The organism is Acidovorax sp. 99 (genome assembly GCF_003096455.1).
Classification (GTDB): Bacteria; Pseudomonadota; Gammaproteobacteria; order Burkholderiales; family Burkholderiaceae_C; genus Acidovorax; species Acidovorax delafieldii.
This window is the reverse complement of sequence record NZ_QEKU01000001.1, coordinates 559,396-673,181: the sequence shown is the minus strand read 5'-3', so window position 1 is coordinate 673,181 and position 113,786 is coordinate 559,396. Positions and strand designations below refer to the sequence as shown.

Below are 113,786 nucleotides of genomic sequence, written 5' to 3'. Positions count from 1 at the left end.
ATCCCCAGGGTGCGGAAGGTGCTCTGCAGCATCTCGAAATATTCGGGGTGCGTGTACGCCGTGACCACCACCGATGGCCCCGCGCACGGGCTCATCAGCTTGACCACACTGTGCCCTGGGTTGCGCAGGCCCACCACCTCGCGCACGGCCAGCAGGCGTGCCAGCCCTGCGTGCAGGTGCTGGGTGTGGATATGGCGGACCGTGCCATTTGCTATCTTTTCAGGAGCTGTCAGGGCAGGTACTTCTAGCGCATTGAGCACATCCGATGCCAAAACGCGCCGCGCCTCGGTGCGCATGCCGTGCAGCAGCACGGGCAACCCTTGACGGGCCAGCAGCAGCGCCAGCAGCGGCGTCAGCACCGGCAGCTTGCGCGCGCCGTTGTAGCTGGGCAGCACGATCAGCGGGCGGTCGGTGGCGGGCAGCAGCGTCAGGCGGCTGTGCGTGGCATCCAGAAAGCCGCACATCTCCTCGGACGTCTCGCCCTTGATACGCATGGCCAGGCAGAAGGCGCCAATCTCCAGGTCGGTCACGGCGCCATCCAGCACCTGGCCGAACAGGTCCGTGGCCTGCTCGCGCGTCAGCGGCTTGGCGCCGCGCGCGCCGCGGCCGATTTCCTTGATGTACTGGCTAATGCCCATGGCTTTTGTTGGCGGGACTTGTGAAACAGGGCTCTAGTGTGGTGTTGCACGCTATCTGGCACTTCAAACCGTGTCTTTTCGGCCAGGGCTGCGTTGCAAATCCTCGCGATACCTCCGGGTATCGCTGTGGTTTGCGCCTTGCCCTGACCAAAAATCCATCGGTTTTCATGTGCCATTTAGCGTGCAACACCACACTGGCGTCGTTATCTCGGCTTGCCGTACATGCGTACTGTCTGCGCCGAAAGCGCCTAGCTGGAGCCCTGCTGCACAAGTCCTGGTGGGGTTTGTTGGTTCGAGGGCTATTTTCCTGCAAGCAAGAGAACTTTTGGTTATATGACGGCCTGCGCGAGCGGTTTGGATGCCAGCGGTCCCGTGGATCTCACCATTCGCTTGAGTTCGGGCACGCACGAGCCGCAGTTGGTGCCGCAGCGCAGTTGGCCTTGCAGTTGCGCCAGGCGGTCGTCGTCGGTGCCATGGCAGTGCGCCAGTTGGGCGGTGATGGCGGCGTCTGTCACGTTGAAGCAGGTGCACACCGGTTTGCCGCGCGACTGCACGGCCACGGGGGCCTTGGCGCCGGGCACCAGCAGCAGGCGGCCGTAGGTCTGTGTAGGAAGCTCTTCCTGCAGCAGGGTCTTGAGCCAGCCTTCGGCGCTGGTGTCGCCAGCGAGCACGATGCCTTCGAGCGTGGTGTTGTCGCCCTGGCGGGCCAGCCGTGCGGCGCGGCGCTGGCCGCGTTTTTTGTCGGCATAACGCAGCGTGTCGGCGCCTGCCATGCCCAGCAGGGCTTCGATCTGTGCGATCAACGCATCGGGCGGTGCCTCGTGGGCGGCGGCGCGCAGCAGCACGCCAGTGCGCTCGCGGCCGGGCTCATCCAGCGGGGTGTTGTTGCTGAAGGGGACGCAACTCGTGTACTGAAAATAGGGAAACTGCGCCATCAGCGCAGACAAGGCTTCGCGCGCTGCCAGTGCACCTTCGGCAGGCAGCCAGGCCATGGCCAGCAGCGTCCACGGCAGTTCGGCCTTGAGCACCTTGACGGCCGCGTGTTTCAGCTCGGGCTGTTTGGAGGTGGGGCAGAACGCCGAGGTGGTGAGCGCATTCACACCCGCCAGCCGCTCGCCGGTGGAGGACACGCCGCTCAAAAATTCGCTGCCCCAGTGCATCGCCATGAACACCTGCGACAGGCCCAGCGTGGTGTCGGCCTGCACGGGCACCACGATGGAGCCGCGCTTGCTGGTCACATGCACCAGGTCGCCGCTGGCCAGCTTGCGCCGCTCCATGTCCTGCGGGTGCATCTGCAGGCTGGGTTCGGCCACATGGCCAAACAGGCGGCCCAGCGTGCCGGTGCGGGTCATGCCGTGCCACTGGTCGCGCAGCCGGCCCGTGGTCAGGCTGAAGGGGTAGCGCGATTCGCGGGGCTCGGCAGTGGGTTGCCATGCATGCGCAGCAAAACGCGCGCGGCCGTCGGCGGTGGGGAACACGCCATCTTCGTACAGGCGGGCCTTGCCGGTGGTGGTGCCATCCTCCAGTGGCCACTGCTGCGGGCCTTGGGCTTCAAGCATCTCCCAGGACAGCCCCGTGATGTCCAGGTCACGCCCGCGTGTGCTCTCGCGGTGCTCCTTCCACACGGCTTCTGCGCCCATATCGGCCGCGTCTGTGGCGTAGGGGAACAGCGTGGGTGCGCCAGGCCGCAGGCGTGCCTCCAGCTGGTGCGCAAACTGCACCGCAATGGCCCAGTCGTGGCGCGCCAGGCCGGGTGCGGGCACGGCCGTGCGCACGCGCGAGATGCGGCGCTCGCTGTTGGTCACCGTGCCGGTCTTTTCACCCCAGGTGGTGGCGGGCAGCAGCAGGTCGGCAAAGGCGCAGGTGGCGGCAGTGGCAAAGGCTTCTTGCACCACCACAAACTCGGCGCGCTGCAGGGCGCGGCGCACGGTGGCCTGGTCGGGCATGCTTTGCGCGGGGTTGGTGCAGGCAATCCACAGGGCCTTGATCTCGCCGTCGGCGGCGGCCTGGAACATCTCTACGGCCGTCTTGCCGGGCTTGCTGGGCACATCGGCCACGCCCCAGAGCGCGGCGACTTCGGCGCGGTGCTGCGGGTTGGCCAGGTCGCGGTGGGCGCTGAGCAAGTTGGCCAGGCCACCCACTTCGCGCCCGCCCATGGCGTTGGGCTGGCCCGTCAGGCTGAAGGGGCCCGCGCCGGGTTTGCCGATCTGCGCGGTGGCCAGGTGCAGGTTGATGAGTGTGGCGTTCTTGGCCGTGCCGCTGCTGCTTTGGTTGAGGCCCTGGCAGTAGAGGCTCAGGGTCGCTTTGGAGGTGGCGAACCATTTGGCGGCGGTGGTCAGGTCGGCCACGCTGATGCCGCAGGTCTGCGCCACACGCTCGGGCGTGGCGTCGCGCACCAGGGCCTTCAGTTCGTCAAAGCCCGTGGTGTGTGCGGCGATGTAGGCGGTATCGACCCAGCCCTCCCACAGCATGATGTGCAGCATGCCGTTGAACAGCATCACGTCGCTGCCGGGCTGGATGGGCAGGAACAGGTCGGCCATGCCCGCCGTGTCGGTGCGGCGCGGGTCGGCCACGATGACCTTCATGCCCGGGTTGGCGGCGCGTGCGTCTTCGATGCGGCGGAACAGGATGGGGTGGGCCCAGGCCGCATTGCTGCCCACGATGAACAGGCACTGCGCGTGGTTCACGTCGTCGTAGCAGGCGGGCGGCGCGTCGGCACCCAGTGTTTGCTTGTAGCCGGCCACAGCGCTGCTCATGCACAGGCGCGAGTTGGTGTCGATGTTGTTGGTGCCGATCAGGCCCTTGGCGAGCTTGTTGAAGACGTAGTAGTCCTCGGTGAGCAACTGGCCGCTGACGTAGAAGCCCACGGCGTCAGGGCCGTGCTGGGCGATGGTGTGGGCGAACCGGTCGGCCGCCAACGTCAGTGCGGCATCCCAGGTCACGGGCAGGGCGGCTTCGCTGCGCTGTGCGCGTTGCAGGGGGTGCAGCAGGCGGGTTTGCAGGGTGACCGGGCTGGTGGCTGTGAGGTGCAGGGTCGAGCCCTTGGTGCACAGGCGGCCAAAGTTGGCGGGGTGTGTGGGGTCGCCGCGCACACCGGTGATCAGGGTGCCTGTGCTTTCGATGATCACGCCGCAGCCTACGCCGCAGTAGGGGCAGGTGGATTTGGTTTCTTGCATGGCGTGGTTGGGGTTGTTTTGGCCTCAGGCGCTAGTGCATGTTGCGCTGTCAGCTATTATTTTGATAGTGTTGTCGTGTCCTCGCCGGGTACGCATGCGGCGCCTGGGGCGCAACACTCTCCACCGCTCACACGCCCACCGTTCTGCGCGCAGGCCCTGCGATGGGGCGCGTCAAATCCGTGGCCACCGTCGCCAGCTCGCTCGCGTCCAGGTACACCGTGCCGTCTTCCACCTTCACGGCAAACTTCGGCGTGCAGCCCTCATCGGGCGCCGAGGCCTGGCCGTCGCACAGGCCAATGGTCCAGTTGTGCAGGGGGCACGCCACATGGGTGCCAAACACGATGCCCTGGCTCAGCGGGCCGCCCTTGTGCGGGCAGCGGTCCAGCAGCGCGAACACGCCACCGGCGTCGTTGCGGAAGATGGCCACGTCCAGGCCCTGGGGGCGCGCCACGCGGCGTGAGCCCAGCACGGGGATGTCGTCCACCCGGCAGATCAGCTTCCATTCAGGGGTTGGGTTGTTGGTGGTCATGGGAATCGTCCTTGGTGTTGTTCGGTGGGATGTCAGGGGCGCGCAGGGGGCCGTTGCAGGGCAGGCCTTCAGCTGCTGCCCAGCGCTGCATACAGGCCGGTCACGCGGTCCATGCTGGCGAGCAGGTTTTCGCTGCTCACAAACACTTCAGACACCTGGCGGAAGGTGTTGTTGCTGGTGCCCAGGCGTTGCAACGCGGCGTCAAAAAACACCCACTGGCCATCGGCCAGCAGCAGCTCTTGCCGGATGCGATCGGTGGCCTGTGGGGCATTGCGCAGCAGCTCGGTGGCGCTGATGAACTCGTCACGCGCCTTGGCGATCTCGGTGGTGGCGGTGGAGGTGTCCACCCCCAGCATGGCCGACAGGCAGAACTTGGCCATGCGCTGGCTCAGCATGCGCTGGCGGCCTGCCACGTTGACCAGCTTGCCCACGGGCTTGCCCGAGGCGGCTTCGTACTGCACGGTGCCCTGGTGGGCCAGGGCCAGCACCTTGGCGTCGGCCTGCAGCAAGGCGGCAGCGCCGTCGCGCGACGGGCTGGTGCCCAGCAGCGTGGCCTTGTGGTCGGTCCAGGCCGATTCCAGCTTGGTGTAGGTGTCGCGGATGGTGGGCGAGGGCGCGTAGGCCTTGAGTTCGCCCAGCTGGCGCTCGAACAGCGCCAGCGACTGGTCCAGCACGGCGCGTGCAGCAGGCGTGTCGGATTTGTGCGCCAACGCCAGCCAGGCCTTGCCCATGCGCTGGCTCAGCATGCGCTGGCGACCTGCCTTGTTGATGGCGTCGTTCAGGTCAGTGACCTGGGCCTGGGCGGTGCCCAGCGACATGATGCCCAGGGTGCTCCAGGCCGTGGTGTAGCCGGCGGCGGTCAGCAAGGTGCGGCGTTGCATGGTGTGGGGCTCCGGGCGCTTCAGGCAGCCGTCAGCGCGGCAAACTGGCGCGTGTCCACGGCTGCCTTGTCAAACTCGAACCAGGGGTCAGGCTCGCCGTCCAGCGCGAACTGCAGCTGCTCCCACAGCGCCTTGCGGCCTTCGTGGTCTTCCAGAATGCGCTTTTTCACATAGTCCAGGCCCACGCGGCTCACGTAGTGCACGGTGCGCTCCAGGTACCAGCCTTCCTGGCGGTACAGCTCGCAGAACGCGCCGGTGTACTCCAGCACTTCCTCGGCGGTTTTCAGCTTGGTGAAGAAGTGCGCCACCTCGGTCTTGATGCCGCCGTTGCCGGCCACGTACATCTCCCAGCCGCTGTCCACGCCGATGATGCCCACGTCCTTGATGCCGGCTTCTGCGCAGTTGCGCGGGCAGCCCGACACCGCAAACTTGACCTTGTGCGGGGCGTACATGCGCCACATGGCGCGCTCCAGGTCCTTGCCCATCTGGGTGCTGTCCTGGGTGCCCATGCGGCACCACTCGCTGCCCACGCAGGTCTTCACTGTGCGCAGTGCCTTGGCATAGGCATGGCCGCTGGGCATGCCGATGTCCTTCCAGACGTTGACCAGGTCTTCTTTCTTCACGCCCAGCAAATCGATGCGCTGGCCCCCCGTGACCTTGATGGTGGGGATGTTGTACTTGTCGGCCGCGTCGGCAATGCGGCGCAGCTCGTCGGCCGTGGTTTCGCCGCCCCACATGCGGGGTATGACGCTGTAGGTGCCGTCTTTCTGGATGTTGGCGTGGCTGCGCTCGTTGATGGCGCGGCTTTGCGGGTCGTCCTTCGCGTCCTTGGGCCAGGTGCTGATGAGGTAGTAGTTGACGGCGGGGCGGCAGGATGCGCAGCCGTTGGGCGTCTTCCACTCCATGAACTTGAACACATCGCCAATGCTCAGCAGCTTGTTGGCGCGGATCGCGTCGCGCACCGCCTGGTGGCCGTGGTCGGTGCAGCCGCACATGGCCTTGGTCTTGGGCGTGGCGCTGTAGTCGCCACCGGCAGTGAACATGATGATCTGCTCGACCAGGCCCGTGCACGATCCGCACGATGCGCTGGCCTTGGTGTGCTTGCGCACTTCATCCAGCGTGAACAGGCCCTTGTCCTTGATGGCCTTGCAGATGGCGCCCTTGGTCACGCCGTTGCAGCCGCAGACCTCGTCGCTGTCCTGCATGGCGGCGGCCTTGCTCTGGCCCTGGTGGCCGGTGTCGCCCAGGTGCGATTCGCCAAACATCAGCTTGTCGCGAATGTCGGTCACGCTGCGGCCATCGCGCAGCAGCTTGAAGTACCAGCTGCCGTCCACCGTATCGCCATAGAGGCAGGCGCCCACCAGCTTGTCGTCCTTGATGACCAGCTTCTTGTACACGCCGCCAAAGGGGTCGCTCATCACGATCTCTTCGGTGTTGTCGCCGCCCTGGAAGTCGCCCGCGCTGAACAGGTCGATGCCCGTGACCTTGAGCTTGGTGGAGGTGAGCGAGCCCTGGTAGCGGCCGATGCCGAACTCGGCCAAGTGGTTGGCCAGCACTTTGCCCTGCTCGAACAGCGGGGCCACCAGGCCATAGGCAATGCCCCGGTGTGCCGCGCATTCGCCCACGGCATAGATGCGGGCGTCGGTGGTGGTCTGCAGCGTGTCGCTCACGACAATGCCGCGGTTCACGTGCAGGCGCATCTTTTCGGCGAGCTGCGTGTTGGGGCGGATACCCACGGCCATCACCACCAGGTCGGCAGGCACTTCGGTGCCGTCCTTGAACTTGACGCTGGCCACCCGGCCTTCGGCATTGCCCACCAGCTCCTGGGTCTGCGCACCCATCAAAAAGCGCATGCCACGGTCTTCCAGCGACTTCTGCAGCATCTTGCCCGCCACGTCATCGAGCTGGCGCTCCATCAGCGAGGGCATCACGTGCACCACGCTCACGGTCATGCCGCGCTTCATGAGGCCATTGGCGGCTTCCAGGCCCAGCAGGCCGCCGCCGATGACCACCGCATGCTTGTACGTGGCGGCTGCGTCGATCATGGCCTGTGTGTCGGCGATGTCGCGGTAGGCCAGCACGCCTTTCAGGTCCTTGCCGGGCACGGGCAGGATGAAGGGGTTGGAGCCCGTGGCCATGATGAGGCGGTCGTACTCGGCGGTGATCACATCGCCGTCCTTGCTGCTTGCGCTCACCACGCGGCGCACGCGGTCCACGTCGGTCACGGTGAAACCGGTGTGCAGCGTGATGTGGTTGTCGGCGTACCACTGCCAGTCGTTGAGGATGATCTCGTCGATGGTCTGCTCGCCAGCCAGCACCGGCGACAGCAGAATGCGGTTGTAGTTGGGGTGCGGCTCGGCCCCGAAGACCGTGATGTCATACAGATCAGGGGCAATCTTGAGCAGCTCTTCCAGCGTGCGCACACCGGCCATGCCGTTCCCCACCATCACCAGTTTGAGCTTTTTCATCGTGACTCCGTCGGTTCCATCGCCTGGGCGATGCAAAAAACAAAAAAGGCGTCCACACGATGCAGCTCCGACATTCCATCGAAACCGCATGTGGGGACGCCTTCGTCCATACAACCCCTTGGTGCGCCGTTGCACCGCTGAATTGCGTGGCCCAGCTGGGCCGTTGCTTCGGGTAAGCAATGCCCGTGCCAGAGTTTGTGCACTGATGTGGGGTGATCCGGTGTTGTCCGCCCTGCCGAGGGCGGAGTTTTGGGTGTTGACGGGTGGCTCGGCTGCGCGGCGCGGTGCGTGCATGCACCACCTTGGGCATGGAACCTGCATGGAGGTGGTGCATGAGTTTTGAACTGGACATCGGCCACACCTCGCAGGCCGGGCGCAACGAAGTCAATGAAGACTTTGCCGCCCTGGTGCAGGGGCAGGGGCGCGACCGCGAACGCGGTGCCATCGCTGCCATTGCCGATGGTGTGAGCACCGGAGGCAAGGGCCGCGAAGCCGCACAGACCACGGTGAACACCCTGGTGAACGACTACTTCGCCACGCCCGACACCTGGGACACCACCGTGGCGCTGGACCGCATCCTGAGCGCGCACAACGGCTGGCTCGCGTCGATGAACCGGCGCCGCCAGCCCGCCGTGGGCCTGACCACGCTCACCGCCGTGGTGCTGCGCGGCCAGTCGTACACGCTGGCCCATGTGGGCGATACGCGTGCCTATCTGCTGCGGGGCGGCCGGCTGCAACTGCTGACGACCGACCATGTGATGGCGCAGCGTGACCTGGCGCACCAGCTCACCCGCGCCATGGGCCTGGACGACCATGTGGTGGTGGATTACAGCCAGGGCGAACTGCACAGCGGCGACCTGCTGGTGCTGCTGTCCGACGGCGTGCACGGCAGCCTGCCCGAGCGTGAACTGCGCCAGTTGCTGCTGCAGCCGCAGGATGCCAACGCCGCCAGTGCCGTCAGCGCCCAGGCGCTGAGCGAGGAGATCACACGCGCAGCCCTGCGCCGGGGCAGCACCGACAACGTGACCGCGCTGGTGGTGCGGGTGCAGGGGGCGCTGGAAGCCACCTTGCAGGATGAGTCCCGCCGGGCGCAGCACTTGCCAGTGTTGCCGTTGCTCAAGGTGGGCGAGCCGGTGGATGGCCTGGTGGTGACCGCGCTGGTGGCCGACAGCGGGGTGCACCGCATCTACCAGGTGCGCGACCCGGCCACACAGCGGCTGTACGCGCTCAAGACGCTGGTGCCCGCCCGCGCGCACGATGCGCACGAGCGCGCCACTTTGGCGCATGAGGCCTGGGTGGCCCGGCGCATGCAGTCCGGCCATGCGGCGGTGCACCTTGCGCGCCTGAACACCTGGCCGCCAGAGCAGGGCGGTGCAAGCCCTGGTGCCAGTGCGTTTTATCTGCTCTATGACTGGCATGCGGGCCAGACCCTGGGCCAGCGCCTGCGCGGCCGCCAGCACCTGGGCGTGCCGCAGGCCGTGTCGGTGGTGATGCAGGCGGCGCAGGTGCTGGGCTGGCTGCATCGGCAAGGGGTGGTGCACCGCGACATCAAGCCCGACAACCTGCACCTGGGCGACGACGGCGTGCTGCGGGTGCTGGACCTGGGCGTGGCCCTGTCGGGCCGCGAGCCCGAGGCCACGCGCCGCCTGCACGCAGGCACCCCCAGCTACATGAACCCCGAGCAGTGGCCGGGCTATGAAAAGAACGGGGACCCTGCCGGCCAGTTGCCCGATGCGGGCAGCGATCTGTTTGCCCTGGGCGTCACGCTGTACCAGCTGCTGAGCCATGGGCGCCTGCCCTATGGCGAGGTGGTGCAGTACCAGCTGGGTCGCTACCACCGCGACCCGGTGGCGCCCAGCCGCCACCACCCCAGCGTGCCCATCTGGCTGGACCAGATCGCATTGAAGGCCGTGGCCCGCCAGCGCACGCAGCGCTTTGAAACCGCCGAGGAGTTGCTGCTGGCGCTGGAACGGGGTGCGTCACGCCCCTTGTCCGCCCCAGGCCCACAGCCGCTGATGCAACGCGATGCCACGGCGCTGTGGAAGATCGCGCTGGCAGTGAGCGTGCTGGTGAACCTGCTGCTGGTGTACTGGCTGCTGTTTTTGCCGAGGTGAGGTGATTGATTTGCTATTAAAAATATAGCTATCAAGGTATGAGGAAATTGCGCTGGGCGCCTATTTGGTTTGAAATGCGGCAAGGTGCTGCCGCGCCCTAACGGCTACGCCGTTCACGCGCCGCGCGCGCGTCCACCTTTCTCCGCCCACGTGCGGGTCCAGCGGATCTGCATCACCCGCAACAACACCAGCATGGCAGCGGCACACACCGCAATGCCCACAAAGCCCCACAGATAGGTGCCTGTGTACTGGCGTGAAAAGCCCATGCCGTTGGGGATGAGGCCGCCGCCCAGCGCGCCGATCTCACCAATCATCGAGCCCGCCACCGCCGTGGACAGCGGCCAGCGCAGCGGTACCAGCTGGAACAGCGCGCCGTTGCCCGCGCCCAGTGCGGCAAAACACACCAAAAACAGCAGCATCGTCACCGGCAGCGAGTTCTCGGCCAGGCCACACAGCACCATGCTCACGGCGGTAATGGCCAGCACACCCGTGAGCGTGTTGACGCCGCCCCAGTGGTCCGACAGCCAGCCGCCCATCACCCGCAGTGCCGCACCCAGAAAGGCCGCCAGCATCGTCAGCTGCCCCGCCTGCACCTTGCTCACGCCGAACTGGTCGTAGAAGTAGCTGGGCAAAAAGGCCGTCAGGCCGATGAAGCCGCCAAACGTCACGGCGTAGATCAGGCTGAACGCCCAGCCGTCTTTCTCGAACAGGCAGGCAATGTGCTCGCGGAACGTTGCGTGGGGAGCGAGGTCGGGTGGCTCCTTGCCATACACCGCCATCACCACGGCGGGCACAGCCACGCTCACGGCGGCAAAGCCATACACCGCCTGCCAGCCAAACTTCTGGGCCAGAGCGGGCGCCAGCAGTGCGGCTACCGCCGTGCCCACATTGCCTGCGCCCACGATGCCCATGGCCAGCCCCTTGAAGCGCGGTGGGAACGAGCCCGAGCCCAGCGACAGTGCCACGCCAAAACTGGCCCCCGCTACGCCCAGCAGAATGCCCAGCGCCAGCAGGTCGTTGAAGGTGTGCACGAACAGGTAGCCGTAGCCCATGGCCACAAAGATGCCCGCCATCTCGACCAGCGTGGCGCGCTTGCGCCCGATGTACTGCGCCAGGATGCCCAGCGGAAACCGCATCAGCGCGCCCGCAAAAATGGGGATGGACAGCATCATGCCCATCTGCGTGGGGGAGAGCTGGAAGCTCTCGCGGATGAACGGCGCCATCGCACCGTTGATGACCCACACCGCGCACGAAAAACCGAAGTACAGAAACGACGCCCACAGCGTGGGGGCGTGGCCGGATTTGAGGAACTCTCTGAAGTAATGCATGGCTGTGAGTGCAAAGGGCAGGGGGCTTGCCCCTTGGCCCGGCCAGAAAACAAAAAAGCGTCCACACGGACCGCGCGGGCTGACCAGCCCCAACGCACTCCATGAAGACGCCAACGTCCTGTTCGCCCAATCCGCCATTGCACCGGGCTGACACGCGGCCAGCGTTGGCCGCGCCTAGTGGCAAGCAATGGCTATGCCAGTGCCGGTATGGGGGAGGGATTGTGAGGAAATTGCCAGAAAGCGCTTGTGAGTTAAGCACTGCCAGCTATCAAAAATGAAGCGTATTTTCTGCCGGATGCTCACTTTGGTGCATTGCAGCGGAGTGCGACGCACAGTGTTGGTGTTGTGCACTGAGTTGGTGAGTTGGCGATAGAGGCGCTATTTATCTGTTTCAAATCCATTGCATTCGTCTTAGGATGTGTTCGGCTTTTCCACTGCCGTGTTGCCCGGTCAGGGAGCGACAAGGCGTCTACGAAATGGGGTTCCCATGCGCGTCAATCTGCCGGTCAGCCAGCACGAATATGCGTTTCCCAAGGGCCAGACTCTGGTGTCCACCACGGACCTCAAGGGCCGCATCCTGTACTGCAACCCGATGTTCATCGAGGTCAGCGGCTACGAAAAGGAAGAGTTGCTGGGCCAGCCTCACAACATCGTGCGACACCCCGACATGCCCGAGGAGGCCTACCGCGACATGTGGGAGACCATCGCCAAAGGCATCCCCTGGTCGGCCCCGGTCAAGAACCGGCGCAAGGACGGCACGTTTTACTGGGTGATGGCCAACGTCACCCCGCTCATGCAGGGCGACCAGCCCACGGGTTACATGTCGGTGCGCACCGAAGCCACGCGCGAACAGATCCAGGCGGCCGAGTCGCTGTACAAGCAGATGCAGGCCGAAAAGCAGGCGGGCACGCTGGTGCACCGGCTGTCGGCCGGGCAACTGGTCAAAGACACCCTGTGGGGACGTGTGGCCCGGGCTCTGGCGCTGGGGCCCATGGGCAAGATGATGGTGTGTACCTTGCTGCTGGTGGTGGCTTCGTGGTGCGCCGCCTTGCTGGGCGGGCACACGCTGTCGCTGGCGTCAGGGGCCGCGTGGCTGGGGGTGGTGGTGCTGGCGCTGGGCATGGCGGTCTACCTGCACCAGGTCACGGTGGCGCCGTTGTCGCAGATGCTGCTGTGGGCCAACCGCATGGCCGCGGGCGACCTTACCCAGAAGATATCGGCATCGCGCAGCGACACGGTGGGCCAGCTGCAAAAGGCGCTGGCGCAGCTCAACGTGAACCTGCTGTCCATCGTGCGTGACGCCCGGCAGGAGAGCGAGCACATGCAGGTCTCCACCCGCGAGATTGCCCAGGGCAACCAGGACCTGTCGTCGCGCACCGAGGCGCAGGCCAGCAACCTGCAGCAGACAGCCGCGTCGATGGAAGAAATCACTGGCACCGTCAAGCAAACCGCCGAATCCGCGCGCCAGGCCACGGTGTTGGCGACCCAGGCCACCCAGGTCACCGAGCGCAGCAGTGCCGCTGTGGATGGTGTGGCCAGCACCATGAAGCAGATCCAGGCCGCATCCGGCCGCATCAGCGAGATCACGCAGCTGATCGACTCCATTGCCTTCCAGACCAACATCCTTGCCCTCAACGCCGCAGTGGAGGCTGCGCGCGCCGGGGACCAGGGGCGGGGCTTTGCGGTGGTGGCCTCCGAGGTGCGCAGCCTGTCGCACCGCACGCTCTCGGCCGCCAAGGAGATCCGCCAGCTCATTGACGACTCGGCCACCAAGGTAACCGAGGGCCAGGAAAAAACCGACGCTGCGCAGAAAACCATGACCGAGTCGCTGGAGCTGGTGCGCCGGGTCAACACACTGATTGGCGAGATCCACAGCGCCTCGAATGAGCAGCTCAGCGGCATTTCGCAGGTCAACTCGGCCGTGGCGCAGCTCGATACCATCACGCAGCAAAACGCCGCGCTGGTGGAGGAGAACGCGGCCTCGGCCATGCAGCTCAATGGCCAGGCGCAGACCATGACCGAGACGGTGCAGGTGTTCCGTATCGACGCGTCGGCACCCACCCAGTCGCGCGATGCGGTGGCGCTTCGCAAGGAGATGAAGGCCTCGTCGAGCAGCCGGGCGCTGGCGGCGGCCTGAATTTCTGCGGAGCCGCGCCGCACGGTGCCTCAGTGCCTCCCTGCAACGGATGTCGCCAAGCCTCGGTCAGCGTGTTGCCGGGGGCGGGCGCGCAGGGCACCAGGAGGCATCAGGTGCTCTCGCGCACCGTTAGCTCGAACCCCAGATTCACCGAGTTGTGCTCGGGCACCTCGCCGCGCATCAGCGCCAGCAGCATGCGCGCGCTGGCCTCGCCCACTGCAGCGCGGGGTGTGCGCACCGTGGTCAGCGGCGGCAGCATCTGGTCGCTGCCTGCCAGGTCGTTGAAGCCCGCAATCGCCACCTGGCCGGGCACCGAAAGACCCAGGCGCTGCGCGGCCAGCAGGCCGCCCTGGGCGAGGTCGTCGTTGCAGAAGAACACGGCATCGACACCCGGGCGGGTGCGCAGCAGTTCTTCCAGCAGTTCCCCACCCAGCCGCATCGATGAGGGCTGCGGGCTCAGCAGCTCCAGCTTGGGGTCGTACAGGCCCGCTTCGCGCAGACAGCGGCGGTAGCCCTCTGCGCGCTGCATGGTGCGGGGGTCCAGTTGGGCGGCTACAAAAGCGATCTTTCGGTAGCCCCGCGCCAGCAGGTGGTCCGTCATGCTGTGGCCTGCATCCTGCTGCGAAAACCCCACGCAGAACACGCCGGGGGCCGAGGTCATCTCCATCAGGTGCACGCAGGGCACGCCGCTAGCGGCAATCAGGTGGCGCGCGGCCTCGGTGCGGTCAAAGCCGGTAACCAGCAGCCCGGCCGGACGGTGCGCGAGGTAGGTGCGCAGCAGTTGCTCTTCCTCTTGCGGGTCGTAGTGCGTCACGCCGATCAGCGCCTGGTAGCCCTGCGGGAACAGGGTGCGGTGCACGGCTTCCAGCACGTCCACAAACAGCGCGTTGGACAGCAGCGGCACCAGCACCGGCACCTGCACGCTGCGCTGTGATGCCAGTGCGCGGGCGGCGGGGTCGGGCACATAGCCCAGTTGCTCTGCCGCGGCCTTCACGCGCTGCACCAGTTCTTGCGCCACGCCACGTTCACCCCGCAAGGCGCGGGACGCGGTGATGGGGCTGACCTCGGCGGCCTTGGCCACGTCGCTCAGCGTGATGCGGCCGCTGGAACGGCGTTTGGCGTCGGGTTTTGTCTCGGGTTTGTTCAAGGGTTAACCCTCAAGGGGCTGGGGGTGGATCTGGTTAGGATAGCGCTGTCCAAACTCTTGGGCAAGGCAACGCCAGCCATTTTGGATCAAGTTGCTCAGATTGCCACAGTTTGTTCGGCATCCAGACCGGGTGCCTTTTTTATGGATTGTTTGGATAGCGCTACCAATATGAGTTTTCAAGCGTCACCGGCTTTTGTGGTCGTCATGGGCGTGGCGGGCTGCGGCAAGTCGAGCCTGGGTTCTGCCCTGGCACAGGCCGAGGGCCTGCCCCTGATCGAAGGGGACGACCACCACAGCCCCACGAGCCGCGAAAAGATGCGCCAGGGCATTGCACTGACCGATGCCGACCGTGAAGGATGGCTGACCACCTTGGGGCAACTGCTGCAAGCCCAGCCCCAGGGCGCGGTGCTGACCTGCTCGGCGCTCAAGAAGGTCTACCGGGACCGCTTGCGCCACGCCTGCCCCGGGCTGCGTTTCGTCTTTCTGGAGATCGACCGCGCGAGCGCAGGCCAACGCGTGGCTGCCCGTGCGGGCACCCATTTTTTCTCCAGTGCCTTGGTGGACAGTCAGTTCGCCACGCTGGAATCCCCTGTGGGCGAGGCGGGCGTGCTGCGCCTGGATGCATTGCTGGACCTGCCCACGCTGCAACAGCAAGCCTCCGCCTGGCTGGCCACGAAGGAGACCGCATGAGTTCCCCCGCACAACAAGCCGTGCCGCGGAGCCGCTTTGCGCGGATCTCCCAGGTGCTCATGGCCAGCTGCCTGGGCGTGATGGCCGTGGCCGTGTTCATCAACGTGGTGCTGCGCTACGGCTTTGGCAGTGGCGTGGCGGCCAGCGAAGAGCTGTCGCGCCTGCTGTTCGTCTGGATGGTGTTCATCGGTGCCGCAGCGGCCTACCCGGCAGGCGAGCACATGGCCTTCACCAGCCTGGCGGGCCTGCTGGCCCAACGCCCGGTGGCCTTTGGTGTGCTCACGGCCGTGATCCGGCTGCTGGTGATCGCCGCTTGCGCCATGCTGGCCTGGGGCGCCTGGCAGCAGGTGTTGGTGGGCATGGGCAGCCGCTCGGTGGTGATGGCCTACCCGGCGGCCTTGCTGCCGCTGCCAGCCTTTTTGTGTGCGGTGGCCATCGGAGCGATGGCGACCATTGAATTGATTCAACGCAAGCCCTTGGACCTGGGCCACGGCGCGGAGGTGGAGTGATGTTCGGACTGACGCCTGAAGCCTTGGCCTTTGTGGTCTTTTCGCTGGGCATGCTGGTGCTGATGGGCACCGGCATGAACATGGGCCTCGCCCTGGTGCTCACGGGCGCTGGCATGGCCTGGGTGCTGGACTTCTGGGACGCGCAGTTGCTCGCACAGAACCTGGTGGCCGGGGTGGACAGCTTTCCGCTCCTGGCCGTGCCCTTCTTCATCCTGGCGGGTGAGTTGATGAACTCCGGCGGCATCAGCCGCCGCATCATCGACATGGCGCAGGCCTGGGTGGGTCACATCCGGGGCGGGCTGGGCTATGTGGCCATCGGCGCAGCGGTGCTGATGGCGAGCATGAGCGGCTCGGCCTTGGCCGACACCGCCGCGCTGGCCACCATCCTGCTGCCCATGATGCGCCAGCAGGGCTACCCCATGAACACATCCGCCGGGCTGATTGCCTCGGGCGGCATCATCGCACCCATCATTCCGCCGTCCATGCCCTTTGTGATCTACGGTGTGACGACCAACACCTCGATCTCGGCGCTGTTTGTCTCCGGCATCGTGCCGGGGCTGATGATGGGCGTGGGCCTCATCTTTGCCTGGCGCTGGGTGCTGCGCGGCATGGACCTGCCCCAAGGCGAGCCCCTGCCCATCAAGAGCCGTCTGCGCGCCACCGTGCGCGCCTTCTGGGCCATGCTGATGCCGCTCATCATCATCGGCGGCATGAAGACGGGCGTGTTCACCCCCACGGAAGCCGCCGTGGTGGCCGCGTTCTACGCCCTGGTGGTGGCGCTGTTCGTGCACCGCGAGATGAAGCTGGCCGACATCTACGGCGTGCTGGTGCGCGCAGCCAAGACGACCTCCATCGTGATGTTTTTGTGTGCTGGCGCCCAGGTGGCCAGCTACATGATCACGCTGGCCGACCTGCCTAATGTGTTGACGAACTGGCTGGGCCCGCTGGTGGAGAACCCGCGCCTCTTGATGGCCGTGATGATGATCGTGCTGGTGCTCATCGGCACGGCGCTGGACCTCACGCCCACCATCCTGATCTTTGCGCCCGTGATGCTGCCCATCGCCGTCAAGGCGGGGATCGACCCGGTGTACTTCGGCCTGATGTTCGTGCTCAACGGCGCCATCGGCCTCATCACCCCGCCGGTGGGCACGGTGCTCAACGTGGTGGCCGGGGTGGGGCGCATCTCGATGCACAGCGTCATCAAGGGCGTGAACCCGTTTCTCATCACCTACGTGCTGATCCTGGCGCTGCTGGTCGTGTTCCCGCAGATCGTGACTGCGCCTGTCGTCTGGCTGCGCTAGCCGTTTGCCTGTTCCTCTTTCCCGTTTTTCTTGCCAATGGAGACAACCATGAAAACTTTCCGTCGCACCCTGCTCGCCGCTCTGTCGGTCGCTGCCATCACCTGCTCGTTCCAGGCCGCAGCGCAAGACTTCAAGCCGCGCATCATCCGTTTTGGCTATGGCCTGAACGAGGACTCCAACCAGGGCCGGGCCACCAAGCTGTTTGCCCAGGAAGTGGAAAAGGCCTCGGGCGGAAAGATGAAGATTCGCGCCATCGGTGCCGCCGCACTGGGTTCGGACGTACAGATGCAGCAGGCCCTGATCGGCGGTGCGCAGGAGATGATGGTGGGCTCCACCGCCACCCTGGTGGGCATTACCAAGGAAATGGCGATCTGGGACACGCCGTTCCTGTTCAACAACGCCAAGGAAGCCGATGTGGTGCTGGACGGCCCTGTGGGCCAAAAGGTGATGGACAAGCTGCAGGAAAAGGGATTGGTGGGCCTGGTGTACTGGGAGAACGGGTTCCGCAACCTCACGAACAGCAAGCGCCCGGTGAACAAGCTGGAAGACATGGACGGCATCAAGCTGCGCGTGATGCAGAACAACGTGTTCCTCGACAGCTTCAAGACCCTGGGCGCCAATGCGGTGCCGCTGCCGTTCTCCGAACTCTTCACCGCGCTGGAAACCAAGACGGTGGACGGCCAGGAGAACCCCTACAACACCATCCTGTCGAGCAAGTTCTATGAGGTGCAGAAGTACCTCACGGTGACGAACCACGTCTACAGCCCCTGGATCGTGCTGGTGAGCAAGAAGTACTGGGATGGCCTGTCGAAGGCCGAGCAGAAGGTGCTGCTCGACGCCGCCAAGAAGAGCCGCGACTTTGAACGCCAGGACACCCGTGCCGAGGCCGACAAGGCGCTGGCTGACCTCAAGGGCAAAGGCATGCAGGTCAATGATCTGCCCGCAGCTGAAGCCAACCGCATGCGCGACAAGCTCAGCGCCGTGAACGCCAGCATTGCCGCCAACGTGGGCGAAGCGCTGTGGAAGGACGTACAGGCAGCGGTGGCCCAGGCGCGCGCGGGCAAGTAAATCTTGGCTGAGACCCTCGGCGGCCGCCAAGCTGTCTAAGGCGGGCCTCGAGCTTCTCTTTCTAGCGAAGTACCATCAAAAAAGGCCGAGACCCCTGCAGGGGCCTCGGCCTTTTGGCATTTGCAACCTTCTACCTGCACCGTGGTGCAGGCCCGCGAATTACATGGAGCCGATTTCGCCGGACGAGATCTGGCCGGTGCGCAGGGCTTCAGCAGCCTGGGCACGCACGGCAGCGCGGTCAGCCGTGGACTTGTAGGTCACCACACGCGAACCAGCGGGTTCGATGGAGCGGGTCTGGGCCACGGTAGCAGCTTCGGCAGCCACTTCAGCGCGGGTGCGGTTGGTTTCGAACTTGGTGGCGAACTGCGAAGCATCGGCTTCGTCAGCCTGGGCACCAAAAGAAGCGAAAGCAGCAACAGCAGCAATAGAGAGGAAACGGGCAGTCTTGTTCATGATGAAACTCCTGTGAAATTCAAAAAATGGGGACGAGGTATCTGGAATACGCGGTGGGTGAAGCTGTGGATTCAAAAAATTGAATCAACCGCCTTCAGCAGGGCCCACGCGGCCAGTGCGCATGGCTTGTGCAGCAGCTTCAGCACGCACGGCAGCGCGGTCAGCCGTGGACTTGTAGGTCACCACGCGGGAGCCAGCGGGCTCTTGGCTGCGCATTTGCACAGCCGTAGCGGCTTCGGCGATCACTTCGGCGCGGGTGCGGCTGGTTTCGAATTGGGTGGCGAACTGCGAAGCGTCAGCTTCGTCGGCTTGGGCACCGAAAGAAGCGAAAGCAGCAACAGCGGCGATAGACAGGAAACGTGCGGTGTTGTTCATGATGGAAATCCTTGAAGTTAAAAAAGCGTCTCAAAAAACCGGGTGAAGATCAGAAACGACTCGCTTCGCACCGGGTTCGGTGAGTCGCCTTGCGGGTTCGGCTCATCGATGGGATGAACTGTACGCCGGTGCTGTTCAGAGAAAAACCACTGAGTCGCGAACTAACTGTTCCAGTATTGGAAACAATCTCCCGGGCCGTCTGCCGTGTCTGCCTGCCCTCGGAACCCTGGCGGTTTGCCATGGAATCCGCCGGGCGCTGGCAGGCAACAGATGCCGCAGAGGTGAACGTGGTCGGTGCGTTGAACATGGGCTCCATCGTGCCGGGGCAGGCCGGGGGCGTCGTCTCGCCGCGGTTTCGCTTCTTTTCAGTTTGTTTCGCGCAAGGCGGTATGCAACGGCGCAGAAACATCCATTGCATTCGCCGTGCAACAGATGATCAAAAAGCGCTGCACATGGGGCTTGCGTGGGTTGCGCGCACGGGCCTTATGGGCTGAAATCTCCCTGTGCCCGTTTCCGTTTTCACGAGGGAGGTTTCCATGACCGCAGTCGCCAAGATTCTTCAGTCCAAACCCGATGCCACCGTCCATACCATCAGCCCTGCTGCTTCCGTGCTGGACGCCCTCCAGCTCATGGCTGACAAGGGCATTGGCGCGCTCATCGTGACCGAGGGCGCGTCCATCGTCGGCATCTTCACCGAGCGGGACTACGCCCGAAAAATCGCCCTCATGGGGCGCACTTCAGCCGTCACCCAGGTCAAGGATGTGATGACGTCGGCCGTGATGTTTGTGCGCCCGGATCAGACCAGCGAGCAGTGCATGCAGCTCATGAGCAACAACCGCCTGCGCCACCTGCCCGTGGTGGATGGCGGCAAGCTGGTGGGCATGATTTCCATTGGCGACCTGGTCAAGGACATCATCTCCGAGCAGAAATTCATCATTGAGCAGTTGGAGAACTACATCACCGGGAGTCACTAGGAGCAACCCCCTGAGGCGCTGCGCGCCTTCCCCCTTCTCTCGAAGGTCTGCGCCATGCGGGAAGGGGGACGCACCCAGAGCGGCGGGGCAGCCCTTGCGCGGGTGCGCAGGTCTGGAGCTGCGCGCGTGCGGCGGCTCTGCCAAGCGGACACAGCGAATAAAGGCTCTGACCGATCTGGTCAGAGCCCTTTTGTTTTGGGCGGCCGGGTGCGCTGCTGACCGGCCGCTCAAGCGGCTTTTTCGACGTGCCCCTGGCGCGTGTACAGAAAGTCGATCACCGCCTTGCGGTATTGCACATACTGCGGGTCCTCGGCCAGCTCCACGCGCTTGCGGGGGCGGGGCAAGTCCACGGTCAGCACCTCGCCAATCGTGGCGGCCGGGCCGTTGGTCATCATCACGATCTTGTCGGACAGCAGCACGGCTTCGTCCACGTCGTGGGTCACCATCACCACGGTGCTTTGGGTGCGCGCCACGATCTCCAGCAACTCGTCCTGCAGCTTGGCGCGGGTCAGGGCGTCGAGCGCGCCGAAGGGCTCGTCCATCAGCAGCACCTGGGGCTCCATGCTCAGGGCCCGGGCGATGCCCACGCGCTGCTTCATGCCGCCCGAGATTTCACCGGGGCGTTTTTGCCCCGCGTGGGTCAGGCCCACCAGCGCCAGTGCGGCGTCGGTGCGGGCCTTGAGCTGGGCTTTGGTTTCCTTGGCGCCAAACACGCGCTCCACGGCCAGGTAGATGTTGTCAAAGCAGGTGAGCCAGGGCAGCAGCGAGTGGTTCTGGAACACCACCGCGCGCTCCGGCCCCGGGCCCTTGATTTCCTTGTTGGCGCACAGCAGCGCGCCATTGGTGGGCGTGGTCAGGCCCGCGATCAGGTTGAGCAGGGTGGACTTGCCGCAGCCCGAGTGGCCGATGAGCGCGACGAACTCGCCCTTGGCAATCGTCAGGTGAATGTCGCGCAGCGCCGGGAACAGGCCCTTGGCCGTCTTGAAGGTCTGCTCGACGCCGTGGATCTCGATGAACTTGGTGCTCATGGAAGGGTGGGTGGATGGAGCTGTCGTGTTCATGCTTTCACCTCTTCAAACGTAAATGCGGTGGCCAGCTTGATGAGTGCAAACTCCAGCAGCAGCCCGACGATGCCGATCACGAAGATTGCGATGATGATGTTCTTGACGTTGAGGTTGTTCCACTCGTCCCACACCCAGAAGCCGATGCCCACGCCGCCGGTCAGCATCTCGGCCGCCACGATCACCAGCCACGCGGTGCCCACGGCCAGGCGCACGCCGGTCAGCATGTAGGGCAGCACGGCGGGGAACAGGATCTTGGTGGCGATCTTCCATTCGCTCAGGTTGAGCACGCGGGCCACGTTCATGTAGTCCTGCGGTACGCGCTGCACACCCACGGCGGTGTTGATGATCATGGGCCAGATGGAGCAGATGAAGATGGTCCAGATGGCCGCCGGGTTGGCGCCTTTGAAGACCAGCAGACCAATCGGCAGCCACGCCAGGGGCGACACGGGGCGCAGCAGGCTGATGAGCGGATTGAACATGCGCGACAAGAAGTTGAAGCGTCCGATCACAAACCCCGCGGGAATGCCCACCAGCGCCGCCATGCCGAAGCCGATGGCCACGCGCTGCAGGCTCATCAGCACATTCCAGCCCACGCCCTGGTCGTTGGGGCCGTTGCGGTAGAAGGGGTTGCTGAACACTTCCAGCGCCTGTAGCCAGGTGTCCTTGGGGCTGGGGATGCTGCCGCCCGTGGTGGTGGAGACCACCGCCCACAGGCCGATGAGCAGGCCCAGGCCACACAGCGGCGGCAGCACGGCCAGCCAGAAGCTGCGCGAGAGAGCGGACCAGTCGCGGCCAGTGGCCACGCTGGTGGGCGCTGCGGGTGACTTGGGGGCAGATGTCGCAGCCTTTTGGCTTCTTGCGCTAGTGGATGTTGCGCTTGCAGCTACAGTATTCATAGCATTCTGTGCGGCCACGGGGGCTGCATCCAACGGGGAATGAAAGACGGCACTGACCATGGTGTTCTCCTGTGCAGGGCTGGCTGGCGGGGTGGTCGGGCGGGCGCTGGGGCAGGCTTGCCGTCAGGCCTTGATCTTGAAGCCGTCGGCGTACTTGGCGGGGTCCTTGCCGTCCCACACCACGCCGTCGATGAGCTTGCTGGTGCGCAGCACATCCTTGGGCACGCTGATCTTCATGGCGCTGGCCACCGACTTGTACAGATCGACCTGGTTGACTTCCTTGGCCACGGCGAGGTAGTCGGGGTGGCTCTTGAGCAGGCCCCAGCGCTTGTGCTGGGTGAGGAACCACATGCCGTCCGACAGGTAGGGGAAGTTCACCGCGCCGTCGTTGAAGAACTTCATGTGGTTGGGGTCGTCCCAGGTCTTGCCCAGGCCGTTCTGGTAGCGGCCCAGGATGCGCTGGTTGATGGCGTCCACGCCCGTGTTCACATACGCCTTGCCGGCCACGGTCTCGGCCATCTTCATCTTGTTGGACAGGCTGGCATCGATCCACTGGCTGGCTTCGAGCACGGCCATCATCACGGCGCGCGTGGTGTTGGGGTACTTTTTGACGAACTCGGCCGTGGTGCCCAGCACCTTTTCGGGGTGGTCCTTCCAGATGTCCTGCGTGGTGTTGGCCGTGATGCCGATGCCGTCCATGATGGCGCGGTGGTTCCAGGGCTCGCCCACGCAAAAGCCGTCCATGTTGCCCACGCGCATGTTGGCCACCATTTGGGGCGGCGGCACGGTGATGAGCTTGGCGCCCGACAGCGGGTTGATGCCCGCAGCCGCCAGCCAGTAGTGCATCCACATCGCGTGGGTGCCGGTGGGGAAGGTGCCCGCGAACGTGTATTCGCGCTTCTCGCTGGCCATGAGCTTGGCCAGGGATGGGCCGTCCACCGCACCCTTGTCGGCCAGGGCTTTGGAGAGGGTGATGGCCTGGCCGTTGTTGTTCAAGTTCATCAGCACGGCCATTTCCTTCTTGGGGCCAGCGGTGCCCAGGTGCACCCCATAGACCAGGCCGTAGAGCACGTGGGCAAAGTCAAGTTCGCCGTTGACCAGCTTGTCGCGCACGCCGGCCCAGCTGGCTTCCTTGTTGGGAACGATGGTCACACCGTATTTCTTGTCAAAGCCCAGCACCGAGGCCATGACCACGCTGGCGCAGTCGGTCAGCGGGATGAAGCCGATCTTGACTTCCTTCTTCTCGGGGGCGTCGGAGCCTGCTGCGTGGACAAGCGCGCGCAGCGCGGGGCTCACACCCACAGCGCCCACGGTGGCGGCCTGCAGCACGGTGCGGCGATTGAGGCTGGTTTTCAACAGATCGGTCATGGGGCATCCCTGGTGGCGTGAAAAACAAAAAAGGCGTCCTCACACCGCGCCTGGCTGGCTGCATCAAAGCAACGCCGGGAGCGGGTGGGGACGCCTTTGTCCGTGGTGGAGCCTGGAACGGGTCCGGGGCTCCTTGCCAGCACCGGCCCGCCGTTGGGTCAGTGCTGTCAGTGGTTAGACCTGCATTGGTCTTGCACTGTGCAATGCAAAGCGCGTGCCAGCGCCTGCTGCGCCATGTTGGAGCGTTGGTTGCTATTGAATGAATAGCTATCTGCGCTTGATCAATAAGCGCTACACGCCTGCGGGGCTTACAGCAGGGATGTTTTTGTTGCGATCAGTGTGGTTGCACTGCCTTTGTGCGGTGCACCATTTGGGAGGGCTGGGAGGGGCCGCTGAAATGGGGCGCTGCCCCGGCGAGGGATGCCAGGCAAGGGGCGCCCGCAGCGAGGGCATCGTCCCCCTTTCCGAATGACGCAGTCATACGGGGAGGGGGAAGCGGCGCAGCCGCTCAGGGGGTAGTTCTCTGGTTTTACCCCAGCAGATCCATCACATCCAGCATGCGCTGCGCCACATCCACCAGCTTCAGGCCCTTGTCCATGGCCGTCTTGCGCAGCTTTTCGTAGGCGGCCTGTTCGGTCAGGCCTTGGCGCTGCATCAGCAGGCCCTTGGCGCGGTCGATGGTCTTGCGGTCGCGAAGTTCGGTCCTGGCATCGGCCAGTTCGGCGCGCAAGGCCTGTTCGTGCTGGAAGCGCGCCATGGCCACGTCCAGGATGGGCCGGATGCGCTGGGGTGCCAGCCCTGCCACGATGTAGGCAGACACGCCCGCCGCCACCGCATCCTTGACGTGCGAGGTGTCCTCGTCGTTGGTAAACATCACGATGGGGCGGCGCTCGTCGCGCGTGGCCATCACCACATGCTCCAGCGCGTCGCGGGCTTCGCTTTCGGCGTCCACGATGATCAGGTCGGGCTGCAACTGGGCGATGCGCTCGCTCAGGAACACATCGGCGGGCAGCGTGGCCACCAGGTTGAAGTTGTTCTCCAGCAGCCCGATGCGCAGCGCCCGCGACCGCTCCGCCTGTTCCACGGCGTGTTCGTCGTCAGGGTCGGCGACTGCCAGATCCGGGGCCACCACCACGATGCGCAAAGCCTCATTCATACCGGCGAGGATAAGCAATTTTTACGCCACAAATTGGTGCGCCGGGGTGGTGCACACCCTCCGCGGGCCCTTGCAGCCTCCTTGCGCTCCGGGTTATCCCGGCCCCAGGCCCGCTGCGCCTCGCGGTACTGGCCCCCGTTGCAGGGCCTGAAAGTTGCTAATACTGACACCGTGGGAGGGCATACCCGGTAGCCCGCCCAGCAGGGCGTCGCATATACATCTGCACACACAGTCACACTGAAATGGAGTTTTTTGCATGAACAAGCACATCAACCGGCGCCGCTTCTCGGCCAGCATGGCCCTGACCGCAGTGGCGACTGCCGCACTCCTGACCGGATGCGGCAAGGTGCCGGACACCATCAAAATTGGTGTAGCGCAGCCCCTCTCTGGCCCGCTGGGCGCCCTGGGGCAGGATCTGCTCAACGGCGTGAAGCTGGCGGTGGATGAACTCAACAAGTCCGGCTACACCGTGGACGGCAAACGCGTGACGCTGGAGGTCGTGTCCGTGGACGACAAGGCAGACGCCACCACCGGCAAGGCTGTGGCGCTGCAGCTGGTGGATGCGGGCGTGGTCGCGGTGGTGGGCCACCTCAACTCGGGTGTGAGCATCGAGACGGCCCCCATCTACGCCGCCAAAGACATTCCACAGATCGCCATCTCCACCAACCCCAAGTTCACGCAGCTCGGGTTCCCGACCACGTTCCGCATGGTGGCCAACGACACTCTGCAGGCGCGCGCCATCGGCTCGTTTGCCGCCACGCAGCTGGGCGCCAACCGCTACGCCGCGCTGGACGACGGCACACCCTACGGCAAGGGCCTGGCCGACGGTGCTGCAGCGCAGCTCAAGGCCGAGAAAAAAGAAGTGGTGGTGCGCAAGTCGTTCGACGACAAGACCGTGGCCTTTGACGAACTGGCCGGTGAACTCAAGGCCGCCAACGTGGAGGTGATCGTCTCGACCCTCAACGACTTCCAGGCCCTGGCGCTGCTTGAATCGCTCAAGAAGGTAGACCACACCAAGGTCAGCCTGCTGGGTGGCGACACCATCAAGACCACCGACATGACCAAGGGCGCGGGCATCGTGCAGGGGCTCTACGCTACCTCGCCGGTGCTGGAAGCCAAGGAGTTCACCACCGGCAAGCCTTTCCTCGAAAAGTACATCGCCGCTTTCAAGAAGCCCCCGGCCTATGGCGGCCACTACAGCTATGACAGCACCTACGTGCTCTCGGCCGCCATCCAGAAAGCCAAGTCCGCCGACCCCAAGGAAATCACCAAGGCCCTTCATAGCATCAACGGCTATGCACCGGTGATCGGCACCATGACCTGGGACGACAAGGGTGAGCAGCGCTACGGCGCCGTGGGGGTGTACGAACTGCGCAGCGGCAACTGGGAACTGCGCATGCGGTCGGACCGCTGGTAATCAGCCCTGCAAGAACGGATCAGCCCCGGGTTTTACACTCGGGGCATGAGTTTGCTGATCCTGGGTATTGAATCTTCGTGCGACGAAACCGGCGTGGCATTGGTCCGTTCCACGGGCGATGCCGTGCCCACCCTGCTGTCGCACGCGCTGCACAGCCAGATCGAGATGCACCAGGCCTATGGTGGCGTGGTGCCAGAGCTGGCCAGCCGCGACCACATTCGCCGTGTGCTGCCGCTGGCCAAAGAGGTGCTGGCCGAGTCCGGGCAGACGCTGGCCGATGTGGATGTGGTGGCCTACACACGCGGCCCGGGTCTGGCCGGCGCGCTGCTGGTGGGGGCGGGCGTAGCCTGCGCCCTGGGTGCGGCGCTCAACAAGCCGGTGCTGGGTGTGCACCATCTCGAGGGGCATTTGCTGTCGCCCTTCCTCAGTGCCGACCCACCGGAATTTCCTTTTGTGGCTTTGCTCGTTTCGGGCGGCCACACCCAGCTGATGCGTGTGGACGGCGTGGGCCGCTATGAGATCCTGGGCGAGACCATTGACGATGCGGCGGGCGAGGCGTTTGACAAATCCGCCAAGCTCATGGGGTTGGGCTATCCGGGTGGTCCGGCGCTGTCCCGGCTGGCGGAGCAAGGCAGTGCCACGGCCTTCAAGCTGCCACGGCCTTTGTTGCACAGCGGTGATCTGGATTTTTCGTTTGCCGGGCTCAAGACGGCCGTGCTCACACAGGCCAAGAAGCTGGGCGATGAATTCGAGGCACGCAAGGCCGACCTGGCCGCGAGCACCGAGGCCGCGATTGTCGAAGTGCTGGTGAAGAAAACCCTGGCCGCCCTCAAGCAGACCGGCCTGAAGCGTGTGGTGGTCGCCGGTGGCGTGGGCGCCAACCGGCACCTGCGCGCCCAGCTCAACGCCGCCTGCGCCGCAGCCAAGGTGCGCGTGCACTACCCCGAGCTGCACCTGTGCACCGACAACGGCGCCATGATTGCCATGGCTGCTGCGATGCGCCTACAGGCCGGGCAGCAGCAGGCCAATACCGACTACGCGTTTGACGTGAAGCCTCGCTGGCCGCTGGATGCGATCACAGTTTGAAATTTGAGTGAAAATGACCGCTAGCGCTTGTCCACAAAGCGCTAGCAGCTATCTTTTTTAAACTTCAGAAAGGGTAGTGGCGGGGAGTGGTCTGCACTGTGATCCAGCGCAGTTCGGTGAACTCGCGCACCCCCGCCATGCCGCCAAAGCGGCCGTAGCCCGAACTCTTCACGCCGCCAAAGGGCATCTGGCCTTCGTCGTGCACCGTGGGGCCGTTGACGTGGCAGATGCCCGATTCGATGCGCGCGGCCACGTTCCAGGCCTTGGCGACGTCGCGGCTGAACACGGCGGACGACAGGCCGAACTCGTTGTCGTTGGCGCAGGCAATGGCTTCTTCCACACCGTTCACACGCACCACGGGCTTGACGGGGCCGAACGACTCTTCGCGGTAGATTTCCATCTCGGCCGTCACGTGGTCCAGCACGGTGGCCTGCATGAGTGTGCTGTCGCTCTTGCCGCCGCAGACCAGCTTGGCGCCCTTGGCCAGTGCGTCGTCGATGAGGGCGTTGCAGCGGTGCACTGTGGCCATGTCTACCACCGAGCCCAGCACCACCGGGCCCTTGCGCGGGTCGCCCAGTGGCAGGGCCTTGGCACGCTCGCCCAGCTTGGTCACAAACTCGTCGGCCACGGCGTTGTCCACGATGATGCGTTCGGTGGACATGCAGATCTGGCCCGAGTTTGCGAACGCGCCAAACACGGTGCCCGCCACGGCGGCGTCGATGTCCGCATCGTCCAGCACCAGCAGCGGGGCCTTGCCGCCCAGCTCCAGCACCACGGGCTTGAGGTACTTGGCGCAGGTCTGAGCAATGATGCGGCCCACCTTGGTGGAGCCTGTGAAGTTGATGCGGCGCACGGCCGGGTGGGCCACGATGGCCTCGACCACGGCACCGGCGTCGGCCGGGGCGTTGGTCACAAAGTTCACCACACCGGGGGGCAAGCCCGCCTCCTGCAGCGCCTCGATGATGAGGCCGTGCGTGGCCGGGCACAGCTCCGAGCCTTTCAGGATCACCGTGTTGCCGCAGGCCAGTGGCGTGGCGATGGCACGCACACCGAGGATGACCGGAGCGTTCCACGGCGCAATGCCCAGCACCACACCTGCGGCCTGGCGCACGCCCATGGCGAGGCTGCCGGGCACGTCGGATGGGATCACCTCGCCTGCAATCTGTGTGGTGAGCGCGGCGGCTTCTTGCAGCAGGCCGGCGGCCAGATGCACGTTAAAGCCCGCCCACATGCCGGAGGCCCCGGTCTCCGCCGCCATGGCCACGGCAAAGTCGGCCGTGCGGGCCTCCAGCGCGTGTGCGGCCTTGAGTAGCAAAGCGCGGCGGGCGTTGGGGCCCAGGGCGGACCAGGCCGGGAAGGCCTTGGCGGCTGCCTCGGCAGCGGCCTTGGCATCGGCCACGCTGGCGGCGGGGGCAGTGGTGGCGACCGATCCATCGAGCGGGTTGCGGCGCTCAAACGTGGCGCCGCCGGTGGCTTGCACGCGCTCGCCGTTGATCAGCATGGAAATGGCAGTCATGGATGAAAGCTCCTGAAAAAGAACAAATGAAAAATGGGGGAGGAAGAGGTTTTCAGGCAACGCCCAGGTAGGCCTGGCGCACCACGTCGGACTGCAGCAGGTCAGCGGCCGCGCCAGACGCCACGATGCGCCCGCGCTCCAGCACGTAGCCGCGCTGTGCAATCTGCAGCGCCTTGCGCACGTTCTGCTCCACCATCAGCACCGTCACGCCCTGCGCGGCAATGCGCTGCACGATGGCCAGCAGCTCATCGACCATGCGCGGCGCCAGGCCCAGCGAGGGCTCGTCCAGCATCAACAGGCGCGGGCCGCTCATCATGGCGCGGGCCACGGCCACCATCTGCTGCTCGCCGCCGCTCATGGTGCCGGCGAGCTGCGTGGCGCGCTCCTTGAGGCGCGGGAAGTCTTCGAACGCCTGGTGCAACCGCTCGGCCCGCACCCGTGAGGGCACCAGCCAGCCGCCCAGCTCCAGGTTCTCGGTCACCGTCATTTGCGGGAAGAGCTGGCGGCCCTCGGCCACCAAGGCCAGCCCGCGCTGCACACAGGCGGTGGCGTTCATGGCGGGCAGGTCGCTGCCGTCCAGCGCCACGGTGCCCGTGCGCGGCAGCAGCCCGGCCAGCGCCTTGAGCAGCGTGGTCTTGCCCGCGCCGTTGGGGCCGACGATGACGGTGATGCCGGGCGTGGCCTGCAGCGACAGGTCTTGCAGCACCTGAAAGCCGTGGTAGCCCGTGGTCAGGTTTTGCACGGAGAGGTGTGCGCCGCTCATGCCGTGGCTCCTTGTGCAGTGTCACTGGTCATTTCGTCACCCAAATAGGCCTCGATCACGTGCGGGTCACGCACCACCTCGGCGGGCGTACCGTCGGCAATCTTGCGGCCCTGGTGCAGCACCAGCACGCGCTCCACGTACTTGAGCAGCGTGGTCACCGCATGCTCGATCCACACCACCGTCAGGCCCCAGTCATCGCGCAGGCGGCGGATGCGCTGGGCCATGGCATCGACCTCGGCTTCGGTCAGGCCCGCAGCCACCTCGTCAAGCAACAACAGGCGTGGGCGTGTGCCCAGGGCCATGCCGATCTCCAGCAGGCGTTGCTGTGACGGCGTCACGTCGGCGGCGGGGCGGTCGGCCAGGTGCGCCAGGCCCAGCATGGCGAGGATTTCCTCCTCGCTGCGCAGGCCCTCGGGCCCTTGGCGGTGGCGGCCCGCGAACTGCATGCCAAAGCGCACGTTGTCGCGTACCGTCATGTCGGGGAACACGCGCGGCGTCTGGAAGGTGCGGGCAATGCCGTGGGCGGCATAGTGGTGCGGGCCCTTGCCGGTGAGGTTGTCGGCACCGCAGTGCAGCGTGCCTGATGTGGGCGGCTGCACGCCCGAGATGGCGTTGAAGAATGTGGTCTTGCCCGCACCGTTGGGGCCGATGATGCCGATCAGTTCGCCCGTGTGCAGCGTGGCGCTCACGCCATCCACGGCAGTCAGGCCGCCAAAGCGCACGGTCACGGTGTCAATGGTCAAAAGTGCTTCAGCCATGGTGCGCCTCCGCAGCAGGCTTGCGCCGTTGCCACAGCGTGGCCAGGCCATTGGGCAAGTACATCACGCACAGAATCAGCAGCAGGCCCAACACCATCATGTAGCCGTAAGGCAGCTGCAGGCGCAGGGTTTCGGCCAGCAGGCTGAACACGATGGCCGCCAGGATGGGGCCGCCAATGCTGGTCGCGCCGCCAATCAACGCGATCAGCACCGTCTGGAAGCCGATAAAGGGGCTGAACACGGCTGCGGGCTCGATGTAGGTCCAGCGCACGGCCATGGCCGCGCCCACGGCGCCTGCAAAGGCGGCGGTGATGCCAAAGCCTGCGATCTTGGCCAGGCGCGTGTCCACGCCCAGCGTCTGGGCGCGCTGCTCGTCGGCGCCGATGCCCGACAGCGCCAGGCCAAAGCGGCTGCGCTGGATGGCAATGGCGGTGGCAATGGCCGCCGCCGCGATCAGCAGCACCGTGAGGTAAACCGTCTCGTTGCTGGGCACCACCGTGAGCACGCGGCCCACGGTGCCAGAGACCTGCTTTTCGACAAAGGTGACGGCATGGCGGATCAACTCCGTCATGCCGAAGGTGAGCACTGCAAAGTAGGTGCCGCGCAGGTGCAGCACGGCGGCGCCCATCACAACCGCCACGATGGAGGCAATCAACGCACCGGACACGATCACCAGCGGCCACGGCAGTACGGTCAGCAGCGTGGCACTGGTGTACGCACCAATGCCGAAGAAGGCCGACGTGGCCAGCGACAGGTAGCGGGTGGCGCCGCAGAACAGCGACCAGCTGGTGGCCAGCGCGATGTACATCAGGCAGCTGAGCAGCACCGAGGTGGCGAACTCGGACACCAGCCAGGGCAGGGTGGCGACCACCGCCACCCCCGCTGCCAAGGCCAGCCAAGGCTTGTTGGAATGAAGGGAAGTCATTTTTTGGAGAACAGTCCGTTGGGGCGCCAGATCAGCACGCCGATGAACACTGCGTAGCTCAGCAGCATCTTGAGAGACGGGCTGCTGAAGTGCATGCCCAGCGCCTCGACCACGCCGAGCAGCAGGCCACCGGCCAGACTGCCCGCCAGGCTGCCAAAGCCGCCCAGCGTGATCACGATCAGCGCCGTCACGGTGTAGGGCTCACCCATTGACGGAGAAATCTCATACGTCATCGACAGCAGCGCTCCCGCCACGCCCGACAGGCCCAGGCCGATGCCAAACATCATGGGATGCAGTCGCCGCGTGTTGATGCCCACCAACTGCGCGCCCGTGGGCGACTGCATCAGCGCCCTCACCGCCTTGCCCAGCAGCGTGAGCTTGAGCAGCGCGATCAGCGCGGCCGACAGCGCCAGTGCCACGCCAAACAGCACCAGCTTGTTTTCAGTGAAGCGCATGCCTGCAATCTGCACCGGGTCGGCCAGGTATTCATAGCCACGCAGGTCACCGCCCCAGATCAGCAGGGCAGTGTTCTGCACCAGGAACATGAGGCCAAAGCCCACCATCAGGCTGCGCGCCTCGAACACGTCCACATTGGGCGCGCGCGCTGCCAGGCGCTTGAAGCACAGCGCGTGCACCACCACCCCCAAAACAAACAATGCGATGAAAGCCAGCGGCATCAGCAGCAATGGCGAGATGCCCCACAGGGTGTGCGCCGACCAGGTGAGGAAGGCGCCCAGCATCAGGAACTCGCCGTGCGAGATGTTCATGATGCGCATCAGCCCGTACTGCAGGTTAAGGCCCATGGCCACCAGCGCATAGATGCCACCGGTAATGAGGCCACTGGCGACCAGTTCGGCCCAGGAAGTCAGAGACACTTTGTTATTTCCACGCAGGTTTACTGGTGTTCAACTGCGCCGTGGCCCGGTCCTTGGGCCACACCACCTCAAAGTCGTTGCCTTGCCACTGGCTCACGGTGCCAGGAATGGACGCGTTCTCGCTGCCCTGGAAGCGGATGCCGCCCAGGATGGTCTGGAACTCGTTCTTGGCGATGTGCTCGCGCAGCGCCTTGCGGTCCAGGCCCGCCTTTTCCACGGCCTGTTGCAGGATCTGCAGGCCCGCCCAGGCGTGGCCGCTGGCCCAGCGGTCGGGTTCCTTGTTGAATTTCTTCACGTGGGCGTCGAAGTACGCCTTGGCCTCGGGGCTGGTCTTCACGCTCCACGAGCCCATGCCGATCACGCCCTCGGTGTTGGCGGCCATCACGTTCTTGTAGAGCTGGAAGGCTGTGCCCACCGAGGCGTAGAAGAACTTGGGGTTCAGTCCCACCTCGCGCGCCTGGCGGCTGGCCAGGATGGTGTCGGGCGGGTAGGTGATGCCGATGAAGGCGTCGGGGTTCAGGTCCTTGATGCCGCGCAGCACGGGTGCCAGGTCCTTCACGCCCAGCGGGTAGCTCTTGCGCTCCAGCACCTGGATGCTGGTCTTCTTAAGCGCGTTGTTCAGCGCGGCAAAGTTCTCCAGGCCAAACAGGTCGTCCATGTAGACGATGGCAATGGTCTTGACGTTGTTGGCCACCAGCATGTCCACCAGCGCACCCATCATCTTGTCGGGCTGCTGCAGCAGCGAGAAGAAGTAGGGCAGGTTCATGTCGATCAGCTTGCGCGACAGCGCCGTGGGTGCCAGCAGCGGGTAACCGAAGCGGTTGGCCAGCGGCGCGATGGCGAAGTTGGCGCCCGAACCCCAGGGCGGCAGGATCAGGTCCACCTTGTCGCTGCCCATCAGCTTTTCGTAGGTGCGCACACAGGTCTCGGTCTCGCTGCGGTCGTCGTAGCCGATGAGTTCAATAGGGCGCTTGGTGCCCTTCACGCTCAGGCCGCCCGCTGCATTCACCTGTTCGGCCCACAGCAGGTAGTTGGGCTCCTGGCTCACCTGCGCGCCTGCCGCCCAGGGGCCTGTGCGGGCGATGGCATAGCCAATGCGGATGGGGGCTGCGCTGCTGCCTTGGGCCCACAGCTGGGGGGCCACGGCCAGGGTGCCGACCGTGGCGGCGGCGCCTTTGATCCACTGGCGCTTGGAGGGTTGGTGTGCTGTCATTGTGTGTCTCCTCGGATGGGGCCTGCGTGGTGCACGCCGTGCCAAGAATCGTAGGGAGACGGGCCCCAGCGCGCTGCGCTGAGCGTGCACAAAACGCTTGCCTCAGCGTGCAGGCGGCAGCGGGTTTACCCGGATTTCCCTCGGTGGCATGGGGGAACGGGGCGTCCGATAATTCAGCCGCATAACCATCAGGCTTGCGCAACCCGCACTGGAGACACCATGGCCCACCCCCTGACCGAGGTATCCACCGACGCCGTGCCTGCGCGCGACCGCCTGCACCTGTGGGGCGATGCGGTGTGGCGCCTGATTGGCGGGCTGGAGTCCGACGCGTTTGGTGACGATGCCTTTGCAGGCCACATCACCTCGGGCCAGGCGGGCTATGTGAACCTGTGCCAGCTGGACGTAAGCCGCCACCGCGTGGTGCGCACCCCCAGCCTCATCCGGGGCAGCGACCGGGCCTACATCAAGGTGGTGGCCCAGCTCGAAGGGCGCGCGTGCTTCGAGCAGAACGGCCGCCAGGTGTGGTTGTCGCCAGGTGAGTGGAGCGTGTACGACACCACGCGCGCCTATGCCGTGAGCAACCCCGAGGCCGTGCGCCAGATGGTGCTGATGATCCCGAAGGAACAACTGCCCGAGCGCAAGCTCAAGCTCGATGATCTGATGGTGCAGCGGTTCTCGGGCACCAGCGGCGTGTCGCGGCTGGCATGGGACACCATGCGCGCCGCGTTTGCCGAGCTGCCCACCATGTCCGACGCCGCCGCCGACGGCGTGGCCGACGTGATCACGCACCTGGTGCAGCTTTCGCTGCTGGAACGCAACGGGCAGCAGAGCCTGCTGTCGCAGCGCGAGGCCCTGCGTGACCGCATCAGCCAATACATCGACCGGCACCTGGGCGACCCCGACCTCACCATCGACCGCATGGCCCAGGCGCTCAACTGCAGCAAGCGGCACCTGTACAACGCGGTGGCCGATGACGAGGAAACCCTGGCCGCCATGATCCAGCGCCGGCGGCTGGAGGCCTGTCTGCGCGACCTGCGCCACCCGGCGCATGCACAGCGCTCGGTCACTGACATTGCGCTGTCCTGGGGCTTCAGCAACAGCGCGCATTTCAGCCGCGCGTTCCGCTCACATGTGGGGCGCAGCCCCAGCGAGTACAGGGCCCGCGCATTGGCGCCGGTGGTGCTATTGCGGGACGAGTCGCGGCTCGCGCACTGAGCGGCACCCCGGCCCCTTGCGTGTGGGGCCGTCTGCGCGGTAAAGCACGCTCACCCGTTCTGCGCATGCGTATGCGTCGGCATGCAGTGGCGTGACCTTTGCCTTGCATCAATTCTTTACGCGGGCTTGACCCAGTGGGTACCTTGTGGGCGCAATCGCTGCTCACAATGGGGTTTTCCCTTGCGTAGCCACTGCCCATGCGTTTTCTCCCACTGGCCTCTCCCGGCACACCCACTGCCCGCGCAGCGCGACCTTTGCGTGCTGTGCCGTGGAGGCAAACGGCCTTGTTGTTGTGCGTGCTGGCCACCGCGGGGTGTGCCAGCCTGGCACCCACGGATGGCGCATTGCCCGCAGTGGCCGTTTCCCCGGCCTGGTCTGCGGGGGGCAACGGCACAGCGCGAGGGGCTACGGCTACATCCCTGGCCCAGTGGTGGCAGCGGTTTGACGATGCTGTGCTCACCTCGCTGGTCGAGCAAGCCTTGCGCGCCAACACCAGCGTGCGCACCGCCCAGGCCGCGCTGCAGCAGGCGCGTGCGCAGGTGGATGTGCAATCGGCCGGCCTGCTGCCCAGCGTGGGTGCATCGGCTTCGGCGCAGCGCAGCCGGGCCAGCAACAGCACCGGTAACACGTTCCAGGCCGGTTTTGATGCGAGCTGGGAGCCCGATGTGTTTGGCCGCCTGCGTAGCGGCGTGAGCGCCAGCGAGGCTGACGCCCGCGCGGCCGAGGCCAGCCTGGCTGACGTTCAGGTATCGCTGGCCGCCGAGGTGGCCGTCAACTACATCGAGCTGCGCGGGCTGCAGCAGCGCCTGGCCATTGCGCGCAGCAACCTGGCCAGCCAGCAAGAGACCCTGCAGCTCACCCAGTGGCGCCTGCAGACCGGGCTCACTACCTCGCTCGTCACCGAGCAGGCCCGTGCAGCGGCCGAGCAGACTGCCGCGCAGATTCCCAGCCTGGAAGCCAGCCTGGCGCAGTCGCGCTACAGCCTGGCCGTGCTGACAGGCCAGGTGCCAGGTGCCCTGGATGCCAAGCTGGCCGCCAGCGCGCCCGTGCCGCAGCCCACCGCAGAACTGGCGCTGGCAATCCCGGCCGAGACGCTGCGCCAACGCCCCGATGTGCGTGCGGCCGAGCAGCGCATTGCAGCCGCCCTGGCGCGCGTGTCGCAGGCCGATGCGGCGCGCTACCCCAGCTTCTCCCTCGGTGGCTCGCTGGGCCTGCGTGCCCTCACGCTGGGCGCGTTGTCGGGGGGCAGTGCGGTAACCAGTGCCTTGCTGGGCAGCGTGTCCATCCCGCTGCTGGATGGCGGCGCCGCCCGTGCCCAGGTGCGTGTGCAGTCTGCCGCGCTGGAGCAGGCCCGCGTGGCCTACGAAGCCACCGTGCTCACGGCCCTGCAGGATGTGGAGAACGCGCTGGTGGCCTTGCGTGGCGACCGGGAAAAGCTGGAGCGACTGACGGCCGCCGCAGACGCCGCCCGCAACGCCGCGCTGCTGGCGCAGCAGCGCTATAGCAGTGGGCTGATCGACTTTCAGTCCGTGCTGGAGACGCAGCGCACGCTGCTGTCCACGCAAGAGAGCGTGGCCACCACCACTGCTGCCGTCGCGGCGGACCATGTGCGCCTCTACAAGGCGCTGGGCGGCGGATGGGCGGTAGCCCAATAGCTGACAAGCCTTTCCACACGCTCACTCCATTGCCAGCCAGCCACCATTTTCTGATTCACGTCCCATGCCAAATACCGACACCTCCGCTTCTTCTGCACCCGCCAAAGCCGCCCCTTCCGACCTGAGCGCCTTGCTGGGGGCTGACCGTCCGCGCCGCTGGTGGCAGCGCACTACCGTGTGGCTGGGGGTGGCAGCGCTCGTGGTGGTGGGCGGTGGCTTGTATGCCTGGCAATCGCGCCAGAGCGCCAGCACTGCACCCACCTATGTCACCGAAGAGCTGCGCCGGGGCAATCTCACGCTCACCGTGTCGGCCAATGGCACGCTGCAGCCCACGCGCTCGGTCACCATTGGCAGCGAGCTGTCGGGCACCGTGCGCAAGGTGCTGGTGGATGTGAACGACAAGGTCAAGAAGGGGCAGCTGCTGGTGGAGCTGGACACCGCCAAGCTCGAATCGCAGGTGCTGCGCTCGCGCGCCTCGCTGGCGTCGGCGCAGGCCCGCCTGGCCCAGGCCGTGGCCACCACCAAGGAGGCCATTGCCAACTTTGGCCGGCTCGAAGAAGTGGCCCGCTTGTCCGGCGGCAAGGTGCCCTCGGCCTCCGAGCTGGACGCAGGCCGCGCCACGCTGGACCGCGCCCGCGCCGACGAAACCAGCGCCCGCGCCACGGTCGAGGACGCACGCGCCGCGCTGTCCACCGACGAGACCAACCTGTCCAAGGCCTCCATCCGCTCGCCCATCGACGGCGTGGTGCTCACCCGGTCGGTGGAGCCTGGCAACGCCGTGGCCGCTTCGCTGCAAGCGGTGACGCTGTTCACCGTGGCCGAAGACCTCACGCGGCTGCGGCTGGATGTGAGCGTGGACGAGGCCGATGTGGGCTCGGTCAAAGTCGGGCAGGACGCGAGCTTCACGGTCAGTGCCTATCCCTCGCGCCGCTACCCGGCCCAGGTCACGCGGGTGTCGTTTGGCTCCACCAAGACGGACAACGTGGTCACCTACATCACCTGGCTGGAGGTGAACAACAGCGACATGAGCCTGCGCCCCGGCATGACGGCCGCTGCCACCATCACTTCCACTGAACGCAAGGACGTGCTGCTGGTGCCCAACACGGCGCTGCGCTTCACGCCTGCGCAGGCCGCAGGGGCCGATGCGAAGCCCGGAGCGGGTGGCGCCAAGCCCGGCGCGTCGGGCAGCGGCAGTGGTGGCGGCATCATGTCGCAGCTCATGCCGCGCATGCCACGCTCGGGCTCGGGTCCACGCAAGCCGGGTGCAGGTGTAGAGGCAGGCGATGGTGCGGGCAAGACGCGCCAGGTGTGGGTGCTGCAAGACGGTGCCGCCAAGCCCATCGATGTGCAGGTGGGCATCAGCGATGGCCGCCATACCGAGGTCACGGGCGAGGGCCTCACGCCCGGCATGGCCGTGATCACGGACCAGCGCGCGGCAGGGGCCAAGCCATGAGCGTGGCGGGCGACACTCCCCTCATCCGCCTGCGGGGCGTGACCAAGGTCTATGGCGAAGGAGCGCTGGCTTTTCAGGCGCTCAAGGGCGTGGACTTGGACATCGCGCAGGGTGACTTTGTGGCCATCATGGGCCCCAGCGGCTCGGGCAAGTCCACCGCCATGAACACGCTGGGCTGCCTGGACCGGCCCACCACGGGCGAATACCTGTTCAAGGGCGTGCACGTGGAATCGCTCTCGCGCGACGAGCGGGCGCGGCTGCGGCGACGCTACTTTGGCTTTGTGTTCCAGGGCTTCAACCTGCTGGCGCGCACCTCGGCGCAAGAGAATGTGGAGCTGCCCCTGCTGTACCGGGGCGAATCCGCCGCGGCACGCCACGCGGCGGCGGCCCGGGCACTGGATGCGGTCGGCCTCAAGGGCTGGGAGCACCACACGCCTGCCGAGCTGTCGGGCGGGCAGCAGCAGCGCGTGGCCATTGCGCGCGCCATCGTCACCGAGCCCGATGTGCTGCTGGCCGATGAGCCCACCGGCAATCTCGATACGCAACGCAGTATCGAGATCATGGAGCTGCTGTGGCGCCTGAACGCTGACCACGGCATCACCGTGCTGATGGTGACGCACGAGCCCGACATGGCGCAGTACGCGCGGCGCATCGTGCGGTTTGTGGATGGCGTGGTGGACAGCGATGCGGCCAACCCACACCCCAAGGGACTGGACGCTGATGCAGCATCGGCCCTGCCGGCGGTGGCCGGTTCGGATGCGGGAGGCCACTGATGTTGCTCAACACCCTGCTGCTGGCGTTGCGTTCCATCCGGCGCAATCTCATGCGCTCCTTCCTCACCATCCTGGGCATCGTGATCGGCGTGAGCGCGGTGATCACCATGGTCACGCTGGGCAACGGCGCCACCCTGGCCATCCAGAACCAGATATCGGGCCTGGGCACCAACCTGCTGCAGGTACGCCCCGGCCAGCGCATGGGGCCCGGCGGTGGCACCGGCGCCCCGGCCTTCAAGGACACCGATGCCGACATGATCGCGCAGCAGATCGGCGGCATCCTGGCCGTGGCGCCCGAGGCGCGTGCCGCCGCCACGGCGGTGGTGGGCGGGCGCAACTGGACGACCAGCGTGATCGGCAGCACCAACGCCTGGCTGGAGACCGGCAATTGGACGGTGCGCACTGGCCGCGTCTTTACCGACGCCGAATTGCGCGCGGGTGCCGCCGTCTGCCTGATCGGCGAGACCGTGCGGCGCGAGCTGTTTGGCACGGCCGATGCCGTGGGCGGCCAGCTGCGCGTGAAGGCGTTTTCGTGCGAGGTGGTGGGCGTGCTGGCGTCCAAAGGGCAGGGGGCGTTTGGCAACGACCAGGACGACACCGTGTTGGTGCCGCTGCGCACGCTGCAGCGCCGCGTGACGGGCAACACGCGGGTGAACACGCTGCTGGTGTCCATGAAGGACGGCAGCGACCCCGAGCGGGTGAAGGCCAGCCTCACGCAACTGCTGCGCGAGCTGCGCAAGCTGTCGGACTCGGACGAAGACAACTTCAACGTGCTCGACACCAAGCAGCTCGCCGACACGCTCTCGGGCACCACCAAGGTGTTGACCACGCTGCTGGGCGCCGTGGCCGCCGTGAGCCTGCTGGTGGGCGGCATCGGCATCATGAACATCATGCTGGTGAGCGTGACCGAGCGCACGCGCGAGATCGGCCTGCGCCTGGCCATCGGCGCGCTGGAGCGCGAGGTGCTGCTGCAGTTCCTGATCGAGGCCGTGGTGCTGGCCGCGCTGGGTGGGCTCATCGGCATCGTGCTGGCCACGGGCGCGTCCCTGGCGCTATCGGGGCTGATGGGGGTGCCCTATCTGTTCAACCCCGGGGTGAACCTGCTGTCGTTTGTGTTTTCGGCCGGGATCGGTGTGGTGTTTGGCTACTTCCCGGCGCGGCGCGCGGCGCGCATGGACCCCATCGATGCGCTACGGCATGAGTGAGGGCGTTTGCAGAGGGTTCTGAGCAGACATGCAAGCAAAAAAGGCATGAAGCGCTAGTGCATCATGCCTTGAATGCTATTGAAAATATAGCGATGGCCGTTACGCGCCATCGTTTGGGGAGCTGCCCGCTTCAGTGAATGGTCAGCGTGGTGGCCTTGCTCACCGGCTCCAGGCGGACCAGCGTCAGGGTCAGCACGCCGTTTTCCAGCTTGGCGGTGCTGGCGCTGGCATCGATCTCGGTGGGCAGCTCCCACGCACGCTGCACCTTGCGCGGTGCGCCTTCCACGCTTTGCACCTGCACCACCTGGCCTTCGATGCTGATAGAGAGCTGTTCGCGGGCCAGGCCGGGTACGTCCAGCTGCAAGGTGGTGGCCTTTTCGTCCTGCGTCACGGTGCAGCCCGCAGCGGGTGCTGCAGCAGGCTGTGCCAGCGCGCCCATCAGAAAACGTTGCAGCGCCAGGTCGGCGGAACGGGGGGCTTGGGCATAAGCGGCGCGGCGGATCACGGGGGCGAAGATCATGGGTAACTCCTATACACTGCGCGGCTCTCGACGTGGTCGCCGCATGGCAGAGAGGTGTGTGCGGCCACGCCGCATTTCAAGGGAAAAATGCCATGAATAAATTGCAATCTGTGGGCTTGAAATCAGGCGCTGCGGCATTACGTCACACCGTTTGGGCAGCCGCAGTGGCCCTTGCAGGCGCCGTGGCGTTGGCGCCTGCCGCGCAAGCGCAGACCCCGCCCTCGGCAGCCGTGGCCCAGGCCAGGCCGGTCAAGCTGGCGCTCATCGAAAGCCTGTCGGGCCCTTTTGCCAACACGGGCGAGGCTGTGTACCGCAATATCTACTGGGCCATGGAGCGCGTGAACGCACGCGGCGGCGTGCAGCTGCCTGCCAGCAGCGGCGGCCCCCGCCCGCTGGTGCTGGAGCGCTACGACAGCAAGGGCCAGAACGAAGAAGCCCTGTCTGCCCTGCGCGCCGCGATTGACGATGGTGCGCAGGTCATCCTGCAGGGCAATTCGTCGTCCACGGCCGCCGTGCTGATCGAGGCCATCAACAAGCACAACGAGCGCGAGCCGAACAAGCGCGTGCTGTTCCTCAACTACTCGGCGGTGGACCCCATCCTCACGAACGAGAAGTGCAGCTTCTGGCACTTCCGTTTTGATGCCCATGCCGACATGCGCATGGCCGCGCTGATGGAGGTGATGCGCGAGGACAAGGCCTTGAAGAGCGTCTACCTCATCGGCCAGGACTACAGTTTTGGCCAGGCCGTGCTGCGCGAGGCCAAGAAGCAGCTGGCTGCCCAGCGCCCCGATGTGGCCGTGGTGGGCGAAGAGCTGCACCCCATCGGCCGCGTGAAGGACTTTGCGCCCTATGCCGTCAAGATCAAGACCAGCGGCGCGCAGGCCGTGGTCACCGGCAACTGGGGCAACGACCTCACGCTGCTGGTCAAGGCCGCGCGGGACGTGGGCTACGAGGGCAGCTTCTACACCTTCTACGGCAACGCGCTGGGCGCTCCCGCCGCGATTGGCGACGCGGGCATTGGCAAGGTGGTGGCCGTGGCCGACTGGCTGCCCAACGTGCCGGGTGCGCAGAGCGAGGCGTTCTACCAATCCTTCCGCACACGCTTTCCCAAGCCGCAGGATGACTATGTGCACATGCGCATGCAGCTGATGGTGGAGGCGCTGGCCCAGTCCATCGAGCGTGCAGGCAGCACCGATGTGGTGGCCGTTGCGCGCCAGATGGAATCGGCCAATGTGCAACTGGCCGGCCAGGGCGGCACCATGCGTGCGGCTGACCACCAGTTCCAGCAGGCGCTGGCGGTGGGCGTGATGGACAAGAAAGGTGCGCCCGGCGTGAAGTTCGACGTGGAAGGCTCGGGCTACGGCTTCCGCGTGGTGCGGCAGATTGCAGCCGCCAAGGCGCAGCAGCCGCACAGCTGCCAGATGCAGCGTTATTGATACTGCGCTACTGATGCCTGGGTCCGCCCCGGGCTGTCGGGGCGACCGAGGTGATTGCGCTCAGCGCCGGATGCGGTGGCCGGTCTTGAACACCCACCACACCACGGTGAGGCACAGGGCCATGAACACCAGCGTCATGCTGGTGCTGACCGCGATGTGCACATCGGCGTGGCCGTAGAACGCCCACCGCAGCCCGCTGATGAGGTACACCACCGGGTTGAACAACGAGACGGTCTGCCAGAACGGTGGCAGCATGCTGATGCTGTAAAACGCTCCGCCCAAAAAGGTGAGCGGCGTGATCACCAGCAGCGGGATCACCTGCAGCTTTTGAAAGCTGTCGGCCCACAGGCCAATCAGGAAGCCGAACAGGCAGAACGTGACGGCCGTGAGCACCAGAAAGCCCACCATCCACACCGGGTGCGCCACCTCGTACGGAACGAACACCCGGGCGGTGGACAGGATGAGCACCGACACCAGCAGCGACTTGCTGGCCGCCGCCCCCACGTAGCCCAGCAGCACCTCCACCCAGTTGACGGGTGCGCTCAGCAGCTCGTAGATGGTGCCCGACCACTTGGGCATGTAGATGCCGAAGGCCGAGTTGGAAATGCTCTCGGAAAGCAGCGACAGCATGAGCAGGCCGGGGATGATGTAGGCGCCATAGCTCACCCCGCCGATGTCGCCCATGCGCGAGCCGATGGCGGAGCCGAAGACGATGAAGTACAGCGCCGTGGTGAGCACGGGCGCAATGAGGCTCTGCATCCAGGTGCGGAAGGCGCGGTTCATTTCGAAGCGGTAGATGGCGCGCACGCCATGCAGGTTCACACCGGTCATGCTGGGATCGCTTTCTGGGGCGAAGGGGTTGGGACCTTGTCCTGGTGCACCAGGCTGACGAAGATGTCTTCGAGCGAGCTTTCGCTGGAGTGCAGGTCCTTGAAGTCGATGCCGTGCTCGGTCAGGGCGCGCAGCAGGGCGGCGATGCCGGTGTCTTCCTGCTGCGTGTCGAAGGTGTACGTCAGGACGGTGCCGCCCTGGCTCAGGGCCAGAGGCCAGCGGGCGAGCGATGCGGGCACTTGCGCCATGGGCTGCTGCAGCGTGATGGCCAGCGCTTTCTTGCCCAGCTTGCGCATCAGCACGGCCTTGTCTTCCACCACGATCAACTCGCCCTTGCGGATCACGCCGATGCGGTCGGCCATGTCCTCGGCTTCTTCCAGGTAGTGGGTGGTCAGGATGATGGTGGTGCCCGCGTCGCGCAGCGCCCGCACCAGGCGCCACATGTCGTGGCGCAGCTCCACGTCCACGCCGGCGCTGGGCTCGTCCAGGAACAGGATCTTGGGCTCGTGCGACAGTGCCTTGGCGATCAGCACGCGGCGTTTCATGCCGCCCGACAGCGCGAGGATCTTGTTGTCCTTCTTGTCCCACAGCGACAGGTCCTTGAGGATCTTCTCGATGTATGCGGGGTTGGGGGCCTTGCCAAACAGGCCCCGGCTGAAGTTCACCGTGGCCCACACCGTCTCGAACGAGTCGGTGTGCAGCTCCTGGGGCACCAGGCCAATCGCCGCACGGGCTGCGCGGTAGTCGCGCACCGTGTCGTGCCCATCGGCCGTGACGGTGCCCGCCGTGGCATTGCTCATGCCGCAAATCACGCTGATCAGCGTGGTCTTGCCCGCGCCATTGGGCCCCAGCAGGGCGAAGATCTCGCCGCGCCGGATGTCCAGGTCGATGTTCTTGAGTGCCTGAAAGCCGCCGGCGTAGGTTTTGCTCAGGCCGCGTACGCGGACGATGGCGTCCGTGTCGGGTGCTGGAGAAGGTGATGCAGGCATGGGGAAGGTTCTCTTGGAGGACCAGGGCGCGCCGCCTTGGCCGGGCCGCTGTGCAAGCGGTCGAAGCCGGGCATTGTGGACTGACTTGCGCAAGCGTGCAGGGCAGGGGCTCCGTGCCCGCAGAAACCTCCGGGTTCAGCCGATTGGTGCGTGGTTCGCAGCGCGGTAGGCGCCATCAGCGCGCTGCCGCCACCTCGCGCCCCAGCTCGATCACCGCCATGGCGTAGTAGCTCGACCAGTTGTAGCGCGTAATAGCGTAGAAGTTTTCGGTGCCTGCCACGTAGCTGGGTGCATCGTTGCCGTTTTGCAGTTCCACCAGCGCCAGCGGGCCCGTGTGCTGCACGCCGTGGGCATCCAGCACAGCGCCCTTGGCCAACATGCTGGCGGCACTGAAGGTGGGCAGGATGTCGGGGGCGAGCAGGTCGTCCAGCTTCAGGCGCGCATTGTCGAACTGCACCCCAAAGTGCGTGGGCATGCCGGGCGTCCAGCCGTGGCCGCGGAAGTAGTTGGCCACCGAACCGATGGCGTCGGCCGGGCTCTTGAACAGGTCCACGCGGCCGTCGCCATCAAAGTCCACCGCGTAGCGCACCCAGCTCGATGGCATGAACTGGCCCAGGCCCATGGCGCCGGCATAGCTGCCGCGCGGCTCGAACGGGTCAGTGTTGCTGCGGTTGGTGAGGCTCAGGAACTGCTCCAGCTCGCGGCGGAAGAATTCGGTGCGCTCCTTGGCGCGCGGGTGGGCTGCAGGGAAGTCGAACGCCAGCGTGGCCAGCGCGTCCATCACACGGAAGGTGCCCATCTGCTGGCCGTAGATGGTCTCTACGCCAATGATGCCCACGATGATCTCGGCGGGCACACCAAACTCGCGCTCGGCACGCTCCAGCGTGGCCTGGTTCTCCTGCCAGAACCGCACGCCTGCACGGATGCGGATGGGGTCGATGAAGCGGCTGCGGTACACGCGCCAGTTCTTGGCCGTGCCCTTGGCGGGCGGCAGCATGAGCTTGGGCACCTGGGGCAGGAAATGCGCCTGCCCGATGGCCTGGCGCACCCACTCGCGGTCCAGATCCCGCCGTGTGGCCAAGTCGTCGGCAAAGTCCATGGCCTCAGGGCGCGATGCGTAGAGCACCGGGGCCTTGGCACTGGCCCGCCCCTGGTGGGCCTGGCCGGCTTTGGCATGTGCCTTCTGGGCCGCCGGTTTGGGTTGATTTTCGGGTTTTGCGCTAGCGGGTAATGCACAGGCAGCTATCAAAAATATAGCTGCCGTGGTCCATGGTGCTGTCTTCTTCATGTCAATGGTTGTAGCTTTGTAGGGCCCGGTGCTTTGAAACTGACGCGCCCTGTGACCAGGGATGCCGAGCAAGGGCCGCCCCGCAGCGAGGGCATCGTCCCCCTTCCCGCGCAAAGCGCGAGAGAAGGGGGAAGCGGCGCAGCCGCTCAGGGGGATGATTCACTGCTTTGGCCAGGCGATGCTCCGAAACTCCCGCCGCAAATCGCCCAGGGCGGCCTCGGGGTGGGGGGCGTAGCGCACGCGTTCCAGCCGTAGCAGCCAGTCGGCCACCGCCGCAGCGGGTGCGCCGAATTGTGCCTGCACCCGCTCGGCCATAGCCCTGGGCGGCAAGGTGTCGGGCAACACCATGCCTGCACGGGCCAGGCGCTGGCGGGCGCGGGCCAGCAGACGCAGCCAGGGGTCGTGCTGGCTGCGCTCCCACAGGCTCCAGCCCATGCCGCCGAGGGCCGCCACAACGATCAGGATGCCCAGCACCATGGTCAGGTCCTGCCAGCTGGGCGACTCAAAGCCCAGGGACTTGAGCAGGTCCAGCTGGCGGCTTTGGGTGTAGTTGAGCACCCACTGGTTCCAGCTGTTGTTGACGGCCTCCCACACGGCGCGCAGGTTCTGCGCCAGCCCCGGGCTGATGACCGTGCCCATGGCGGTGGCAAAGGCCCCCTGGGGGGCGCGCAGCCGCTGAAAGGCCCCGGTGCGGCCGGGCGACACGGCGCCGGTGGGGTCCACCCGCACCCAGCCCCGGCCGGAGAGCCAGACTTCGGCCCAGGCATGGGCGTCGCTCTGGCGCACGGTCCAGAGCTTGTCCACGGGGTTGCGGTCGCCGCCCTGGTAGCCGGTGACTATGCGGGCCGGGATGTCGAGCGCACGCATCAGCACCACAAAGGCCGAGGAAATGTGCTCGCAAAACCCTTCCTTGCGGTCAAACCAGAACTCGTCGGCCGTGTGCTGGCCGTACACGCCGGGCTCCAGCGTGTAGACATATCCGCCGGTACGCAGGCGGGTCAGGGCGGCATTGACCAGCGCCTCGGTGTTGTCCTGCGCCGGGTTGGGGTTGAGTGCGGGGTCGTTGCGCATTTGCTGGGCCAGCGCCAGCGTGCGGGGGTTGAAACCGGTGGGCAGCTCGGTGTAGATGCGCAGGGCGGCGTTGGGGGTGCTGGGGCCGTGGGCAAACTGCGTGTAGCTTTCGGCCTTGTAGCGCACCACATCCGTCACGGCGCGGGTGGTCAGCCACTGCAGGTCCTGCGTCATGAAGGTTTCCATGCCGGCCACGGCGGGCTTGTCCACCGCAGCATCCAGCAGCAGCAGCCAGGGGCGCTGGTGGGGCTCCAGCGTGACCTCGTAGCGCACGGGCTGGCCTTGCACGCGCAGATTGGCGACAGTGTTGGCGCGTGCCTGCGAATAATCGCCCGGGCGGGGCGACACCGGGTGCCATTCGACACCATCGAAGGTGCCGAACACCGGGCCGCGAAAGTACAGGTCGCTCTGCGGTGGCGCGGCGCCGTCAGGGGTGTCAAACCGCACGCGCATGGCCACCGTGTCGTCCAGCGCCAGCTCGGCAATGTTGCCCACCTTCATCACACCCGACAGGCCGCTGCGCCCACTCATGGTGTCGCTGGGCATGCCCCACAGGGGCGCCATGCGCGGGAACAGCATGAACAGCGCCGCCATGATGGGCGCGCCCAGCAGTGCCATGGTGCCTGCGGTGCGCAGTGCCTGCGACAGCGGAGGGCGCCCCACGGGCATGTGGGCGTTGACCAGGGCCGTGAGCAGCCCCAGCAGGGCCACGAGCATGGCAGCGGCCGTGAACAGCGACTGCGAGAAGAAGAAGTTGCTGAGCATCGTGAAGAAGCCCAGGAAGAACACCACCAGCGCATCGCGCCGTGCGCGCAGCTCCAGCATCTTGAGCGCCAGCAGCATCACGATCAGCGTCACCCCGGCATCGCGGCCCAGGATGGTGCGGTGGGTGTACAGCGTGCCCGCCACCGCGATCACCAGCGGAACGGCCAGCACCCAGCGCGTTGGCAGTGGGCGGCCCTTGAAGGCCAGCCAGCCGCGCCACAGCATCAATCCGGCCGCCAGCAGGCTTGCCCACACAGGTAACACGTTGACCTGCGGGGCAATGACCCACGCAATCACGACGAGCAGAAACAGCGTGTCGCGCGCATCGCGCGGCAGTGCGTGGAGCGTCTGGCGCAGGGTCATGGCTGCGCGGCGGAAAGGGGGGTAATGGATTTCATGTTGCTATGCATTTGATAGCTGTTGGGAAAATATGAACGTGCGCTTGGAGCCGATAGAGGCCAAATTCGGCAGGAATGGGCAGTGGCAGGTCAACACAGAGCCAAGGCCTCCAGGCAGCGCCTACGGTGGGCTGCCCCGGTGTCGGGCGCGATCTCGGTGCCGGGCAGGCGTAGGCCATAGTCCAGGCCCAGGCGGTCGGCCTGCAGCACCCAGGCCGTCAGGCGTGACACGCGTGCCTCGTGGTTGGGCAGCGCGGCGTGGGCCAGATCCAGCCACAGCTCATTCCGCTGCGCCTGCTGCGCATCGCGGCTCACCAGGTCGTCGGTGCCGGTGGCCAGCGACTTGGCGGCCTTCTTCCAGACCACCAGTTTGAGCGGGTCGCCCCGCCGGTAGGCCCGCACCCCGTCGAATTCGCCAATGCCCTGCGACGGCGCATGACCCGTGCCCCCGGCGCGGGGCTCGCCCGGCGGCAGGGGTTGTGGCGGCACCTCGGGCGCGGGGTACACCAGCACCTCGGCAGCGGGGCGCCAATAGGTCCATACGCGGAAGGTGCCCAGCGGAAACCGCGTCTCGGCCGTCAGGGTGGGCACGCGGTGCAGCCCCCGGCGCCCGGGCTGGAAGGCCACCTGCACGCTGGCCTGGCCTTGAGCGGGCACGTCGGTCCAGGCCCAGTGGTGCTCGGCCTTGCCGGTGCCGTGCACGGCCAGGGCAATGCCATAACGCGGCGACTTGCGATCACTGGACAACTGGATCTCAAACGCCGTGCTGGTGCCCAGAAAATGTGGCTCAGGGGCCTTCAGGTGCAGCGTCAGCCCGCGCAGGTTGGCGTGGCAAATGTGCATACCCACCACCGCGCTGCCGGCCAGCAAAAAGGTCAGCAGGTAGCCCAGGTTGAGCTGGTAGTTGATGGAGGCCACCAGCAGCACCACGAGCGTGAGCGCCAGCATCCAGCCCGAGCTGGTAGGCAGTATGTAGACATTGCGCTGGGTGAGCTGCAGCGTGTCGGACAGCGGCAGGCGTGCCTGCCACCAGCGCTGGAAGCGCCTGCGAAGGCGCGCCACGGGGCTGAGCCGCGCAGCCAAGCCGCGCCAGCCCGTGGGCGTTGCGAGGGAAGGGTGGGCAGCGGATTCCATCGATCAGGGCAGCGGCACGGCATCGACCATGGCGCGCACCTGCTCGACCGCGCCGCGCCCGGCGTCGCCCACGGGCACCAGGCGGTGGGCGATGGTTTGCGGCAGCACGGCCTGCACATCGTCCGGCGCCACGTAGTCGCGCCCGCTGATGAGGGCCTGGGCCTTGGCGGCACGCAGCAGGGCAATGCCCGCGCGGGGCGACAGGCCCTGCAAGAACCAGCGGCCCGAGCGGGTGGCGGCGATCAGGTCCTGCACATAGTTGAGCAGCGGATCGGCGGTGTGCACGGCCTGCACCTGGCGCTGCAGCTCGGTCAGCTCCTCGGCCGACAGCAGCGGCAGCAGGCTGCTCACCATGTCGCGGCGGTCGTCGCCCGACAGCAGCAGGCGCTCGGCGGCGCGGTCGGGGTAGCCGATGGAGATGCGCATCAAGAAGCGGTCAAGCTGCGACTCGGGCAGCGCAAAGGTGCCCAGCTGGTCGTGTGGGTTCTGGGTGGCGATCACGAAGAAGGGGTGGGGCAGGGCGCGGGTTTCGCCCTCGACCGACACCTGCTTTTCTTCCATGGCTTCCAGCAGGGCGCTTTGCGTCTTGGGGCTGGCGCGGTTGATTTCGTCGGCCAGCAGCACCTGAGCAAACACCGGGCCGGGGTGGAACACAAAGGCTTCCTTGCCGCGTTCGTACACCGACACGCCGGTCAGGTCGCTGGGCATGAGGTCGGCAGTGAACTGGACGCGCGAAAACTGCAGCCCAAAGGTGTGGGACAACGCGTGCGCCAGTGTGGTCTTGCCCACACCCGGCACGTCCTCAATGAGCAGATGCCCCCCCGCCAGCAGGCAGGCCACGCAGTCCTGAACCTGGGCCTTTTTGCCCACGATCACCGTGTTAAGCTGATTCAGAAGCGATTTGATCTTGTGCTGTGCATTCATGGCACGACGTTATCCGAAAAACGGCAAAAAATGCGAGACGCGGGGACAAGACTGTGAGCAAGACGGGCTATTTCACCCATCGGGATTGTTGGAAGCACGAGATGGGCCCGGGCCACCCCGAATGCCCCGAGCGGCTGGATGCGATTGAAGACCGTTTGCTGGTCACAGGCGTGGGGGATGCGCTGGAGCGCTACGAGGCGCCCGAAGCCTCACTGGCCGACATCGAACTGGCCCACGGCCGTATGCACATTGCGGCGCTGCGCGGCCTGTCCGACCGGCTGAATGAAGAGCTGATGGCCGGCGGCCCGAGCTACGCGCAGATCGACACCGACACCTCCATCAACGCCCATACCTGGAAGGCGTCCCTGCGTGCCGCAGGTGCCGCGCTGGCTGCCACCGATGCGGTCATGGCGGGCGAAGTCGAAAACGCGTTCTGTTCTGTACGCCCCCCAGGGCACCATGCCTGCCGCGACAAGGCCATGGGTTTCTGCTTTTTCAACAACGTGGCGGTGGCCGTCAAATACGCCTTGCAGCGCTACAACCTGCAGCGCGTGGCGGTGGTGGACTTTGACGTGCACCATGGCAACGGCACCGAAGACATCCTGGCCAATGACCCGCGCGCGCTGATGGTCAGCATCTTCCAGCACCCGTTCTACCCCTATAGCGGCGACCACGACCCGGCCCCCAACATGGTCAATGTGCCGGTGCCCGCGTACACACGCGGCATGGACATCCGCGAGATCATCGAGATGATGTGGATGCCCCGGCTGGAGGCCTTCAAGCCCGAGATGATTTTTGTGAGTGCTGGTTTTGACGGCCACCGCGAGGACGACATGGGCCAGCTGGGCCTGACCGAGCAGGACTACACCTGGATCACCCAGCGCGTGAAGGATGTGGCCCGGCGCTACTCCAAGGGGCGCATCGTGTCTTGCCTGGAGGGCGGTTACGTGATGGGGCCGCTGGCGCGCAGCGTAGAGGCGCATCTGCGGGTTCTAGCCGACTTGTAAGCCCTCTCAGCCTGGAGCACCTGCGCTTTGACAGGCCGTCTGCTTGGTGGTGACGGCCCGGAGACGCGCCAGTCTCGGCGGTGCCGGTCGTGCAAAAAACTGGAGAAGAATGATGACGAATTCCCATGATCTGCTGCAAATTGCCCGCGACACACGCGGCGTGGTCACCCTGACCCTGAACGACCCCACCCGCTTCAATGCGCTGGGCAGCGAGATGCTCACGGCGCTGCAGCAGGCGCTGGACGACGCGGGCCGCGACGAGTCGGTGCGTGTGGTGGTGCTGGCGGCCGCCGGCAAGGCGTTTTGCGCGGGCCACAACCTCAAGGACATGGCGGCCCACCCAGAGCTGGCGTACTACCAGAAGTTGTTTGCGCAGTGCAGCCGGATGATGCTGACGATCCACAAGCTCAGCGTGCCCGTCATTGCGCGGGTGCAGGGCATGGCGACGGCTGCGGGGTGCCAGCTGGTGGCGCAGTGTGACCTGGCTGTGGCGGCAGACACGGCCAGCTTTGCCACCAGCGGCATCCACTACGGCCTGTTCTGTGCCACGCCCAGCGTGCCGCTGGTGCGCAACGTGCCCGCCAAGCGGGCGATGGAAATGCTGCTCACCGGTGATTTCATCGATGCGCCCACCGCGCTGGCGCAAGGGCTGGTGAACCGCGTGGTGCCTGCCGATGCGCTGGATGCCGAGGTCGAGCAACTGGTGCAATCCATCCTTCAAAAGCCGCGCGTGGCCGTGGCCATGGGCAAGGCGCTGGTGTACCAGCAGCGCGAGCTGGGCATCGATGCCGCCTACCAGCTGGCCGGCCAGACCATGGCCACCAACATGATGGACGAGGCCGCCCAGGAGGGCGCCCGTGCGTTTGCCGAGAAGCGCCAGCCCGCCTGGAAGCGTTGAGGCACGGCACGATGGACAAGCCGATGCTCGACGACGTGGGCCTGTGGGTGCAGGCCTTTCTCAGCCCCACGGTGCTGGTGGAGCTGGCCGTCCTGGCCGTCTGCGTAGGCCTGGCCTGGGGGCTGGTGGCGCTGCTGCAGCGCGGCCTGCGCCGGGGCGACCCGCGCTCCATCCTCTTTGGGGTGCGAATCGTGGACGGCGCGCTGTTCCCGCTGGTGCTACTGAGTCTGGCCTACATCGCGCGCACCCTGCTGCACCACTGGGTGGCGCTGGCGGCTTTCAAGATTGCGATCCCGGTGCTGGTGGCGCTGGTGGTCATTCGCATTGGCGTGAAGGTGCTGCAGGTGGCCTACCCGGACGCTGCCTGGGTGCGGCCCATCGAGCGCTCCATCTCCTGGATGGCGTGGCTGGGCATGGTGCTGTGGGTCACCGGGCTGCTGCCGCTGGTGCTGGACGAGCTGGACCAGATCCACTGGAAAGTGGGCGGGGCGACGCTGTCGGTGCGCACCATCATCGAAGGGGCGGTCACCGCAGCGGCAGTGCTGCTGATTGCCCTGTGGATCTCGGCGGCCATCGAGTCGCGCCTGCTGCGCTCGGCCACGGGCGCCGAGCTGTCGCTGCGCAAGGCCGTGAGCAATGCGGTGCGGGCGCTGCTGGTGTTTGTGGGCTTGCTGGTGGCCTTGTCGTCGGTTGGCATCGACCTGACTGCGTTGTCGGTGCTGGGTGGTGCGGTCGGCGTGGGCATTGGCTTTGGCCTGCAGAAGCTGGCGGCCAACTATGTCAGCGGTTTTGTGATCCTGGCTGAGCGCAGCATGCGCATTGGTGACAACGTCAAGCTCGACAACTTCGAGGGGCGCATCACGCAGATCAACGCCCGCTACACGGTCATCCGCTCATCGTCCGGCCGCGAGTCCATCGTGCCCAACGAAATGCTCATTACCCAGCGGGTAGAGAACCTGTCGCTCAGTGACCCCCGGGTGTGGATGTCCACGGTGGTCAGCGTGGCCTACGAGAGCGATGTGGACCAGGTGGCCCAGTTGCTCACCAATGCCGCCCTGGTCAGCCCGCGCGTGCTGCGCGACCCGGCCCCCAGCGCCGCGCTGTCGGCCTTCGGGGCCGATGGGCTGGAGTTCACCGTGGGCTTCTGGATTGCAGACCCTGAAAACGGATCCCTGGGACTGCGCTCGGACATCAACCGGGCCATCCTGAGTGCGCTGCGGGCCCACCAGATCGAAATCCCTTACCCCCAGCGGGTCATGCATGTGCAGGTCGATGGCGCAGTCCCTGCAGCGATGTCGCCGGGCGGGGCTCCCGCGCCAGCACCGGCTTCGGCGAGTTGATCCGGTGCAGGGTGATACCCCGGCGGGTGCCCGGTAGCGCAGGCGACAGCAAACTCTAGACACTGTCCGGGTTCACTCGCCTATAATTCACAAAAAGCACGATCGTTCTTTTTTGTGATTGTGCAGTCTGTGTGGTGGCTCCGTAGCGCTTTCGCTGCAGTGCGACATAGAATGTTCTAGTTTACGTAAACGTCAATTCAACCAACTCTCTAGGAGCCGCAGCAATGAAGGTCTTGGTCCCTGTCAAGCGCGTGGTGGACTACAACGTGAAGGTCCGCGTGAAGTCGGACAACACGGGTGTGGACATCGCCAACGTGAAGATGAGCATGAACCCCTTTGACGAAATCGCCGTTGAAGAGGCCGTGCGCCTGAAAGAAAAAGGCCTGGTGACCGAAGTCATCGCAGTCTCCTGCGGCGTGGCCCAGTGCCAGGAAACCCTGCGCACAGCCATGGCGATTGGCGCCGACCGCGCCATCCTGGTCGAGACCGACGTGGAACTGCAGCCCCTGGCCGTGGCCAAGCTCCTGAAGGCCCTGGTGGACAAAGAGCAACCCTCGCTCATCATCCTGGGCAAACAAGCCATCGACGACGACGCCAACCAGACCGGCCAGATGCTGGCTGCTTTGGCAGACCTGCCCCAGGCCACGTTCGCCAGCAAGGTCGAACTGGCTGCAGACAAGGTCAGCGTGACCCGCGAAGTGGACGGCGGCCTGGAAACCCTGGCCCTGACCCTCCCAGCCGTCATCACCACCGACCTGCGCCTGAACGAACCCCGCTACGTCACCTTGCCCAACATCATGAAGGCCAAGAAAAAGCAGCTGGACACCGTCAAGCCCGAAGACCTCGGTGTGGACGTGGCTCCGCGCCTGAAGACCCTGAAGGTGACCGAACCTGCCAAGCGCGGCGCAGGCATCAAGGTGGCCGACGTGGCCGCCCTGGTCGAAAAACTCAAGAACGAAGCGAAGGTGATCTAAATGTCGGTACTCGTTATTGCTGAACACGACAACGCGTCCATCAAGGGCGCAACGCTGAACACCGTCACGGCCGCAGTGGCCTGCGGCGGCGACGTGCACGTGCTGGTGGCCGGCCACAACGCCGGCGCTGCCGCACAAGCCGCCTCCAAAATAGCCGGTGTTGCCAAGGTCATCCACGCCGACGCCCCTGGCCTGGAACACGGCCTGGCAGAAAACGTCGCCGCCCAAGTCCTGGCACTTCAGGGAAATGCGGCCAGCAACTACAGCCACATCCTGTTCCCCGCGACTGCCAGCGGCAAGAACGTGGCCCCCCGCGTGGCGGCCAAGCTCGATGTGGCCCAGATCAGCGACATCACCAAGGTGGTTGCCGCCGACACCTTCGAGCGACCCATCTACGCCGGCAACGCCATTGCCACCGTGCAAAGCCAAGATTCCGTCAAGATCATCACCGTGCGCACCACCGGCTTTGACGCCGCAGCCACCACCGGTGGCAGCGCACAAGTTGAAACCGCCGCCGCCACGGCCGACGCAGGCAAGAGCAGCTTCGTGGGCAGCGAAATCGCCAAGAGCGACCGCCCCGAGCTGACCGCTGCCAAGATCATCGTCTCCGGTGGTCGTGCGCTGGGCAGCAAGGAAAAGTTCGACGAAGTCATGACGCCCCTGGCCGACAAGCTGGGCGCGGCGCTCGGTGCCAGCCGCGCGGCGGTGGACGCAGGCTACGCGCCCAACGACTGGCAAGTGGGCCAGACGGGCAAGATCGTGGCACCGCAGCTGTATGTGGCCGCCGGTATCTCGGGCGCCATCCAGCACTTGGCGGGCATGAAGGACTCCAAGGTGATCGTGGCGATCAACAAGGACCCTGAGGCCCCGATCTTCAGCGTGGCCGACTATGGGCTGGAAGCGGATCTGTTCACGGCTGTGCCTGAACTGGTCAAGGCCCTGTAAGAACGCCCCTGTGCACACAAAGGCATCGCTCGCGATGCCTTTTTTTTGACGAAATTTCGCTTTCCCGGAGACACCCATGAGCTACACCGCCCCCGTCAAGGACATGCTGTTCGCCATCGAGCACCTGGCCAACATTGAACAGATCGCGCAAATCCCTGGTTTTGAAGATGCCGGGCTGGACACGGCCGCCGCCGTGTTGGAAGAGTGCGCCAAGTTCAATGAAGGGGTGCTGTCGCCGCTCAACTGGGAAGGCGACAAGAACCCGTCGAGCTGGAAAGACGGCGTGGTCACCACCACCCCCGGCTTCAAGGAAGCCTTCCGCCAATATGGCGAAGGCGGCTGGCAAGGCCTGCAGCACCCCGCCGACTTTGGCGGCCAGGGCCTGCCCAAGACCATCGGCGCGGCCTGCATCGAGATGACCAACAGCGCCAACATGAGCTTTGCGCTGTGCCCGCTGCTGACCGACGGCGCCATCGAGGCGCTGCTGACAGCAGGCAGCGATGAACTCAAGGCCACCTACCTCGAAAAGCTGGTGACCGGCGAGTGGACTGGCACCATGAACCTGACCGAACCCCAGGCGGGCTCGGACCTGGCCCTGGTGCGCACGCGTGCAGAACCCCAGCCCGACGGCACCTACAAGATTTTCGGCACCAAGATCTTCATCACCTACGGTGAGCACGACATGGCCGAGAACATCATCCACCTGGTGCTGGCCCGCGTGCAGGGCGCGCCGGAGGGCGTCAAGGGCATCAGCCTGTTCGTGGTGCCCAAGTTCATGGTCAACAAGGACGGAAGCCTGGGCGCGCGGAATGACGCGCATTGCGTGAGCATCGAGCACAAGCTGGGCATCAAGGCATCGCCTACGGCCGTGCTGCAGTTTGGCGACCACGGCGGCGCGGTGGGCTACCTGGTGGGCCAGGAGAACAGGGGCCTGGAGTACATGTTCATCATGATGAATGCGGCCCGCTACGCCGTGGGCATGCAGGGCATCGCGATCTCCGAGCGCGCCTACCAAAAGGCTGTGCAGTACGCGAAAGACCGCGTGCAGAGCCGCCCCGTGGACGGCAGCATCAACGCCAGCGCCGCCATCATTCACCACCCTGACGTCAAGCGCATGCTCATGACCATGCGCGCCACCGTCGAGGGTTGCCGCGCCATGGCCACGGTGGCGGCTGCGGCGTTTGATGCCGCACACCACCACCCCGATGCCGACGCGCGCAAGCAGAACCAGGCGTTCTATGAATTCATGGTGCCGCTGGTCAAGGGCTACAGCACCGAGACCAGCCTGGAAGTGACCAGCCTGGGTGTGCAGGTGCATGGTGGCATGGGCTTCATCGAAGAAACTGGCGCGGCCCAGTACTACCGCGACGCCAAGATCCTGACCATCTACGAAGGCACCACCGCCATCCAGGCCAACGACCTGGTGGGCCGCAAGACGGCGCGCGACGGCGGCCAGGTGGCCAAGGGCATCGCCGCGCAGATCGAGAAGACCGAGGCCGACCTGCTGGCCAGCGGCACGCCCGCTGCACTGGCTGTGGCCAAACGCCTGACGGCGGCGCGCAAGGCGCTGCTCGACGTGATCGACTTCGTGGCCGGTGGCACCAAGGCCCAGCCCAACGCCGTGTTTGCGGGCAGCGTGCCCTACCTGATGCTCGCGGGCAATGTGGTGGCGGGCTGGCAACTGGCGCGCAGCCTGCTGGTGGCGCAGGACCTGTTGCAAAAGGGACAGGACGAAGCCTTCATGCGCGCAAAAATAACCACAGCCCAGTTCTACGCCGACCACATTCTGGTGAAGGCCCCCGGCCTGCGCGACAGCATTGTGGAAGGCGCGGCCAGCGTGACCGAGCTGGCGCTGGAAGCCTTCTGAAGGACTGGCGTGCTGTGAGGAGACAGGCCACCTGCGGGGCAGGGGCCTTGATATAAAAATGATAGCTACGGACGCATGATTCACTAGCGCATCCGGCCTATTCCATCCCTATTCTTGTTCTGGAAGTTGTTGCCATGTCCAAACTGCCTCCCGTGTTGCAAAACCTGTCGCTGCCCGTCATCGGTTCGCCGCTGTTCATCATCAGCAACCCCAAGCTCGTGATCGAGCAGTGCAAGGCCGGTGTGGTGGGCTCCATGCCCGCGCTCAATGCCCGCCCTGCCGAACTGCTGGACGAGTGGCTGGCCGAGATCACCGAGACCTTGGCGGCCTACAACAAGGCGAACCCCGACAAGCCTGCTGCGCCGTTTGCCATCAACCAGATCGTGCACAAGAGCAACGACCGGCTGGACCACGACATGCACGTGTGCGCCAAGTACAAGGTGCCGATCATCATCACCAGCCTGGGTGCGCGCGAGGACGTGAACCAGGCCGTGCATGCCTGGGGCGGCGTGGTGCTGCACGACATCATCAACAACAAGTTCGCGCACAAGGCGATTGAGAAGGGCGCTGACGGCCTGATCGCCGTGGCGGCCGGTGCCGGTGGCCACGCTGGCACCAAGAGCCCGTTTGCGCTGATCCAGGAAATCCGCCAGTGGTTCGACGGCCCGCTGGCGCTCAGCGGCTCTATCGCCAGTGGCGGCGCGGTGCTGGCTGCACAGGCCATGGGGGCAGACTTTGGCTACATCGGTTCGGCCTTCATCGCCACCCATGAGGCCCGCGCCAGCGAGGCCTACAAACAAGCCATCGTGGACGGCAACTCGGACGACATCGTCTACAGCAACCTGTTCACGGGCGTGCATGGCAACTACCTGGCGCCCTCGATCCGCGCGGCAGGCATGGACCCGGACAACCTGCCAGAGTCCGACCCCAGCAAGATGAACTTTGGCGGCGACGCCAAGAAGGCCTGGAAAGATATCTGGGGCTGCGGCCAGGGCATTGGCTCCATCAGCGCCGTGACCAGCACCGCCGAACTGGTCGCCAAGCTGCGCGGTGAATACGAGGCGGCCCGCGCCCGTCTCAAGCTCTGAATCTGCGCTCTGTAAGGGGCGGTGGCTTTGTGCCTCTGGGGGGCATTCGGCCATCTTTCTTCCCTCACACCGCCGTTTTGTTTCGCCCGCCATGTGTATCCACACATGGTGGGCGAATGTCTTTGTGGGAGGTGTTCGAGCGGTGTCTTTGCGATGACGCACCCGAGGGGAAACCCGCGTGAGGAGGAGAAGTCCCCTACAGATAATGGTGATGAAAAATAATCAATGAATGCCAGTGCCAAGTTCGCCGGCCTTGTCACCATGTTGCGAGGGAGATGCCTGATGTTCCGTGCTTTTGTGTGCCTGCTGGCCGTGTGCGCCACCACCCTGGTTCATGCCCGCAATGAAGGCGTGACCGCTGATGAAATCCGGCTGGGTGCCTCGGTCGTGCTGTCGGGGCCGCTCGGGCCGCAGACGGCGCAGTATGGCGAGGGCTCGCGACTGCTGTTCGACGCGGTGAACGCGCAGGGCGGGGTACATGGCCGGATGATCCGGTACACCACGCTCGATGATGCTTTCGACCCGCAAAAGGCCGTGGAAAACACGCGCCAGCTGCTGGAGAACGACAAGGTGTTCATGATTTTCCATAGCACCGGTACGGCGCAGACGGCGGCCATCCTGCCGCTGATCAAGGAGCAGCGCACTGTGCTGTTTGGCCCCGTCACGGGTGCCTCGGTGTTCCGGGAGGCGTTCAATCCGTATGTGTTCCATGTGCGTGCGGGTTATGCCAACGAGGCCAGCAAGATCGTGTCGCAGCTGCGCCAGCAAGGCATCACCCGTGTGGCGGTGTTCTTTCAGGACGACGGCCTGGGCAAGACACTGGCAGGTGAGCTCAAGAAGGCGTCGGACGAGGAGAAGCTGCCCTTTGTGGCCGAGATCAAGGTGGACCCCAAGCAGCCCGACTTTGCTGCCGCCGCACAGGCGACCGAAAAAGCCCAACCCCAGGCTGTGATCGTGGCGACCGGCGGCACCACTTTCACGAGCTACATCAAGGCGGTGCAGGCCACGGCAGCGCGGCCTGCCTACTACGGGTTCTCGGTGGCCAGCATGGACGTGATCCAGCGCGAACTCAGGGACAAGGCGCGGGGCATCATCCTGGCGCAGATCATGCCTTCGCTGCGCAACACCACTATCCCGGTGGTGGCCGAATATCTGAGCCTGCTGCGTGCCAAGTCGCCCGGCGCTCAACCCTCGGCTTCGCAGTTCGAAGGTTTTGTCCACGCGCGCTTGCTGGTGGAAGGGCTACGCCGCACGGGGCGCAACCTGACTACCGAGTCGTTCTCCAAAACGATGGAGGACGCGGGTGAAATTGCTTTTGGTCGTTTCAGCGTGAAGTATTCGCCGCGCAACCACAATGGGTCGACCTATGTGGAGCTGGCTATCGTGGACGCGGAAGGCAGTCTGCGTTACTGAGGGTATCCACGCTTCGCGCGGTGCGCGGACTCTTGTTCATCGAGCCCGCTGCAGGTGATGGCAGACCAGCGGGAGACAGTGCAGCTGTGCAAAAAATCCTCTAACGGAGGACAATAGCGGGTTTTGTTGTTCCATCCTCGGTCCAGTTCGCCTTGCTGCTTTGCGCAGCAGGCGAATCAGCGCGGAGGGAATCCGGATATCCAGCGGCGCACTGTCCGCAGGGATTCAACACCTCACCCTATGTCTTCGTCCACATCCCGCACACCCTTGATCGACATGATCAAGGGCATGGCTTGCGCCACCATCGTGTGGCACCACTTGGCCTTCTATGGCCCGATGTCCGACATCGCCCATCCCTTGGCTCCAGTACTCATAGCGTGGCTATATGACTATGGGCGCATGGCGGTGCAGGTGTTTCTGGTGTTGGGTGGGTACCTGGCTGCTGCGAGCCTTGCGCCCCAGGGCATTGCGCGTTTCGACCATGCGGGCACCGCCATTGCCAAACGCTTCGTGCGGCTGGTGGTGCCTTATGCCGTGGCGTTGATGCTGGCGGTGGTGGTCGCCGCCCTCGTGCGGCCTTGGATGGAGCACCACTCTGTGCCCGACCAACCCACCTTGTCACAACTGTTGGCGAACGCTTTGCTGCTGCAGGACATCGTGGGTGAAGGTGCTTTGTCGGCTGGCGTGTGGTACGTGGCCATCGACTTTCAACTCTTTGCGCTGACTGTGCTGATGCTGGCCGGTGTACGTGCGCTGCCTGCGCGCTGGGTACAGCACCATGCAGCGGCCTTGTCGCAGGGGCTGGTGCTGTTGGTGGCTGCTGCCTCGCTATGGGTTTTCAACCGCATCGCGGGGTTGGACATGTGGGCGCTGTACTTTTTTGGTGCCTACGGCCTGGGCATGCTGGCTTACTGGGCGGTACGGGCGCCGAAGGCGCAGGCATGGGTCTGCCTCATGGCGCTGCTGGTGGGGGCAGCGCTGGCGGTGGATTTCCGGGCACGCATTGCCGTGGCTGCGGTCACGGCCTTGTGCCTGGTGGTGGCCATGCGCTCTGCGCGCATGCGCAGCTTTTCCGGTGTGTCGCCGCTCGTAAAGCTCGGCCAGATGTCGTACTCGGTGTTTCTGGTGCACTTTGCCGTGTGCTTGCTCGTGAACGCGGTGGTCAGCCACCTCTGGCCTACATCACCAGCGCTGAATGCCGTGGGCATGCTCCTGGCGTTTGGGCTATCGCTGGCAGCTGGGCGTCTGTTGTATCTGCGAGTGGAGCGTCATGTGCCATCGTGGTCCACGGCCCTGCGCTGGCAACTGGGGCTGGTGGGGGCTGGCATGCTGGTGGTCATTACCAGCAACTGGGCATAGCCCCTAGGCTGGGACCGCAGGGGCAGGCCGACTGGGCTGTTTTTTTGAGCGCGCTATGTCCTTCAGCCCAGTGCAGTGCTATCGCAAAAGCTTGCGTTCCCGCCGTTTGCGTTGCTTGTCCAGAAACCACGCCATGAAGGGCAGCAGCAGCATCGAGCCGGGGATCACCCAGATAAAAAGATAAGGGCTGACCGAAGACGCGGACCGCATCACATCCCGCAGGTGGGCTCGTTCCTCGGCACTCCAATTGCCCTGGCGGCGCTGCTGCACCAGCCAGACCACCGAGCCCTTCATGGTGGCCATCTCGCGGCGCAAGCGGCTCTTTTCCCGACTGTTGCCCGCGAGAAAAGAACAAAACCACTCCGGCGCGCGCTCCATGCGGCGCTGGAATGCCAGGGTGGAATCCGGGTCAAATGTGTCGGTCGGGGGCGGCTCGGAGGGCAGATGAAAGTTCACGACCAGCGCCATTATCTCTACGATTGTGCTGACTATTTATTCGTCAAGGGTATCGAGCTCTGACCCAGATAAATCGTGGCGGCCTTATTTACCCCAACAGTCGACATTGTATCCCGCTTGATCCGATGTTTTGCCTGCTGCGCCACGGAGCCCACTATTGCTAAGCGAGTAGGTGCCACATTTGTCACTTGCCTGGGGACTGGTGGCCTTCGGCGTTGCAGTTAATGTGTAGCTGGTGGTTGTGTTGCTAGCAGCTAGCGCAATCGTATATCGTTTGCTGTTGTCAGAAGACCACGTGAGTGTCGTTGGCAGTGAGGCTGTAGGATATGTTCCCGTCGCTGTAGCAGCTCTTTCAAGCCATTGCTGCGCTTGCAACAAACCAGCACGAGCTTCCGCTCGATGCCCCCGTCGCACATATTCTTGATAGCTAGGGTAAGCAACGGCGGAGAGAATAGCCACTATCGCTACCACAATCATCAACTCAATCAGCGTGAAGCCTTGAGCATATTTCGGCGGTATTTTTATATTCATAAAATCTCTCATAAATCAAGCAACGACTATTTCAATTGCCGCCAGCTAGGTCGTACCAGCAAAGATGGATAAATTTTGAGCGCATCGCTCTTACCGTCATTACCTTTACGGATCTGTTTTGTACCTGTAGCGAAGCGCAATTCCTTGCCGGAGGCCGACATCCTCGCGTAGTTTTTGCCACTGCTCATGTCTGACGCGTTATAGAGACCATCACCATTTACATCCATGATTGTGAGTGGCGCAGGAGTCCCTGATGCAATATTTACCAGTGTACGATATGTCTTGGCTGCACTTGGTTGAGGTGCGCACACCTCAGTGCCGCTGGCGGTAGCGCTGCCGGTGGCTGGTTTTTCGCTGATTATTTCCAGGGTGTTGCCTCCATTGTAGAACGTAGGGCTTGTTGTGACGCGTTCGCCTGATACTGGCAGATCCATATACCAACCTTGCTTTACAGTGCATGATGTATCGGTTGGTTTACAGGAGTAAGTGACCTCCTGCGTTGTAAGGGTCCAGAAGGAGCGTCCTGTACTTACTCCACTTCCTGCTGTACCCAAGCCTGTACCAGCTGTTGTGTTATCCGAGCCGTTGTCTACCGATTCGGACTGCAATGCGCTGCGACCACTAACGGTTGCTGGCGTTGGATTAGATGTCTTTACAGTTACCTTGCCAGCATTGGCACCCGAGCTCTCGATTTGATATCGAGTATTGTCTAGTATGGAGTAGACCGATTGCACAGATGTGTCCGTCCGATCTCCCTCGGTCAGATTCTGCCCAGTTCCAAACGCCACCATCAAGCCACCAACCGCTCTATTTGCACGAAGGACAGGTGGAGTGGTTATCGGCTGTCGATTGGTGGAGCCTCCACTGGTGTACGTTGCCGTAAATAATGGATTGCCACTGAAAGCGACGCCCCATTGGGTCGCATCAGCATTGGAAATGTCAAATTTCCACATGTTTCCGCGTAAATCTCCTGCGTAAACAAAATCGGGTGTGCCATCGCCATTTACATCTAGCAGCTGAGGTGTAGATAGACCATTGCCTGATGCTTCTGCTCCGGTCGTGGCCGCAGGAATTACCTTAAGAGATTTGTCTCCGTCCAAATACTGGATGAGCAGTACAGGTCGTTCATTCGCGCTGTTATATCCATTGCCTACAATGTAAGCCCAACGACCATTGTTTGTACGCGCAATTTGCAAAGATAGCTGTTGGTTGCTTTCAGAGACGACTGGAGTGCCAAAGATATGCCCAATATCTGGGTGGGCATTATTATCTGTTGGTTTCGAGGGGGGCACGGCATCACTGATAGGTGCAGCTGTTTTGTCCATCACGACCAAAGACGCCGCATTGGCTTCTGCAAAGTTGGTGGCTGGTGCAGGTACTGGAGAGGAAGCATCAAGAGGACCGGGCTTGGTCACATCAAGGACAAAGAAGCCCCGGCCTCCTGCACCCAAAGTACCCACAAGATATGTACGCCAATCGGCTGTTCCCCCTGTTCCAATATCAATATCACCAGATTGTGGCGACCCATCGACGTAATATCGATGATCATAATTGGTATTCGTTAATGCTGAGAGATTCTGCACTACACCATGGGGCACATATGCAATCTTCTCTGTCCCGTCCTTGGCGGAGAAACCATGCAGCATGCCGTCGTTCCCTCCAACGTATAGCATCGGTAGACGCCCGCGATTGTTCGCAGCAAAGGTGTTATATGAACCTGTAGAGTATCCGCTGGCTGGTGGACCAACATACCAAATTCCAGAATTAACAATATCGCCCTGGCGATTTTTTCGATTTCTGAATGTTGCGGTTGGATTTGCTAAGGAGTAATTGGTCGCTTCCTTGGTTCGGTCTCCTCGGATGAAATTGACGCGATCCTGCCCCCTGCCGTCTCCTGTCAACGTGCTGGCGGTTCCTACCGTACCATTATTAAGCCACATCTGCTGAGACGCATTGCTGGTCGAGCTACTTAAATTAGCCCATTTGAAGGAAATTCCGGTGGCTGCTGGATCTGATGCCGCGATAGGGATTTTGTATGACAACACAAGCCGAGTACTAACGTTCGCACTGTCTAACTTGTCTGCCGTCGAAAGTCCCTTGGTTGTGCTGCCGCTCACTAAACCCCAATCGGGGTTGGGGGTAAAGTTACCCGAGGTGTCAATTGAATTGGATGTAACGGAGCCATACCAACGATTGTCATTGGAGTTGCCGTCGTCTGCCGCGACATAACTAGTTTGGAAAGATTGAGTTCCCACTCGGCTCACGGATCCGGAAGCCGAGGTAAATCCAGAAACGGGGGCGGTTGTATCTACTACAATATCATCGAAAATATCTGCGAAAACTGCAGTTAAATCACCGGTAACGGGGTAGTATTTGCCGCGACTATTTATGGCCATGTGCCACATTTCTTGTGGCCGATAAGCGTCGTAACTCCCATCTGCTATGCCGAATGTTACATTATCCCATTTTGTATTTCCAACGGCAAGGCTGGCGAAACCAGTATCATACATTCCAAATATACCGCCGCTCCATTGTGGAGAGGTTGCAGTATTTTTGGTTAGCGTACTGGCTGTAGGTCCATATCCTATGGTGTATTGCACCAAATGTTGCCATTCGGCTGGATCATTTTTTGGATTCCAATACTCGCTAAATGTTACAGACTTGGCGCTGGCTCCGGTTCCATTGTTGAAGGTTTCAGTGCCCGTTTTTCTTATTTTTGGGATAACTGCATTGTCAATTCCTGGCTGCAGATCGGTTGCCCAATAGTAAAATGCAATATCAGCCAGCGTTGGATATGCGTAATATGTGTTGGTGCTTCCGGATGTAACTTTTTTCGGTGCCTCATCACCATAATCATCTCTGAATATTTGAGTTTCGGCAGAGGTTATGGAGTATGCTTGCACGCCATAAGGGGATGCAGGGTGGGAGGTAGAAGCCGGCGCAGGCGTCGGAAGTGCAGCAATGGCTTTGCCATCAAAATTTTGAATGGTGGTATTTGTGGTTGTACTCGTGGGCACAACCATATCACTCTTAAAAGAAGTACTATTTAGGCCCGAATCGGTATAGGTGAAGTTCCAGCCGCCATCCGTTAAGAAAATGTGATAGGCACGGCGACACGCTAAGGGGGCTGAGTCCGTTGTGCCTGGAGTAGCATTCCATGGGCTATTCGCTCCTGTGGTTTGCATGTATTTGCCTGCATTCCAGGCTAAGACATGGGACGGTGTCGTGCCTGTTGCTGAGAGCTGATTGATCCAAGTGGCAAAACTAGTCTTTTTCGCCCCTGAGAATTTTCCCATGGCGTTATTATTTCCACATCCTCCAGAATTGGAGGGAATACCGTTGCATGCAAACGATTGCCATGCGAGCCTAAATTGATCATCGTACTTGGTACTGTTAACAAGAACTGCCTGCAATCCTTCTTGCACGCGTTGTATGCGTGTTTTCACACCGTCGTCTTTAGTGCCCATACTGCCAGACGTGTCGATTGACATGACCACATTGGGGATAGGCGTTTTATAAGCGGTTCCTGCAGGGTACTGAACTAAAGGGATTTGCGCGGACCACGCATTCAATGGTCCCCAAATTGCTGCAATCAGAATGGCGAGAGTTTTTGGTTTTGGATAATATGTCTTACGCATGGCGGAGCTCCAATAATTGTGGAAAGCGTGCGGATTGTGATTTATTTGGAGTTGTTCGGGTCCTGCAGTGACAGTGTTGACTGCAGAACAACTTCACTGCCAGGTTTATTTCCACGTGCTATGGCCGTGATTCGATAAACGAATAACTTCGTGCGCATTGGGGCAAATCTCTCTACATTGGAGCCTGGTGGCATTCCCGAAAGCAGCGATAAACCATCTGGGTCTATATAGGGCATGATTTCCACCCAGTACCAAGCCCCTTTTCCTGTAGATGTTTCTGCCAATATAGTATTAGCGGTTGCCGCAGCACTAGCCCCCGTAAACTGACCATACCGCGCACCAACATTTGTGGCAGTCATTGCAGCCATTGCGGTACTGTCGTTCCAGAAGTCTTGCGGGTCGTTACGCTTTTGGCAAATACCTTTGTAGCAGTAAGTGCTATTTGGACTCAGGCTTTGTACCGTCGATAACATGTTTCCGAGATCTTTGGTTTCAAAGTCGAAATACACGTCGGCGCCAATCGTGGCGGGAACTGCAGGTGTTGCTCCGCTAGCTGGAATCGCTGGGGCTGGAGGGGGGCGGCAAAGATCGCTGTTCCCGGCAGTACGTGCACACGTGCTCCCATTAGGTTGAAGGCCTCTTATGTCGAATTCCGCATCCTGCAACATTGCTTGCGCCGCTTCGAATGTACGGCGATAGTCTGCGTCGTTGCCCACCAGAATTTCATTGAAGAGTGCACTGCGTGCAGCCCACAAAGCAAGAAGCATCGACAAAAGTACAAAAACAATTACTACATAAAGCGCCATACCACGCTGGCTACTACGCCGACGAGGCTGGAGATGTGTGAAAGTGACTTGCATAATGTGATGAGTTTGTAGCCTGACGAGCCTCGTCAAACCTGCCCTTGACTACGGATTTGGTATATGTTGCGAAAGACCATTTTGAGACGGTCTCCGTAGGAGGTGGCAGTGCCGCTGCAATTTGTATAGGTTGCACCGGCTGTGGGGGCGGGCTCTGTACCTGTAAGTTCAAGGCACACTTCTACTGCATAGACATTCGACCATGTTGCAGTAGCACTGGCTGCATTAGCAATCACGCTGGAAGCTGCCAAATACTGCAAGTTCGTCGTATTCGGTGCTTGCTGGATATACCGCAACTGCATATCTGTCAGATTGCCGATAATAGGCTGACTGGTTCCTCCTGTGCCAACACACACCAGCTCGTTTGTGGTTGTGTTCCGCTGAAATTTACTGCTGAGAACAGGTGTGGCGCCTAGGCTTCCACTGGCAGCAAGCGCCGGATTTTGTCCCAAGCAGTCTCGCAATAGGGAAGAAGAGACTGGCGTTGATGCAGGTGCTGGGGGCGTAACAGTTTCTATGTAGTTCTGATAACCGACAGTAAAACTGGGCGTAGTGTCCGCAACCAAGGTACTTGATGCGCGGCTGAAGGGGGGGCGAACACCTGTAGGGTCTGGTGGATCAAACGCAACAGCCGTCATGGCAGCAACAGCGTCTGAGGCCACGGGTGCGATACTGGGTTTAAGGTTTAGTTCGAGACTGCCGGCCTGGCGAATTTGTTGGCCGATCACGCGAAACGCGTAAGAGGCTTGTTGCTGCAAGGACGTGGCCTCGGACACCGTTCCCGAAATTCCACGAGAGGCCATGAGCGCGCCCAAAGCAACAGCAACGACCATGAGGCCGACGGCAATACCAACCATGAGCTCAATGAGCGTCACGCCACGCTGCCGGCGTGTTGAGTCGGGAGTTATTACAAACACTTTGAAGCGATATTTCATGGAGGGCTCGTCAATTCGGGCAGTACAAAGTGCCACCTTCGGGTGTGCATCGCTGTGTTGGTTGTAAATACTGTATGTGGCATATTAGTCCGCTGGGGCAACTGATAGCTGTGCCAGCGGAATCAATTCCAGATACTGCAAGCGGTGCGGTAAGTGCTGTCAGGTCAGAAGAACTGAAACTCTGTCCATTTTGGTTATATCGGTTCTCATTCCAGCCGATCATTACCCCAAGTTGGCGGGGGGCACCTTGGGGAATGAAGATGGCTGTCTTAGCACCTGGCAACGTGCGGTCGACCCTCAGGCGCCACTGCCGGAGGTCGCATGCTGCCAAGTCGGTCGGATTGCATGCTGCGCTGGTGCAGCATTCGCTGGTGTCTGTGGGAAGAGCGTCGGCCAACGCTACCTTGTAATTTACCAAGTTGTTCAATGCATCGGGGCTACTTTCTAGCCGTTCGCCAAGGTCCTCAATAAACCGAATGGCTTGACCACGCCGAACACCCGCTTGGGTGTCTGTCAGGGTCCGCATTTGCACACCCAGTATTCCCAAAATGCCGAGTGTCATCACAACGATCGCGACCAAAACCTCTAACAGGCTGAAACCGCGCTGAGTTTTTAAGAATTGGGCGGCTTTCAGTTGGAGCATGGGACGTCCTCTATGATTTTAATTCGACCGCCCGCCGCCATGCATATGCCTCGGGTGGCAGGTGAAGAGATGCCTATAGTTGCAGGGGAGATAATAAATCCTTTAGCATTTAACCCACTCATCTTTCCATTGCGATCCACGCTGATGGAGGAGCTGCCGGATTTGTGGATTACATCTGTATTGGCGGAGGTAACGACGGTCTGGAGAATCTCCTCGCCAACTTTGTACTTGCCATTGCTGTCGCTGTCCACGAAAATGATCCAACCGCAACCCCACTCTTCATTCGTACTCGCAAGTTGGCAGCCTTTGGTTGTATTGGGTAATTTTTGAATGCCAATGTGTCCCCCGCGCTTTATCGCTTCAGACCGTGCAACTTGAAGGCTGTTTACCATTGATTCGGTTACGCTGCGAACTCGCCAGCGATCAATGAGTGTCGTAAATTGTGGTCCAGCGAGTACTGTAAGTAAACCAATAATGGCTATTACCACCATCAACTCAATGGATGTGAAGCCTCTGGATATTGGAAATAGTTGAAAAATCAGCATGCATCACTACCTTTTTTTTGTGTGATGCGCCCCCCCGTGCCTGCGCACAGTCGTATTGCGCTGACTGCGGCGGAGCTCTGACCTTGTGGTGTCAGTAAAAAATCCATTGAGGAGGGATTCGTCGCGCTGACGGCATTTGCCAACATGCCCCAGCGATTGATGGCGATAATTCCAGTGCTACCAGTCAATGTGATATTTACTTTTGGTGAAGGAGAGCTAATTTTCAAATCGCACTCATTGGGAGTGTTGGCTGTATTGCAGGTATCTTGGCTACCGTTATTATTGGAATCATAAAAAACCCGCCAGCCACAACTCCAATCAGTGTTTCCCGATGATGTGCAGCCACTATCGCTTAGATTTCGAGCGACAATAATATTTCCACCGAGCTTTATCGCCTCTGATCGAGCGAAGTACAACGTAGTCGCAAGATTTTCCGCGGCATCACGCACTCTCCATTTTTCGATAATAGGTGTAAAACTAGGAGCTGCTAGAGCAGCTAGTACAGCCAAAATGGCTAGCGTAACCATCAGCTCTATCGCGGTGAATCCTTGGTCGCGGTCAGATGGCGGGGGGAGAAGGAGCGTATGCATCTTTCTATGTTACGAGGCCATGGCTCTGATGATCGATCCGCTGGGATGAGTGGCAGGCGAGACACGACGACCGGCGTGCATGGCCGTCATCCTGTGGCAGGTGTGCTCCAGTATTTAGAGTTGCCCTCTGCCCTTCTTGTCTCGCTCAGCCGCAAAGGTATCTCACTTCACAGCCGGGACAACAGCAGAGGCCGTACCGCAGCCGGTTTCAAAGCCACCTTGTTAAACCCGGAGGCGGTCCGTCGAGAGAAGACGCACATTCAGCCGCGAGTTCTATTCGAGGCGGTCACGCTGGTTGTTAGTGTGCGGTGACCGTGGCCCTGGCAAGATAGAGCGCAACGTCTTGAAGTAGCCCCAGCCAACTTTGCGAAGGAGTCGGTGTGAAGTTCGGTTTAGTAGCGAAGCGCCCAAAGGCCTCGTTGGTTAATCTGGCGTGCGAGGCGGCTTCTATGCCTAGCTGATGCGCTTCAGCAGCCTGCGCAGCGTTGAAGATGAGACGCCGGGCGCGCATGTACAACAGAGCTCCATGCGCAGCGATCGCACCTAAGGCACCTGGCGCATGCGGCACGATGTACTTTAGCCGGGTGAATGGCGCCGCGTCGATAGGTGCATTCGCTAGCGAGCGCTTCGTGCTCGCCCCACGCCAAGGCTCGTCCAAGGATCGAAGCGAGTGCTGCGTGGTGGCCGACAATGTGCTGGACCGCCCGTTCCAGGCGAATGCATCGACTCAGAAGCGGGTGGCCGAATTCACCTACATCTGAACGTCAGAGAGCCGGCTGTTTGTAGAAGCGGTGCTGGACCTGCACTTAGAGCATATCGATCGGAATCAACAGGTGTAATCCGCGTTGGCAGGTTTGGATGTAAGTCATGTCGGTGGCCCAGGACAGATCGGGATCGGCCACCTTGAACAGTCACAGCGGTAGGCCGGGCTTGCCACTTCTACTCCCAGGTCTGCGGTCATAAGCCGCGTGCGAGCGTAGATCTTCGAGCTCGAATGGAAGCGCCATGCGCTGCTTGCCTCGGCGCTCACCCAAATCGCTATATCTTTTAGCGCGAGTTTGCAGTAACTACAGACACTACTGCTTATCAGCCTTGTCTTCTTGAGTTAGCCCAGAAATTTTTTATCGTTCTCGGTCCGGAGGCTCGGCGGCGCTTTCTTTTATGCGTGGTAACAGCCCCGGCGCAGCGCCATCGCCTTTTACATATGCCGCACGCTCTGTTTTTGCTCGTGATGCCGGGTGGATGCGTACCTTGCCCGTTCAGGTTTGAGCCGCGAAGGTGTCTAGTGGGGCCGGAATGAATCAAGCTATGAATTTGATAGCGGTAGTGTGTCTACGATCGTCCCGCCTCGTTGATCTTGGTCAAGCCCTTCCTTTGCCTGCTGCCTTGAAATGAGGTAGTCCCTACCTCAACTGGAGACTAACTCGGAGGACATAGACCATGCGTCTCGACAAATTCACCACCAAATTCCAGGAAGCCCTGAGCGATGCACAGAGCATTGCACTAGGCAATGACCACGCCTACATCGAGCCGGTACATGTGCTGCAGGCCATGCTGCAACAGGACGATGGCCCGAAGGCGCTGCTGCAGCGTGCGGGCGCCAACGTACCCGGCCTGTTGGCGGGGGCCGAGGCGGCGGTTAAGCGCCTGCCTCAGGTGCAGGGCAACGACCAGGTACAAGGCGGCCCTGAGCTGGGGCGTGTGCTCCAGGCCACCGAGAAAGAGGCCATCAAGCGCGGCGACCAGTTCATCGCCAGCGAGCTGTTTTTGCTCGCCGTGATCGACAGCAAGGGAGAGGCCGCAAAAATCGCCAAGGACAACGGCCTCACGCGCAAGAGCCTGGAGGCCGCCATCGACGCCGTGCGCGGCGGTCAGAAGATGGACAGCGCAGAGGCCGAAGGCCAGCGTGGTGCGCTGGCCAAGTACTGCCTGGATCTCACCGAGCGCGCTCGTCTTGGCAAGCTGGACCCCGTGATTGGCCGCGACGACGAAATCCGCCGTGCCATCCAGGTGCTGCAGCGCCGCACCAAGAACAACCCCGTGCTGATCGGCGAACCCGGCGTGGGCAAGACCGCCATCGTAGAAGGCCTGGCCCAGCGCATTGTGGCGGGCGAAGTACCCGAGAGCCTCAAGGGCAAGCGCGTGCTCAGCCTCGACATGGCTGCGCTGCTTGCGGGTGCCAAGTTCCGGGGCGAGTTTGAAGAGCGCCTGAAAAGCGTGCTCAACGAACTGGCCAAGGACGAAGGTCAGACCATCGTCTTTATCGACGAGCTGCACACCATGGTGGGCGCGGGCAAGGGCGAGGGCGCGATGGACGCGGGCAACATGCTCAAGCCCGCGCTGGCGCGTGGCGAGCTGCACTGCGTGGGGGCCACCACACTCGACGAATACCGCAAGTACATCGAAAAGGATGCGGCACTGGAGCGGCGCTTCCAGAAGATCCTGGTCGGCGAGCCCACCGTGGAGGCGACCATTGCCATCCTCCGCGGCTTGCAGGAGAAATATGAGGTCCACCACGGCGTGGACATTACCGACCCGGCGATCGTCGCTGCGGCCGAGCTGAGCAATCGCTACATCACGGACCGCTTCCTGCCTGACAAGGCGATCGACTTGATCGATGAGGCCGCGTCCAAGATCAAGATCGAGATGGACTCCAAGCCTGAGGTGATGGATAAGCTCGACCGCCGCCTGATTCAGCTGCAGATCGAGCGCGAAGCGGTGCGCCGCGAGAAGGACGAGTCCTCACAAAAGCGCTTTGCGCTCATCGAGGAAGAGATCACCAAGCTGCAAAAGGAAATCGCCGACTACGACGAGATCTGGCAGTCTGAAAAGGCCCAGGCGCAAGGCAGCGCTCATGTGCGCGAGGCCATCGACAAGCTCAAGTTTCAGATCGAGGAGTTCACTCGCAAAGGCGACTTCAACAAGGTGGCCGAGCTGCAATACGGCAAGCTGCCTGAGCTGGAAAAGCAGTTGAAGGAAGCCCAAGCGCAAGAGGCTGGCAAGGACGGCGCGCCCGCCACGCGCCGCCTGCTGCGCACGCAGGTGGGCGCCGAGGAAATCGCTGAAGTGGTGAGCCGCGCCACGGGCATTCCCGTGGCCAAGATGATGCAGGGCGAAAAAGACAAGCTCCTGCAGATGGAGTCCAAGCTGCACGAGCGTGTGGTGGGCCAGCAAGAGGCGATTGCCGCAGTGGCCAATGCGATTCGCCGTTCGCGCTCAGGGCTGAGTGACCCCAATCGGCCCACTGGATCGTTCCTGTTCCTCGGCCCCACGGGCGTGGGCAAGACCGAGCTGTGCAAGGCGCTCGCGGGCTTCCTGTTTGACAGCGAAGACCACCTGATCCGCGTCGACATGAGCGAGTTCATGGAGAAACACTCGGTGGCCCGTCTGATCGGTGCGCCGCCCGGCTACGTGGGCTACGAGGAGGGCGGCTACCTGACCGAGGCCGTGCGCCGCAAGCCCTACAGCGTGCTGCTGCTCGACGAGGTGGAGAAGGCCCACCCGGACGTCTTCAACGTGTTGCTGCAGGTGCTGGACGACGGCCGCCTGACCGACGGCCAGGGCCGCACCGTGGACTTCAAGAACACGGTGATCGTGATGACGAGCAACATCGGCTCGCACCTGATCCAGGCCATGGTGGGACAGGACTCGGACGACATCAAGGAAGCGGTGTGGGGCGAGCTCAAGAACCACTTTCGGCCCGAGTTTTTGAACCGCATCGACGAGACCGTGGTGTTCCATGCGCTGGATGCCCAGCACATTGCCTCGATCGCCAAGATCCAGCTGCAGCTGTTGCAATCCCGGTTGGCGAAGATGGATTTGGAGTTGCAGGTGTCCGACGCTGCCTTGGCAGAATTGGCCAAGGTGGGGTTCGACCCCGTGTTTGGCGCACGGCCGCTCAAGCGGGCGATTCAGCAGCGCATAGAGAATCCGCTGTCCAAGCTGTTGCTGGAAGGGCGATTCCCACCCAAGAGTGTGATTCCGGTCACCGTCAACCCTGTTCTGGAGCCTGGCGTGTTCCAGTTCGGAGTCGCCCCGCAAGAGTGATGTGGGCTCGGGAGGCGGTTGCGGTGTGATTCAGCACCGCAATCTGCATCCCAAGTTGTGAAGGAGAGGTGTCGTTTGAATGATTTTGTTGCGGGTGTCGTGAGCCTTCTGTTGCGTCTGGTCGTCATGGCCATGGGGTTGGTCCTGTTTGCCAGCCTTTTGGTCGCGGCCATGTTGCTTGCGCTGGTGTGGGTGCTGCGGGCAGGCTGGGCGCGCCTGACGGGGCGACCGGTGACGCCGTGGGCGATGGGTGTGGACCCACGCACAGGCTTCAGCACGGTCTTTCGGTCTACGCAACGCTGGTCTGCTGGCCGCCGCGGCAATAGTGCGCCTGAAGGCGCCAGTGAAGACGCCGCATCGCGCCGTGGCGGCATCCTGCCGGGGGCGGCACAGGTCACTGACGTAGAAGCACGCGAACTGCGTTGATGTGGCAGTGGCGGCCGCTGCACTTTGGCTGCAACCAACCCCATCTCATGAGAGTCCCGTGGTACGAGCGTGAGCCAACGGGCATCAACCCTAGGGCGTCTGCCTTTTTGTGACGCGCCCATCGGGGTGTCTCCTATCATCCGTCCATGACACCAGCCGATATCCGCGCACATTTCGATCTTCAGTTCCAGGCCAGCCGTGCGCACGTGGACGTGCCGCTGCTCGTGCGGCGAGAGCGCTTGCTGCGCTTGCGCAAGTTGCTCGATGAGAATGGGCCTGTGCTCGCGGCGGCCGTGCAGGCCGACTTTGGCATGCGGTCACCCCGCCTCACGGAGGTGGCAGACTTCTTGGTGCTGCGCACCTTGCTGTCGCACACGCTGCGTCACTTGGCAAAGTGGGTCAAGCCCCGAAAGGTGCATACGCCGATTTACCTTCAGCCGGCCCACGCCTTCATCCAGCGCCAGCCCATGGGGGTAGTGGGGGTGATTGCACCGTGGAATTACCCGGTGCAACTGGCCCTGGCACCCGCCATCACCGCGCTGGCTGCGGGCAACCGCGTGATGCTCAAGCCCAGCGAGTTGACGCCCCATACCTCGGCCCAATTGGCGCTACTGGTGGCGCAGTTCTTTGCCCCCGACGAATTCTGTGTGGTGCAGGGAGACGCCAACCTGTCCGCATTGTTTGCCTCGTTGCCTTTCGATCATCTGGTGTTCACCGGCTCCACGGCGGTGGGCCGCAAGGTGGCGCAGGCGGCAGCGCAGAACCTGACACCGACCACGCTGGAGCTGGGCGGCAAGTCGCCCTGCATCATCGACGGCCATTGCGACATGGCGGACGCGGCCGTCAAGATTGCGCACGGCAAACTGCTCAATGCGGGGCAAACCTGTATTGCCCCCGACTACGTGCTGCTGCCGCGCGGCCGTGAGGGCGAATTTGCGCAGGCTTACCGGGCAGCAGTGGCGCGCCTGTTCCCCACCATCGAGGGCAACGCCGACTACGCTTCCATCATCACGCCCCGCCACCATGCCCGCCTGCGCACGATGCTGCAGCAGGCGCAAACACAAGGGGCAGAGGTGCACACGATCGACCCTACCGACGGCAAACCTATGGTGCCCACCGTGGGGACGCTGGGCGACGGTGCAAGCCGCCAGATGCTGCCCACGCTGGTGTTTGGTGCCACGTCGCAAATGCAGCTCATGCAGGAGGAAATTTTTGGCCCCATCCTGCCCGTGATCTCGTATGAGCGCCTGGACGATGCCATTGCCCACATCAACAGCGGGCCCCGCCCGCTGGCGCTTTATTGGTTTGGCCAGAGCGAGGCCGTGCGCGACGACGTGTTGCGCCGCACCGTGAGCGGCGGGGTGACGGTGAACGACACGCTGATGCACATTGCGCACGACAACCTGCCGTTTGGCGGCGTGGGCGACAGTGGCTGGGGCGCTTACCACGGCGAGCAGGGGTTCCTGCGCTTCTGTCACCAGAAGTCGGTGCTGGTGCAGTCGCGCTGGGCCATGGGCTCGCTGTTCTATCCGCCCTATGGGGCCAAGTTCGACCAGGTCATGGGGCTGCTGCGCCGCTGGTTGTAGTGCTTTGTGTGAGTTGCCCGGGTGCTGTCTGACCGTCTTCCGGTTCGTCGTCCACCCTGGCAGCAGGCAGCGGCGGCTGGGTGATGAGCTGCACCATCGCATCGCGCAGTTGGCCTGTGGACACCGGCTTGTGCAGCAGCAACGCGGAGGTGGACTGCGCGTCGCGCAGGCGCTGGGGCGAGGTGTCTCCCGTCATGATGATCGCGGGCACGTTGGTTCCCAGATAGGCTCGCAGCGCCTGCAGTACCTGTTTGCCGGTTTCTTCATGGCGCAGACGGAAGTCGGTGATGATGATGTCGGGCGTCACGTCCTCCAGGACTTCCAGGGCGTCTGCACTGGATTCTGCCGTCATGCACTGGCAGCCCCAGCTTTGCAGCAATGACTGCATGCCCAGGCGCACGGCCTCGTCATCGTCGATGGCCAGCACCTTCAGGCCTACCAGACTGCGGCCGTCCTGGGGTGTGGTGGCATCGTCCTCCAGCGCTCCCTGCCAGCGGTCAAGCCACAGCCTGAAGACAGACCCCTTGCCAGGCTGCGAGCGCAACTCCACGGAGGTCCGCATTTCACGCGCCAGGCGCTGCACGATGGCCAGTCCCAGGCCCAGGCCCTTGCGGCGGTCGCGCTCCGGGTTACCGAGCTGGTGGAACTCCTTGAAGATGTGTTCCCACTGGTGCTCGGGGATACCCGCCCCGGTGTCCCACACCTCCAGCGCCAGCCGTTTTCCACGCGTGCGGCAGGCAATCAGTACACCGCCCTGGGCGGTGTAGCGCAGGGCGTTGGAGATGAAGTTGTGCATCACCAGGCCGACCAGGGAGCGGTCAGCAAACGCGGCGGCAGAGGTCTCGCGGGTGCGGTACACCAGGCCGGCCGTATCGGCCTGCACGCCAAACTCCTGCTCCAGCGAGGTGAGCAGGGGCTGCACCGCAAACGCGGCTGGCCGCACCTTGACCACGCCAGCCTCCAGCCGGGAGTAGTCGAGCAGGGTGGTGAGCATCTCGGCCGCAGCGCCTGATGCGGCATGTGCATGTTTCAGCACGGTGCGCTGGTGGTCATTGAGCGGGCTGCGGTGCAGCGATTCCAGAAACAGACCCATGGCATGCAAGGGCTGGCGCAGGTCATGGCTGGCAGCTGCGAGAAAGCGGGATTTGTCGCGGTCCGCCTGCTCGGCGGCTTCTTGCGCTGCCAGGGCCCGCTGCGACTCGGCCCGCAGCTGGCTGACCAAGCGTTCGTTTTCCAGCTTGAGCGCAATGCTGCGCCTTGTGGCACGGTCGGCCGTGCGTGCCTGCAGGCAGGTCAGCGCGTAATACACCCCGGTCAGGAACAGCGCAGGCCACATCACGGGCCCACCCGCCAACGCCACTGACAGCATCACGCCGCCGATGGCGCTAGTGAGGTAGGTGACGTACGCCCGGTACAGCGGCGCGCCGAGCCCGAGCGCCCCCGACGAGACGGTGCTGATGATGCCGATGGCGTAGATGACGCTGTCGGAGTTGCCCCAGTACAGCACCACATAGCCCAGGCTGCCCCAGCTCAGGCCCATGGCCGCCATGCAGGCGATGAGCTTGCGCGCGGCCTGCGGCGCCGGGTCCACAAACGGTGCAATGCTGCGCAGCGCGAGGTACACCCCGGCCACCACCAGCGTGTGCGAGACCAGCCATACGGTGATGGCCTGCGTGTCTGCCACGCGGGCCATGACCCAGAGCGTGCCCAGGGCCGTGGCCAGCGATGCCAGCAGCGTCATCGGAAAGTTCTGTCGCAGCAGGGCCACCTGTTCGCGCAGGACCTCGTCGCGCTCCCACACCGGCCAGCCCCAGCGCGTGGGTGGAATCACCGGTTCGAGGGGCAGCGGACTGGTTTCAGAGGGGGTCATGGAGCTGCGGGGTGGACAGGCCCAAGCGCTGGGCCGCCAGCAGCGCAGCGCTGCGGCTGTTGACGCCCAGCTGCGCAAAGATGGCCGCCACATGCACACGCACCGTGTTCTCGCTCAGCCCCAGGTCGCGGGCGATCACCTTGTTGGGCCTGCCCGTGCACAGCAGCGACAGCACATCCAGCTGCCGTGCCGTGAGGGATGGCGTGTCGGGCCCCCGCACCGTGGCGCTGTTGCCGCTGTTGATCGGAAAACACGGCTGGCCAGACAGCGCGCAGCTGATGGCCTCCAGGATGTCCTCGGCGCTGGCGGACTTGGGCAAAAAGCCATCGGCCCCGCGCGCGCGCGCTTCGTGGATGGCATCGGGTGCCACGCTGGCCGACACCAGAACGATGCGCGCCCGGGGGCACGCCTGTCGCAGCAGTCGCAGGCCGTCCAGCCCGCTCATGCCGGGCAACTGGATGTCCAGCAGGACCAGATCGATCTCCGCCTGCTGCAGTGCGCAGGCATCGGCGATCGATCCGGCCTCGGCAATGCTGCCCACGCTGGGGTGGTCCTGCACGATCAGGCGTAGCCCCGTGCGGAACAGGGTGTGGTCATCCACAAGCAAAAGACGGGCAGTCATACAGGCAAGTATTGCGCACAACCGGGTGTTGCAGGCTAGTCCATTTGTGCGATGGACGCACGGATGTGCACTTTCTAGACTTTCCGTCAAGCATTGAAAAGCACTTTGGGTGCGCACCAATGCGCAAACCTTCGTAACCACACTCCGTTTTCAAAGGGTTCCCATGACGATCAATGCACACACCCATGGCGCCAGCACCTCCGAAGCAGGCCTGCACCACAGCGAACGACGACCCGCGGCCAACCCTGGCGCAGCCCATTCGGGCACGGGCCTGGGGGGCAACAGCGTGGCGCTCATCGTGCAGGAGCACTGCCCCGACATGCTGGCGGCAGCCGGCGTGGTGATCGAGCACCTGGACGCCCAGGCTGGCACCTGGCAGTTCTCGGCCGACGCTGGGCAGACCTGGCGCGGCATCCGCACCGACCTGATCAACCGGCCGGGCAACCTGGGCCTGGCGCTGGACCGCGACGCGCGCCTGCGGGTGCTGCCCTTTGGCGGCCACCGGGTCACGGGGGCGCGGGTGGCGTTCCATACGGTGCAGCGCAGCCATGGCCAGGGCAACGGCAGCTACCGTGCGTATGCCAGCGAAGACCGCGATGGCGGTTCGCGCACCGTCACCCTGGTGCTCAGCCTCGCGGCCATCAACGGCGCCCCACCGGCAGTGCATGTGCCCCGCCCCCGCAACAAGCGCGCGATGGTGCAGCGCGCAGCGGCAGCGGCCACTGCGGCTGCGGGCAGCGCCTTGTCGGGCGCCATGGTCATGGCCTGAGGGTCGGCTGCGGGCCCCTGCGCATGCGGGGCGTGGGGGGCGAAAAGCCAGGCTGGGAGGCGTGACCGACAGGGCTGCGCTACCCGCCTGTCAGGGTGGAAAAACCGTTTGCGGCGACAATGCCGGTCCTTTTGTTTTTTCATTCCCCGTTTTCGTTCGGTTTTTTCATGTCAAGTATCCAGGTTCGTCCCGCTACGCTTCGCGATGCCAAAGCCATCGCCCAGATCCACACTGTCTCTGCCCAAGAGGCTTACAAAGGGCTGGTGCCAGACGAGCAGTTGAAATCCATGTCGGTCGAAAAGCGCCAGGCCTACTGGCGCGAGGCCATTGAATATTGCGAGCCCCAGGTCCAGGTGGCGGTCGATGGCGAGAAGATCGTCGGCTTTGTCGGCTACGACCGCTCGCGCGATGAAAAGTCCCGCCCCACCACTGGTGAAATCTGGGCCATCTACGCGGCCCCCACCCATTGGAACCAGGGCGTGGGCCTGGCCCTGTGGGACGCCGCCCGTGACGGCCTGCAAGAAGAAGGCTGCACCAACGTCACCGCCTGGGTGCCGCTGCGCAATGAGCGCGCCCTGCGCTTTCATGAGCTGGCCGGCTTCAAGCGCGAGCTGTCCACCGCCAAGACCGCCGTGATCGGCGGCGTGAAGATCGAAGAAGTGCGCCTGAAGCGCCCGATCAACGCATAAAGTGCGACGACACCCCCCTGCGTCGCTGCGCTCGTTCCCTCCGCTCTGGCTTCGCTGCGCTGCGCGGGCAGGGGGACGATGCCCTCGCTGCGGGGCGGCCCTTGCTCGGCATCCCCGGCCTGCCGCGCGCCTGTTTCCCACACTACGGACTGTGCGCGGCACTGTCAGACTCTGATGCCAACAAATCCTTCCACCATCCACTGGACCCACCAGGGCCAGCCCCAGCAAGCCCTGTGGCGCTCCGAGAGTGGCGCCTCAACGCCGCGCCGGGTAGAGGGGGCTGACGACACGCTGGCCGCCGACACGGCTTACCGCATGGCCTGTGAGGGGACGGGGTTGCTGTGGCAGGGTGATTTCCAGAACGCGCGGCACCTGCTGCAAGCGCTGATGCGCCGGGCCGACAAGAAGCCCCGCAAGGCGGCTGCAAAGGCGTCCCAGAAACTGGCGGCGGCCACGGCGGCCGAAGCGTTTCACCTGCACCGCCAGGCACAAGCGCAGCGCGCGCGGGTGCTGGCGTCGGTGCTGATTCCGCTGGAGGGTGACTACAGCATTGCGCTGCGTCGCGCGCCCGACTGGCGCCAGGCCTGCACAGAGGCCTGGGGGCCTGCGACCGGCGAGCGCTCTGTGGCCACGCTGCGCGAGCTGCTGGGGCTGGTGGGCGCGCATGAGTGGCGCAAGAAAGGGGTCGAAATCCCTGCGCTGGGTGCCCCGCCGCTCAACCGCATTCACCCGCACTATGGTGTGTTCTCGCCGGTGCGTGGCGAATACGTGGGGCTGGTGGCAGCAGCACCTTTGCCCAGCAAGGCCCTGGCGTTTGATATTGGCGTGGGCACGGGGGTGTTGTCGGCCGTGCTGGCGCGCCGTGGCGTGCAGCGCGTGGTGGCCACCGACCAGGATCCCCGGGCACTGGCCTGTGCGCGCGAGAACCTGCAGCGCCTGCAGCTGCTCGACCGCGTCGAGTTGCAGCAAGCGGACTTGTTTCCACCGGGCCGGGCGCCGCTGGTGGTGTGCAACCCCCCCTGGGTGCCGGCGCGCGCCAACTCGCCCATCGAACACGCCGTGTACGACGAAGGCAGCCGCATGCTCAAGGGCTTTCTGGCGGGTTTGGCGGCACACCTGGAGCCCGGCGGCGAGGGCTGGCTGATCCTGTCGGACCTGGCCGAACACCTGGGCCTGCGCCCGCGCGAACATCTGCTGGCCTGGATTGCCGAGGCGGGCCTGGTGGTGCGTGGCCGCCACGACGTCAAGCCGGTGCATGCCAAGGCTGCCGACGCGCAGGATGCGCTGCACGCTGCGCGTGCGGCCGAGGTCACGTCTCTGTGGCGGCTTGCTGCGGCCTGAACCCGCACAGACCGGCTCAATCCAGCAGCGCGGGCTGCGTAGTGGCAAAGTTTTCAGCCACCGGGCTGGCTGGCAGCAACTGGTCCAGCCGCTCACGCAGGCTGGCGGCACGCTCGGCGCCTGCAGCGAGTGCCACTTCTTCAAACATGGCTTCGCCCACGTCCAGCATGCTGGTGCGGTCCTTGGCAGCGCGCAGCGCCTCGCGGAAATGCTGTGCCAGCACGGGGTCGCGGCGCGCAAACAGGCGCTCGCAGGTGTCAAACAGGTACATGCGTGCACCGGCCAGCGACCGCAGGGACTCACCTGGTGCCGGGCGCTCGATGGAGGGGGTGGTGGGCTCCGGCGTGGGTGGCAGGTCTGCCGGCCCGGTCAGGTAGCCCTGGCGCATCAGGTTCTCGACAATCTGCGCGCCAATGCCGTTGTACATGGCTTGCAGGTCTGACAGCGGTTTGCCGTCGGCCAGCAGGAGCAGGGAGCGTTCGCGCAGGCTCAGGGTGCGCACACCAGGCGAGAGTTCCAGGCGGGCTTTGTCGGTTTTTTGCAGCAGCATGGGGTGTCTCCGTGGCGGTCGGTCTCTGGAGCGAGGATTCCACCAGCCGGGCGTGACGCCGTGATGACCCCTTGGGATGTCCTGCATCACAATCGTTGGCTGGCTGGCGCTGCCTCAAGCGCCGAATGCCTGCGCAATTGCTCCTTATTTGATAGCTGCTTGGGCATATTGCACTAGCGCTTGGTGCTATTTTTGTTTGAATTTTGCTGCTGAGTGCCTGTGGATGCTCTTTTTTTGGAGAGGGCTCATCGAGCCAGCAGAGCCCGTGACATGACCTTGCTGCTCGCCCCGATGGAGGGGCTTCTGGATTTTGTGCTGCGCGATGTGCTGACCCGCGTGGGCGGCGTGGACCGTTGCGTGTCGGAGTTCATCCGCATCACCGGCACCCTGCTGCCCGACAAGGTGTTCCTGCGCTACGTGCCGGAGTTGCGCAACGGCAGCCGTACCTTGGCGGGCGTGCCCGTGCGGGCCCAGTTGCTGGGCTCCGACCCGGTCAGCATGGCCGAGAACGCGGCGCGCCTGGCGGCGCTGGCCCCCGAGGGGATCGACCTGAACTTCGGCTGCCCCGCCAAGGTGGTCAATCGCCACGGCGGTGGCGCAGCACTGCTGCAGGAGCCTGAGCGCATTGCGGCCGTAGTGGCTGCGGTACGCCGCGCCGTGCCGGCGCACCTGCCGGTGTCGGCCAAGATGCGCCTGGGGTTCAACGACACCCACCTGATGCGTGAATGTGCCCAGGCCATGCAGGCAGGGGGCGCTGCCGAGCTGGTGGTGCACGCGCGCACCAAGGCCGACGGCTACCGCCCACCGGCCTACTGGGAGCACATCCCCACCATCCGCGCGGCGGTCTCCATCCCGGTGGTGGCCAATGGCGAGATCTGGACGGTGGCCGACGCGCAGCGCTGCCGTGAAGTGTCGGGCTGCGACGCGCTGATGCTGGGCCGAGGCATCGTGGCGGACCCCGGTCTTGCACGTGCCATTCGCGCTGCCGATGCTGGGCGGCCGGACACGGACACCGTGGTGTGGGCCGATCTGGTGCCACACCTTGCCGCCTTCTGGCAGCTGGTGTGCGACGACCTGGAGCCGCGCCAGCGCGCCGGGCGCCTGAAGCAATGGCTTAACCTGCTGCGCCGCCGGTTTGCCGAGGCTGAGGTGGCGTACCAGCATGTGCGCACCATGACGGACCAGCGGGCGATCACCGTGTGGGTGGCGGACTTGCAGGCGCAAGCCCAGAGCGCCCACGGCGCTTAGGACAGGTTCTCACGACGCCGCTACAGCAGGTGGTCGGGCGCCAGGGGGCCCAGCAGCTGCAGCATCAGCCGCAGCGGGGCACTCGCGTCGGGCTCGGTCGTGGCGTCTGGCAGCCCGCTGCCCTCGGGGGCGCGCCAGCGCAGGCCCTGGTCGGTGGCCTGCACCTGCCACGCGGATTCTTTCAGCGCCGTGTCGATCTGAGTGAGGGCGCGGCGAGACAGCTCCGTGCTGCGGATCAGCAGCGCCACCTCGGTGTTCTGCCGCTGCGAGCGCATGTCCAGGTTCATCGACCCCACTGCCAGCAGTCGGCCGTCCACGATCATCAGCTTGGAGTGCAGCATGGCGCGCGAGCTGCCTTGCGAACCCACGGCACCCGCGCCGCCGCCCATGCTGCCCGATACGCCCAGCGCTCCCCGCAGCACCCCTGGCAGTTCGCTGTGCATCTCGTACAGCTCCACCCCCATGGCAAGCAGCTGCGGCCGGTGGCGGGCATAGCCGGCATGCGCAATGGGCGCGTCGTTGGAGGCCAGCGAATTGGTCAGCACCCGCACCCGCACGCCGCGCGCCCTCGCCGCCGCAAAGGCGGCCTCCATGTCCGGCCCCGGCACAAAGTAGGGCGAGATGATGAGCAGGTCGCGCCGCGCTTGGCCCATGAGCTGCAACAGCCCGTCCACCACGGTGTCGGTTTGGGCCTCGGTGGCTTCGGGGCTTGCGCGGGGGCTGTCGGGTGGCGCGCCGTTGGAAGATGCGGTGGCGCTATCGGCCGCCGGCAGCGTGCGGGGTGGTGAGGCTGATGCGCTGTCGGCCGCCGGTATCGTGCGGGAGCCCGAGACCAAGGCGGCAGCAGCGGCCTTGGGGCTGTGGGTCGCCCCTGCGGCGGCGCTGGCGCCTGGGCCCGGCGGCGGTGCTGCCAAGGCCAGAGCAGCCCCATTGCCCATCCCTGCGCTGTCGGCCGGGATCTTGGCAGGCTGGTCCACCAGCACGGCCGCCGCAGCCCAGACGAAGGGCGTGCGCTCCAGGTCCATGGGCTCGTAGTTCCAGATGCGTGCCCGCTGCGCAGCGGTGGTGCCTGGCCCCATGTCGGGCGGCAGGCGGTCTGGGGCGGTGGTGCCACCCTGGCCTGCGACACGGCGTCTTCGCCCTTCGTCGGCCACACGGATGCTGTCGCGCAGGTGGTCAAGCTCGCCCTGTGTGATGAGCGACTGCACCGGGTAGGCGCGCTCGTTGTTCCAGTAGCTGTCAAAGCTGCGCGACAGGTCCCGCACGATCGGGCCGGCAGCCAGCACGTCCAGGTCCACAAAGTTACCCGAGTCGGCATTGCCGAAATAGGCGTCACCCAGGTTGCGGCCCCCGGTCACAGCCATGGCGTTGTCGGCAATGAAAAGCTTGTTGTGCATGCGCTGCTGCACGCGCGAGAAGTCGCCCAGCAGGCCCAGCATGCGACCAATGGGAGACCCCCTTGCGCCCGTGAGGGGGTTGAACATGCGCATCTCGATGTTGGGCACAAACGCCAGCCGCATCACCTGCGCATCACGCCCGGTGCTGTGGAAGTCGTCCAGCAGCACGCGCACCCGCACGCCGCGCTGGGCTGCTGCCATCACGCTGAGCAGCAGGCGTTCGCTGCTGGCGTCTGCGTGGATCGCGTAGTACTGCAGGTCCAGGGTTTTCTGTGCGGCGTCCACCAGTGCCAGGCGGCTGCTGTAGGCGGCTTGCGGGCCGCTGAGCAGCGCAAACCCCGAAGCGTGCCGCGCCCCTTCGGCGACCCTGCGTGCTGCTACCAGCTGGCCCAGGGGGGTATCGCCAGGGGCCGACCAGGCTACCGACACCGGGCGGTCCACATCCTTGGGCAGGCCCGCACAACCGGCAAGGGCCATGGCAACCACCACCAGCGCCATGCCCAGCCAGCCGGGGCGGGCCCGCAGGGGCAGGGTCAAGGACAAGGAGGGCAAAGACAACATGGCGCGATTGTGACCGTGGAGCCGCTGGGGCGCAGGGCTCAGGTATAGCCGTGCGCCGGCCCAGGCGATGTCAGACGGGGCGCCAAGGCGACGGCTGGGCCCTGTATCAGGCGCGAAGCCTGGCCCGGGCCGCCGTAGGTTGGGCTGGTTACCAGCTCACTTCGCGGTCGGGCGTGGCGCTGATCTTGTGGATGCTCAGGTCGGCACCGTCAAACTCTTCTTCCTGTGTCAGGCGGATGCCCACCGTCTGCTTGAGGATGCCGTACACCACCACGCCGCCAACCAGGGCCCAGAGCACGCCCAGGCCGGTGCCGATGAGCTGGGCCGACAGGCTGACCCCGCCCAGCCCGCCCAACGCCTTGCTGCCAAAGATACCCGCAGCCAGTCCGCCCCAGGTGCCGCACAGCCCGTGCAGCGGCCATACGCCCAGCACGTCGTCAATCTTCCATTTGTTTTGCGTCAGGGTGAACATCAGCACAAAAATGGCCCCGGCCACCGCGCCGACCACCAGCGCACCCAGCGGGTGCATGAGGTCCGAGCCCGCACACACGGCCACCAGACCCGCCAGCGGGCCGTTGTGCACAAAGCCGGGGTCGTTCTTGCCCAGCACCAGGGCGGCCAGCGTGCCGCCCACCATGGCCATCAGCGAGTTCACAGCGACGAGGCCCGAAAGCTTGTCCACGGTCTGCGCGCTCATCACATTGAAGCCGAACCAGCCCACCACCAGCACCCAGGCGCCCAGCGCCAGGAACGGGATGTTGGACGGCGGGTGGGCCGAGATCGCACCGTCCTTGCGGTAGCGGTTGGCGCGAGAGCCCAGCAGGATCACCGCCGGCAACGCAATCCAGCCGCCCATGGCGTGCACCACCACCGAGCCCGCAAAGTCGTGGAACTCTTCGCCCGTCAGCGCCTTGATCCAGCCCTGCACACCAAAATGCTGGTTCCAGGCAATACCCTCAAAAAACGGGTACACAAAGCCCACGATGACTGCTGTTGCCAGCAGTTGCGGCCAAAACTTGGCGCGCTCCGCGATGCCGCCCGACACAATGGCCGGAATGGCAGCCGCAAACGTGAGCAAGAAGAAGAACTTGACCAGCGCATAGCCGCTTTGCTGCACCAGCGATTCGGCACCGATGAAGAAATGCGTGCCGTAGGCCACTGTGTAGCCGACCACAAAATAGACCACCGTGGACACAGAAAAGTCCACCAGGATCTTGACCAGTGCATTCACCTGGTTCTTTTTGCGGACTGTGCCCAGCTCCAGAAACGCAAACCCGGCGTGCATGGCCAACACCATGATCGCCCCGAGCAAGATGAACAAGGCATCTGTGCCCTGTTTGAGTGCTTCCATAACGTCCTCGCGATAGTGATTGATCGACTCTGGTGCGTTTTCATCCGACGCCACAGATTTGCACCAAGTTGAAGCAAGAAGTGCGCCAGGAGTTGGTGCAAGGCTTTGCACCGAATTGGGGCTTTGCCAGTGGGGTAGGTTTGTAGGTGGTGGATAAATACTGTATAAATAAACAGTTTTATCGTGCATGCTGCTCCACCACTCGATGGCCATGAGTTCACTTGACCCTCCCGACGACGACCTGCCTGCACAGCCGCAGGACATCCGCATTCCGCTGCATGCCATCCGCGGGCGCGGTGCCGCCACGGCCATGGCCCACCGCTTTGCCAAAGACCAGCGCGAACGTGCGGATGATGGGTGGAACCATCCGCGCGCCCTTGGCAGGGCCGAGGGCGTGGAGCAGGGTGGCACGGGTACGGCTCAGGGTGGCAACCCGAACGGCGGGGGTGCTGAAGAGGGTGATGCATGGGGCGGGGGCGACGAGGGAGCCTGCGCCAGCCCCTCACCCGCCACCCGCGTGCATTTCGAAACGGCACGCAGCGCCATCTGCGCCAACGACTCGCCAGACATCTTTTTTGAACTCTCGGTGAACCCCTACCGGGGCTGCGAGCACGGATGCATTTACTGCTACGCCCGGCCCACGCACAGCTACCTCAATTTTTCGCCCGGGCTCGACTTTGAGACGCAGATCGTGGCCAAGCACAACGTGGCGCAGGTGTTGCGTCAAGAGCTTGCACAGCCGCGATACGTGCCGCGTTTGCTCAACATCGGCTCCGCCACCGACTGCTACCAGCCCGTGGAGCGCGACCTGAAGCTCACGCGCAGCGTGATCGAAGTGATGCGCGAGGCGCGCCACCCGTTTTCGCTGATCACCAAATCCAGCGGCGTGGAGCGCGACCTGGACCTGCTCGCCCCGCTGGCAGCGCAGCGCTTGGCGGCGGTTTACATCACCATCACCACACTCGACGCTGCGCTGGCTCGCCGCATGGAACCCCGCGCCGCCGCGCCCCACCGGCGGCTGCGCACCATCCGTGCATTGGCCGAGGCGGGTGTGCCGGTGGGCGTGAGTGTGGCGCCCCAGATCCCGTTCATCACCGAAGACATGGAGCAGGTACTGGAGGCCGCACGCGACGCCGGTGCGCGCACCGCGTTCTACACGGTGCTGCGGCTACCGTGGGAGCTGGACGCGTTGTTTCGCGAGTGGCTCACGGTGCACTACCCGCAGCGTGCAGCGCGCGTCATGGCCCGGGTGCAAGACCTGCACCCCCTGACCGGGGCCCAGCGCGCGGCTGGCAAGACTTATGACAGCGACTTTGCTACCCGCATGAAGGGCAGCGGGCTCTGGGCCGACCTGCTGCGCCAGCGGTTCGCCAACACCTGCCGCCGCCTGGGGCTCAACCGGGAGCGCGAGGGGCTGGACCTGGGGCAGTTCAGGCCGGGTCTACTGAAAGGGCAGGGGAGCCTCTTCTAGATCCCGTGCCCGTCTCCGTGCACTTTGCATTGCGCGCCGCAGGCCGCAATGCGTTGCCTCGTCAGCCCCCCCACACCCGCTGCACCACCTGCGTGTACAGCGGAATACCCACCAGGATGTTCAGCGGAAACGTCACCCCCAGCGAGAGGCTCACGTACAGCGACGGGTTGGCTTCTGGGATGGCATAGCGCACCACGGCAGGCACCGCGATGTAGGACGCGCTGGCGGCCAGCACCATGAGCAGCACGGCATCCCCCGTGGGCACCTGCAGCAGCCAGGCCAGCGCCAGGGCCAGACTGGCGTGCGTCAGCGGCCCCAGCACCGCGTAGGCCAGCAGCCATGGCGACTGCTTGCGCACCGCAGGCAGGTTGCGAGCCGTGGACAGGCCCATGTCCAGCAAGAACAGGCACAGCATGCCCTTGAACAGATCGCCCGAGAACGGCTGCATGGCCGCCTTGCCGGCATCGCCAGTCACCATGCCGATCACCATGGCGCCCAGCAGCAGCAACTGGGTGCCGTCGGTGAACGACTCGTGCAGGATCTTGCCCACCGACAGGTGAGGCCCCGGCTTACCTGGCGCGCCGCCTGCGCTTGCGCCACCCAGTGCGGGGCCCCCTGCCGACGCCATGGCGACCACCGGTGGCACGCGCAGGAGGGGGCTTGGGGCGGTGACTGCCACCGACTGCCGCTGCCGCATCGCATTGGCCAGCATCACCGCCAGGATGATGGCGGGCGACTCCATCAGCGCCATGGCTGCCGCCATGTAGCCGCCGTAGGCAATGTGCTGTGACTCCAGGTACTGCGTGGCCGTCACAAAGGTCACGGCGCTGACCGATCCGTAGGTGGCTGCTACCGCAGCCGCGTTGAAGCCCGACAGCACCCGCCGCAGCAGCGCATAGCCCACCAGCGGCACCACCACGGCCAGCAGCACCGCCAGCCCCAGACTGCTGGCCACACTGGGTGTCAGGCCTGAAGCCGCCAAGGCAAACCCGCCCTTGAGGCCCAGCGCCATCAGCAGGTAGATGGACAAGAACTTCGAGATCGCCGCCGGCATCTCCAGGTTGGATCGGACCAGGCCCGCAAACACTCCCAGGGCAAAAAACAAAATCGCGGGGTCCAGCAAGCTTTGCATCATTCAACTCCTTGTTGGGGGCCGATGCTAGGGATGTGTGGCTGCAAAGTAAAATCGATTCGAACGCGGTTATCTATAGATAAAAATCTATGAACATCACCTTTCGCCAGCTGCGGCTGTTCCTGGCGCTGGCCGAGACGGGCAGCGTCAGCGCCGCCGCCAAGGTCATGCATGTCACGCAGCCCACGGCCTCCATGCAGTTGCGTGAGGTGACCCAGGCAGTGGGCCTGCCGCTGTACGAGGTGGTCTCGCGCCGTGTACACCTGACCGAGGCGGGACACGCCCTGGCCCGCACTGCGCGTGCCATTGCGGGCGAGTGGGATGCGTTCGAGCAGCGCGTGTCGGGCGCCAAGGGCCTCACCAGCGGGCGCCTCAAGGTCGCCGTGGTCAGCACCGCCAAATACTTTGTGCCCCGCCTGCTGGGCAGCTTCTGCAAGCTGCACCCGCAGATCGATATCTCGCTGGAGGTACTCAACCGCGACCACGTCATCACCCGCCTGCGCAGCAATCTGGACGACCTCTACGTCATGTCCATGCCGCCCGCGGATTTGCCGCTGGAGGACCAGATCCTCATGCCCAACCCGCTGGTTGTCATCGCCCCCGCAGGCCACCCCCTGGCCGCCAAAAAGCGCATCAAGCTTGCGCAACTGCAGACGGAGCGTTTCATCCTGCGCGAAAAAGGCTCCGGCACCCGCATGGCCACTGACGCCCACCTGCGCCAACTGGGTTTTGCGCCCAGCGCATTGCTGGAGCTGGGCAGCAATGAGGCCATCAAGGAGTCGGTGGAGGGCCAGCTGGGCGTCTCCATCGTCTCCCACCACTCCCTGGGTCCGCACCACGAGGGGCTTGCCGTGCTCAATGTGCAGGGCTTTCCCATCCAGTCGCAGTGGCACCTGGTCTGGCCCAAGGGCAAGCAGCTGTCACCGATTGCCGAGGTGTTCCGCGCGCATTTGGTGGGGGAGGTGGAGGGCTGGATGGCACTGCGCTAATTGCGCACCCTGCGGGCTCGCCAACGGCGCGTCCCTTGGTGATGACTGGGGGGCGCTTAACGCTGAATGCCGTGCTGCCTGCAAAGGGACGGCCCCGCCACAAGCGGGTGTTCGGTCTCAATGGACATGCCGATGGTGGATGTCCGGGTAGTGCGGATGCGTGTGCTTCAGTGGCAGGTGCGTGTGTCGGTGGCTGTGTTTGCCGTTGCCGCGATGCTCTACGCCATGCGCGTGCTGGTGGTGCTCGTCGTGTTCGTGTTCGTGCTCGTGTTCAAGCGCTTCGTGTTGGTGCTCATGGCTGTGGTGTTCCGTGAGGTGCAACCACACCCCCAGGCCCATCAGCGCAGCGGCCATCCAGAACACCCATGACGTTGGTTCCGAGAACACCAACAAGGACACAACCACCCCCATGAAGGGCGCGGTGGAGAAGTACGCTCCCGTGCGGGCTGTGCCGAGCCCACGCAATGCCAGCACAAACAGCACAAGGCTCAGTCCGTATCCTAAAAGGCCGACAGCCATCGTTGCAGACAGTGTGGCCCACGAAGGCCAGGCGGCGCCCATGCTGATGGCCATCGTGGTGTTGACCGACCCCGCGATCAGGCCCTTGATGCTGGCAACGAAGAGCGCGTCGGAGGCAGAAACCTTGCGTGTGAGGTTGTTGTCGATGGCCCAGCACAAGCAGGCCAGGCCCACCAGCCAGGAGCCCGTGCCGCCGGGTTGCCACGGAGAGCCGGTCTGCCAGCCCAGGGCAATGCCTCCCGCCACGATGGCAAGCATGCCCCCCACGATGCGCCGGTCGGCGTTTTCTTTGAACACCCACCAGGCAATGACTGCGGTCAGCACCGCTTCCAGATTCAACAGCAGCGAAGCCGTGGCGCCGCTGGTGGAGTGCAGTCCCAGCATCAGCGCCACCGGCCCCACCACGCCTCCAAACAACACGGAGCCCAGGAGCCAGGGCCATTCATTTAAGGGAATGCCAGAGGGCTTGAGCCCGCCATCGCGGGCCACACGCACCAGGGCCAGTCCCAGGCCGCTGCCCAGATACAGAAGGCCTGCCAGCAGCACCGGTGGCAGGTCGCCCGTCAGCAGCTTGGCAAATGGGGTGCTGGCGCCGAAGAGCACCGCTGCGCCCAGGGCGTAAATGACGCTTTGATTCATGGCGGAATTTTCTACCTGAAGGCGCCTGGCGTCTTCAGCGGCTGTGGGCCGACAGGACTGGAGTCACTCCACCACCGATGCGCGCGGGTTGCGCCGCCCATCCACGGGCAAGGGCGTTCTTTGCCATGACCCGCAGTAACCAGCAATGGACCGCCTCGGGCGGGCACCACTGTCAGCGGGCCTGTTTACACCAGCACGTCCCGCAAAGACGCGTCCTTGTCGAACTGCGCCTTGGCGAACGGGCACAGCGGGACCACCTTGGTGCCTGTGGCCCTGGCCCATTGGACCAGTGCATCGAGCAGCGCGCGCCCCACACCCTGGCCGCTGAGCGATGGGTCCACCTCGGTGTGGTCCACGATGATCATCGTGGCGTTGGTGCGGCTGTAGGTCATCTCGGCCAGGCGCTGGCCGTTGTGCTCGATGTAGAACGCACCTTTGGCGTCCTGTTCCTGGTGGTGAATGGTGTGTGGCATGTTGGGGCGCAAGGGGTATGGGTCTGCGTCAGAGTATGGTGCATCCTGTGCTGCAGTGGGGGCCCGGCCCGGCGGGGCGGGCTCCATCGGCTTGCGGCGCCTACTGGACTTGGAATGCCTCGGACAGAAACTCTGCGGTGGCGCGCACCCGGGCCGTGCGTTGCAGGTCGGGGTGCATGACTTGCCAGACCTCGTAGTCGGTCGCCCGGCGGCGCTCGGGCCAGATGCGCACCAGGCCTTCGCGCGCCCCCATCCACACCGGCATTTCACCCAGGCCAATGCCCGCCGCCACGCCCTTGCGCACCAACAGGCTGGAGCGCACGGCCAGCGCAATCCGGGCCTGGCGCGCAGGCACGCCCGCCATGGTCAGAAACGGGCTTTGCTCCAGGTAAGGCGCGTAGGCCACCAGGTGGTGGCCGCGCAGTTCGTCCTCTGGCACCGGCATGCCAAAACGCTCGACATAGCCCGCACTGGCGAACAGGCCCACAGGCCACGACACCACACGGCGCACCACGAGGTCGGGCGTCTCGGGCCGGACGTTGCGGAAAGCGATGTCCACCTGGCGGCGACTGAGGCTGAGCAACTGGGTGGACACCTCCAGGTCCACGCGGATGTGGGGCCAGTGCTGCTGCAGGCGCTCAATGGCGGGCATCAGCAGGTCGATGGCGATCGAGTCGGTGCTGGTCACACGCACCAGGCCGCCAGGGCTGGTGTCCTGGCCCTCGATGCGGGTGCGCAGGTCCAGCGCCGCGCTTTCCATGCGGCGGGCGGCCGCCAGCGCCGTCTCGCCTGCAGCGGTGAGCAGGTAGCCGTCCTTGGCACGCAGAAACAGCTTGGCGCCCAGTTCGGCCTCCAGCGCGGTCAGCCGCCGCCCGACGGTGGCCTGGTCCACGCCCAGGCTGCGCGCGGCAGCGCGCAAGGAGGGCGCGCGGGTCAGGGCAAGAAAGATGCGGGTGTCGTCCCAGTTCATGGCCGTATGGAGGTTGCGGATGATGGGGGAGTGTGATGCAAATTTGCATCGCTGTAGAGCGAAATTGCTGCGTTTAAATCACTGCGTGGCGCCCTATCCTTGAAGGCACTGAAACCATTGCTTGAGGAGCAACACCCATGTCCACACCAGCGGCCGAACAACCTGCAAACCCCCAACGCACCATGCAAGCCATCGTGTTCGATGACTTCGGCGGCCCGGAAGTGCTGGTGGCGCGCGAGATCCCTGTCCCCGAGGTGCGCCCGCACGACCTGCTGGTGCGCAACGCCGCCATCGGCGTCAACCGGGCCGACCTGCTGCACCGCAAAGGGGCCTATGGCCGCGCCTACTTTGGCGATGCCGACACCATGGGGCTGGAGATTGCGGGCACGGTGGTCGCCATGGGGCCCGAGGTGCAAGGCTTTGCCGTGGGCGACCGCGTGATGGGCATCGTGGGCGGCGGTGCCTACGCCGAGCTGTCGCGCATCGACCACCGCATGGCCATGCCGGTGCCGGATGGCATCGACCTGGTGGCCGCAGGCGCCGTGGCCGAGGTGTTCGTGACCGCGCACGAGGCGCTGTTCCACCTGGCGCGCTTGCACGCGGGCGAGTCGGTGCTGATCCATGCGGCGGCGGGCGGCGTGGGATCAGCCGCCGTGCAGCTGGCCCATGCGGCGGGTGCGCGCGTGTTTGCCACGGCGGGGGGCGACAAGCGCGGCGCCGTGCTGGGTTGCGGGGCCGATGTGTTCATCGACTACCGCAGCGAAGACTTTCAGGCGGTGGTGGACCAGGCCACGCAGGGCCGGGGCGTGGATGTGGTGATCGACTTCATCGGGGCTCCGTACCTGCAGCGCAACGTGCGGTCGCTGGCCGACGGCGGGCGCCTGGTGTCGGTGGGGCTACTGGGGGGCGCGCAGGGTGCGGAGCTGCCCATGGACGTGGTGCTGTACCGCCACCTGCAGATCTTTGGCACCGTGATGAAGTCCCGCCCGCCCGAGGTCAAGCAGGCCATGGTCCAGCGGTTTGCGCAGCAGTGGCTGCCAGCCCTGGCCGCCGGGGTGATCCGGCCGGTGATCGACAGCACGTTTGCACTGGCCGACGCCGCACAGGCCCATCGGCGCATGGAGTCTGGCGCCAGCATCGGCAAGATCCTGTTGCTGCCCGAGGCGCCCTGAGCGGGCAGGGCGTAGCGCCCAACGCCCAAAGCCCAACGCCCAACGCCCAACGCCCAGCTTTAGGCCCGCCTCAGCCCGCTGCGGCCGGCTTGCGGCACGCGGCAAACATGTCCAGCTCGGTGTTGTACGCCTCGGTCTTCACATCCATCAGGCCCAGCACCGAGTGGAAATAGTGGTCGTGCGTGATGCGACGCTCGCCCAAGTCTTGCTGCAGGCAGCCCGTGGCGAGGTGGGTGCGGGCCTGCATGGCGGGTGACAGCCAGGTGATCCAGGGCACGTGTTTTTGCACGTCGGGCGCAATGGAGTAGGGCAGGCCGTGCAGGTAGATGTTGTTCTCGCCCAGCGACTCGCCATGGTCTGCTACGTAAATCATAGCTGTCTGGGCATGTTTTTCCTGTGCTCCCAGCCACTGGAGCACTGAATCGAGGAAATGGTCGGTCTCGACGATGCTGTTGTCGTAGGCGTTGACCACCTGCTCACGCTGGCATTCCTGCAGCGCGGTGGAGGTGCACTCGGGGCCAAACTTCTTGTTCTCGGGCGCGGAGCGCTTGTAGTACGCGGGGCCGTGGCTGCCCATCTGGTGCATCACCACCACGGTGCCACGCTGGCGCTGCTCGGCAGGCAGGGCAGCGATCTGGGCGTCCAGGTCCTTGAGCATCACGCGGTCCAGGCACTCGCCGCCAGCGCACAGCGCCGGGTCTTTCTGGGTGCTGGTGCTGGTCTCGCCCACGCGGTCGCACACGCCCTTGCAGCCCGACTGGTTGTCCACCCACAGCACCGCCAGACCGGCGTGGTGCAGCACGTCGATCAGGCTTTCGTAGTTGGCCGAGCGGCCCTCGTAACCCGTGCGGCCCAGGTGCGAATACATGCAGGGCACCGATGCGGCGGTGCTGGTGCCGCAGGACCAGGCATTGCGTGCGCTCACCAGGTCCTTGCGGGCCGACAGGCGGGGGGTGGTGTCGCGCTCATAGCCGTTCAGACCAAAGTTGCCGCTGCGGCCCGTCTCGCCCAGCACCAGCACCAGCAGCGGGGGCTTGGCCTGGCCGGCGTAGCTGGCGCCCAGCTGGGCGTCTCGGGCCAGGGGCAGGATCTTGCTGGTGTCCATGCGCATGGGCTTGGTGGCAATGTTGCCCAGCGCGTACACGCTGTTGAGCGGGTTGATCAGGTAGCGCAGCTTGGTGTGGTTGCGCATGGTCGATGCAAAGTCCTGGAACACCAGCAGCAGGCACACCACGATGACGGCGATGGAGCCTGCCAGCAGCAGGCCGTTGTGCGCCACATGGCGCAGCGCGGTCAGGCGCTGCACGGGGCGGCGGTACAGCCACAACAGGGGCGGCACGGCCAGGATGAGCACGGTGCCCAGCATGCGCAGGTTGAGCAGGTCGCCTGCTTCCTTCACGTCGGTCTGCATCACGTTGACCAGCATGCTGGCGTCGATCGCGATGCCGTAGGCCAGCATGAAGTACGCGCCAAACGCGGCCATCAGCACCAGCACCAGCACGGCGGGCTTGAGCGTCCAGCGCCAGGCCAGCAGGCTCAGCAGCGCGGCGTTGCCCGCCGCGACGATGAGCGCAAATGCCAGCGCAAAGCCCCAGCCACGCAGGCTGCCCTGGCCGGGCAGCTGGGCCACCTCTTGCCACAGCGGAACGTTGCAGGCCGTGGCCAGCCAGGTGCTGACCAGCACCACCACCCAGGCGGGGTGCATGGGGCGGGGGGCGGGGGATGCGGTGGGGGGCTCCGAGCGTGAAGCCGAGGCAAAGGGCAGCAGGCGCCGCAGGGACAAAAGCATAGCCCGCTAGTGTGCTGCCAGTTGCTTAAGCGCGCATTAATGTCCGGCGCCAAGACCCCGCGCATGGTGGGCCAAATGGTCGCCCACAAAGCTCTGCACAAAGTAGTAGCCGTGGTCGTAACCCGCATGCCGACGCAGCGTGAGCGGCTGGCCGATGGCCTGGCACGCGGCCTCGAACAAGTGGGGGTGCAGCTGGTCGGCCAGGAATTTGTCGTCCAGCCCCTGGTCGATGAGGATGCCTGCCGGGTAGGGCGCGATGGGCTGGTGTTGCATCAGCACCGTGGCATCGTGCTCCAGCCAGGTGGTGCGGTCGGGGCCCAGGTAGCCGGTGAAGGCCTTTTCGCCCCAGGGGCACTGGGTGGGCGCGCAGATGGGCGCAAAGGCCGACACCGTCTTGAAGCGGCCGGGGTGGCGCAGGGCCAGCGTGAGAGCGCCATGGCCGCCCATGCTGTGGCCGAAGATGCCCAGGCGCTGCCCGTCGATGGGCAGGTGCTGGCCCACCAAGGGCAACAGCTCTTGCAGCAGGTAGCTCTCCATGCGCCAGTGCGTGTTCCAGGGGCTCTGCGTAGCGTCGAGGTAGAAGCCCGCGCCCACGCCAAAGTCCCAGCTGGCCGTGGCTCCGGGCAGGGCCAACACGGCCTCGCCGCGCGGGCTGGTGTCGGGCGCGATCAGGGCCAGGCCCAGTTCGGCGGCCAGGCGCTGGGCTCCGGCCTTGATGGCAAAGGTCTCCTCGGTGCAGGTCAGCCCGGCCAGGTACAACACGGCGGGCACAGGGCCCTGTTGTGCCTGGGGCGGCAGGTACACCGAGAACTTCATCGGCAGGCCGATGGTGGTGGAGGTGTGTTGGTAAAAGCGCTGCTCGCCGCCAAAACAGGTGTGCTGGCTGAGCAGGTCCAGGGGAGTGGTCATGGTGTTTGCTCTTGAATTGATAGCTGCTCAGGTAATATTTCGTAGCGCTTGAGGCAGTTTTCGCTTGTAGGGACCCTAAAAGACGGCTCCAAGCCGTTTTTCATGGCCCGTCGGGGCCAGCACCCGGAGTGCCCGGTTGTCTCTGGGGCTGTGGGCGCTGGCGAGTAGCCGAGTTACGCGGCGTATTTGACGACCGAGCGGATGGACTTGCCTTCGTGCATCAGGTCAAACGCCTCGTTGATGTCCTTGAGGCCCATGGTGTGGGTCACAAAGGGCGCGAGCTGGATCTTGCCAGCCATTGCGTCTTCGACCATGCCGGGCAGCTCGCTGCGGCCCTTGACGCCGCCAAACGCCGTGCCCAGCCACTTGCGGCCGGTGACGAGCTGGAAGGGGCGGGTGCTGATCTCTTGCCCCGCGCCTGCCACGCCGATGATGACCGACTGGCCCCAGCCCCGGTGCGCGCATTCCAGTGCCGCGCGCATCACGTTCACGTTGCCGATGCACTCAAAGCTGTGGTCCACGCCCCAGGTCGTCATCTCCACGATGACCTGCTGGATCGGCTTGTCGAAGTCCTTGGGATTCACGCAGTCGGTGGCGCCAAAGGTGCGGGCCAGGTCGAACTTGGAGGGATTGGTATCGATGGCGATGATGCGCCCGGCCTTGGCCAGCTTGGCGCCCTGGATCACGGCCAGGCCAATGCCGCCCAGGCCGAACACGGCCACGGTGTCGCCTTCCTGCACCTTGGCGGTGTTCTTCACGGCGCCCAGGCCCGTGGTCACGCCGCAGCCCAGCAGGCAGACCTGCTCGGGGTTGGCGTTGGGGTTGACCTTGGCCAGCGAGACCTCGGCCACCACGGTGTATTCGCTGAAGGTGCTGCAGCCCATGTAGTGGTAGATGGGCTGGCCGTTGTAGCTGAAGCGCGTGGTGCCGTCGGGCATCACGCCCTTGCCCTGAGTGGCGCGCACGCTCACGCACAGGTTGGTCTTGCCGCTCTTGCAGAACAGGCACTCGCCGCATTCGGCGGTGTACAGCGGGATGACGTGGTCGCCCGGCTTCACGCTGGTCACGCCTTCGCCCACTTCCACCACGATGCCCGCGCCTTCGTGGCCCAGCACCACGGGGAACAGGCCTTCGGGGTCGTCACCGCTCAGGGTGAACGCGTCGGTGTGGCACACGCCGGTGTCGGTGATCTTGATGAGCACTTCGCCCTTTTTGGGCGGGGCGACGTCGATCTCGACGATCTGCAGGGGTTCTCCAGCTTTGAAGGCTACGGCGGCACGGGATTTCATGGGGTGGTCCTTTCGGTCAATCGGGTAGGGAATGCGGGTGGGCGGTCTATTTGAGGTAGGAGCGAAGCAGCGCCAGCGTTTCGTCAATGGCTTGCTGGGACGGGGCCGGTTTTTCCGCCAGCGTCTCGCGCACGTGGCTGTCGAGCAGGTCGGCCATCAGTCCGTGCACGGCGCCACGCATGGCCGCCAGCTGCTGCAGGATGGGGGCGCAGTCACTGCCCGCCTCCACCGCGCGCTCCAGCGCCTCGGCCTGGCCCTTGATGCGGCGCAGCCGGGTGATGGCGCGTTGTTTGTCTTCGGCAGTGTGGGGCATGGGCAGGCGGCTGGCTGGTCGTTCATTAGGGTGTACTGGGTGGCAGTATAAAAGACAAGCGCATATGCTGATTGTGCTACAGGCATTAAAAGGGCTATTACTCAGGGGGAGTATTCAGGAATTGGCAGTGAACACCTCTTGATGAGCCATGAAAAAAGCCCGCAGGCACTGCCTGCGGGCTTTGTGGGGTGCGGGAGCGGCGCAGTGCGCCGAACCGATCAGCGGCTGGCCAGGGGAGGCACGTCGCGGCGCACGGAGCCGGTGAACAGCTGGCGGGGGCGGCCGATCTTGTACTCGGGGTCGCCGATCATTTCGTTCAGCTGGGCGATCCAGCCCACGGTGCGGGCCAGGCTGAAGATGCCGGTGAACAGGTTCACCGGGATGCCGATGGCGCGCTGCACGATGCCGGAGTAGAAGTCCACGTTCGGGTAGAGCTTGCGCTGCACGAAGTAGTCGTCTTCCAGGGCGATCTTTTCCAGTTCCTTGGCCAGCTTGAACAGCGGGTCGTTTTCCAGGCCCAGCTCGGCCAGCACTTCATTGCAAGTCTCTTGCATGAGCTTGGCGCGGGGGTCGTAGTTCTTGTACACGCGGTGGCCAAAGCCCATCAGCTTGACGCCGGAGTTCTTGTCCTTGACCTGCTTGATGAAGTCGCCGATCTTTTCCACGCCGCCTTGGGCCTGGATGTCGTACAGCATGTTCAGTGCAGCTTCGTTGGCGCCGCCGTGGGCAGGGCCCCAGAGGCAGGCCACGCCCGCAGCGATGGCCGCGAACGGGTTGGTGCCCGACGAGCCGCACAGGCGCACGGTGGAGGTCGAGGCGTTCTGCTCGTGGTCAGCGTGCAGGATGAAGATGCGGTCCAGCGCGCGTTCCAGCACGGGGTTGACCTTGTACTCTTCGCAGGGGGTGCCGAACATCATGCGCAGGAAGTTGCCTGCGTAGCTCAGGTGGTTCTGCGGGTACATGTAGGGCTGGCCCATGCCGTACTTGTAGGCCATTGCGACCAGCGTGGGCATCTTGGCGATCAGGCGGATCGCGGCGATCTCGCGGTGCTGCGGATTGTTGATGTCCGTGCTGTCGTGGTAGAAGGCCGACAGGGCACCCACCAGACCGGTCAGCACAGCCATGGGGTGCGCGTCGCGGCGGAAGCCACGCAGGAAGAACTGCATCTGCTCGTTGACCATGGTGTGGTTGGTCACGCGGCTGGTGAAGTCAGTCTTTTGTGCTGCGTTGGGCAGATCGCCGTACAGCAGCAGGTGGCAGGTTTCCAGGAAGTCGCAGTTCTCAGCCAACTGCTCAATGGGGTAGCCGCGGTACAGCAACTCGCCCTTGTCGCCATCGATATAGGTGATGGCCGACTGGGTGGCTGCTGTGGACAGGAAGCCCGGGTCATAGGTGAACATGCCCGTCTGCGCATACAGCTTGCGGATGTCGATGACGTCCGGGCCGATGCTGCCCTGATAGACCGGCAGGTCCACGCTGGGGCTGCCGTTACTGAACGACAGGGTGGCTTTGTTGTCAGCTAGCTTCATTGTTACTTTCCTTGGGTAGGTTGCCGATACGAATCCGGTCTTGGTGCGAGGGCTGGGTGTCAGGCATGCACTGCCGTGGCGCCACCGCTTTGTCTCAGCATGCCGAGCACTTCACGCGCTTCTTGTGTGTCTTGTTCGCCCGAGGGCTCTCGCCGCCGCAGCAGCAGGTCCAGCAGGTCGTTGTCCGCCAGATCCATCAACGCGTTGAGGCCCTGGGCATGGCGCCGCGTCAGCGTCGATTCGAAGCGGTGGAAGAACTTCTCGATGAACAAGTCGTTCTCCAGCAAGCCGCGCCGGCAGCGCCAGTGCAGCTTGCTCAGCTCGCGTTCGTCCAGCAGCGGCGAAGCCGCCTCTGGCGCGATGGATGGGGTGGATAGCGTTTGCATGGACCGGTGTGTAGGACGATGAACTGTCCGCGCTCAGATGGCGCGGCGCACCATCAGTTCCTTGATCTTGCCGATGGCCCGGGTGGGGTTCAGGCCCTTGGGGCACACGTCCACGCAGTTCATGATGGTGTGGCAGCGGAACAGGCGGTACGGGTCTTCCAGGTTGTCCAGGCGCTCCGTGGTGGCTTCGTCGCGGCTGTCGGCGATGAAGCGGTAGGCCTGCAGCAGACCCGCAGGGCCCACGAACTTGTCGGGGTTCCACCAGAAGCTGGGGCAGCTGGTGGAGCAGCTGGCGCACAGAATGCACTCGTACAGGCCGTTCAGCTCTTCGCGCTCTTCAGGCGACTGCAGGCGCTCGGTTTCGGGCGGCACGTTGTCGTTGACGAGGTAGGGCTTGATGGAGTTGTACTGCTTGAAGAACTGCGTCATGTCCACGATCAGGTCGCGGATGACGGGCAGGCCGGGCAGGGGCTTCAGGACCACGGTGCCGGGCAGCGTGTTCATGTTCGTCAGGCAGGCCAGGCCGTTCTTGCCGTTGATGTTCATGGCGTCCGAGCCGCAAACACCTTCACGGCACGAGCGACGGAACGACAGGGTGGGGTCTTGTGCCTTGAGCTTCATCAGGGCGTCCAGCAGCATGCGTTCGCTGCCGTCGAGTTCAACTTCGACGGTCTGCATGTAGGGCTTGGCGTCCTTGTCAGGATCGTAGCGGTAGATTTGGAAGGTGCGTTTTGCCATGGTGGGTGCTCCTGTATCCGTTTAGAACGTGCGAACCTTGGGCGGAACTGAGTCCACGGTCAGGGGTTTGAGTTTGACGGGCTTGTAGGTCAGGCTGTTGCTCTCGCTGTGCCACAGGGTGTGCTTCATCCAGTTGGCGTCGTCGCGGCCCAGTGGTGCCACTGGGTCGTCGGCGGGGCGCTCGTAGTCGCTCACGGTGTGGGCACCACGGCATTCCTTGCGGGCAGCAGCAGACACCATCGTGGCTTGCGCAGCTTCGATCAGGTTCTCGACTTCCAGCGCTTCGATGCGCGCGGTGTTGAACACCTTGGAGTGGTCCTTCAGGCCCACGCTGTTCACACGGTTGCGCAGCTCGGCGATCTTCTTGACGCCTTCGTCCATGCTCGCTTGCGTGCGGAACACACCGGCGTGCAGTTGCATGCTGGCGCGGATGTCGTTGGCCACGTCCTGGGCATATTCGCCGCTGCTGGCGCCTTGCAGGCGGTTGAGGCGCTCCAGGGTGCGGTCGGCCGCATCCTTGGGCAGGGGTTTGTGGTTCTTGTTCTTGTCGTTGAACTCGACAATGTGGTTGCCGGCTGCGCGGCCGAACACCAGCAGGTCCAGCAGCGAGTTGGTGCCCAGGCGGTTGGCGCCGTGCACCGATACGCAAGAGCATTCGCCCACCGCGTACAGGCCGTTGACCACGAGGTTGTCATTGCCGCCTTGCTGCACCACCACCTGGCCGTTGATGTTGGTGGGAATGCCACCCATCTGGTAGTGGATGGTGGGCACCACAGGGATCGGCTCCTTGGTGATGTCCACGTTGGCAAAGTTGACGCCGATTTCGTACACCGAGGGCAGGCGCTTGTGGATGGTTTCTGCGCCCAGGTGGTCAAGCTTGAGCAGCACGTAGTCCTTGTTGGGACCACAGCCACGGCCTTCCTTGATCTCCTGGTCCATCGAGCGGGACACGAAGTCGCGCGGTGCCAGGTCCTTCAAGGTGGGCGCATAGCGCTCCATGAAGCGCTCACCATTGCTGTTGAGCAAAATTGCGCCTTCACCGCGGCAGCCTTCGGTCAGCAGCACGCCCGCGCCGGCCACGCCGGTGGGGTGGAACTGCCAGAATTCCATGTCTTCCAGCGGAATGCCGGCGCGTGCAGCCATGCCCAGGCCGTCACCGGTGTTGATGAAGGCGTTGGTCGAGGCAGCAAAAATGCGGCCTGCACCACCGGTGGCCAGCAGCGTGGTCTTGGCTTCAAGGATGTGCAAGTCGCCAGTTTCCATTTCCAGCGCCGTCACGCCCACCACGTCGCCGTCGGCGTCGCGGATCAGGTCCAGGGCCATCCACTCCACGAAGAAGTTGGTGCGGGCCTTAACGTTTTGCTGGTACAGCGTGTGCAGCATGGCGTGGCCGGTGCGGTCGGCCGCGGCGCAAGCGCGTTGCACGGGCTTTTCGCCATAGTTGGCGGTGTGGCCGCCGAAGGGGCGCTGGTAGATCGTGCCGTCGGTGTTGCGGTCAAAGGGCATGCCCATGTGTTCCAGGTCGTACACGACCTTGGGGGCTTCGCGGCACATGAACTCGATCGCATCCTGGTCGCCGAGCCAGTCGGAGCCCTTGATAGTGTCGTAGAAGTGGTAGTGCCAGTTGTCCTCGGACATGTTGCCCAGCGAGGCGCCGATGCCGCCCTGGGCAGCGACGGTGTGCGAACGGGTGGGGAATACCTTGGAGAGAACTGCAACGTTCAGGCCCGCGCGGGCCAGTTGCAGGGATGCCCGCATGCCGGAGCCGCCGGCTCCGATGATGATGACGTCGAACTTGCGCTTGGTGATGTTGGCTTGTGTGTAGCTCATTGTGTACCTTCAATCGCGGGAATCAGAGACGCCACAGAACCTGGATGCCCCAGCCGGCGCAGCTGACCAGCCAGACAATGCTGAACACTTGCAGTGCCAGACGCAGGCCCACGGGCTTGATGTAGTCCATCAGGACTTCGCGCAGGCCGACCCACGCATGCCAGGCAATCGCGACGATCACGGAGAAGGTCAGCACCTTCATCCATTGGGCCGAGAAAATGCCCGCCCATTTGTCGTAGCCGATGGGGCCTTTGGAGAAGATGACCTGGGCCAGCAGGGCCAGGGTGAACAGTGCCATCAGGACTGCCGTGACACGCTGGCTGAGCCAGTCGCGCAGGCCATAGTGGGCGCCGACGACGACGCGCTTGGAACCGTAATTGACGGACATGGAAATTTCCTCTCGTTCTTCAACAGGCGCTGGCTGGCAGCGACCGCCGTTTTTGTGGGTTGATCAGTACAGGCCGAAAAGCTTGGCGCCCAGCACCAGGGCCAGCCCAATGCTGATGACCAGAACGGTCAGGGCAGAGCTCTTGCCAAATTGCTTGTTCACGGCGCTGTGGCTCACGTCCATCCACAGGTGGCGCAGGCCGGCAGTGAAGTGGTGCAGGTAGGCCCAGATCAGGGCCAGAGCGACCAGCTTGATGAACCAGCCGGGCACAAAACCGATGCCGATATTGAAGGCCGCCGAGAATTTAGCGAACGAGATTTCGGAAGACACCGAGGTGTCGAACATCCAGATGATGAAAGGCAGCAGCAGGAACATGATCAGTCCGCTGGCGCGGTGCAAGATCGAAACCCACGCGGCAGGTGTCATGCGGTAGGTCGTCAAGTCCTTGAAGGCATTGATGTTGCGGAATTCAGGCCGTTTTTTGGCTAGTTCTGTCATTTCTGGTGCTTTCGTGGATGTAACTGCTTTGTAATTTGAAGATGCAAAGAACGCAAAATTCTATTGCAACGCAACACAAGGGTTTAGCCGGGCTTGAAATTTTCGACGTTAATGCTCGGGTGCCAGCCTGCTGTCAGCTCAATTCATTACGGTAGTGGTGGGTATCGGTGCGATACAGCCCGCGGCGTAACTCCATGGGAACATCGTTGTAGGTGTAAGCAATGCGCTCGACGCTCAGCAGCGGTGTCACGGGTGTGATTTGCAGCAGTTGGGCTTGTTCCTCGTCGGGCAGCACGGCGCGGATTTTTTCTTCGGCCCGCACCATGCGCACGCCAAAGTCGAGTTCGAACATGGCGTAGGTCGGTCCCTGGTAGTTGGCGAGCTGCTCGGCCGTGAGGCCTTTGAAGGCTTGTCCGGGCAGCCAGATGTCTTCCAGAATGGTGGGCACTCCTGCAAACGACAGGATGCGCCGGGCCTGCATGACGGCATCGCCGCTGCGCAGCGCCAGTGCGCGGGCCACATCGGCGTTGGCCCGCACGCGGCGGCAATCGATCACGCGGCGCTGTGCAGGGCCTTCCACGCGGGCGTCTCCGGTGTCGGGCAGCAACTTCAGAAATCGGTACTGCACATGCTGCTCGGCGTGGGTGGCGACAAAAGTGCCTTTGCCCTGCCGGCGCATCACCAGGTTCTCTGCGGCCAGTTCGTCAATCGCCTTGCGTACGGTGCCCTGGCTGACGCGAAAACGCGCAGCCAGCTCCATTTCGCTCGGAATGGCCTCGCCAGGCTTCCATTCGCCCTGCTGCAGGCTTTGCAGGATCAGCCCCTTGATCTGTTGGTACAGCGGGCTGAACGCTGGCGTGGCGGCTCCCGCTGCGCTCTGCGGGGGCGCGGGGCTGTCTGCTGCGAACGGAAGCGATGACATGGTGTGGGATCTGTAAGTTGTGCGTGTGTTGTGGTGCGGCAGTGCGGTTGCCACATGACAATCGAACGACAAACGGGGTGCAATCATATCTTATATAAGACATAAGACAAATTGACCGGGGTGTCCAATCAGGGGTAAACTCCAATGCTGTTTTGCGGGGCACGGGCTACTGGTGACAGGCGCTGGTGCTTGCGTTGCACTCACACCTGTTTTCCTCACTTCCTGGAGTTTTCACCATGAGCAAGAAGCCCGTTCGCGTTGCTGTCACCGGCGCCGCCGGTCAAATCGGTTACGCACTGCTGTTCCGTATCGCCTCCGGCGAAATGCTGGGCAAGGACCAGCCGGTCATTCTGCAATTGCTCGAAGTCCCTGTCGAAGGCCCTCAAAAGGCGCTCAAGGGCGTGATGATGGAGCTGGACGACTGCGCCTTCCCGCTGCTGGTCGAAATGACCGCCCACAGCGATCCCATGACCGCCTTCAAGGATGCCGACTACGCACTGCTGGTCGGCTCGCGCCCACGTGGCCCTGGCATGGAGCGTGCCGAGCTGCTGGCCGTCAACGGCGCCATCTTCACGGCACAAGGCAAGGCCCTGAATGCCGTGGCTTCGCGTGACGTGAAGGTGCTGGTGGTGGGCAACCCTGCCAACACCAATGCCTACATCGCCATGAAGTCGGCCCCTGACCTGCCACGCAAGAACTTCACGGCCATGCTGCGCCTGGACCACAACCGCGCTGCCAGCCAGATCGCTGCCAAGACCGGCAAGGCTGTGGCAGACATCGAAAAGCTGACCGTGTGGGGCAACCACTCGCCCACGATGTACGCTGACTACCGTTTTGCCACCATCAAGGGCGAAAGCGTGGCCAAGATGATCAACGATCAGGAGTGGAACGCCAACACATTCCTGCCCACCGTTGGCAAGCGCGGCGCCGCCATCATTGAAGCCCGTGGCCTGTCGTCGGCAGCCTCTGCAGCCAATGCAGCCATCGACCACATGCGCGACTGGGCCCTGGGCACCAACGGCAAGTGGGTCACCATGGGTGTTCCATCCAACGGCGAATACGGCATTCCCAAGGACACAATGTTTGGTTTCCCCGTGACCTGCGAAAACGGCGAGTACAAGATCGTTGAAGGTCTGGACATCGACGCGTTCTCGCAAGAGCGTATCAACATCACGCTGGCCGAACTGCAAGGCGAGCAAGACGGCGTCAAGCACCTGCTGTAATCAAGCTGGTAAACGACGCGATGCAGCCGACGCCTTTGGCATCGGGCCTTCGGGCCGTCCAAGCCTCTGTACCGGGGCCGGGCGCTGCGTCCGTCCATCCGCGCGATGTGTTGCTCGGCGCCCAGGCCCAAACTGGTTTTCTGCCAGTCTGCGACCACTACAGCGGCGTGGAAGTGCGCATGCGCAAAAGCCTGCAATTGCAGGCAGAGATGACGCAGGAATTTGGCACCTGCGTCTTTGATGTCACTCTCGATTGTGAAGATGGCGCGCCTGTCGGGCTGGAGTTCCAGCATGCGTCGCTGGTGGCACGTATGGCAGCCGCTGCGGCTCCAGGGGCTCGGGTAGCGGCTCGTGTTCATGCGGTGGATCACCCTGCATTTGCCAACGACGTCGCCACCATTGCGGGCGAGGCTGGGCACAGGCTGTGCCACATCATGATTCCCAAGGTCGAGTCGGTAGATGATGTTCTGCTGGCTGAACGTGCGCTGGAGCGCGCGTCGGCGGCCCATGTGCCTTTGCACGTTTTGATCGAGTCTCCCGCCGCCGTGCAGCGTGCGTTTGACATCGCGGCCCACCCCCGCGTGCAGAGCCTGAGTTTCGGGCTCATGGATTTTGTGTCGGCCCATGGCGGCGCCATTCCCGCGCAGGCCATGACCTCTGCCGGGCAGTTCACGCACCCGCTGGTGGTGCGAGCCAAGCTCGAAATCGCCTCGGCCTGCCATGCGCATGGCAAGGTGCCGTCCCATTGCGTGGTCACCGAGTTTTCGGACATGGCGGCCCTGCAAGGTGCTGCCGGCCGCGCATCGCGCGAGCTGGGCTACACACGGATGTGGAGCATCCATCCGGCGCAGATCCGCACCATCCTGCAGGCCTTTGCCCCCCAGCAGGACGATATCGACAGCGCGTCCCGGATCATTGCGGCGGCAGCGTTGGCTGACTGGGCTCCCATCAGTGTGGATGGGGTATTGCACGACCGGGCCAGCTACCGCTTTTATTGGCAGATTCTGGAGCGCGCCCACCGCACTGGGCGCGCACTACCCTTGGCGGTGCGTCACTGGTTTGACGCATCGACTCTCGTTCCATCGTGAACATCCCTGGACATTTCCACGCAGGACTTCCCATGAAATTTGTCATTGCCTCCGCTCTCATGTTGCTGGCTCCGGCCTTTGCCTTGGCACAAACAACAGCCCAGCCAGCGGCCAAGTCCGACACCAAGGCTGCAGCCAAACCCGCTGCCAAGCCAACCGCCAAGCCAACCGCCAAGCCAACCGCCAAGACGGCCGCCAAGCCAGCAGATGGCAAGACCGCAGCCAAGGCTCCCGCCAAGAGCCACGCCACTGCCAAGGCCGAACCCACCAGCAGCCGTACCCAGCTCAAGAGCGCCACCAACCAGGTGGCGGCCGGCATCATCGCCGCTGAAGCAGCCCTGTCGCCCGCCGAACTGGCGATTGCGGAGCGCGTGCACGTGGGGCGCATGCCCTGCGAGCTCGGTGCTTTTGTCACTGTGACAGCCGATCCCGCCACCCCAGGCCACTTCCATGTGGAAGGCAAGGGTTTCAAGTACTACATGTCGCCGGTGGCGACGACCACAGGCACGGTGCGCCTGGAGGACGCCAAGGGTGGTGCCGTGTGGCTGCAGATCGCCAACAAATCCATGCTGATGAACCAGCGCGCTGGTCAGCGTCTGGCTGACGAGTGCATGAGCCCTGAGCAGGTGGTTGTGGCAGAAGCCATCAAGAAGAACCCGCCTGTGAGCGTGCTGGACCCGCTGCCCGCCACCAAATAAAAACCGCGCGCACCCATTAACGACTGGCGTGTGCCGAGCCCACCGCTACACGCTACGCCCCACTTTAGAACGCAACTGGAGAAAACAATGTTGAAAGCCTACCGAGACCATGCTGCCGAACGCGCCGCACTGGGTATCCCCCCTCTGCCCCTGGACGCCAAGCAGGTGGCTGAGCTGATCGAATTGATCAAGAACCCACCCGCTGGTGAAGAGGCCTTTTTGCTGGACCTGCTCACCCATCGCGTGCCGCCTGGCGTGGACGACGCTGCCAAGGTCAAGGCCAGCTTCCTGGCTGCCGTGGCGCACGGCGACATCACCGTGGGTCTGATCTCCAAGGCCAAGGCCACGGAACTACTGGGCACCATGGTGGGTGGCTACAACGTGCACCCGCTGATCGAGTTGCTGGACGACGCCGAAGTGGCTGGTGTGGCCGCAGAGGGTCTGAAGAAGACGCTGCTGATGTTCGACTTCTTCAATGACGTCGCTGTGAAAGCCAAGGCAGGCAACGCCAAGGCGCAGGAAGTCATCAAGAGCTGGGCCGATGCCGAGTGGTTCACCACCCGTCCTGAGGTCGAGAAGAAGATTACCGTCACGGTGTTCAAGGTGCCCGGTGAGACCAACACCGACGACCTGTCGCCCGCACCGGATGCCTGGAGCCGCCCAGACATCCCGCTGCACTACCTGGCCATGCTGAAGAACACCCGCCCTGATGCGGCGTTCAAGCCCGAAGAAGACGGCAAGCGTGGCCCGATGCAGTTCATCGAAGACCTCAAGAAGAAGGGCAACCTCGTGGCCTACGTGGGCGACGTGGTGGGCACCGGTTCCAGCCGCAAGTCAGCCACCAACAGTGTGATCTGGGCCACGGGCCAGGACATCCCGTTTGTGCCGAACAAGCGTTTTGGTGGTGTCACGCTGGGCGGCAAGATCGCTCCCATCTTCTTCAACACGCAAGAAGATTCGGGCTCGCTGCCGATCGAAGTCGATGTATCCAAGCTCGAAATGGGCGACGTGGTCGACATCCTGCCCTACGACGGCAAGATTGTGAAGAACGGCGCCACCGTGGCCGAGTTCAAGCTCAAGAGCGATGTGCTGTTTGACGAAGTGCGTGCCGGTGGCCGTATCAACCTCATCATCGGTCGTTCGCTGACGGCCAAGGCCCGCGAGTTCCTGGGCCTGGCAGCATCCACGCTGTTCCGTCTGCCCCAGGCGCCTGCTGCGTCGAATGCAGGCTTCACGCTGGCCCAGAAGATGGTCGGACGTGCTGTCGGTCTGCCAGAAGGCCAGGGCGTGCGCCCCGGTACCTACTGCGAGCCCAAGATGACCACCGTGGGCTCGCAAGACACCACGGGTCCCATGACCCGCGACGAGCTGAAGGATCTGGCCTGCCTAGGCTTCTCGGCCGACCTGGTCATGCAGTCGTTCTGCCACACGGCGGCCTACCCCAAGCCCGTGGACGTGAAGACCCACCGCGAACTGCCGGCGTTCATCAGCAACCGTGGTGGTGTGGCCCTGCGTCCTGGCGATGGCGTGATCCACAGCTGGCTCAACCGCCTGCTGCTGCCTGACACCGTGGGTACGGGTGGCGACTCGCACACGCGTTTCCCCATCGGTATTTCGTTCCCGGCAGGCTCTGGCCTGGTGGCTTTCGGCGCTGCGACGGGTGTGATGCCTCTGGACATGCCCGAGTCGGTGCTGGTGCGCTTCAAGGGCGAAATGCAGCCGGGCGTGACGCTGCGCGACCTGGTGCACGCGATTCCGCTGTACGCGATCAAGGCTGGTCTGCTCACGGTGGCCAAGGCGGGCAAGAAGAACATCTTCTCGGGCCGCATCCTCGAAATCGAAGGACTGCCCAACCTGAAGGTCGAGCAAGCGTTTGAACTGTCGGACGCTTCGGCAGAGCGTTCCGCCGCTGGTTGCACCATCAAGCTCAACCCCGAGCCGGTCAAGGAATACCTGACCAGCAACGTGGTGCTGATGAAGAACATGATCGCTGACGGCTATGCCGACGCCCGCACGCTGCAACGCCGCATCGAGAAGGTGGAAGCCTGGCTGGCCAACCCCAACCTGCTCGAAGCCGACAAGGATGCCGAATACGCAGCCGTCATCGAGATCGATCTGGCCGAGATCAAGGAACCCATCCTGTGCTGCCCCAACGACCCCGACGACGCCAAGACCCTGTCGGAAGTGGCCGGCACCAAGATCGATGAAGCCTTCATTGGTTCTTGCATGACCAACATCGGCCACTTCCGCGCAGCTGCCAAGCTGCTGGGCGGCAGCCGTGACATCCCCGTCAAGTTGTGGGTGGCACCGCCCACCAAGATGGACGAGAGCGAGCTGATCAAAGAAGGCCATTACGCCAACTTTGGTGCTGCCGGCGCCCGTACCGAAATGCCCGGCTGCTCGCTGTGCATGGGTAACCAGGCTCAGGTGCGCGAAGGCGCTACCGTGGTGTCCACCTCCACCCGCAACTTCCCCAACCGCCTGGGCAAGAACACCAACGTGTTCCTGGCCTCTGCCGAGCTGGCCGCCATTGCGTCCAAGCTGGGCAAGATCCCCACGGTGGCCGAATACCACGAAGCCATGGGCATCGTGAACAAGGATGGCGCGTCGATCTACAAGTACCTGAACTTCGACCAGATCGAAGAGTACGCAGAAACCGCCAAGGGCGTCACCGCCTGATCCTCGCGTTCTTTGCGCAACAGAAGCGGCCCTCAGGGGCCGCTTTTTTTTGGCCCACCTTGGGTGTCACACAAACGTCATCCATTCGTCACTATGCTGGAGTCCATAACAAGACATCCATAACAACAACAAAAGGAGGGAGCCATGGGCAACACAATGGGACGAGGGGTTTTGCTGGTTTTCTGCGCCATCTTTGCAGTGGTGTTCGGTGCCGGTGGGTATTGGGCAGGTTTGCGGCCCTTGGCTGAAACGGCGCTGGCAGCCTGGACGGTGCGCTCATGGCAGCCTGTACCGGCCCAGGTGCTGGATGTGCAACTGAAGCAGCACGCGGGCAGCGAGGGCGGCACCACCTACCAGGTGCTGGCCCGGTACCGCTACACCGTGGCGGGCCAAACGTACGAAGCGCAGCGCGTGGGGCTGGACCCGAACTCCAGTGCCGACAACGTGGGCGACTGGCAGGCGCAATGGCACCGCACCCTGCGCCAAGCGCAGGAGCGGGGCGAATCCATCACCGCCTGGGTCAACCTCCAGGCCCCGGCCCAGGCTCTGCTGGACCGCAGCATCCGCTGGCGGCTGCAGATTTTTCGGCTGCCGTTTGCCCTGGTGTTCACCGGCGTCGGGGTGACTGCTGCATGGTTGTTTCTGCGCATCTTGAGGCGCCCCCAGGACGATGTACCAGACCTGGAGCCAACGCATTCCCTGGCCAAGGGGCAGGGGGCGTTGTGGTTCTTCGCGGTGTTCTGGTGTGGCATCGCTTTCCCCATGGCCGCCTTGTTCTGGTCGGACGGCAAAGGGCCCTGGTGGGCCAAGGGCTTCATGGGCGTCTTTGTGGTGATCGGCGTGGGCTTGGTCGCTGCTGCTTGGCAGAACAGCCGAAAGGCCTGGCGCTACCAGGGGGTTGGTATGACGACCCTGCCTTCGCGGCCCACGGCGGGGAGGTCGGTCGAAATCACGCTGGTGCTGCCTGCGCGGGCTGTGCAGCAAGCTGCGGCTGAAAACCTGCGCCTGCAAGTGGCGCAATACCGTGTGGACGAATCCAGCTCCGGCTCGCCCGAGCGCCAGGTGGAGGTGCTGAAGGCCACGGCGCGGCGCCAGCCGACGGGCGAGGGCGGCATGCGCTTGGTAGCTCGTTTTGATCTGCCTGATGACGCCCCCACCCACGGTGCGCGGCGCGGTGGCGACCGGGTGGACTGGCGGCTGGAACTGGTGCGTGCCGATGGTGCGCTGGAGCTCGCGTACGACCTGGCGGTCCAGGCTGTCACCCCGTCCTGTGCGGAGGCCGCTTCGGTACCAGACCGCTTTGACCGGCGGGCACAGTGGGAGCAGGAAGTCCCCATCGAAGCACCCGCGTTGGGGCGCGATGCCGCTTCTCAGCCGTTGGATTCGCTGGGTACGGTGAAGTCCGCTGAATCTCCAGGCTTTTTTCCCCCTGGCGTGCGTTTGAGCGAAACGCCAGACGCCTGGTCCCTCGCGTTCGAGCAGACTGCTTGGCGCTGGTCCGCGGCGGTGGCCGTGGCTTTGCTGGCGCTGGAGTGGTGGGTGAACGACCGCATCCAGCCCGGCGCCCTGGTGCTGCCGAGCGGCTTTTGGGGTTGGTTGGCTGTGTTGGTGCTGCCTGCCTGGGCCTTGCATGCCGCCACCCGGCGGTGGACGCTGCGGGTGCAGGACGATGGCCTGGTCGTGCGTCGCGGCTCTTGGGTTTGGTCTCGCGTGGCGACGTTGCCAGGCGAGTCCAGCCAGTCGCTGGTGCACAAGCTGCAGTTCACGGCGGGGACCCAGGCCTACCATGCGGTGCTGGGCAAGGATGCATCAGGGCATTCACAAACGCTGACACCAGGGCTGAGCGGCACGGCTGCCGCGCAGGCCGTGGGCCAGGCCGTGGCACGTGCGTGGCTGGATCGTCGGGGGCGCTTCACGCCAGGGGCGCAGCGGCCCCAGTTGGCTGCCCATTCACGCCCAGCCTGGGGTGGTTGGGCATGGCTCTTGGCCTTTGGCTTGCTCGTGTGGTGGGCCCATGGCGGGCGTGCGGTGTGGGGGGCAGGTCGCAGCGCTGTACTGCAAGCCCCTGCGGCAGTGGCTTCATCGCGCATTTGGGCGCCTGCAGATGCCCGCCTGATGGACGCTCAGAACGCGGGCGATGCCAGCGCACTGGCGCAGGCCCTGCGCGATGGCGCCAACCCCAACCTGCTGGCAGACACCGGCTCCTCCGTGCTGATGCTGGCCGCCCACCGGGGGCAGTTGGCGCATGTGGAGGCGCTGTTACAGGCTGGGGCCCAGCCCGATCTTCGGCAGACGGCCAAAGACAGTGAGCGTGGTGACACGGCCCTGCTGCGGGCCTTTTATGGCGGCCATCTGGCGGTGGCGCAACGCCTGGTGCAGGCAGGTGCCAGCCTGCAGGCCCGCAATCGCTGGGATTGGGGCCCCGTGCACATGGCCGCGCAAAGCGGCTGCGTGCCTTGCCTGGATTGGCTCAAAGAGCAAGGGCAATCGCTGACCGAACATGCCCCTGCCAGCCGGGGCGAAACACCGGCCATGCTGGCCGCAGCCAAAGGGCAGTTGGCCGTGCTGCGTTGGCTGGATGAGCAGGGGGTGGATCTTTCGCAGAAAGACCCGCACGGAAAGAGCGCGTTGGATTGGGCGCGCTGGGGTGGGCAGCAGGCGGCTCAGGACTGGCTGGAGGAAAGGGGCCGGCCGCGCTAGCCAAGGTCTGGCGCTGGGGCTGTGCTCAGCGCGACGGCTGATGTGTCGGCGTCTGCCCCGGCGGCAGATGATCGGCGGCGTTGTTTGCCGCGGAACGATCATTGCCTGTGGCACTCAGAATTCGCAGAACCATTCCAACACGGCACTACGATGTTCAAGTCCTTCTTTTTCGCCCGCCGCTGGTGGGCCTGGTCCATCTTGGGTTCTCTCGTCATTCTTCTGGCCACGGCTTACCGTGTGCAGCTGGACGTGCAGATCAACGACTGGTTCGGCAGCTTTTACGATCTCATACAGGAGGCTCTGGGTAAGCCTGGCAGCATCACCGCAGAGGAGTTCTGGGGGCAGCTTTCGACCTTTGCACGCATCGCCATGATCTATGTGACGACGGCGGTGCTGGCGGATTTTTTCAGCAAACACTACATCTTTCGTTGGCGGCAGGCGATGAATGAGCACTACATGGCGGCCTGGCCACGCCTGCGGCACATCGAGGGTGCGGCACAGCGTGTGCAGGAGGACACCATGCGTTTCGCCCGCACCATGGAAGATCTGGGCCTGAGTTTCATGCGCAGCCTCATGACGCTCGGGGCCTTTCTGCCGGTGCTCTGGACGCTGTCCGACAAAGTCACTGCGCTGCCCTTGATCGGCGCCGTTCCGCATTCCCTGGTATGGGTCGCACTGGCCTGGTCACTGGGGGGCACGCTGCTGCTGGCCTGTGTAGGGGTGAAGCTACCGGGGCTGGAGTTTCACAACCAGCGGGTGGAGGCGGCGTACCGCAAGGAGCTGGTGCTGGGCGAGGACGACCCGAACCGGGCTTCTCCGCCCACGGCGGCTGAGCTGTTCGCGGGCGTGCGCCGCAATTACTTCCGGCTGTTTTTCCACTACCTGTACTTCGATGTGGTGAAGTGGTCCTACCTGCAGGTGAGTGTGCTGGTGCCCCTGGTGGCTTTGGGCCCCACGCTGATCGCGGGGGTGATCACGCTGGGGGTGATGCAGCAGATTGCCCGGGCCTTTGACAAGGTGCTGGAATCGTTCCAGTTTCTGGTGCTGAACTGGAGCACGGTGGTGGAACAGATATCGATCTACAAGCGTTTGCGCGCTTTCGAGCAGCAGATGCTGAAGGCGGTGCCTGAGGCTGCCTGAGTGCTGTTTGGGAGCCGAGGGAGCGCGTGACCGGCCGTGCAGATTGCGCCCCGCGAGATGGATCGGCACCGAAACAGGGGAGGGCGGGTCCAAAGCGGTAGGGGTTAACGCACCTGTTTCTTTTCGAGCTTGCGTGTGAGGGTGCGGCGGTGCATACCCAGGCGCCGCGCGGCCTCTGACAGGTTGAAGCCTGTTTCAGCCAGCACCTCGTTGATGCGTTCCCATTCCAGCGTCTTGATGGAACTGGAGCGATTGGTCAGTTCCACCTCGGCATTGCCTTCCTTGAGCCCAAACGCAGCTTCGATGTCGTCGGTGTTGGAGGGCTTGGCGAGATAGTGGCACGCGCCCAGTTTCACGGCCTCCACGGCGGTGGCAATGCTGGCAAAACCCGTGAGCACCACGATCAACATGTCGTCGACAGCGGCGTGCAGTGTCTGCACGCAGGCCAGGCCTGAGGCCTCTCCCTTGAGCTTGAGGTCCACCACCGCATACCCGGGCTGGTGCTGTTCCAGCAACACCTCTACGTCGGCCAGGCTCGCTGCCTGCAACACGCTGTAGCCGCGCCGTTCAAACGAGCGGGCCAGCGTGCGCGCAAAGGCTTCGTCGTCCTCGACGATCAGCAGCTGTCGTTGCGCTTCTTCAGTGTCCACGGTGGGTTCTTTCGTTCATTCATACCTTCGGGGGGAGCGCAATCGAGGCCAGGGGCAATTCGATGGCCACCTGTGCGCCCCCTTCGGGACGGTTGCGCGCCTCCACGCTGCCGCCCAGGGTTCGGGCCACGTTCAGCACCAGATACAGGCCCAGACCACCGCCGGGGCGGTTTTTGGAGGACTGGTAGGGAGTACCCAGCTTGGACAGCATGTCGGGCGCAAAGCCGGGGCCGGCATCGGTCACAGTCATGCACAGGGCGTCGGCATTGCGCGTGACCGCCAGCCGCACCCAGCCTGGCGAGGCGTCGCGTGCATTGTCCAGCACATTGAAAACCATTTGCTTGAGGGTGGTGTCCGACACCATGGGCGTGTCGGTGCCGAAGTCGTTGTCGTAGTCGAACTGGGGGATCGTCCGGGTGCTGCGCCACTCCTGTGCCAGCGCATCGACAAACTTGCGCACAGTGGTCTGCACCGACGCCTCGCCGCGCGTTTCACCCGCCGAGAGCAGGATGCCGCTCACGATGCTTTTGCACCGTTGCACCTGGGTCTGCATCTCGGCAATGTCTTCCTTGAGCGCGGCGTTGCTGGCCAGCCGCTTGTCGTGTTGCCAGTCGCCCAGGATCACCGCAAGGGTGGACAGTGGGGTGCCCAGTTCGTGCGCAGCGCCGGACGCCAACAGGCCCATGCGCACGATGTGCTCTTCTTCCACGCGGCGCCGGCGTGCGGCCGCCAGGCGGGCATCGCGCTCGCGCAGGTTGCGGTTGATGCGGGTGATGAACACCATCACCAGCGTGGCGTTGAGCACAAAGCACACCAGCAGCCCAAGCACATACAAGCTCGACAGGCCCTGGTGCAGATCCTGGGGCAGGGCCAGTGGCAGGTGGTGATCTGCCAGCGCCGCAAAGCACAGGACGGTGATGATCACGATGGACCAGATGTAGGCACCGCGCAGCAGCACGGCGCCCAGCGTGATCTGCAGCAGGTACAAAAAAACGAACGGGTTGCTGGTGCCACCACTCAGGTACAGCTGCACCGTGAGCACCGCCACGTCAATCAGCAGCGCCAGAAACAGCTCCACATTGCGCACCGCGCGGCCCGTGCGAAGGCGCAGCAGGCTCACCACGTTGAAGACCGCCAGGCAGCCGACCACGAGCAGCATCTCCTGCAGCGGCAGCTTCAAGCCCAGGCTGTAGTGCGCCATCTCGATGGTGAACACCTGGCCCACCACTGCAATCCAGCGCAGCTCGATCAGTTGCTGGAGGTTCTTGATCCCGGCGGCGGCGTCGGCGGAGCGTGCATTGCGCGGCGCAGTGGCCAGCGCAGGGTCAGGGCGTGGTGGGAGGGTGTTCATCGTGGGTCGGGAGGCGGCTGGTGGCCCGTGCGCCCAGGCGGCGCTCATAGCGTGCCACATACCAGCCGGCAACGACAACCATGAGCGCAAGACCATACCAGGTCAGGGCGTACACCAGGTGGCTGTTGTGGAACCGGATGACGGTCAGGCCAGCGCGGGGCCAGCCGGAGGCGGCTGAAGACGCCGCTGCGTTACCCGGAAGTCCTGCGTCCACAAAAAATGGAGCCGCCCGGGGCAGGCCCAGCGCGCTGCTGATGGCCGCCACGTCGCGCG

At 64.2% G+C, this 113,786-nt stretch carries 99 protein-coding genes (2 of these 99 only partly in view); 42 read left to right on the top strand and 57 right to left on the bottom strand.

Annotated elements, in window-relative coordinates; genetic code table 11:
- From ybiB to nirB, 5 genes are all read right to left on the bottom strand, one after another.
- Positions 1-638, bottom strand: the 5' portion of a protein-coding gene (gene ybiB / locus C8C95_RS03240; protein ID WP_116747627.1) for a DNA-binding protein YbiB. Its footprint begins 286 nt before the window's first position; 638 of the gene's 924 nt are visible here — the first part of the coding sequence; it begins with the start codon at positions 636-638; its stop codon lies beyond the left edge, outside the window.
- Between the two features lie 329 nt (positions 639-967).
- Positions 968-3,814: a nitrate reductase gene (locus C8C95_RS03235; protein ID WP_116747626.1), complete on the bottom strand. Its 2,847-nt coding sequence runs from the start codon at positions 3,812-3,814 to the stop codon at positions 968-970.
- Between the two features lie 127 nt (positions 3,815-3,941).
- Positions 3,942-4,343 (bottom strand): nitrite reductase small subunit NirD, encoded by a 402-nt coding sequence (gene nirD, locus C8C95_RS03230; protein ID WP_116747625.1) that lies wholly within the window; start codon positions 4,341-4,343, stop codon positions 3,942-3,944.
- Between the two features lie 68 nt (positions 4,344-4,411).
- Positions 4,412-5,224, bottom strand: a complete 813-nt coding sequence (locus C8C95_RS03225) for a type IV pili methyl-accepting chemotaxis transducer N-terminal domain-containing protein (RefSeq protein WP_056743962.1) — start codon at positions 5,222-5,224, stop codon at positions 4,412-4,414.
- A gap of 20 nt (positions 5,225-5,244) precedes the next feature.
- Complete coding sequence (gene nirB, locus C8C95_RS03220; RefSeq protein ID WP_116747624.1) at positions 5,245-7,692, bottom strand: nitrite reductase large subunit NirB; 2,448 nt, start codon at positions 7,690-7,692, stop codon at positions 5,245-5,247.
- Between the two features lie 332 nt (positions 7,693-8,024).
- On the opposite strand from nirB, the gene C8C95_RS03215 reads away from it, so the two are divergent.
- The gene (locus tag C8C95_RS03215; protein ID WP_116747623.1) at positions 8,025-9,806 is read left to right on the top strand and encodes a bifunctional protein-serine/threonine kinase/phosphatase; all 1,782 of its coding nucleotides are present in this window, start codon (positions 8,025-8,027) and stop codon (positions 9,804-9,806) included.
- Positions 9,807-9,919: 113 nt separating this feature from the next.
- Here the strand turns inward: C8C95_RS03215 and C8C95_RS03210 are convergent, their stop codons facing one another.
- Positions 9,920-11,134, bottom strand: a complete 1,215-nt coding sequence (locus C8C95_RS03210; protein WP_116747622.1) for an MFS transporter — start codon at positions 11,132-11,134, stop codon at positions 9,920-9,922.
- Between the two features lie 487 nt (positions 11,135-11,621).
- Between C8C95_RS03210 and C8C95_RS03205 the strand changes: the two genes are divergently transcribed.
- On the top strand, positions 11,622-13,271 hold the full coding sequence (locus C8C95_RS03205; protein ID WP_116747621.1) for a methyl-accepting chemotaxis protein: 1,650 nt from the start codon (positions 11,622-11,624) through the stop codon (positions 13,269-13,271).
- A gap of 109 nt (positions 13,272-13,380) precedes the next feature.
- Here C8C95_RS03205 and C8C95_RS03200 read toward each other — a convergent pair whose 3' ends face one another.
- Positions 13,381-14,418 carry a LacI family DNA-binding transcriptional regulator gene (locus C8C95_RS03200; RefSeq protein ID WP_116747620.1) on the bottom strand — a complete coding sequence of 346 codons (1,038 nt, stop codon included), beginning with the start codon at positions 14,416-14,418 and terminating at the stop codon, positions 13,381-13,383.
- A gap of 168 nt (positions 14,419-14,586) precedes the next feature.
- On the opposite strand from C8C95_RS03200, the gene C8C95_RS03195 reads away from it, so the two are divergent.
- Genes C8C95_RS03195 through C8C95_RS03180 form a run of 4 tightly spaced genes read left to right on the top strand, consistent with a single transcriptional unit; the run spans position 14,587 to position 17,986 of the window.
- A complete protein-coding gene (locus C8C95_RS03195) occupies positions 14,587-15,108 on the top strand; it encodes a gluconokinase (protein WP_243415617.1) in 522 nt (173 codons plus the stop codon).
- Positions 15,105-15,617 (top strand): TRAP transporter small permease subunit, encoded by a 513-nt coding sequence (locus tag C8C95_RS03190; RefSeq protein WP_116747618.1) that lies wholly within the window; start codon positions 15,105-15,107, stop codon positions 15,615-15,617. The genes C8C95_RS03195 and C8C95_RS03190 overlap by 4 nt, the downstream gene beginning before the upstream one ends.
- On the top strand, positions 15,617-16,918 hold the full coding sequence (locus C8C95_RS03185) for a TRAP transporter large permease subunit (protein WP_116747617.1): 1,302 nt from the start codon (positions 15,617-15,619) through the stop codon (positions 16,916-16,918). Before C8C95_RS03190 ends, C8C95_RS03185 begins: the two co-directional genes overlap by 1 nt.
- A gap of 48 nt (positions 16,919-16,966) precedes the next feature.
- Entirely contained in the window at positions 16,967-17,986 is a 1,020-nt protein-coding gene (locus tag C8C95_RS03180; RefSeq protein WP_056058306.1) for a TRAP transporter substrate-binding protein, read from the top strand.
- Positions 17,987-18,145: 159 nt separating this feature from the next.
- Here C8C95_RS03180 and C8C95_RS03175 read toward each other — a convergent pair whose 3' ends face one another.
- Both C8C95_RS03175 and C8C95_RS03170 read right to left on the bottom strand, forming a co-directional pair.
- On the bottom strand, positions 18,146-18,439 hold the full coding sequence (locus C8C95_RS03175; protein WP_056058309.1) for a hypothetical protein: 294 nt from the start codon (positions 18,437-18,439) through the stop codon (positions 18,146-18,148).
- A gap of 84 nt (positions 18,440-18,523) precedes the next feature.
- Positions 18,524-18,814, bottom strand: coding sequence for a DUF4148 domain-containing protein (locus C8C95_RS03170; protein ID WP_056058312.1), 291 nt, complete (start codon positions 18,812-18,814; stop codon positions 18,524-18,526).
- Between the two features lie 239 nt (positions 18,815-19,053).
- Here C8C95_RS03170 and C8C95_RS23470 point away from each other — a divergent pair, with 239 nt between their 5' ends.
- On the top strand, positions 19,054-19,308 hold the full coding sequence (locus tag C8C95_RS23470; protein WP_133246205.1) for a hypothetical protein: 255 nt from the start codon (positions 19,054-19,056) through the stop codon (positions 19,306-19,308).
- Between the two features lie 42 nt (positions 19,309-19,350).
- Positions 19,351-19,788, top strand: coding sequence for a CBS domain-containing protein (locus tag C8C95_RS03165; RefSeq protein ID WP_015015148.1), 438 nt, complete (start codon positions 19,351-19,353; stop codon positions 19,786-19,788).
- 227 nt (positions 19,789-20,015) lie between these two features.
- On the opposite strand, the gene C8C95_RS03155 is transcribed toward C8C95_RS03165, so the two are convergent.
- From C8C95_RS03155 to C8C95_RS03140, 4 genes are all read right to left on the bottom strand, one after another.
- Complete coding sequence (locus tag C8C95_RS03155) at positions 20,016-20,849, bottom strand: ABC transporter ATP-binding protein (RefSeq protein WP_116747616.1); 834 nt, start codon at positions 20,847-20,849, stop codon at positions 20,016-20,018.
- A complete protein-coding gene (gene ntrB, locus C8C95_RS03150; protein WP_116747615.1) occupies positions 20,846-21,808 on the bottom strand; it encodes a nitrate ABC transporter permease in 963 nt (320 codons plus the stop codon). Before ntrB ends, C8C95_RS03155 begins: the two co-directional genes overlap by 4 nt.
- 63 nt (positions 21,809-21,871) lie before the next feature.
- Entirely contained in the window at positions 21,872-23,116 is a 1,245-nt protein-coding gene (locus tag C8C95_RS03145) for a CmpA/NrtA family ABC transporter substrate-binding protein (protein WP_116747614.1), read from the bottom strand.
- A 529-nt stretch (positions 23,117-23,645) separates the two neighbouring features.
- The gene (locus C8C95_RS03140) at positions 23,646-24,272 is read right to left on the bottom strand and encodes an ANTAR domain-containing protein (RefSeq protein WP_116747613.1); all 627 of its coding nucleotides are present in this window, start codon (positions 24,270-24,272) and stop codon (positions 23,646-23,648) included.
- A 256-nt stretch (positions 24,273-24,528) separates the two neighbouring features.
- Between C8C95_RS03140 and C8C95_RS03135 the strand changes: the two genes are divergently transcribed.
- Positions 24,529-25,689: a branched-chain amino acid ABC transporter substrate-binding protein gene (locus tag C8C95_RS03135; RefSeq protein ID WP_116747612.1), complete on the top strand. Its 1,161-nt coding sequence runs from the start codon at positions 24,529-24,531 to the stop codon at positions 25,687-25,689.
- A 45-nt stretch (positions 25,690-25,734) separates the two neighbouring features.
- Positions 25,735-26,775: a tRNA (adenosine(37)-N6)-threonylcarbamoyltransferase complex transferase subunit TsaD gene (tsaD, locus tag C8C95_RS03130; RefSeq protein WP_116747611.1), complete on the top strand. Its 1,041-nt coding sequence runs from the start codon at positions 25,735-25,737 to the stop codon at positions 26,773-26,775.
- A gap of 64 nt (positions 26,776-26,839) precedes the next feature.
- Here tsaD and C8C95_RS03125 read toward each other — a convergent pair whose 3' ends face one another.
- From C8C95_RS03125 to C8C95_RS03100, 6 genes are read right to left on the bottom strand one after another with little or no spacing between them, the layout of a single operon-like run.
- A complete protein-coding gene (locus C8C95_RS03125; protein WP_116747610.1) occupies positions 26,840-28,291 on the bottom strand; it encodes an aldehyde dehydrogenase in 1,452 nt (483 codons plus the stop codon).
- Between the two features lie 52 nt (positions 28,292-28,343).
- Positions 28,344-29,054, bottom strand: coding sequence for an ABC transporter ATP-binding protein (locus tag C8C95_RS03120; RefSeq protein WP_116747609.1), 711 nt, complete (start codon positions 29,052-29,054; stop codon positions 28,344-28,346).
- Positions 29,051-29,812: an ABC transporter ATP-binding protein gene (locus tag C8C95_RS03115; protein WP_116747608.1), complete on the bottom strand. Its 762-nt coding sequence runs from the start codon at positions 29,810-29,812 to the stop codon at positions 29,051-29,053. Before C8C95_RS03115 ends, C8C95_RS03120 begins: the two co-directional genes overlap by 4 nt.
- Entirely contained in the window at positions 29,805-30,737 is a 933-nt protein-coding gene (locus C8C95_RS03110; RefSeq protein WP_116747607.1) for a branched-chain amino acid ABC transporter permease, read from the bottom strand. Before C8C95_RS03110 ends, C8C95_RS03115 begins: the two co-directional genes overlap by 8 nt.
- Positions 30,734-31,612: a branched-chain amino acid ABC transporter permease gene (locus C8C95_RS03105; RefSeq protein WP_099730813.1), complete on the bottom strand. Its 879-nt coding sequence runs from the start codon at positions 31,610-31,612 to the stop codon at positions 30,734-30,736. The genes C8C95_RS03110 and C8C95_RS03105 overlap by 4 nt, the downstream gene beginning before the upstream one ends.
- A 4-nt stretch (positions 31,613-31,616) precedes the next feature.
- Positions 31,617-32,825: an amino acid ABC transporter substrate-binding protein gene (locus tag C8C95_RS03100; RefSeq protein WP_116747606.1), complete on the bottom strand. Its 1,209-nt coding sequence runs from the start codon at positions 32,823-32,825 to the stop codon at positions 31,617-31,619.
- 219 nt (positions 32,826-33,044) lie between these two features.
- Here C8C95_RS03100 and C8C95_RS03095 point away from each other — a divergent pair, with 219 nt between their 5' ends.
- The 5 genes from C8C95_RS03095 to C8C95_RS03075 all read left to right on the top strand — a co-directional run bounded on the left by C8C95_RS03095 (position 33,045) and on the right by C8C95_RS03075 (position 39,126).
- A complete protein-coding gene (locus C8C95_RS03095) occupies positions 33,045-34,040 on the top strand; it encodes a helix-turn-helix domain-containing protein (RefSeq protein WP_116747605.1) in 996 nt (331 codons plus the stop codon).
- A 296-nt stretch (positions 34,041-34,336) separates the two neighbouring features.
- Positions 34,337-35,695 carry an efflux transporter outer membrane subunit gene (locus C8C95_RS03090; protein WP_116750117.1) on the top strand — a complete coding sequence of 453 codons (1,359 nt, stop codon included), beginning with the start codon at positions 34,337-34,339 and terminating at the stop codon, positions 35,693-35,695.
- 64 nt (positions 35,696-35,759) lie between these two features.
- Positions 35,760-37,148 carry an efflux RND transporter periplasmic adaptor subunit gene (locus tag C8C95_RS03085; protein ID WP_116747604.1) on the top strand — a complete coding sequence of 463 codons (1,389 nt, stop codon included), beginning with the start codon at positions 35,760-35,762 and terminating at the stop codon, positions 37,146-37,148.
- Entirely contained in the window at positions 37,145-37,921 is a 777-nt protein-coding gene (locus C8C95_RS03080; protein ID WP_116747603.1) for an ABC transporter ATP-binding protein, read from the top strand. Before C8C95_RS03085 ends, C8C95_RS03080 begins: the two co-directional genes overlap by 4 nt.
- Positions 37,921-39,126 carry an ABC transporter permease gene (locus C8C95_RS03075; RefSeq protein ID WP_116747602.1) on the top strand — a complete coding sequence of 402 codons (1,206 nt, stop codon included), beginning with the start codon at positions 37,921-37,923 and terminating at the stop codon, positions 39,124-39,126. Before C8C95_RS03080 ends, C8C95_RS03075 begins: the two co-directional genes overlap by 1 nt.
- Positions 39,127-39,256: 130 nt before the next feature.
- On the opposite strand, the gene C8C95_RS03070 is transcribed toward C8C95_RS03075, so the two are convergent.
- Positions 39,257-39,646 (bottom strand): Hsp20/alpha crystallin family protein, encoded by a 390-nt coding sequence (locus C8C95_RS03070; RefSeq protein WP_099730807.1) that lies wholly within the window; start codon positions 39,644-39,646, stop codon positions 39,257-39,259.
- A gap of 92 nt (positions 39,647-39,738) precedes the next feature.
- Between C8C95_RS03070 and C8C95_RS03065 the strand changes: the two genes are divergently transcribed.
- Positions 39,739-41,082, top strand: a complete 1,344-nt coding sequence (locus tag C8C95_RS03065; RefSeq protein ID WP_099730806.1) for a branched-chain amino acid ABC transporter substrate-binding protein — start codon at positions 39,739-39,741, stop codon at positions 41,080-41,082.
- Positions 41,083-41,142: 60 nt separating this feature from the next.
- Here the strand turns inward: C8C95_RS03065 and C8C95_RS03060 are convergent, their stop codons facing one another.
- The 6 genes from C8C95_RS03060 to C8C95_RS03035 all read right to left on the bottom strand — a co-directional run bounded on the left by C8C95_RS03060 (position 41,143) and on the right by C8C95_RS03035 (position 48,482).
- Entirely contained in the window at positions 41,143-41,904 is a 762-nt protein-coding gene (locus C8C95_RS03060) for an ABC transporter permease (RefSeq protein ID WP_056640850.1), read from the bottom strand.
- Positions 41,905-41,909: 5 nt separating this feature from the next.
- The gene (locus C8C95_RS03055) at positions 41,910-42,902 is read right to left on the bottom strand and encodes an ABC transporter ATP-binding protein (protein WP_116747601.1); all 993 of its coding nucleotides are present in this window, start codon (positions 42,900-42,902) and stop codon (positions 41,910-41,912) included.
- 175 nt (positions 42,903-43,077) lie between these two features.
- Complete coding sequence (mltB, locus tag C8C95_RS03050; protein WP_116747600.1) at positions 43,078-44,190, bottom strand: lytic murein transglycosylase B; 1,113 nt, start codon at positions 44,188-44,190, stop codon at positions 43,078-43,080.
- Positions 44,191-44,349: 159 nt separating this feature from the next.
- Positions 44,350-46,389: a DUF3488 and transglutaminase-like domain-containing protein gene (locus tag C8C95_RS03045; protein ID WP_116747599.1), complete on the bottom strand. Its 2,040-nt coding sequence runs from the start codon at positions 46,387-46,389 to the stop codon at positions 44,350-44,352.
- A gap of 125 nt (positions 46,390-46,514) precedes the next feature.
- A complete protein-coding gene (locus tag C8C95_RS03040; RefSeq protein WP_116747598.1) occupies positions 46,515-47,558 on the bottom strand; it encodes a DUF58 domain-containing protein in 1,044 nt (347 codons plus the stop codon).
- A 3-nt stretch (positions 47,559-47,561) separates the two neighbouring features.
- Positions 47,562-48,482 (bottom strand): MoxR family ATPase, encoded by a 921-nt coding sequence (locus tag C8C95_RS03035; RefSeq protein WP_116747597.1) that lies wholly within the window; start codon positions 48,480-48,482, stop codon positions 47,562-47,564.
- A gap of 101 nt (positions 48,483-48,583) precedes the next feature.
- Here C8C95_RS03035 and C8C95_RS03030 point away from each other — a divergent pair, with 101 nt between their 5' ends.
- From C8C95_RS03030 to C8C95_RS02990, 9 genes are all read left to right on the top strand, one after another.
- Positions 48,584-49,489, top strand: coding sequence for a histone deacetylase family protein (locus tag C8C95_RS03030; protein WP_051022555.1), 906 nt, complete (start codon positions 48,584-48,586; stop codon positions 49,487-49,489).
- 112 nt (positions 49,490-49,601) lie between these two features.
- The gene (locus tag C8C95_RS03025; protein WP_116747596.1) at positions 49,602-50,387 is read left to right on the top strand and encodes an enoyl-CoA hydratase; all 786 of its coding nucleotides are present in this window, start codon (positions 49,602-49,604) and stop codon (positions 50,385-50,387) included.
- Between the two features lie 11 nt (positions 50,388-50,398).
- Positions 50,399-51,727 carry a mechanosensitive ion channel domain-containing protein gene (locus C8C95_RS03020; RefSeq protein ID WP_116747595.1) on the top strand — a complete coding sequence of 443 codons (1,329 nt, stop codon included), beginning with the start codon at positions 50,399-50,401 and terminating at the stop codon, positions 51,725-51,727.
- Positions 51,728-51,951: 224 nt separating this feature from the next.
- Positions 51,952-52,701: an electron transfer flavoprotein subunit beta/FixA family protein gene (locus C8C95_RS03015; RefSeq protein ID WP_015015119.1), complete on the top strand. Its 750-nt coding sequence runs from the start codon at positions 51,952-51,954 to the stop codon at positions 52,699-52,701.
- Positions 52,702-53,646, top strand: a complete 945-nt coding sequence (locus C8C95_RS03010) for an electron transfer flavoprotein subunit alpha/FixB family protein (RefSeq protein ID WP_116747594.1) — start codon at positions 52,702-52,704, stop codon at positions 53,644-53,646. It begins immediately after the preceding gene.
- Between the two features lie 76 nt (positions 53,647-53,722).
- The gene (locus tag C8C95_RS03005) at positions 53,723-55,513 is read left to right on the top strand and encodes an acyl-CoA dehydrogenase (RefSeq protein ID WP_116747593.1); all 1,791 of its coding nucleotides are present in this window, start codon (positions 53,723-53,725) and stop codon (positions 55,511-55,513) included.
- Positions 55,514-55,647: 134 nt separating this feature from the next.
- Complete coding sequence (locus C8C95_RS03000; RefSeq protein WP_116747592.1) at positions 55,648-56,601, top strand: nitronate monooxygenase family protein; 954 nt, start codon at positions 55,648-55,650, stop codon at positions 56,599-56,601.
- Between the two features lie 282 nt (positions 56,602-56,883).
- Positions 56,884-58,014, top strand: a complete 1,131-nt coding sequence (locus C8C95_RS02995; RefSeq protein WP_108498993.1) for an ABC transporter substrate-binding protein — start codon at positions 56,884-56,886, stop codon at positions 58,012-58,014.
- A gap of 240 nt (positions 58,015-58,254) precedes the next feature.
- Positions 58,255-59,373, top strand: coding sequence for an acyltransferase family protein (locus tag C8C95_RS02990; RefSeq protein WP_116747591.1), 1,119 nt, complete (start codon positions 58,255-58,257; stop codon positions 59,371-59,373).
- A 78-nt stretch (positions 59,374-59,451) separates the two neighbouring features.
- On the opposite strand, the gene C8C95_RS02985 is transcribed toward C8C95_RS02990, so the two are convergent.
- The 8 genes from C8C95_RS02985 to C8C95_RS02950 form a co-directional block, all read right to left on the bottom strand.
- Complete coding sequence (locus tag C8C95_RS02985; RefSeq protein WP_116747590.1) at positions 59,452-59,841, bottom strand: hypothetical protein; 390 nt, start codon at positions 59,839-59,841, stop codon at positions 59,452-59,454.
- A 72-nt stretch (positions 59,842-59,913) separates the two neighbouring features.
- Positions 59,914-60,360 (bottom strand): type IV pilin protein, encoded by a 447-nt coding sequence (locus tag C8C95_RS02980; RefSeq protein WP_116750116.1) that lies wholly within the window; start codon positions 60,358-60,360, stop codon positions 59,914-59,916.
- Positions 60,361-60,386: 26 nt separating this feature from the next.
- Positions 60,387-63,998: a PilC/PilY family type IV pilus protein gene (locus C8C95_RS02975; protein ID WP_116750115.1), complete on the bottom strand. Its 3,612-nt coding sequence runs from the start codon at positions 63,996-63,998 to the stop codon at positions 60,387-60,389.
- Between the two features lie 41 nt (positions 63,999-64,039).
- Positions 64,040-64,804 carry a pilus assembly protein gene (locus tag C8C95_RS02970; protein WP_243415616.1) on the bottom strand — a complete coding sequence of 255 codons (765 nt, stop codon included), beginning with the start codon at positions 64,802-64,804 and terminating at the stop codon, positions 64,040-64,042.
- Between the two features lie 86 nt (positions 64,805-64,890).
- Positions 64,891-65,793, bottom strand: coding sequence for a PilW family protein (locus tag C8C95_RS02965; protein ID WP_116747588.1), 903 nt, complete (start codon positions 65,791-65,793; stop codon positions 64,891-64,893).
- Positions 65,794-65,803: 10 nt separating this feature from the next.
- Positions 65,804-66,436, bottom strand: coding sequence for a type IV pilus modification protein PilV (pilV, locus tag C8C95_RS02960; RefSeq protein ID WP_116747587.1), 633 nt, complete (start codon positions 66,434-66,436; stop codon positions 65,804-65,806).
- The gene (locus C8C95_RS02955; protein ID WP_116747586.1) at positions 66,424-66,981 is read right to left on the bottom strand and encodes a GspH/FimT family pseudopilin; all 558 of its coding nucleotides are present in this window, start codon (positions 66,979-66,981) and stop codon (positions 66,424-66,426) included. The genes pilV and C8C95_RS02955 overlap by 13 nt, the downstream gene beginning before the upstream one ends.
- Positions 66,975-67,571 carry a GspH/FimT family pseudopilin gene (locus C8C95_RS02950; protein ID WP_116747585.1) on the bottom strand — a complete coding sequence of 199 codons (597 nt, stop codon included), beginning with the start codon at positions 67,569-67,571 and terminating at the stop codon, positions 66,975-66,977. Before C8C95_RS02950 ends, C8C95_RS02955 begins: the two co-directional genes overlap by 7 nt.
- A gap of 629 nt (positions 67,572-68,200) precedes the next feature.
- Here C8C95_RS02950 and C8C95_RS23980 point away from each other — a divergent pair.
- The 4 genes from C8C95_RS23980 to C8C95_RS02930 all read left to right on the top strand — a co-directional run bounded on the left by C8C95_RS23980 (position 68,201) and on the right by C8C95_RS02930 (position 73,630).
- Positions 68,201-68,332, top strand: a complete 132-nt coding sequence (locus C8C95_RS23980) for a hypothetical protein (RefSeq protein ID WP_279323198.1) — start codon at positions 68,201-68,203, stop codon at positions 68,330-68,332.
- Between the two features lie 679 nt (positions 68,333-69,011).
- Positions 69,012-71,618: an ATP-dependent chaperone ClpB gene (gene clpB, locus C8C95_RS02940; RefSeq protein WP_116747583.1), complete on the top strand. Its 2,607-nt coding sequence runs from the start codon at positions 69,012-69,014 to the stop codon at positions 71,616-71,618.
- Between the two features lie 75 nt (positions 71,619-71,693).
- Entirely contained in the window at positions 71,694-72,044 is a 351-nt protein-coding gene (locus C8C95_RS02935; protein ID WP_116747582.1) for a hypothetical protein, read from the top strand.
- 146 nt (positions 72,045-72,190) lie between these two features.
- A complete protein-coding gene (locus C8C95_RS02930; protein WP_116747581.1) occupies positions 72,191-73,630 on the top strand; it encodes a coniferyl aldehyde dehydrogenase in 1,440 nt (479 codons plus the stop codon).
- On the opposite strand, the gene C8C95_RS02925 is transcribed toward C8C95_RS02930, so the two are convergent.
- Both C8C95_RS02925 and C8C95_RS02920 read right to left on the bottom strand, forming a co-directional pair.
- Positions 73,602-75,500 carry an ATP-binding protein gene (locus tag C8C95_RS02925; RefSeq protein WP_116747580.1) on the bottom strand — a complete coding sequence of 633 codons (1,899 nt, stop codon included), beginning with the start codon at positions 75,498-75,500 and terminating at the stop codon, positions 73,602-73,604. The genes C8C95_RS02930 and C8C95_RS02925 overlap by 29 nt on opposite strands.
- On the bottom strand, positions 75,487-76,122 hold the full coding sequence (locus C8C95_RS02920; RefSeq protein ID WP_099730786.1) for a response regulator transcription factor: 636 nt from the start codon (positions 76,120-76,122) through the stop codon (positions 75,487-75,489). The genes C8C95_RS02925 and C8C95_RS02920 overlap by 14 nt, the downstream gene beginning before the upstream one ends.
- A 163-nt stretch (positions 76,123-76,285) precedes the next feature.
- Here C8C95_RS02920 and C8C95_RS02915 point away from each other — a divergent pair, with 163 nt between their 5' ends.
- The 3 genes from C8C95_RS02915 to C8C95_RS02905 all read left to right on the top strand — a co-directional run bounded on the left by C8C95_RS02915 (position 76,286) and on the right by C8C95_RS02905 (position 78,921).
- Positions 76,286-76,891: a hypothetical protein gene (locus C8C95_RS02915; RefSeq protein WP_116747579.1), complete on the top strand. Its 606-nt coding sequence runs from the start codon at positions 76,286-76,288 to the stop codon at positions 76,889-76,891.
- A gap of 167 nt (positions 76,892-77,058) precedes the next feature.
- Positions 77,059-77,580 (top strand): GNAT family N-acetyltransferase, encoded by a 522-nt coding sequence (locus C8C95_RS02910; protein WP_056065189.1) that lies wholly within the window; start codon positions 77,059-77,061, stop codon positions 77,578-77,580.
- Positions 77,581-77,754: 174 nt separating this feature from the next.
- On the top strand, positions 77,755-78,921 hold the full coding sequence (locus tag C8C95_RS02905; RefSeq protein ID WP_056064931.1) for a class I SAM-dependent methyltransferase: 1,167 nt from the start codon (positions 77,755-77,757) through the stop codon (positions 78,919-78,921).
- 16 nt (positions 78,922-78,937) lie between these two features.
- Here the strand turns inward: C8C95_RS02905 and C8C95_RS02900 are convergent, their stop codons facing one another.
- A complete protein-coding gene (locus C8C95_RS02900; protein WP_116747578.1) occupies positions 78,938-79,471 on the bottom strand; it encodes a hypothetical protein in 534 nt (177 codons plus the stop codon).
- 270 nt (positions 79,472-79,741) lie between these two features.
- Here C8C95_RS02900 and C8C95_RS02895 point away from each other — a divergent pair, with 270 nt between their 5' ends.
- Positions 79,742-80,719, top strand: coding sequence for a tRNA-dihydrouridine synthase (locus tag C8C95_RS02895; RefSeq protein ID WP_116747577.1), 978 nt, complete (start codon positions 79,742-79,744; stop codon positions 80,717-80,719).
- 20 nt (positions 80,720-80,739) lie between these two features.
- Here the strand turns inward: C8C95_RS02895 and C8C95_RS02890 are convergent, their stop codons facing one another.
- Positions 80,740-82,677, bottom strand: coding sequence for a phospholipase D family protein (locus C8C95_RS02890; protein WP_116747576.1), 1,938 nt, complete (start codon positions 82,675-82,677; stop codon positions 80,740-80,742).
- 148 nt (positions 82,678-82,825) lie between these two features.
- On the bottom strand, positions 82,826-84,028 hold the full coding sequence (locus tag C8C95_RS02885) for an ammonium transporter (RefSeq protein WP_056064922.1): 1,203 nt from the start codon (positions 84,026-84,028) through the stop codon (positions 82,826-82,828).
- A 211-nt stretch (positions 84,029-84,239) separates the two neighbouring features.
- On the opposite strand from C8C95_RS02885, the gene C8C95_RS02880 reads away from it, so the two are divergent.
- Positions 84,240-85,499, top strand: coding sequence for a PA0069 family radical SAM protein (locus C8C95_RS02880; RefSeq protein WP_207780563.1), 1,260 nt, complete (start codon positions 84,240-84,242; stop codon positions 85,497-85,499).
- 61 nt (positions 85,500-85,560) lie between these two features.
- Here C8C95_RS02880 and C8C95_RS02875 read toward each other — a convergent pair whose 3' ends face one another.
- Positions 85,561-86,631 (bottom strand): sodium-dependent bicarbonate transport family permease, encoded by a 1,071-nt coding sequence (locus C8C95_RS02875; protein WP_116750113.1) that lies wholly within the window; start codon positions 86,629-86,631, stop codon positions 85,561-85,563.
- Positions 86,632-86,720: 89 nt separating this feature from the next.
- On the opposite strand from C8C95_RS02875, the gene C8C95_RS02870 reads away from it, so the two are divergent.
- Complete coding sequence (locus tag C8C95_RS02870; protein WP_116747575.1) at positions 86,721-87,620, top strand: LysR family transcriptional regulator; 900 nt, start codon at positions 86,721-86,723, stop codon at positions 87,618-87,620.
- Between the two features lie 117 nt (positions 87,621-87,737).
- Here C8C95_RS02870 and C8C95_RS02865 read toward each other — a convergent pair whose 3' ends face one another.
- From C8C95_RS02865 to C8C95_RS02855, 3 genes are all read right to left on the bottom strand, one after another.
- On the bottom strand, positions 87,738-88,778 hold the full coding sequence (locus tag C8C95_RS02865) for a DMT family transporter (protein WP_116747574.1): 1,041 nt from the start codon (positions 88,776-88,778) through the stop codon (positions 87,738-87,740).
- A 185-nt stretch (positions 88,779-88,963) separates the two neighbouring features.
- On the bottom strand, positions 88,964-89,251 hold the full coding sequence (locus C8C95_RS02860; RefSeq protein WP_108496985.1) for a GNAT family N-acetyltransferase: 288 nt from the start codon (positions 89,249-89,251) through the stop codon (positions 88,964-88,966).
- Positions 89,252-89,351: 100 nt separating this feature from the next.
- The gene (locus C8C95_RS02855; protein ID WP_116747573.1) at positions 89,352-90,221 is read right to left on the bottom strand and encodes a LysR family transcriptional regulator; all 870 of its coding nucleotides are present in this window, start codon (positions 90,219-90,221) and stop codon (positions 89,352-89,354) included.
- 137 nt (positions 90,222-90,358) lie between these two features.
- On the opposite strand from C8C95_RS02855, the gene C8C95_RS02850 reads away from it, so the two are divergent.
- On the top strand, positions 90,359-91,393 hold the full coding sequence (locus tag C8C95_RS02850; RefSeq protein WP_243415615.1) for an NAD(P)H-quinone oxidoreductase: 1,035 nt from the start codon (positions 90,359-90,361) through the stop codon (positions 91,391-91,393).
- A 70-nt stretch (positions 91,394-91,463) separates the two neighbouring features.
- On the opposite strand, the gene C8C95_RS02845 is transcribed toward C8C95_RS02850, so the two are convergent.
- The 11 genes from C8C95_RS02845 to C8C95_RS02795 form a co-directional block, all read right to left on the bottom strand.
- Complete coding sequence (locus tag C8C95_RS02845; protein WP_116747571.1) at positions 91,464-93,182, bottom strand: phosphoethanolamine--lipid A transferase; 1,719 nt, start codon at positions 93,180-93,182, stop codon at positions 91,464-91,466.
- Between the two features lie 36 nt (positions 93,183-93,218).
- Positions 93,219-94,091, bottom strand: a complete 873-nt coding sequence (gene fghA, locus C8C95_RS02840; protein ID WP_116747570.1) for an S-formylglutathione hydrolase — start codon at positions 94,089-94,091, stop codon at positions 93,219-93,221.
- A gap of 173 nt (positions 94,092-94,264) precedes the next feature.
- Positions 94,265-95,380, bottom strand: a complete 1,116-nt coding sequence (locus C8C95_RS02835; RefSeq protein ID WP_015015063.1) for an S-(hydroxymethyl)glutathione dehydrogenase/class III alcohol dehydrogenase — start codon at positions 95,378-95,380, stop codon at positions 94,265-94,267.
- Between the two features lie 46 nt (positions 95,381-95,426).
- A complete protein-coding gene (locus C8C95_RS02830; RefSeq protein WP_056064906.1) occupies positions 95,427-95,693 on the bottom strand; it encodes a metal/formaldehyde-sensitive transcriptional repressor in 267 nt (88 codons plus the stop codon).
- Between the two features lie 218 nt (positions 95,694-95,911).
- Positions 95,912-97,222 carry a citrate synthase gene (locus C8C95_RS02825; protein WP_056064903.1) on the bottom strand — a complete coding sequence of 437 codons (1,311 nt, stop codon included), beginning with the start codon at positions 97,220-97,222 and terminating at the stop codon, positions 95,912-95,914.
- Positions 97,223-97,281: 59 nt separating this feature from the next.
- Entirely contained in the window at positions 97,282-97,608 is a 327-nt protein-coding gene (locus C8C95_RS02820; protein WP_056064900.1) for a succinate dehydrogenase assembly factor 2, read from the bottom strand.
- A gap of 33 nt (positions 97,609-97,641) precedes the next feature.
- Entirely contained in the window at positions 97,642-98,346 is a 705-nt protein-coding gene (locus tag C8C95_RS02815; protein ID WP_015015057.1) for a succinate dehydrogenase iron-sulfur subunit, read from the bottom strand.
- A gap of 21 nt (positions 98,347-98,367) precedes the next feature.
- Positions 98,368-100,176 carry a succinate dehydrogenase flavoprotein subunit gene (gene sdhA / locus C8C95_RS02810; RefSeq protein WP_008906046.1) on the bottom strand — a complete coding sequence of 603 codons (1,809 nt, stop codon included), beginning with the start codon at positions 100,174-100,176 and terminating at the stop codon, positions 98,368-98,370.
- Between the two features lie 22 nt (positions 100,177-100,198).
- Positions 100,199-100,564 carry a succinate dehydrogenase, hydrophobic membrane anchor protein gene (gene sdhD, locus C8C95_RS02805; protein WP_015015055.1) on the bottom strand — a complete coding sequence of 122 codons (366 nt, stop codon included), beginning with the start codon at positions 100,562-100,564 and terminating at the stop codon, positions 100,199-100,201.
- A gap of 63 nt (positions 100,565-100,627) precedes the next feature.
- Entirely contained in the window at positions 100,628-101,062 is a 435-nt protein-coding gene (gene sdhC, locus C8C95_RS02800; protein ID WP_056064896.1) for a succinate dehydrogenase, cytochrome b556 subunit, read from the bottom strand.
- Positions 101,063-101,195: 133 nt separating this feature from the next.
- Entirely contained in the window at positions 101,196-101,984 is a 789-nt protein-coding gene (locus C8C95_RS02795) for a GntR family transcriptional regulator (RefSeq protein WP_056064891.1), read from the bottom strand.
- 236 nt (positions 101,985-102,220) lie between these two features.
- Between C8C95_RS02795 and C8C95_RS02790 the strand changes: the two genes are divergently transcribed.
- From C8C95_RS02790 to sbmA, 6 genes are all read left to right on the top strand, one after another.
- The gene (locus C8C95_RS02790) at positions 102,221-103,207 is read left to right on the top strand and encodes a malate dehydrogenase (protein WP_056064888.1); all 987 of its coding nucleotides are present in this window, start codon (positions 102,221-102,223) and stop codon (positions 103,205-103,207) included.
- Positions 103,208-103,227: 20 nt separating this feature from the next.
- Entirely contained in the window at positions 103,228-104,295 is a 1,068-nt protein-coding gene (locus C8C95_RS02785) for an aldolase/citrate lyase family protein (protein ID WP_116747569.1), read from the top strand.
- Positions 104,296-104,327: 32 nt separating this feature from the next.
- Positions 104,328-104,993: a hypothetical protein gene (locus tag C8C95_RS02780; protein ID WP_116747568.1), complete on the top strand. Its 666-nt coding sequence runs from the start codon at positions 104,328-104,330 to the stop codon at positions 104,991-104,993.
- An 87-nt stretch (positions 104,994-105,080) separates the two neighbouring features.
- Positions 105,081-107,672, top strand: coding sequence for a bifunctional aconitate hydratase 2/2-methylisocitrate dehydratase (acnB, locus tag C8C95_RS02775; RefSeq protein ID WP_116747567.1), 2,592 nt, complete (start codon positions 105,081-105,083; stop codon positions 107,670-107,672).
- Between the two features lie 144 nt (positions 107,673-107,816).
- Positions 107,817-110,372: an ankyrin repeat domain-containing protein gene (locus tag C8C95_RS02770; protein WP_116747566.1), complete on the top strand. Its 2,556-nt coding sequence runs from the start codon at positions 107,817-107,819 to the stop codon at positions 110,370-110,372.
- A gap of 150 nt (positions 110,373-110,522) precedes the next feature.
- Positions 110,523-111,512, top strand: coding sequence for a peptide antibiotic transporter SbmA (gene sbmA / locus C8C95_RS02765; protein ID WP_116747565.1), 990 nt, complete (start codon positions 110,523-110,525; stop codon positions 111,510-111,512).
- A 104-nt stretch (positions 111,513-111,616) separates the two neighbouring features.
- On the opposite strand, the gene C8C95_RS02760 is transcribed toward sbmA, so the two are convergent.
- The 3 genes in view from C8C95_RS02760 to C8C95_RS02750 are tightly spaced (at most 19 nt apart) and all read right to left on the bottom strand, a layout consistent with a single transcriptional unit that may run on beyond the window.
- Positions 111,617-112,162 (bottom strand): response regulator transcription factor, encoded by a 546-nt coding sequence (locus C8C95_RS02760; RefSeq protein WP_116747564.1) that lies wholly within the window; start codon positions 112,160-112,162, stop codon positions 111,617-111,619.
- Positions 112,163-112,181: 19 nt separating this feature from the next.
- Complete coding sequence (locus C8C95_RS02755; protein WP_116747563.1) at positions 112,182-113,513, bottom strand: ATP-binding protein; 1,332 nt, start codon at positions 113,511-113,513, stop codon at positions 112,182-112,184.
- On the bottom strand, positions 113,488-113,786 hold the end of the coding sequence (locus C8C95_RS02750) for an SURF1 family protein (protein WP_116747562.1). Its footprint extends 520 nt past the window's final position; 299 of the gene's 819 nt are visible here — the last part of the coding sequence; the start codon falls outside the window, past its right edge; its stop codon occupies positions 113,488-113,490. Before C8C95_RS02750 ends, C8C95_RS02755 begins: the two co-directional genes overlap by 26 nt.

Coding starts and splice junctions, on each gene's coding strand:
- C8C95_RS02875 (WP_116750113.1), bottom strand. CDS start 86,631: ATGCAAAGCTTGCTGGACCCCGCGATTTTGTTTTTTGCCCTGGGAGTG.
- acnB (WP_116747567.1), top strand. CDS start 105,081: ATGTTGAAAGCCTACCGAGACCATGCTGCCGAACGCGCCGCACTGGGT.
- C8C95_RS03120 (WP_116747609.1), bottom strand. CDS start 29,054: ATGAGCGGCGCACACCTCTCCGTGCAAAACCTGACCACGGGCTACCAC.
- C8C95_RS02895 (WP_116747577.1), top strand. CDS start 79,742: ATGACCTTGCTGCTCGCCCCGATGGAGGGGCTTCTGGATTTTGTGCTG.
- mltB (WP_116747600.1), bottom strand. CDS start 44,190: ATGAAGAAGACAGCACCATGGACCACGGCAGCTATATTTTTGATAGCT.
- C8C95_RS03020 (WP_116747595.1), top strand. CDS start 50,399: ATGGACAAGCCGATGCTCGACGACGTGGGCCTGTGGGTGCAGGCCTTT.
- C8C95_RS02975 (WP_116750115.1), bottom strand. CDS start 63,998: ATGCGTAAGACATATTATCCAAAACCAAAAACTCTCGCCATTCTGATT.
- tsaD (WP_116747611.1), top strand. CDS start 25,735: ATGAGTTTGCTGATCCTGGGTATTGAATCTTCGTGCGACGAAACCGGC.
- C8C95_RS02955 (WP_116747586.1), bottom strand. CDS start 66,981: ATGCTGATTTTTCAACTATTTCCAATATCCAGAGGCTTCACATCCATT.
- C8C95_RS03140 (WP_116747613.1), bottom strand. CDS start 24,272: ATGAATGAGGCTTTGCGCATCGTGGTGGTGGCCCCGGATCTGGCAGTC.
- C8C95_RS02910 (WP_056065189.1), top strand. CDS start 77,059: ATGTCAAGTATCCAGGTTCGTCCCGCTACGCTTCGCGATGCCAAAGCC.
- C8C95_RS03035 (WP_116747597.1), bottom strand. CDS start 48,482: ATGAATGCACAGCACAAGATCAAATCGCTTCTGAATCAGCTTAACACG.
- C8C95_RS03235 (WP_116747626.1), bottom strand. CDS start 3,814: ATGCAAGAAACCAAATCCACCTGCCCCTACTGCGGCGTAGGCTGCGGC.
- C8C95_RS03225 (WP_056743962.1), bottom strand. CDS start 5,224: ATGCAACGCCGCACCTTGCTGACCGCCGCCGGCTACACCACGGCCTGG.
- C8C95_RS03135 (WP_116747612.1), top strand. CDS start 24,529: ATGAACAAGCACATCAACCGGCGCCGCTTCTCGGCCAGCATGGCCCTG.
- C8C95_RS02755 (WP_116747563.1), bottom strand. CDS start 113,513: ATGAACACCCTCCCACCACGCCCTGACCCTGCGCTGGCCACTGCGCCG.
- C8C95_RS03190 (WP_116747618.1), top strand. CDS start 15,105: ATGAGTTCCCCCGCACAACAAGCCGTGCCGCGGAGCCGCTTTGCGCGG.
- C8C95_RS03205 (WP_116747621.1), top strand. CDS start 11,622: ATGCGCGTCAATCTGCCGGTCAGCCAGCACGAATATGCGTTTCCCAAG.
- C8C95_RS02815 (WP_015015057.1), bottom strand. CDS start 98,346: ATGGCAAAACGCACCTTCCAAATCTACCGCTACGATCCTGACAAGGAC.
- C8C95_RS02980 (WP_116750116.1), bottom strand. CDS start 60,360: ATGAATATAAAAATACCGCCGAAATATGCTCAAGGCTTCACGCTGATT.
- sdhD (WP_015015055.1), bottom strand. CDS start 100,564: ATGTCCGTCAATTACGGTTCCAAGCGCGTCGTCGTCGGCGCCCACTAT.
- C8C95_RS03170 (WP_056058312.1), bottom strand. CDS start 18,814: ATGAACAACACCGCACGTTTCCTGTCTATCGCCGCTGTTGCTGCTTTC.
- C8C95_RS03155 (WP_116747616.1), bottom strand. CDS start 20,849: ATGAACACGACAGCTCCATCCACCCACCCTTCCATGAGCACCAAGTTC.
- sbmA (WP_116747565.1), top strand. CDS start 110,523: ATGTTCAAGTCCTTCTTTTTCGCCCGCCGCTGGTGGGCCTGGTCCATC.
- C8C95_RS02920 (WP_099730786.1), bottom strand. CDS start 76,122: ATGACTGCCCGTCTTTTGCTTGTGGATGACCACACCCTGTTCCGCACG.
- C8C95_RS03055 (WP_116747601.1), bottom strand. CDS start 42,902: ATGCCTGCATCACCTTCTCCAGCACCCGACACGGACGCCATCGTCCGC.
- C8C95_RS02830 (WP_056064906.1), bottom strand. CDS start 95,693: ATGCCCCACACTGCCGAAGACAAACAACGCGCCATCACCCGGCTGCGC.
- C8C95_RS03125 (WP_116747610.1), bottom strand. CDS start 28,291: ATGACTGCCATTTCCATGCTGATCAACGGCGAGCGCGTGCAAGCCACC.
- C8C95_RS02780 (WP_116747568.1), top strand. CDS start 104,328: ATGAAATTTGTCATTGCCTCCGCTCTCATGTTGCTGGCTCCGGCCTTT.
- sdhA (WP_008906046.1), bottom strand. CDS start 100,176: ATGAGCTACACACAAGCCAACATCACCAAGCGCAAGTTCGACGTCATC.
- C8C95_RS02905 (WP_056064931.1), top strand. CDS start 77,755: ATGCCAACAAATCCTTCCACCATCCACTGGACCCACCAGGGCCAGCCC.
- C8C95_RS02995 (WP_108498993.1), top strand. CDS start 56,884: ATGTTCCGTGCTTTTGTGTGCCTGCTGGCCGTGTGCGCCACCACCCTG.
- C8C95_RS02900 (WP_116747578.1), bottom strand. CDS start 79,471: ATGCTGCTGCAAAAAACCGACAAAGCCCGCCTGGAACTCTCGCCTGGT.
- fghA (WP_116747570.1), bottom strand. CDS start 94,091: ATGACCACTCCCCTGGACCTGCTCAGCCAGCACACCTGTTTTGGCGGC.
- C8C95_RS03025 (WP_116747596.1), top strand. CDS start 49,602: ATGACGAATTCCCATGATCTGCTGCAAATTGCCCGCGACACACGCGGC.
- C8C95_RS02965 (WP_116747588.1), bottom strand. CDS start 65,793: ATGAAATATCGCTTCAAAGTGTTTGTAATAACTCCCGACTCAACACGC.
- C8C95_RS02865 (WP_116747574.1), bottom strand. CDS start 88,778: ATGAATCAAAGCGTCATTTACGCCCTGGGCGCAGCGGTGCTCTTCGGC.
- C8C95_RS02880 (WP_207780563.1), top strand. CDS start 84,240: ATGAGTTCACTTGACCCTCCCGACGACGACCTGCCTGCACAGCCGCAG.
- C8C95_RS03100 (WP_116747606.1), bottom strand. CDS start 32,825: ATGACAGCACACCAACCCTCCAAGCGCCAGTGGATCAAAGGCGCCGCC.
- C8C95_RS03000 (WP_116747592.1), top strand. CDS start 55,648: ATGTCCAAACTGCCTCCCGTGTTGCAAAACCTGTCGCTGCCCGTCATC.
- C8C95_RS03045 (WP_116747599.1), bottom strand. CDS start 46,389: ATGACCCTGCGCCAGACGCTCCACGCACTGCCGCGCGATGCGCGCGAC.
- nirD (WP_116747625.1), bottom strand. CDS start 4,343: ATGACCACCAACAACCCAACCCCTGAATGGAAGCTGATCTGCCGGGTG.
- C8C95_RS03180 (WP_056058306.1), top strand. CDS start 16,967: ATGAAAACTTTCCGTCGCACCCTGCTCGCCGCTCTGTCGGTCGCTGCC.
- pilV (WP_116747587.1), bottom strand. CDS start 66,436: ATGCTCCAACTGAAAGCCGCCCAATTCTTAAAAACTCAGCGCGGTTTC.
- C8C95_RS02855 (WP_116747573.1), bottom strand. CDS start 90,221: ATGAACTGGGACGACACCCGCATCTTTCTTGCCCTGACCCGCGCGCCC.
- C8C95_RS02870 (WP_116747575.1), top strand. CDS start 86,721: ATGAACATCACCTTTCGCCAGCTGCGGCTGTTCCTGGCGCTGGCCGAG.
- C8C95_RS03040 (WP_116747598.1), bottom strand. CDS start 47,558: ATGGAATCCGCTGCCCACCCTTCCCTCGCAACGCCCACGGGCTGGCGC.
- C8C95_RS03095 (WP_116747605.1), top strand. CDS start 33,045: ATGGCCCACCCCCTGACCGAGGTATCCACCGACGCCGTGCCTGCGCGC.
- C8C95_RS02845 (WP_116747571.1), bottom strand. CDS start 93,182: ATGCTTTTGTCCCTGCGGCGCCTGCTGCCCTTTGCCTCGGCTTCACGC.
- C8C95_RS02990 (WP_116747591.1), top strand. CDS start 58,255: ATGTCTTCGTCCACATCCCGCACACCCTTGATCGACATGATCAAGGGC.
- C8C95_RS02985 (WP_116747590.1), bottom strand. CDS start 59,841: ATGGCGCTGGTCGTGAACTTTCATCTGCCCTCCGAGCCGCCCCCGACC.
- C8C95_RS03005 (WP_116747593.1), top strand. CDS start 53,723: ATGAGCTACACCGCCCCCGTCAAGGACATGCTGTTCGCCATCGAGCAC.
- C8C95_RS02835 (WP_015015063.1), bottom strand. CDS start 95,380: ATGAAATCCCGTGCCGCCGTAGCCTTCAAAGCTGGAGAACCCCTGCAG.
- C8C95_RS02850 (WP_243415615.1), top strand. CDS start 90,359: ATGTCCACACCAGCGGCCGAACAACCTGCAAACCCCCAACGCACCATG.
- C8C95_RS02825 (WP_056064903.1), bottom strand. CDS start 97,222: ATGAAGCTAGCTGACAACAAAGCCACCCTGTCGTTCAGTAACGGCAGC.
- C8C95_RS02885 (WP_056064922.1), bottom strand. CDS start 84,028: ATGGAAGCACTCAAACAGGGCACAGATGCCTTGTTCATCTTGCTCGGG.
- nirB (WP_116747624.1), bottom strand. CDS start 7,692: ATGAAAAAGCTCAAACTGGTGATGGTGGGGAACGGCATGGCCGGTGTG.
- sdhC (WP_056064896.1), bottom strand. CDS start 101,062: ATGACAGAACTAGCCAAAAAACGGCCTGAATTCCGCAACATCAATGCC.
- C8C95_RS02970 (WP_243415616.1), bottom strand. CDS start 64,804: ATGGCGCTTTATGTAGTAATTGTTTTTGTACTTTTGTCGATGCTTCTT.
- C8C95_RS03210 (WP_116747622.1), bottom strand. CDS start 11,134: ATGCATTACTTCAGAGAGTTCCTCAAATCCGGCCACGCCCCCACGCTG.
- C8C95_RS03085 (WP_116747604.1), top strand. CDS start 35,760: ATGCCAAATACCGACACCTCCGCTTCTTCTGCACCCGCCAAAGCCGCC.
- C8C95_RS03215 (WP_116747623.1), top strand. CDS start 8,025: ATGAGTTTTGAACTGGACATCGGCCACACCTCGCAGGCCGGGCGCAAC.
- C8C95_RS03195 (WP_243415617.1), top strand. CDS start 14,587: ATGAGTTTTCAAGCGTCACCGGCTTTTGTGGTCGTCATGGGCGTGGCG.
- C8C95_RS02950 (WP_116747585.1), bottom strand. CDS start 67,571: ATGCATACGCTCCTTCTCCCCCCGCCATCTGACCGCGACCAAGGATTC.
- C8C95_RS02770 (WP_116747566.1), top strand. CDS start 107,817: ATGGGCAACACAATGGGACGAGGGGTTTTGCTGGTTTTCTGCGCCATC.
- C8C95_RS02795 (WP_056064891.1), bottom strand. CDS start 101,984: ATGTCATCGCTTCCGTTCGCAGCAGACAGCCCCGCGCCCCCGCAGAGC.
- C8C95_RS03185 (WP_116747617.1), top strand. CDS start 15,617: ATGTTCGGACTGACGCCTGAAGCCTTGGCCTTTGTGGTCTTTTCGCTG.
- C8C95_RS03065 (WP_099730806.1), top strand. CDS start 39,739: ATGAATAAATTGCAATCTGTGGGCTTGAAATCAGGCGCTGCGGCATTA.
- clpB (WP_116747583.1), top strand. CDS start 69,012: ATGCGTCTCGACAAATTCACCACCAAATTCCAGGAAGCCCTGAGCGAT.
- C8C95_RS03080 (WP_116747603.1), top strand. CDS start 37,145: ATGAGCGTGGCGGGCGACACTCCCCTCATCCGCCTGCGGGGCGTGACC.
- C8C95_RS03145 (WP_116747614.1), bottom strand. CDS start 23,116: ATGACCGATCTGTTGAAAACCAGCCTCAATCGCCGCACCGTGCTGCAG.
- C8C95_RS23470 (WP_133246205.1), top strand. CDS start 19,054: ATGGAATCCGCCGGGCGCTGGCAGGCAACAGATGCCGCAGAGGTGAAC.
- C8C95_RS02860 (WP_108496985.1), bottom strand. CDS start 89,251: ATGCCACACACCATTCACCACCAGGAACAGGACGCCAAAGGTGCGTTC.
- C8C95_RS03075 (WP_116747602.1), top strand. CDS start 37,921: ATGTTGCTCAACACCCTGCTGCTGGCGTTGCGTTCCATCCGGCGCAAT.
- C8C95_RS02790 (WP_056064888.1), top strand. CDS start 102,221: ATGAGCAAGAAGCCCGTTCGCGTTGCTGTCACCGGCGCCGCCGGTCAA.
- C8C95_RS02820 (WP_056064900.1), bottom strand. CDS start 97,608: ATGCAAACGCTATCCACCCCATCCATCGCGCCAGAGGCGGCTTCGCCG.
- C8C95_RS02925 (WP_116747580.1), bottom strand. CDS start 75,500: ATGACCCCCTCTGAAACCAGTCCGCTGCCCCTCGAACCGGTGATTCCA.
- ntrB (WP_116747615.1), bottom strand. CDS start 21,808: ATGGTCAGTGCCGTCTTTCATTCCCCGTTGGATGCAGCCCCCGTGGCC.
- C8C95_RS02785 (WP_116747569.1), top strand. CDS start 103,228: ATGCAGCCGACGCCTTTGGCATCGGGCCTTCGGGCCGTCCAAGCCTCT.
- C8C95_RS03110 (WP_116747607.1), bottom strand. CDS start 30,737: ATGACTTCCCTTCATTCCAACAAGCCTTGGCTGGCCTTGGCAGCGGGG.
- C8C95_RS03010 (WP_116747594.1), top strand. CDS start 52,702: ATGTCGGTACTCGTTATTGCTGAACACGACAACGCGTCCATCAAGGGC.
- C8C95_RS03070 (WP_099730807.1), bottom strand. CDS start 39,646: ATGATCTTCGCCCCCGTGATCCGCCGCGCCGCTTATGCCCAAGCCCCC.
- C8C95_RS03030 (WP_051022555.1), top strand. CDS start 48,584: ATGGGCCCGGGCCACCCCGAATGCCCCGAGCGGCTGGATGCGATTGAA.
- C8C95_RS03165 (WP_015015148.1), top strand. CDS start 19,351: ATGACCGCAGTCGCCAAGATTCTTCAGTCCAAACCCGATGCCACCGTC.
- C8C95_RS03115 (WP_116747608.1), bottom strand. CDS start 29,812: ATGGCTGAAGCACTTTTGACCATTGACACCGTGACCGTGCGCTTTGGC.
- C8C95_RS02915 (WP_116747579.1), top strand. CDS start 76,286: ATGACGATCAATGCACACACCCATGGCGCCAGCACCTCCGAAGCAGGC.
- C8C95_RS02890 (WP_116747576.1), bottom strand. CDS start 82,677: ATGTTGTCTTTGCCCTCCTTGTCCTTGACCCTGCCCCTGCGGGCCCGC.
- C8C95_RS03015 (WP_015015119.1), top strand. CDS start 51,952: ATGAAGGTCTTGGTCCCTGTCAAGCGCGTGGTGGACTACAACGTGAAG.
- C8C95_RS02930 (WP_116747581.1), top strand. CDS start 72,191: ATGACACCAGCCGATATCCGCGCACATTTCGATCTTCAGTTCCAGGCC.
- C8C95_RS03175 (WP_056058309.1), bottom strand. CDS start 18,439: ATGAACAAGACTGCCCGTTTCCTCTCTATTGCTGCTGTTGCTGCTTTC.